Origin of the sequence: Bartonella sp. AC10YNML, assembly GCF_042196825.1 — a bacterium.
GTDB lineage: Bacteria > Pseudomonadota > Alphaproteobacteria > Rhizobiales > Rhizobiaceae > Bartonella.
Map to the genome: position 1 here is coordinate 57,672 of NZ_JBHIRA010000004.1, position 83,665 is coordinate 141,336.

The 83,665-nt window shown below is 37.8% G+C and carries 65 protein-coding genes, 3 tRNA genes, 1 other RNA gene and 7 pseudogenes (1 of these 76 running past the window's edge); 42 read left to right on the plus strand and 34 right to left on the minus strand.

Translation table 11 applies throughout. The annotated features are described in order from the left end of the window. The 12 genes from ACFINA_RS03470 to ligA form a co-directional block, all read left to right on the plus strand. Window positions 1-657, plus strand: the 3' portion of a protein-coding gene (locus tag ACFINA_RS03470) for an FtsW/RodA/SpoVE family cell cycle protein (RefSeq protein ID WP_375606967.1). It extends 498 nt beyond the left edge of the window; the window shows 657 of its 1,155 coding nt (coding positions 499-1,155); the start codon falls outside the window, past its left edge; the stop codon is at window positions 655-657. Further along, a complete protein-coding gene (locus ACFINA_RS03475; protein ID WP_375608233.1) occupies window positions 650-1,786 on the plus strand; it encodes a UDP-N-acetylglucosamine--N-acetylmuramyl-(pentapeptide) pyrophosphoryl-undecaprenol N-acetylglucosamine transferase in 1,137 nt (378 codons plus the stop codon). Before ACFINA_RS03470 ends, ACFINA_RS03475 begins: the two co-directional genes overlap by 8 nt. Beyond that, window positions 1,770-3,197, plus strand: coding sequence for a UDP-N-acetylmuramate--L-alanine ligase (gene murC, locus ACFINA_RS03480; RefSeq protein WP_375615073.1), 1,428 nt, complete (start codon window positions 1,770-1,772; stop codon window positions 3,195-3,197). Before ACFINA_RS03475 ends, murC begins: the two co-directional genes overlap by 17 nt. Continuing rightward, on the plus strand, window positions 3,175-4,152 hold the full coding sequence (gene murB / locus ACFINA_RS03485; protein WP_375606970.1) for a UDP-N-acetylmuramate dehydrogenase: 978 nt from the start codon (window positions 3,175-3,177) through the stop codon (window positions 4,150-4,152). The genes murC and murB overlap by 23 nt, the downstream gene beginning before the upstream one ends. Window positions 4,153-4,391: 239 nt before the next feature. Next, complete coding sequence (locus ACFINA_RS03490) at window positions 4,392-5,312, plus strand: D-alanine--D-alanine ligase (protein ID WP_375608234.1); 921 nt, start codon at window positions 4,392-4,394, stop codon at window positions 5,310-5,312. Continuing rightward, window positions 5,300-6,211 (plus strand): cell division protein FtsQ/DivIB, encoded by a 912-nt coding sequence (locus tag ACFINA_RS03495; RefSeq protein ID WP_375615074.1) that lies wholly within the window; start codon window positions 5,300-5,302, stop codon window positions 6,209-6,211. The genes ACFINA_RS03490 and ACFINA_RS03495 overlap by 13 nt, the downstream gene beginning before the upstream one ends. Beyond that, window positions 6,208-7,509, plus strand: a complete 1,302-nt coding sequence (ftsA, locus tag ACFINA_RS03500) for a cell division protein FtsA (RefSeq protein WP_375615075.1) — start codon at window positions 6,208-6,210, stop codon at window positions 7,507-7,509. The genes ACFINA_RS03495 and ftsA overlap by 4 nt, the downstream gene beginning before the upstream one ends. Before the next feature lie 63 nt (window positions 7,510-7,572). Next, complete coding sequence (gene ftsZ / locus ACFINA_RS03505) at window positions 7,573-9,336, plus strand: cell division protein FtsZ (RefSeq protein ID WP_375606973.1); 1,764 nt, start codon at window positions 7,573-7,575, stop codon at window positions 9,334-9,336. Window positions 9,337-9,549: 213 nt separating this feature from the next. Further along, a complete protein-coding gene (lpxC, locus tag ACFINA_RS03510; RefSeq protein WP_375615076.1) occupies window positions 9,550-10,434 on the plus strand; it encodes a UDP-3-O-acyl-N-acetylglucosamine deacetylase in 885 nt (294 codons plus the stop codon). A gap of 157 nt (window positions 10,435-10,591) precedes the next feature. Then, on the plus strand, window positions 10,592-11,485 hold the full coding sequence (locus tag ACFINA_RS03515; protein ID WP_273790773.1) for an outer membrane protein assembly factor BamD: 894 nt from the start codon (window positions 10,592-10,594) through the stop codon (window positions 11,483-11,485). A 6-nt stretch (window positions 11,486-11,491) separates the two neighbouring features. Then, window positions 11,492-13,153 (plus strand): DNA repair protein RecN, encoded by a 1,662-nt coding sequence (recN, locus tag ACFINA_RS03520; protein ID WP_375609269.1) that lies wholly within the window; start codon window positions 11,492-11,494, stop codon window positions 13,151-13,153. Between the two features lie 112 nt (window positions 13,154-13,265). Further along, on the plus strand, window positions 13,266-15,425 hold the full coding sequence (ligA, locus tag ACFINA_RS03525; RefSeq protein WP_375615077.1) for an NAD-dependent DNA ligase LigA: 2,160 nt from the start codon (window positions 13,266-13,268) through the stop codon (window positions 15,423-15,425). A 607-nt stretch (window positions 15,426-16,032) separates the two neighbouring features. On the opposite strand, the gene ACFINA_RS03530 is transcribed toward ligA, so the two are convergent. Genes ACFINA_RS03530 through ACFINA_RS03540 form a run of 3 tightly spaced genes read right to left on the minus strand, consistent with a single transcriptional unit; the run spans window position 16,033 to window position 19,354 of the window. Then, complete coding sequence (locus ACFINA_RS03530; RefSeq protein ID WP_375615078.1) at window positions 16,033-17,859, minus strand: aminopeptidase P family protein; 1,827 nt, start codon at window positions 17,857-17,859, stop codon at window positions 16,033-16,035. Between the two features lie 17 nt (window positions 17,860-17,876). After that, window positions 17,877-18,746, minus strand: coding sequence for a 50S ribosomal protein L11 methyltransferase (locus ACFINA_RS03535; protein ID WP_375606978.1), 870 nt, complete (start codon window positions 18,744-18,746; stop codon window positions 17,877-17,879). 26 nt (window positions 18,747-18,772) lie between these two features. After that, window positions 18,773-19,354, minus strand: coding sequence for an SCO family protein (locus ACFINA_RS03540; RefSeq protein WP_375615079.1), 582 nt, complete (start codon window positions 19,352-19,354; stop codon window positions 18,773-18,775). Between the two features lie 139 nt (window positions 19,355-19,493). Between ACFINA_RS03540 and ACFINA_RS03545 the strand changes: the two genes are divergently transcribed. Then, window positions 19,494-20,123, plus strand: coding sequence for a DapH/DapD/GlmU-related protein (locus tag ACFINA_RS03545; protein WP_375615080.1), 630 nt, complete (start codon window positions 19,494-19,496; stop codon window positions 20,121-20,123). Between the two features lie 56 nt (window positions 20,124-20,179). Here the strand turns inward: ACFINA_RS03545 and ACFINA_RS03550 are convergent, their stop codons facing one another. From ACFINA_RS03550 to ssrA, 5 genes are all read right to left on the minus strand, one after another. Beyond that, complete coding sequence (locus tag ACFINA_RS03550) at window positions 20,180-22,519, minus strand: ATP-dependent helicase (RefSeq protein ID WP_375615082.1); 2,340 nt, start codon at window positions 22,517-22,519, stop codon at window positions 20,180-20,182. Window positions 22,520-22,639: 120 nt separating this feature from the next. Further along, a complete protein-coding gene (locus tag ACFINA_RS03555; RefSeq protein WP_375615083.1) occupies window positions 22,640-22,891 on the minus strand; it encodes a ribbon-helix-helix domain-containing protein in 252 nt (83 codons plus the stop codon). A 10-nt stretch (window positions 22,892-22,901) separates the two neighbouring features. Further along, the gene (locus tag ACFINA_RS03560; protein ID WP_375606982.1) at window positions 22,902-23,084 is read right to left on the minus strand and encodes a DUF4169 family protein; all 183 of its coding nucleotides are present in this window, start codon (window positions 23,082-23,084) and stop codon (window positions 22,902-22,904) included. A gap of 8 nt (window positions 23,085-23,092) precedes the next feature. Next, on the minus strand, window positions 23,093-23,644 hold the full coding sequence (locus ACFINA_RS03565; protein WP_375606983.1) for an SspB family protein: 552 nt from the start codon (window positions 23,642-23,644) through the stop codon (window positions 23,093-23,095). A gap of 178 nt (window positions 23,645-23,822) precedes the next feature. Next, window positions 23,823-24,179: a transfer-messenger RNA gene (gene ssrA / locus ACFINA_RS03570) on the minus strand. Window positions 24,180-24,275: 96 nt separating this feature from the next. Here ssrA and ACFINA_RS03575 point away from each other — a divergent pair. Next, window positions 24,276-24,581 (plus strand): DUF2853 family protein, encoded by a 306-nt coding sequence (locus tag ACFINA_RS03575; RefSeq protein ID WP_375606984.1) that lies wholly within the window; start codon window positions 24,276-24,278, stop codon window positions 24,579-24,581. A gap of 68 nt (window positions 24,582-24,649) precedes the next feature. On the opposite strand, the gene ACFINA_RS03580 is transcribed toward ACFINA_RS03575, so the two are convergent. From ACFINA_RS03580 to ACFINA_RS03590, 3 genes are all read right to left on the minus strand, one after another. Next, window positions 24,650-25,957, minus strand: a complete 1,308-nt coding sequence (locus ACFINA_RS03580) for an MFS transporter (RefSeq protein ID WP_375606985.1) — start codon at window positions 25,955-25,957, stop codon at window positions 24,650-24,652. 683 nt (window positions 25,958-26,640) lie between these two features. Next, on the minus strand, window positions 26,641-27,951 hold the full coding sequence (locus ACFINA_RS03585; RefSeq protein ID WP_375606986.1) for an MFS family transporter: 1,311 nt from the start codon (window positions 27,949-27,951) through the stop codon (window positions 26,641-26,643). Window positions 27,952-28,859: 908 nt separating this feature from the next. After that, window positions 28,860-30,167, minus strand: coding sequence for an MFS family transporter (locus tag ACFINA_RS03590; protein WP_375607008.1), 1,308 nt, complete (start codon window positions 30,165-30,167; stop codon window positions 28,860-28,862). A gap of 221 nt (window positions 30,168-30,388) precedes the next feature. On the opposite strand from ACFINA_RS03590, the gene ACFINA_RS03595 reads away from it, so the two are divergent. The 7 genes from ACFINA_RS03595 to ACFINA_RS03625 all read left to right on the plus strand — a co-directional run bounded on the left by ACFINA_RS03595 (window position 30,389) and on the right by ACFINA_RS03625 (window position 39,210). Further along, window positions 30,389-31,183 (plus strand): thymidylate synthase, encoded by a 795-nt coding sequence (locus ACFINA_RS03595; protein ID WP_375606987.1) that lies wholly within the window; start codon window positions 30,389-30,391, stop codon window positions 31,181-31,183. Continuing rightward, complete coding sequence (locus tag ACFINA_RS03600) at window positions 31,180-31,689, plus strand: dihydrofolate reductase (protein WP_375606988.1); 510 nt, start codon at window positions 31,180-31,182, stop codon at window positions 31,687-31,689. Before ACFINA_RS03595 ends, ACFINA_RS03600 begins: the two co-directional genes overlap by 4 nt. Window positions 31,690-31,807: 118 nt before the next feature. After that, a complete protein-coding gene (hflK, locus tag ACFINA_RS03605; protein ID WP_375606989.1) occupies window positions 31,808-32,947 on the plus strand; it encodes an FtsH protease activity modulator HflK in 1,140 nt (379 codons plus the stop codon). Window positions 32,948-32,949: 2 nt separating this feature from the next. Continuing rightward, window positions 32,950-33,888: a protease modulator HflC gene (gene hflC / locus ACFINA_RS03610; protein WP_375615084.1), complete on the plus strand. Its 939-nt coding sequence runs from the start codon at window positions 32,950-32,952 to the stop codon at window positions 33,886-33,888. Between the two features lie 151 nt (window positions 33,889-34,039). Beyond that, the gene (locus ACFINA_RS03615) at window positions 34,040-35,563 is read left to right on the plus strand and encodes a Do family serine endopeptidase (protein ID WP_375615085.1); all 1,524 of its coding nucleotides are present in this window, start codon (window positions 34,040-34,042) and stop codon (window positions 35,561-35,563) included. A gap of 704 nt (window positions 35,564-36,267) precedes the next feature. Beyond that, on the plus strand, window positions 36,268-37,140 hold the full coding sequence (miaA, locus tag ACFINA_RS03620; protein WP_375608254.1) for a tRNA (adenosine(37)-N6)-dimethylallyltransferase MiaA: 873 nt from the start codon (window positions 36,268-36,270) through the stop codon (window positions 37,138-37,140). 270 nt (window positions 37,141-37,410) lie between these two features. Next, on the plus strand, window positions 37,411-39,210 hold the full coding sequence (locus ACFINA_RS03625) for an acetolactate synthase 3 large subunit (protein WP_375608255.1): 1,800 nt from the start codon (window positions 37,411-37,413) through the stop codon (window positions 39,208-39,210). A gap of 760 nt (window positions 39,211-39,970) precedes the next feature. On the opposite strand, the gene ACFINA_RS03630 is transcribed toward ACFINA_RS03625, so the two are convergent. From ACFINA_RS03630 to ACFINA_RS03645, 4 genes and pseudogenes are all read right to left on the minus strand, one after another. Next, complete coding sequence (locus ACFINA_RS03630) at window positions 39,971-40,711, minus strand: TauD/TfdA family dioxygenase (protein WP_375615086.1); 741 nt, start codon at window positions 40,709-40,711, stop codon at window positions 39,971-39,973. Window positions 40,712-41,377: 666 nt separating this feature from the next. Continuing rightward, window positions 41,378-41,794: pseudogene (locus tag ACFINA_RS03635) on the minus strand (MFS transporter); the annotation flags it as partial. Window positions 41,795-41,806: 12 nt separating this feature from the next. After that, the gene (locus tag ACFINA_RS03640) at window positions 41,807-42,019 is read right to left on the minus strand and encodes a hypothetical protein (RefSeq protein ID WP_375615087.1); all 213 of its coding nucleotides are present in this window, start codon (window positions 42,017-42,019) and stop codon (window positions 41,807-41,809) included. Between the two features lie 231 nt (window positions 42,020-42,250). Continuing rightward, complete coding sequence (locus tag ACFINA_RS03645) at window positions 42,251-43,177, minus strand: D-2-hydroxyacid dehydrogenase family protein (protein ID WP_375615088.1); 927 nt, start codon at window positions 43,175-43,177, stop codon at window positions 42,251-42,253. A gap of 1,036 nt (window positions 43,178-44,213) precedes the next feature. On the opposite strand from ACFINA_RS03645, the gene ACFINA_RS03650 reads away from it, so the two are divergent. The 3 genes from ACFINA_RS03650 to ilvC all read left to right on the plus strand — a co-directional run bounded on the left by ACFINA_RS03650 (window position 44,214) and on the right by ilvC (window position 48,462). Further along, the gene (locus ACFINA_RS03650; protein ID WP_375615089.1) at window positions 44,214-45,335 is read left to right on the plus strand and encodes an ATP-dependent RecD-like DNA helicase; all 1,122 of its coding nucleotides are present in this window, start codon (window positions 44,214-44,216) and stop codon (window positions 45,333-45,335) included. 84 nt (window positions 45,336-45,419) lie between these two features. Next, on the plus strand, window positions 45,420-46,154 hold the full coding sequence (locus tag ACFINA_RS03655; protein ID WP_375606997.1) for a pyridoxine 5'-phosphate synthase: 735 nt from the start codon (window positions 45,420-45,422) through the stop codon (window positions 46,152-46,154). A gap of 1,288 nt (window positions 46,155-47,442) precedes the next feature. Next, entirely contained in the window at window positions 47,443-48,462 is a 1,020-nt protein-coding gene (ilvC, locus tag ACFINA_RS03660) for a ketol-acid reductoisomerase (protein ID WP_375610513.1), read from the plus strand. 116 nt (window positions 48,463-48,578) lie between these two features. Here ilvC and ACFINA_RS03665 read toward each other — a convergent pair whose 3' ends face one another. From ACFINA_RS03665 to ACFINA_RS03680, 4 genes are all read right to left on the minus strand, one after another. Continuing rightward, window positions 48,579-49,970, minus strand: a complete 1,392-nt coding sequence (locus ACFINA_RS03665) for an amino acid permease (RefSeq protein WP_375606999.1) — start codon at window positions 49,968-49,970, stop codon at window positions 48,579-48,581. 1,015 nt (window positions 49,971-50,985) lie between these two features. Continuing rightward, window positions 50,986-52,386 carry an amino acid permease gene (locus ACFINA_RS03670; protein ID WP_375607000.1) on the minus strand — a complete coding sequence of 467 codons (1,401 nt, stop codon included), beginning with the start codon at window positions 52,384-52,386 and terminating at the stop codon, window positions 50,986-50,988. Window positions 52,387-53,169: 783 nt separating this feature from the next. Next, a complete protein-coding gene (locus ACFINA_RS03675) occupies window positions 53,170-53,802 on the minus strand; it encodes a LysE family translocator (RefSeq protein WP_375615090.1) in 633 nt (210 codons plus the stop codon). Then, on the minus strand, window positions 53,799-54,407 hold the full coding sequence (locus ACFINA_RS03680) for a fumarylacetoacetate hydrolase family protein (protein WP_375615091.1): 609 nt from the start codon (window positions 54,405-54,407) through the stop codon (window positions 53,799-53,801). The genes ACFINA_RS03675 and ACFINA_RS03680 overlap by 4 nt, the downstream gene beginning before the upstream one ends. A gap of 574 nt (window positions 54,408-54,981) precedes the next feature. On the opposite strand from ACFINA_RS03680, the pseudogene ACFINA_RS03685 reads away from it, so the two are divergent. From ACFINA_RS03685 to ACFINA_RS03700, 4 genes and pseudogenes are all read left to right on the plus strand, one after another. Beyond that, window positions 54,982-55,397 (plus strand): annotated as a pseudogene (locus ACFINA_RS03685) (DEAD/DEAH box helicase family protein); the annotation flags it as partial. Between the two features lie 78 nt (window positions 55,398-55,475). After that, a complete protein-coding gene (locus ACFINA_RS03690) occupies window positions 55,476-55,940 on the plus strand; it encodes a hypothetical protein (RefSeq protein ID WP_375610516.1) in 465 nt (154 codons plus the stop codon). Between the two features lie 94 nt (window positions 55,941-56,034). After that, window positions 56,035-56,148, plus strand: a pseudogene (locus ACFINA_RS03695) (hypothetical protein); the annotation flags it as partial. 12 nt (window positions 56,149-56,160) lie between these two features. After that, complete coding sequence (locus tag ACFINA_RS03700) at window positions 56,161-56,736, plus strand: hypothetical protein (protein WP_375615092.1); 576 nt, start codon at window positions 56,161-56,163, stop codon at window positions 56,734-56,736. Window positions 56,737-56,980: 244 nt separating this feature from the next. On the opposite strand, the pseudogene ACFINA_RS03705 reads toward ACFINA_RS03700, so the two are convergent. The 4 genes and pseudogenes from ACFINA_RS03705 to ACFINA_RS03720 form a co-directional block, all read right to left on the minus strand. Continuing rightward, window positions 56,981-57,413, minus strand: a pseudogene (locus tag ACFINA_RS03705) (phage antirepressor KilAC domain-containing protein); the annotation flags it as partial. Then, a complete protein-coding gene (locus ACFINA_RS03710) occupies window positions 57,398-57,649 on the minus strand; it encodes a Rha family transcriptional regulator (protein WP_375615093.1) in 252 nt (83 codons plus the stop codon). The pseudogene ACFINA_RS03705 and the gene ACFINA_RS03710, both read right to left, overlap by 16 nt. A 579-nt stretch (window positions 57,650-58,228) precedes the next feature. Then, window positions 58,229-58,720: a hypothetical protein gene (locus tag ACFINA_RS03715; protein WP_375615104.1), complete on the minus strand. Its 492-nt coding sequence runs from the start codon at window positions 58,718-58,720 to the stop codon at window positions 58,229-58,231. 90 nt (window positions 58,721-58,810) lie between these two features. Next, on the minus strand, window positions 58,811-59,131 hold the full coding sequence (locus ACFINA_RS03720; protein ID WP_375615094.1) for a hypothetical protein: 321 nt from the start codon (window positions 59,129-59,131) through the stop codon (window positions 58,811-58,813). A 177-nt stretch (window positions 59,132-59,308) separates the two neighbouring features. Here ACFINA_RS03720 and ACFINA_RS03725 point away from each other — a divergent pair, with 177 nt between their 5' ends. Beyond that, complete coding sequence (locus tag ACFINA_RS03725; protein WP_375615095.1) at window positions 59,309-59,617, plus strand: hypothetical protein; 309 nt, start codon at window positions 59,309-59,311, stop codon at window positions 59,615-59,617. Window positions 59,618-59,858: 241 nt separating this feature from the next. Here the strand turns inward: ACFINA_RS03725 and ACFINA_RS03730 are convergent. The 5 genes and pseudogenes from ACFINA_RS03730 to ACFINA_RS03750 form a co-directional block, all read right to left on the minus strand. Beyond that, window positions 59,859-60,111 (minus strand): annotated as a pseudogene (locus ACFINA_RS03730) (hypothetical protein); the annotation flags it as partial. 200 nt (window positions 60,112-60,311) lie between these two features. Continuing rightward, window positions 60,312-60,518, minus strand: a complete 207-nt coding sequence (locus tag ACFINA_RS03735) for a hypothetical protein (RefSeq protein WP_375615096.1) — start codon at window positions 60,516-60,518, stop codon at window positions 60,312-60,314. An 813-nt stretch (window positions 60,519-61,331) separates the two neighbouring features. Continuing rightward, a complete protein-coding gene (locus ACFINA_RS03740; RefSeq protein WP_375615097.1) occupies window positions 61,332-61,505 on the minus strand; it encodes a hypothetical protein in 174 nt (57 codons plus the stop codon). A 550-nt stretch (window positions 61,506-62,055) separates the two neighbouring features. Continuing rightward, window positions 62,056-62,262 carry a hypothetical protein gene (locus tag ACFINA_RS03745; protein WP_375615098.1) on the minus strand — a complete coding sequence of 69 codons (207 nt, stop codon included), beginning with the start codon at window positions 62,260-62,262 and terminating at the stop codon, window positions 62,056-62,058. 222 nt (window positions 62,263-62,484) lie between these two features. Next, window positions 62,485-62,570, minus strand: a tRNA-Leu gene (locus ACFINA_RS03750). A gap of 146 nt (window positions 62,571-62,716) precedes the next feature. Between ACFINA_RS03750 and ilvA the strand changes: the two genes are divergently transcribed. The 3 genes from ilvA to ACFINA_RS03765 all read left to right on the plus strand — a co-directional run bounded on the left by ilvA (window position 62,717) and on the right by ACFINA_RS03765 (window position 66,228). Beyond that, window positions 62,717-63,994 carry a threonine ammonia-lyase IlvA gene (ilvA, locus tag ACFINA_RS03755; RefSeq protein WP_375608747.1) on the plus strand — a complete coding sequence of 426 codons (1,278 nt, stop codon included), beginning with the start codon at window positions 62,717-62,719 and terminating at the stop codon, window positions 63,992-63,994. A 35-nt stretch (window positions 63,995-64,029) separates the two neighbouring features. After that, a complete protein-coding gene (locus ACFINA_RS03760) occupies window positions 64,030-64,560 on the plus strand; it encodes a hypothetical protein (RefSeq protein ID WP_375607472.1) in 531 nt (176 codons plus the stop codon). A gap of 291 nt (window positions 64,561-64,851) precedes the next feature. Beyond that, entirely contained in the window at window positions 64,852-66,228 is a 1,377-nt protein-coding gene (locus ACFINA_RS03765) for a DEAD/DEAH box helicase (RefSeq protein WP_375615099.1), read from the plus strand. 1,379 nt (window positions 66,229-67,607) lie between these two features. On the opposite strand, the gene ACFINA_RS03770 is transcribed toward ACFINA_RS03765, so the two are convergent. After that, window positions 67,608-67,682: transfer RNA gene (locus tag ACFINA_RS03770), tRNA-Asn, on the minus strand. A 184-nt stretch (window positions 67,683-67,866) separates the two neighbouring features. On the opposite strand from ACFINA_RS03770, the gene ACFINA_RS03775 reads away from it, so the two are divergent. From ACFINA_RS03775 to ACFINA_RS03800, 6 genes and pseudogenes are all read left to right on the plus strand, one after another. Beyond that, window positions 67,867-67,940: transfer RNA gene (locus ACFINA_RS03775), tRNA-Cys, on the plus strand. Between the two features lie 220 nt (window positions 67,941-68,160). Continuing rightward, on the plus strand, window positions 68,161-68,835 hold the full coding sequence (locus ACFINA_RS03780; RefSeq protein ID WP_375609293.1) for a protein-L-isoaspartate O-methyltransferase: 675 nt from the start codon (window positions 68,161-68,163) through the stop codon (window positions 68,833-68,835). Window positions 68,836-68,943: 108 nt separating this feature from the next. After that, window positions 68,944-70,194, plus strand: coding sequence for a TolC family outer membrane protein (locus ACFINA_RS03785; RefSeq protein WP_375607443.1), 1,251 nt, complete (start codon window positions 68,944-68,946; stop codon window positions 70,192-70,194). A 252-nt stretch (window positions 70,195-70,446) separates the two neighbouring features. Continuing rightward, window positions 70,447-71,001: a DUF2497 domain-containing protein gene (locus ACFINA_RS03790; protein WP_375607442.1), complete on the plus strand. Its 555-nt coding sequence runs from the start codon at window positions 70,447-70,449 to the stop codon at window positions 70,999-71,001. Window positions 71,002-71,149: 148 nt separating this feature from the next. After that, window positions 71,150-73,873, plus strand: a complete 2,724-nt coding sequence (locus tag ACFINA_RS03795; protein ID WP_375615100.1) for a valine--tRNA ligase — start codon at window positions 71,150-71,152, stop codon at window positions 73,871-73,873. Between the two features lie 1,135 nt (window positions 73,874-75,008). Continuing rightward, window positions 75,009-75,748 (plus strand): annotated as a pseudogene (locus ACFINA_RS03800) (tetratricopeptide repeat protein). A 138-nt stretch (window positions 75,749-75,886) separates the two neighbouring features. Here the strand turns inward: ACFINA_RS03800 and ACFINA_RS03805 are convergent. From ACFINA_RS03805 to xth, 5 genes are all read right to left on the minus strand, one after another. Next, window positions 75,887-76,633, minus strand: coding sequence for an amino acid ABC transporter ATP-binding protein (locus ACFINA_RS03805; RefSeq protein WP_375608743.1), 747 nt, complete (start codon window positions 76,631-76,633; stop codon window positions 75,887-75,889). 10 nt (window positions 76,634-76,643) lie between these two features. After that, window positions 76,644-77,360 carry an amino acid ABC transporter permease gene (locus tag ACFINA_RS03810; protein ID WP_375615101.1) on the minus strand — a complete coding sequence of 239 codons (717 nt, stop codon included), beginning with the start codon at window positions 77,358-77,360 and terminating at the stop codon, window positions 76,644-76,646. A gap of 2 nt (window positions 77,361-77,362) precedes the next feature. After that, a complete protein-coding gene (locus ACFINA_RS03815) occupies window positions 77,363-78,115 on the minus strand; it encodes an amino acid ABC transporter permease (RefSeq protein ID WP_375615102.1) in 753 nt (250 codons plus the stop codon). Window positions 78,116-78,256: 141 nt separating this feature from the next. After that, window positions 78,257-79,162 (minus strand): transporter substrate-binding domain-containing protein, encoded by a 906-nt coding sequence (locus ACFINA_RS03820; RefSeq protein ID WP_375607438.1) that lies wholly within the window; start codon window positions 79,160-79,162, stop codon window positions 78,257-78,259. A gap of 125 nt (window positions 79,163-79,287) precedes the next feature. Beyond that, the gene (gene xth, locus ACFINA_RS03825) at window positions 79,288-80,070 is read right to left on the minus strand and encodes an exodeoxyribonuclease III (protein WP_375615103.1); all 783 of its coding nucleotides are present in this window, start codon (window positions 80,068-80,070) and stop codon (window positions 79,288-79,290) included. A 487-nt stretch (window positions 80,071-80,557) separates the two neighbouring features. On the opposite strand from xth, the gene rpsL reads away from it, so the two are divergent. The 4 genes and pseudogenes from rpsL to ACFINA_RS03845 all read left to right on the plus strand — a co-directional run. After that, entirely contained in the window at window positions 80,558-80,929 is a 372-nt protein-coding gene (rpsL, locus tag ACFINA_RS03830; protein WP_005773262.1) for a 30S ribosomal protein S12, read from the plus strand. Window positions 80,930-80,947: 18 nt separating this feature from the next. Next, window positions 80,948-81,418 carry a 30S ribosomal protein S7 gene (gene rpsG / locus ACFINA_RS03835; RefSeq protein ID WP_273791452.1) on the plus strand — a complete coding sequence of 157 codons (471 nt, stop codon included), beginning with the start codon at window positions 80,948-80,950 and terminating at the stop codon, window positions 81,416-81,418. Between the two features lie 24 nt (window positions 81,419-81,442). Continuing rightward, on the plus strand, window positions 81,443-83,527 hold the full coding sequence (fusA, locus tag ACFINA_RS03840; RefSeq protein ID WP_375607436.1) for an elongation factor G: 2,085 nt from the start codon (window positions 81,443-81,445) through the stop codon (window positions 83,525-83,527). A gap of 62 nt (window positions 83,528-83,589) precedes the next feature. Continuing rightward, a pseudogene (locus ACFINA_RS03845) lies at window positions 83,590-83,665 on the plus strand (elongation factor Tu); the annotation flags it as partial.

Consider the following 83,665-nt stretch of genomic DNA (forward strand, 5'->3'; position numbering starts at 1 on the left):
CAGCCTGATATTGGACAAACACTTTTAATAAGTGCAACATGGGGTGGTTTGTTTTTTATTGCTGGTGTGCCTCTAGCCGTTATTTTTCTCTTTCTCATTTTAGGTGCTGGAGGAATTGTTTTAGCTTATCTTTTTCTGTATCATGTGCGTGAGCGTATCAATGGTTTTTTGACAGGTGAAGGAGATACCTTTCAAGTAGATGTTGGACGTGAGGCTATTTTGAATGGTGGTTGGTTTGGGCAAGGTCCTGGGGAGGGAACAGTAAAACGTATTATTCCTGATAGCCATACAGATTTTGTATTTTCCGTTGCTGCTGAAGAATATGGTATTATTCTTTGTTTATTAATTATGATGCTTTTTGGTTTTATCGTTATGCGTTCATTGTATATAGCAATGAATACACGTGATTGCTTTATACGTCTTGGTATTACTGGCATAGCAATGATGATTGGCTTTCAATCAGCTATTAATATGGCCGTTAATCTTCACTTAATTCCTCCAAAAGGCATGACATTGCCTTTTATTTCTTATGGTGGTTCTTCGATGGTGGCGATTGCGTTTTCAATGGGCATTTTGCTCAGTTTAACACGTCGTTGGCCAGAAGCACGCCTTTCAGCTTTTTCTTCCTCTTCTGTCTTGGATACGCCTTATGAATGATAAAAAAGTTATTGTTTTGGTGGCTGGTGGTACAGGTGGACATCTTTTTCCTGCTGAGTCCCTTGGTGTTGAATTAAGGGAGCGTGGATATGATGTTCATTTAATAACAGATGAAAGAGCACGCCCTTTTGTTCGGTGCTTTGATGAAGAGCATACACATATCGTTTCATCGGCAACATTTATACGCCGCCATCCTTTTGCTCTGATAAAGACGTTTTGGTCTTTACTAAGGGGAATGGGGCAATCGTTGGCGTTGTTTTATAAATTACGTCCTGTTCTTGTTGGAGGATTTGGGGGATATCCGAGCTTTCCTCCTCTTTTTATTGCGGCTTTAACAAAGCGTGTGACATTTATTCATGAACAAAATGCTGTTATGGGGCGTGCCAATCGGATGTTGGCAATTTTTGTGCGTGCAATCGCTGGTGGTTTGTTGTCGCCAAATGGCGCTTATGCCCATAAAATGCTTTTAACGGGGAATCCTGTCCGTGAGGCTGTGCTGAAGGCGGCCGAAATTCCTTATCATTCTTCAGAGGGGGAAACGCCATTTAATTTTTTGATTTTTGGTGGTAGCCAAGGGGCTTCTGCTTTTTCACATATTGTTCCAGAAGCCATTGCGTTACTCGATGATAAGAACCGTAAACGCTTGCGAATTGTACAGCAAGTTCGCGGTGAAGCAGGAGGGTTGATCAAAATCTATCGTGATATGGGCGTACAAGCAGAGGTTGCTCCTTTCTTTGATGATATGGCTGAACGTATGGCACATGCTCATTTTATTTTGTCGCGCGCTGGGGCTTCATCCGTTTGTGAGATAGCGGTGATTGGTAGACCTGCTTTGCTTGTTCCCTATCCCCATGCTTTAGATCATGATCAGGCTGCCAATGCAGCTCTGCTTGCTCGTGTAGGTGGTGCGCAAATTGTATCAGAAAAAGATTTAAATGCACAAAAGCTTTCTTCTCTTTTAATGCACGCTTGTTGTGCGCCCCATTTATTAGAAAAACAAGCGCTTGCTGCAAAAAAAGTTGGGCAACCTCATGCAACCCGTTGCCTTGCTGATATGGCTGAATCCTTAATTGCAGGGCGATTGTTGTCAGATATAAAAGAGGAGCTTTTTAATGAAAATGCCACTTGATATAGGCGTTATCCATTTTATCGGAATCGGGGGGATCGGTATGAGTGGAATTGCGGAGGTTTTTTATAATCTTGGCTATAAAGTTCAAGGGTCAGATCAAGTTGAAAGTGCAAATGTTGAACGTTTACGGAAAAAAGGAATTAACGTTCATATAGGTCATTGTGCTGAAAACTTAGGGAATGCAGAGGTTGTTGTTTTTTCTACTGCCGTTAAAAAAACAAATCCTGAGTATATTGCTGCAAAGGAAAGACATTTGCCGCTTGTCAGACGTGCAGAAATGCTGGCGGAGCTGATGCGGTTTCGGCGTGCAATTGCAGTGGGTGGTACACATGGTAAAACAACAACCACATCAATGGTCGCAGCCCTTCTTGATGCTGGTCATTTTGATCCAGTGGTGATTAATGGCGGTATTATTAATGCTTATGGTACGAATTCTCGTACAGGAGATGGCGATTGGATGATTGTTGAAGCTGATGAAAGTGATGGTACATTTTTAAAGCTGCCTGCTGATATTGCTGTTATTACTAATATTGACGCTGAGCATTTGGATCATTATGGAAGTTTTGATGCTGTGCGTGAGGCTTTTCGGCAATTCGTAGAAAATGTTCCTTTTTATGGTTTTGCTGTTTTGTGTCTTGATCATCCAGAGGTTCAGTCATTGGCGGGCCGTATTGATGATCGTTGGGTGATCACTTATGGTAAAAATCCACAAGCGGATGTTCGTTTTCTTAATCTTTCGATGGATGGTCAAAAAACGCATTTTGATGTTCTTGTTCGCTCACGCAAAACAGGAAGAAAGATTGAGTTAAAAAATTTGCTTTTGCCCATGGCAGGGCAGCATAATGTTGCCAATGCAACGGCGGCGATTGCTATTGCGCATGAACTTGGCATTTCAAATGAAGCTATAAAAAGGGGCTTAGCAGAATTTGGCGGAGTAAAACGGCGTTTTACGCGAATAGGAAGTTGGCGTGGCATTGAAATATTTGATGATTATGGACATCATCCTGTTGAAATAAAGGCAGTTTTGCGTGCTGCACGTGAGAGTGCAAAAGGGCGTGTTATTGCGATTGCACAACCCCATCGGTATTCGCGTTTGTATCATTTATTTGATGATTTTGCTGCTTGTTTTAATGATGCAGATACAGTGTTGATTACGCCCGTTTATGCGGCTGGTGAAGAACCTATTGTAGGATTTGGTTCTCAAGAATTGGTAGAGCATATTAAAATGGCTGGTCATCGTGATGTGCGCTTAATACATGGTCTGGAAGATGTTGTGTCTCTTGTCTCAACATTTGCTCAGGCAGAGGATTATGTGGTTTTTCTTGGTGCTGGCAATATCACACAATGGGCGTGTGCATTGCCTCATCAGTTGTTGGTATTTGATGGTCATGATAAATTTTCAGCACATTGATGGTGAGGCGTTATTGGCGCAATTGCAACCACTGTTGGGGGGTATAAGAGGCAAGCTTACACCTAACGTTGAGATGCGTAAGGTGACGTGGTTTCGCACTGGTGGGTTAGCAGAACTTTTTTATCAGCCTGTTGATGAGGAAGATTTAGCTCTTTTCCTTCAAAATTTGCCTGAATTTATTCCTGTAACAATTGTAGGAATAGGTTCTAATCTGCTGGTGCGTGATGGGGGTGTTCCTGGTGTTGTGATTCGTCTTTCGCCAAAAGGTTTTGGGCAAGTGCAACAAGTTTCTCCAAAACGTTTTTTAGTTGGTGCAGGTACGGCCGATAAACATTTAGCTACCGCTGCTTTAAAGGCAGAAATCGCGGGTTTTCATTTTTATCACGGTATTCCTGGTGGTCTTGGAGGGGCACTCAAAATGAATGCGGGTGCAAATGGTGTTGAAACCGCAGCACGTGTTGTTGAGGTTTATGCGCTGGATCGTAAAGGAAAACGTCATATTTTGAGTTTGAAAGATATGCATTATTCCTATCGCCATTGTGATATTCCTGAAGGGTTTATTTTTACTGCTGCTTTATTAGAAGGACAAACCGGTAATAAAGATGATATTCGTGCTGCTATGGATGAAGTTGCCCTCCATAGGGAAACAGTGCAACCTATTCGTGAAAAGACCGGTGGATCAACTTTTAGAAATCCTGAGAATATATCTGCGTGGCGCGTGATTGATGAGGCAGGGTGTCGTGGTTTACGGATTGGTGGTGCTCAGATGAGCGAAATGCACTGTAATTTTATGATCAATACAGGGCAAGCAACAGGATATGATCTTGAAGCATTGGGAGAAACAGTGCGTGCACGTGTTTTTGCACATTCAGCCCACCTTTTACAATGGGAAATAGAGCGTATTGGTCAATTTGAGCGTGGTCGAAGTGTTCCTCCTTTTGATCCATTTCATTGATTTATTGTTCACTAAAAAAGTGAAAATAAAAAATTGAGTCATTTCAAAGAGATAATAAAAAATTTCTATTAAGAATCAATAAATTAACAAAGAATCTCTTGCATCAAGCTTTTGAGTCTGATTCATTATGCAAAATGCTAGGTTATTGATTCGCAAGGATAAACTTTGTTTTTTCCTGTATGTGGTGCTGATGTATTCTATATAGACTACATATAGTATGCGAAAGAGGGTGATTTATTATGAAAGATAAACATATAGCTGTATTAATGGGAGGTTTTTCTTCTGAACGGTCTGTAAGTTTATCTTCAGGGGCGGCTTGTGCTGATGTTCTTGAAATGCAGGGGTATCGCGTGAGCCGCGTGGATGTTGACGCTCATATTGCTTCTGTTCTTGAACAGTTGCAGCCTGATATTGCCTTCAATGCATTGCATGGTCCATTTGGTGAAGATGGCCGGATTCAAGGGATTCTTGAATATTTAAAAATTCCTTATACTCATTCTGGCGTGATGGCATCTGCTTTGGCAATGGATAAGGGACGTGCAAAAATTATCGTTGCAAATGTTGGGGTTTGTGTTGCTCCTTCTCGTATCATGAGCCGCTTTGCTTTGGGTCGAACACATCCCATGGAGCCTCCTTATGTAATTAAACCTGTGTGTGAAGGATCAAGTTTTGGTGTTGTCATTGTTCAAGGAAATGAAGCTGCACCGCCGCATAATATTGGGGGAGCTGAGTGGGGATATGCGGATGAGGTAATGATTGAAAAATATATTCCTGGTCGTGAATTGACTTGTGCTGTTTTGGGGAACGAAGTGCTGGATGTGTGTGAAATTCTTCCCGATAAACACTTTCCATTCTACGATTATGACTCAAAATATAAAACGGGTGGTTCTCTTCACATTTGTCCTGCACAACTTTCACTAAATATTTACCAAAGTGTGCAAAGAATGTCTTTAGCAGCCCATCAGGCGATAGGGTGTCGAGGTGTTAGCCGTTCTGATTTTCGTTTTGATGAGAAAACAGGAGAATTGGTTTGGCTTGAAATTAATACGCAACCCGGTATGACCTCGACGTCTCTTCTTCCTGATATTGCAAAAGCGAGCGGTCGTACTTATGGCGATATTGTTCAATGGATAGTGGAGGACGCATCATGCATGCGTTGAGTATTAATAAAACGAATATTCCGATGGAGGTGCTTTCAGTGCCGGCTTTGCCACGTCTTTATCGTCGTTTTCTTCGGTTTATGTTTGAGTTTGTTTTTGTCAATATTCATATTCCACGCCATTTTGGCTCTTTTGCTGTTGTATGGTTTTTCTTGGTGACGGCCTTTTATGGATTGTCATCCAGTGGTCAGATGGGTGTGATCGTAAAAACGATAATATCAGATATTGGTTTTGTGGTTGTAGATGTCGATATAAGAGGGAATAACCGCTTAGCAAAGCAGGATATTTTGAAAATTTTAAAACTTGATGTTGCATCCTCTATATTCACTTTTGATGTTGAAAGAGCGCGTTCTCTGTTGGAAAAGCAGCCTTGGGTGCAATCGGCTAATGTTCAGAAAATTTATCCCAATAGAATGCGGATTTCCATCGTGGAGCGTGAACCTTATGCCATTTGGCAACACGATGGCTTGGTCGATATCGTTGATTATACAGGTCGTGTCATTGTGCCCTTTAAAGGGAAAAATGTTTGGAATTTGCCGCTTGTGGTTGGGCAGGGGGCGCAAAATGCTGCTAAAGTGTTTATTCAAGCGCTGTTAGTTTATCCGGAAATATATAATCGTGTTCGTGCTTTCGTGCGGGTAGGGGATCGGCGTTGGGATCTTGTTTTGGATAACGGAATGCGCGTTATGTTGCCTGAAAGTGGTGCGCTTGAAAGGCTTTCTTCTCTTGTTTCGTCCGGTACAATGCAAGATCTTTTATCTCGCGATATTCTCAGTGTTGATTTACGCCTTGCTGATCGGATTACTGTTTCTTTATCAGATGAAACGTTGGAGCGTTATAATGCTACTGTAGTAGAAGAAGAACGTATTTTAAAAGCGCGAAAGGCAGGAAGCCTATGACATTGCTCAGATCACATCATCTGGGGGGACGTAAAACACGTTATTTAACGGTTCTTGATATCGGTTCAAGTAAGATTGTTTGTCTTATTGCTTGTTTGCGTCCTTTGAAGCATGCGCACTATTTACATGGTCGTACACATTCTACGGAAATTCTGGGCTTTGGAGTGCAGCGTTCACGCGGTATTAAATCTGGTGTTGTGATGGATATGTTTGCAGCAGAGCAATCAATACGCTTGGCTGTTGATGCGGCAGAAAAAATGGCTGGTTTGGTGGTGGATTCAGTGATTGTGAATTTTTCCTCAAGTCGGTTACAAAGCGCTTTGATTAATGGAATGGTCCATTTGAATGGTCGTGAAGTCACCAAGCGTGATATGCGTATGGCCTTTTCAGATGTTTCGCGCAAAGCCTTTGATGCTGAACGTCATGTTATGCATTCGGTTCCAGTTTCTTATGTATTGGATGGGGAAAAAGGAATTTCTGATCCTATTGGCATGGCAGGGGAAACATTTGGTGTCGATGTGCATGTGGTAACAGCGGAAACAGCATCTTTGCGTAATTTAGAAACTTGTATTAATCGTGCACATTTGAGTGTTGAAGCAATGGTTGCCACTCCCTTTGCAAGTGGTCTTGCTGTTTTGATGAATGATGAGGCGCGTTTAGGGGCTGCATGTATTGATTTTGGTGGTGGAACAACAACATTTTCAGTGTTTTTTGAGGGGAAATTTATTCATGCAGATGCTCTTGCTGTTGGGGGGCATCATGTCACTCTTGATGTTGCGCGCGGATTTTCTATGTCTTTAACAGAGGCGGAACGTTTAAAAGTTGTTTATGGTTCAGCATTTTTAACAAGTGCTGATGAGCGGCAAATGATTAATGTAGCAGAAATTGGGAGTGAACAGCGTGAAACTCAATATCCTCGCGCAGTTCTTGGGCGTATCATTCGTGCGCGTGTTGAAGAAATTTTAGAAATGGTCCGTGATTGTTTAAATCGTTCTGGTTTTGGTCACATCATTGGTAAACGTGTTATTTTGACTGGGGGAGCAAGCCAGTTAACAGGATTGCCAGAAATGGCACGTACTATATTAGGAAGAAATGTTCGTATCGGGCGGCCTTTAGGTATTTCGAGGCTTCCTTCTCTTGCAAAAGGGGCGGCGTTTACATCTGCTGTTGGGTTGTTAATTTATCCGCAATTGGTGGGTTTTGAAGAAAAAACAATGCAGGCGGCAGGAAATCATTTATCGATGGGCACGCGTGGGTATTTTCAGCGTGTTGGTCAGTGGTTGCGTGAGAGTTTTTAGTTAAGTCTAGTTGGATAAATTTCATCGCTTTGGCTTGCGGTGTCTTATGAGAAGGAAAAGAAAATGACGATTAATCTGCATCGGCCAGATATCGCGGAATTGAAGCCACGCATTACCGTTTTTGGTGTTGGAGGTGGTGGCGGGAATGCCGTGAATAATATGATAAATGCTGGTCTTCAGGGAGTTGACTTTGTTGTTGCAAATACGGATGCACAGGCTTTGGCTATGTCAAAGGCTGAACGTGTTATCCAACTTGGGGCAGCTGTGACAGAAGGTTTGGGTGCTGGTGCTTTACCGGAAGTTGGGCAAGCGGCGGCGGAGGAATGTATTGATGAAATTATTGATCATCTTGCAGACTCTCATATGGTTTTCATTACTGCTGGTATGGGGGGAGGAACTGGAACAGGAGCTGCTCCCGTTGTTGCTCGCGCAGCGCGTGAAAAAGGTATTTTGACTGTTGGTGTTGTGACAAAGCCTTTTCAGTTTGAAGGGGCACGTCGTATGAAAACGGCAGAGGCTGGTATTGAAGAATTACAAAAGTCTGTCGATACATTGATTGTTATTCCCAATCAAAATCTTTTCCGTATTGCAAATGATAAGACAACATTTGCTGATGCTTTTGCTATGGCTGACCAAGTGCTTTATTCTGGTGTTGCTTCCATTACGGATTTGATGATTAAAGAGGGTTTGATTAACCTTGATTTTGCTGATGTTCGTTCTGTTATGCACGAAATGGGTCGAGCCATGATGGGAACCGGTGAGGCATCTGGTGATGGGCGTGCTTTGGCTGCTGCTGAAGCTGCTATTGCGAACCCATTGTTGGATGATACTTCTATGCGTGGGGCGCGTGGTTTACTGATTTCTATTACGGGTGGTCGTGATATGACTCTCTTTGAGGTTGATGAAGCTGCTAATCGTATTCGTGAAGAAGTGGACGCTGATGCGAATGTGATTTTTGGCGCTATTGATGATGAGTCATTGGAAGGTGTTATTCGTGTTTCTGTGGTTGCGACCGGTATCGATCGTGAAGTTAGTGATGTGGTTCAGTCCTCTCATCCTCAGATTCAAAGGCCTGCTTCTTCAATACGCAAGAGCGATCCTGGAACGTCACACAGTTCTTTTCATGTTCAATCATCGCCTCTGCGTTCTGAGTCAATGGTAGAAGTGATCGAATCACTTGAAATAGAGAAGGGTAAATCAACCGGAGAACAGTTCCGTCCCAAAAGTCAAATTTTTGCACATCCTGTAGAAGCAATGACGACACGAAGTGCGACGAGTGCTGTTGCGTATGGCTCAAATGCTGTTCAGGAACAGAAATTAAATGTGCCTCGTATGCAAGTAAGCCGCGGTTCTCAACAGGCGATGGCGGCTCCCGTGAGTATGGAGGCAACAGCGCATGTTCTTGATGAGATGACAGGGGTTGTGAAGCAAACAGAAAAGCCAGTGCAACCAAAACAAATGCAAGCGCGCGCTCCAATGCGTATGCCTGAGTTAAAGGATTTTCCTCCTGTTGCTCATGGACAAAGCCAAAGAACATTTGTGACTGATCAAGGTCCTCGTAATCTTTGGCAGCGTTTGAAACAGAGCTTGACACATCGTGAAGAAGCTGAGCCAGAAGCGAGGTTGGAGCCTGCTGTTAGATCGTCTCAGCAGAAAGAGTCTCATGTTTACAATAAAAACTCTCAGGCGCTTTCTCAAGATGCTTCTGTTTATGTTCCACGTCGTTCTGGTGAGCTGCATCCTCAGGTACCACAAGATCAGCGTACTTTTATAAGTGAAGAAGATCAGTTGGAAATACCAGCATTTTTACGTCGTCAGGCAAATTAATTGATGAAAAATGAGGTAAAGTAAGAGATTTTATTATTTCTTTAATGCTCAGTCAAAAATTATATAGTAAAATATATTACTGTTTTTTGAATAAAATACTTTGTTTAAAAAAAACCGCTTACAATAAGCGGTTTTTTTTATTATTTACTATGAATATTTTTTATAGTTTTATAAATTTTGTTAAAAGATGTACAAGCAATTTAATAAAATGATATGATGAGTTTAGTACCAAAATATCAGTCTACTCTTAAAAAAGCAGTAACATTTAAGGGGATTGGCGTTCATAGTGGCTGTTTGTCAGTGGTAAATGTTTGTCCAGCGGATGTTGGGTGCGGTATTGTTTTTAAGCGTTGTGGATTAGACGGAACAGAGAAAATATTTCAAGCCCATGCATCGCAAACAGGAAAAACTGAATTATCAACAGTACTTGGAGATGGAGATGTAAGGGTTGAAACAATTGAACATTTGATGGCAGCAATTGCTGCTTATAATTTGGATAATCTTATTATTGAAGTGTCACATAATGAGATTCCTATTTTGGATGGTTCAGCGCGGCTATATTGCCAAGCTTTTGAAGATGTTGGTATTGTACAGCAAAATGCCTTGCGTTCTTATTTCATTATAAAAAAGCCGTTGCGGGTTGAAGGAGCTCATGGTGTTGCAGAGCTTTTGCCATTTAATGGACGTCGTTTTGATATAACGATCTCTTTTCCTTCTTCTGCTATTGGTAAGCAACATTTCAGTTTTGATCTTACCACACGAGGGTTTAGGGATGATTTGTCACGTGCGCGCACTTTTGGTTTTATCAAAGACGTGGAAGAATTAAGGCTTTCTGGAAAGGCGAGAGGTGCTTCTTTGGAAAATTCTCTTGTTATCGACCTTAATGATAAAATTTTAAATCCCGATGGTCCTTATTGGGAGAATGAATGTGTTCGGCACAAGATGCTTGATGCGATTGGTGATACTGCTTTGCTTGGTGCACCTTTTATTGGATTATTTCGTTCTTATTGTAGTGGGCATAGAATTAATGCGCAATTGGTGAAGGCTGTTTTGGCAGACGAATCATATTATGAAAAAAGCTTTTTAGAGAAAGAGTAAAAAAATTGACAAGATTTTTTATTATTTATTTGATTTTTAAGGGGATGATTGACCTGAACTGCTAAATTGGTTATGTGGATTTTATAGTGATATGGTATAAAACCTTTGATAAATTGTTTTTGCTACAAGGTGATATTCTGTGGAGGCCGGAAAAAATATGAAAAAATCTCATGTGTGCATTGGAAATATGACATATAGAAAATCTAACATTGTACGCAAGATATTGGGGGTGGTGCTTTTGGGAAGCACTTGTATGTTAGCGGGATGCCTCTTTAAAGAGAAAAAGACCCTTGATCCATCTGCTTATGTTTTGAAAATAGAGCCACCAGATGTTCTCTATAATCAAGCGCTTGCTAGCCTTGAAAGTGGGCGGCTTGGGGACGCATCGAAAAAGTTTTTGAAGATTGAAAAACAGTACGCTTATACAGATTGGGGGCGCAAATCTCTTGTGATGGGTGCTTTTACTAATTATCGACTCGGAAAGTATGATGATTCAATTAGTATGGCTCAACGCTATATTACGCTTTATCCAGGGTCGACTGACTCGGCTTATGCGTACTATATTATTGGTCTTTCTTCTTTCCGTCGGATTCCTGATGTTACGCGTGATCAACGTGACACGAAACGTGCTATTGCTGCTATGCAGCTTCTTATAGAGCGTTATCCTAATTCTGAGTATGTCAAGGATGCTAAGGATAAAATCCGTTTTGGTCGCGAACAGCTAGCTGGTAAAGAAATGCAGATTGGCCGCTATTATGAAGAGGGGCGGCGCTATCTTGCGGCAAGTAGACGGTTTCGTACTGTGGTTGAAGAGTATTCTGATACAAATCAAATTGAAGAAGCACTTTTCCGCTTAACGGAAGTTAACTTAGCTCTCGGCTTAACGGCAGAAGCACAGACGGCAGCAGCTATTTTAGGACGTAATTATCCCAAAAGTGAGTGGTATAAATTTTCTTATAATCTCTTGCAGAAGAATAAAATATCGCCACGTGAGCATAAATCTTCTTGGATCTCAAATGCTTTAGGTGGTGATAAGAAGAGGGTACGTTGATTCTCTATGTTGGTACAGCTTTCGATTCATAATATTGTTTTGATCGAAACGCTCGATATTCATTTTACAGCGGGGTTGACGGTTTTAACTGGAGAAACGGGTGCGGGGAAGTCTATTCTCCTTGATGCTTTATCACTTGCTCTAGGGGGGCGGGGTGATGCTTCGCTTGTGCGTCATGGGGTTGACCGCGGGCAGGTTACAGCTGTTTTTGATGTGTCTGTTTCACATCCTGCACGTCAACTTATTCGTGAGAATGGTCTTGATGATGAGGGTGATATTATTTTACGACGTGTGCAATCAAGTGATGGACGTAGCCGTGTTTTTATCAATGATCAGGTGTCTAGTGTTGCATTGATGCGGAGTGTTGGCCGTTTGTTGGTTGAAATCCATGGACAACATGATGATCGTGCGCTTGTTGATGTTGCTACACATCGCCAATTATTAGATGCCTTTGGTGGTCTTGAAGATGAAGTGGAAAATTTGCGTCAGTGTTATCACACATGGCGTGAATTTGAGGAGCGTTTGCAACGGCAGCGTCTTAAAGTAGAGAGTGCTGTACGGGAGGTTGATTATCTTCGTGCGTGTGTAGAAGAGCTTGAAAAGCTTGATTTTAAAGTTGGTGAAGAGGAAGCTCTTTCTCTTCGTCGTGCTGATATGCTTAAATTAGAAAAAATAGCAACAGATATTAAAGAAGCGGATGATCTTTTAACGGGTCAAAAATCACCAATCCCAGTGCTTTCTAATTTGGTGAGGCGTTTGGAGCGGAAAATTCCTGAGGCGCAAGAACTTATTGCACCAGTGGTGAAATCTATTGATGAGGCATTGCATGCACTTGCAACAGCACAAGAAGGTATTGAGACGGCAATACGAGCATTAGATTTTGAACCTGATGAATTGGAACGGATAGAAGAGCGTCTTTTTTCTCTTCGGGGTTTTGCTCGTAAATATCAAGTTTCTGCGGATGAATTGATTCAGTTACGCGATAAAATGGACGCAGAACTCGCTGATTTTGAAGAGGCTCAGACTATATTGACACGTTTTGAAGATGAGGCAAAGCAGGCAAAGAAAAATTATGATACATTGGCGCAAGCCTTAACAATAAAGCGTCGGGAGACAGCAAAGCATTTATCTGAAAGTGTTATGGCTGAGTTGCCGGCATTGAAGTTAGAGAGGGCCGAGTTTATTGTTGAAATGCAAAGTGATGTGGAAAAGCGGAGTGCTGAGGGATGTGATCGTATTGAATATTGGGTGCGAACAAATCCTGGAACACGAGCTGGACCGATGCTTAGTGTGGCTTCTGGCGGTGAATTGTCTCGTTTTTTGTTGGCATTAAAAGTTGTTTTGTCTGATCGAGGATCAGCACCGACGCTGATCTTTGATGAAATTGATACAGGTGTTGGGGGGGCTGTTGCAGCGGCTATTGGACAACGGTTGCAACGCTTATCAGAACGTGTTCAGGTTTTTGCTATTACGCATGCACCACAGGTTGCATCGAAAGCGCATGGTCATTTTCTTATTTCGAAAATTGAGAGTCATGATAAAGGACGCTTTGTTACTGCTATTCATAAAATGGAAGAGCATGAACGTGCAGAAGAAATTGCTCGTATGTTGGCAGGAGAACAGATTACTGAAGAAGCGCGTGCAGCGGCTCAAAAGCTTCTCGCATAAAGGTAATTAGCCAGTGATAAAAATACTGGAAAGCTTATTTTTATTTGCGATTCACTTTATGAGGAAGCGTGGAAGTCCTTATGGCAGTAACTCGTAATTTGGAATAGATTTTATGAACAAAGATGCAGTTAAAAATCTCTCAGCTGTTGAAGCAGAAAGTGAATTAGAGTGGTTGGCAAAAGAAATTGCGCGTCATGATGTGCTTTATAATCGTGATGATCAGCCTGAAATTTCTGATGCAGAATACGATGCATTGCGCCGCCGTAATGCAGAAATTGAAGCTCTTTTTCCAGAGCTTATTCGTGTTGATTCTCCTTCACATAAAATTGGGGCACCAATTTCTGAAAAGTTTGAAAAGTCTGTTCATGCACAGCCTATGCTTTCACTTGATAATGCGTTTAGCTCTGAAGATGTTACTGAATTTATTGAGCGTATTCGTCGTTTTTTACGTCTTCCAGAAACACAAGTGTTGGAAATAACAGCGGAGCCAAAAATTGATGGTTTATCTTTGTCTTTGCGCTACGAAAAGGGGCGGCTTGTGCGTGCGGCAACGCGTGGGGATGGAACTGTCGGTGAAAATGTGACGGCAAATGCTCGAACAATTGCTGATATTCCACAAGTTTTGCAAGGTGATTTTCCTGAGGTAATCGAGGTTCGCGGCGAAGTTTATATGGGACGGGAAGATTTCCAAGCTCTTAATATAAGCCAACAAGAGAAGGGAAAGTTAACCTTCGCCAATCCTCGAAATGCAGCGGCTGGTTCGCTCCGTCAGCTTGATTCACGGATAACCGCCAGCAGAAAGCTTCAATTTTTTGCTTATGCTTGTGGTGAAGTGAGTGAAGTATTTGCAGAAAGTCAAATAGAGATGATGAAAAAGCTAAAAGAATATGGCTTTGTTATCAATCCATTAATAAAAGTCTTTAAGAGAGTAGAAGAAATTATTTTCTATTATCGTGATATAGAAGAACGCCGTCATTCTTTAAGCTATGACATTGATGGCATTGTTTATAAGGTTAATGATTTGATGCTCCAAAAGCGTTTGGGATTTGTTTCTCGTTCGCCGCGTTGGGCAATAGCCCATAAATTTCCAGCAGAAAAAGCAATGGCGCTTTTGGAAGATATTGATATTCAGGTCGGTCGTACGGGAGCTTTGACGCCTGTTGCACGCCTTACACCTATTACTGTTGGTGGGGTGGTGGTGACCAATGCCAGTTTGCATAATGAGGATTATATTAAGGGAATTGGCCATAAAGGAGAGCCCATTCGTGAAGGCCGTGATATCCGTGTAGGCGATACCGTGATTGTACAACGCGCTGGTGATGTAATCCCTCAAATTGTTGATGTTGTTGCTGCAAAACGTCCAAAAGATGCTTCTGCTTTTGTTTTTCCTCATCTGTGTCCCGCTTGTGGGAGTCATGCTGTTCGCGAAGAAGGAGAAGCGGTGCGTCGGTGCACCGGTGGGCTTATTTGTCCTGCACAAGCGATTGAACGTATTCGTCATTTTGTTTCACGCAATGCGTTTGATATTGAAGGCTTGGGTAAAAAGCAGGTAGAATTTTTTTTCCATGCTCAAGATGAGGCGCTTTGTATTCATACACCAGTTGATATCTTTACTTTAGAACGGCGCCAAGAAAAGTCTTTGATCCGTTTAGAAAATATGGAAGGTTTTGGTACTGTTTCAGTGCGGAAACTGTATGATGCCATTAATGCACGCCGCGAAATTCCTTTAAGCCGTTTTTTGTTTGCATTGGGGATTCGTCATGTTGGAGAGGTGAATGCACGCCGCCTTGCACGAGCATATCAAAATTATACAGCTTTTGAAACGGCGGCTATGGAAGCATTTATGCCATGTGAGCAGGAAAACAAAGAAGGCAATGAAGCTTGGATGGAACTTACCAATATTGAAGGAATTGGACCACAGGTAGGGGGCGCAATTGTTGATTTTTATAGAGAAGCGCATAACCGTGAAGTTTTGTCTGTTTTGCTTGAAGAAGTAACACCTCTTGATGAGGCACCTATCATGATAGCTTCTTCACCAATAGCGGAGAAGATCATTGTTTTTACGGGAACTTTAGCACATATGTCACGTGATGAAGCAAAAGCATTGGCAGAGCGATTAGGGGCCAAAACATCTGGTTCACTTTCTAAAAAAACAGATCTTCTTGTTGCAGGACCTGGAGCGGGCTCCAAATTGGCTAAAGCTGAAGAATTAGGTGTTGAGGTTATCGATGAAGAGGCTTGGCTACAGTTGATTGAGAAATATAATGTTTAGAGGATGTTTTCTAGAAGATCGTATGCTATTTGTATGATTATCGCTCTTACATTTTTTGGGGGGATGAAATCAAAAAGGGGGATAATAGGGGCTGTTTATTTTGCAAAAACAGAGCGCCATATATTTTGATATTTATTACGTTATTTAAAATAATTAACATTGAACTTAAATATTAAACTTAAACTATTATGATGAAGAATATGCAAGGTTATTATTAGTAAAAGATATAAATTATTACTGTGAAGCAAGGTAAAAATTGTAAATAAATATGCAGAATTTTTGAATCTAAACGGCGTAATAAGTTGGTTATAATGGGCGTTTTAGAAATGTAACGCGGAAGATTACAAAATATAATGAAAATTTCTATATAGCAGAATAAGGCTATAACTCATGTGGAGATGGTGGAGGATAATTGATAAGCATTATCTTTTGCGAGTGTATCCCGTTCTGTTTCAATTTTGGAAGGCTTTTGTCGTATCTGCAAAAAAACTTGAAGTATTTCATAGAAGCATTTTTTGTGTTTGCTGATGGTAAATTCGCACTTCTCTCTTTAAAAGAGAAGGGTGTAATGTTTTGTAGAAAGAGTAAAAGTTATACGTTGCTTCATTTAAAGGGGCATTGTTGCTTCTTTTGCCCATTTTTTATCTTCTTCATTTAAGTAAGGCGCATTCATCTGATAAACCCGCGCATGGTAATCATTGAGCCATTGTCGTTCTTCTTGTGTCAAAAGCTCTGGAAGGATTAACCGTCGATCGATGGGGCAATGTGTGAGTGTTTCGAACGAGAGCATTTCTATATCTCCACCATCAATTTTTTGTGCTGGCTTCACAATCATCAAATTTTCAAGACGGATACCAAAAGCGCCTTCGCGGTAATAGCCTGGCTCGTTTGAAAGAATCATACCGGAGATGAGTTCTTGGCACCCTTTGCGAGAAATATTTTGCGGTCCTTCATGGACAGAAAGATAAGATCCAACACCATGACCGGTGCCATGGGCATAATCAAAACCAGCTTTCCACAATGCAATGCGTGCAAGAGCATCAATGTCTTGTCCGCGTGTGCTTTTTGGAAATCTTGCAGTTGAAAGAGCAATCATGCCTTTGAGGACAAGCGTAAAACAGCGTTTTTCTTCTTCTCCAATATTCCCAATTGCTACTGTGCGTGTGACATCAGTCGTGCCATCACGATATTGTCCACCTGAATCAACGAGGTAAAGTTCACCAGCATTGAGTGGTTTATTTGTTTGCGTTGTTACACGATAATGAATAATGGCACCATTTGCCCCTGCGGCTGAGATTGTATCAAAAGAAAGATCTTTAAGTTTTTCTCCCATTTCGTTTGCTGTATTTATGCGAAATTCTTCTAATTTTTGAGCAGCAGAAATTTCACTTATTGACCCTGGTATTTGTTTATCTAACCAAGAAAAAAAACGGGTTAGGGCAACACCATCGCGTAGGTGTGCTTTGCGTGTGCCATTGAGTTCTGTGTCATTTTTAATGGCACGTGGTAGAGCCGCAGGATCGGTAAGTGTGATAAAAGAGCTATTTTTTTCTTCAATAACAGTTCGTAATTTTTCGCATGTTAGCTGTGGATCTAAGGCAAACACTGTCCCTTTTTGAATATACTCTTTGATCTTGGGAATAAGCTGTTCTGGTTCATATAATTTTGCATAACGTTCTAGATATTGTTTCTGTTCTCCACCAAGTTTTTTGCGGTCAATGAATAAAGCTGGTGTTTCGTTAAGTGGAATGAGAGCAAAACAAAGGGAAAAAGGCGTGTTGGAAACATCATTGCCCCGTATATTGAATGTCCATGCAATGGAAGAGGGGTCTGTAAAAATAAAGGCATCTGCATTTGCTTTTTGTATATATCTGCAAATCAATGCCAACTTTTCATCTGTATTGCACCCAGCATATTTGAGAGGATGAATTGATAAGGCAGATTGTGGTAATTTTGGTTGATTATGCCAGAGCAGATCAATGGGATTATGTTGAACTTCTACAAGTTTTCCACCTGCTTTCATTTCTAATGCGTTTCTCAATGCATCGGTGGCAGCAATCGTGTGGAGCCATGGATCAAAGCCAATAGAAAGTTTTTGACCATTTTTTTCAAGCCATTGTGAGGGAGGACAAGTTATGAGATCTTCATAATTAAAAATATCAGGATCAGTTTGTTGGCGAACTTGGAGCTTATATCGCCCATCTGTAAATATGATGGCTTTGTTTTTTAAAATCAGTGCAATCCCAGCTGATCCAGTAAAGCCGGTTAACCAGCTAAGGCGTTGAGCATGAGGAGGGACGTACTCTCCTTGATGTTCATCGCACCGTGGAACAAGAAAACCATCGAGCCCAAGGCGATCAAGTTCTTTACGAAGGGAGGCAATGCGTTTTGCAGCATGCGTGGGATTTGTTGTTGCCTCAAAAGATTGATACATAACAACGTCCTTTTATTTTATTTCAGATGTATCGTTACCCATCCTTGACGGTGGTATGTTTCGATATGCTTGAGTCCTTGTTTTATATAAGTATCTAAAACGTAGGCGTGTTGCTCTTCAAGAATTCCAGAGAGTATAAGTGATCCCCCTTTTTTAAGGGCTTTTACCATTTCTTGCGCAAGTTCAATGAGAGGATTGGCAAGAATATTGGCAACAATGAGATCAAAAGGCGCACGTGTTGTAATGTGTTCATGGGTAAAACTTGTTGCTGTAACAGCTGTAATATACTCTTTTACGCCATTAAGCTCGATATTATGTTGTGCAACTTGAATAGCAATAGGATCAATATCGGAGGCGAGAATACTAATGGGCTTGAGCATTGCTATGCCAATGGCTAAGACTCCACTACCAGTTCCAAGATCAAGGGCATTTTGTGGATTTTCGTGTTTCATTACTTTGGCAATCATTTCCAAACAACCAGCTGTTGTCCCATGATGTCCTGTTCCAAAGGCTTGATTTGCTTCAATTTCAATAGGGAGAACATTAGCTGGAATGGCGTTTCTGTTGTGACTTCCATGAAGGAAAAAAGGACCAGCATGTACAGGTTTTAGTCCTTCTAGACTTTTTTGTACCCAATCAATATTGGGTAAAACTTCCATATTAATTTTATCAGAATCTATAGAAAGAACGCTTGCAAAACGTTTCAATGCGTCTTCTTGATTGTCTTGATCAACATATAGAGAAAGCTCATATATAGCATTTTGTTCATCTATCTCTATAAGAGCAAGAGGATATCCTTCTTCATCAAAAGCTCTTTCTATAAGGGTATAAAATTGCTCTGCTTCACTTTTAAAAGCAGTATAATAGAAGCGAATTTGTTGCGACATGCTGTTCTTTCTTTTGATTGGCTTTTTTAGTTTGATATGAGTTTTTTTAGCCGTTCAATGGCGATTTCATCTTTTAATTCGCTATCGCTTTCTTTCGTGTCATAACGGATAACGCCAGCTAATTTTCCACCTTTTTTGAGTAAAAAAATTGCTGCCGTATGGTTATAAGTATAGCTTTCATCTGTTTCAGTGACTTTTTCAGCAACGATGTTGAAAGAATTGACCATTTTATGAACTTTATCAGGATCTCCACTGATACCAACGATTTTATTGTTAAAATTGCTGAGATAATTATGGAGTACTTCTGGTGTATCACGTTCGGGGTCAACAGTCACAAACCATACTCCTAACTTATCAGCTTCAGGTCCAAGTGCTGTAAGCCATCGATCAAGATTCATCAGTGTGGTAGGGCAGATTTCAGGACACATAGTGAAGCCGAAAAAAATTATTGAAGGCTGGCTTCGAATATCCGCTTCGGTAATCGTTTTTCCATTTGAATCAGTGAGCGTAAAGTTATCACCTAAAGGCTTATTTATAAATGCATCATAAATAAAAATCCCCGTAAGAAATATAACTGTTAGCCCTAAAATGCGGAGTACATTTTTCATAGTTTGACTCTCTTAGATAGATCAAGAAATTGTAACATCGGCAGGTTTGTTTTGCAATGTTTGTTTCATGGTTGATTTTATTGGTTTGGTTGGTATGTCTTTCCATATTTATTGATGAAGCAATTGATGGAAGGTAAGAATGAATATTGAAAACGATCTTCGATTTCATGAAAGTAAACCTCGTATCCATACGACAGCACAGCTGCATGGTTGTAAATTAGGGCGCTATGTGGAAATTAATGAGCGGGTAGTTTTGCGTGATGTAACCATTGGAGATTTTTCTTATTTAGAACGTAACAGTGAGGCTATTTATAGCGATATTGGGCGTTTTTGTTCTATTGCATCTCATGTACGAATGAATGCGTTGGAGCATCCTATGGAGCGCGTTTCAACGCATAAAATAACCTATCGTCCAAACGAATATTTTCGTTATATGGCATTAGATAGTGGTTTTCGTGAAAGGCGTTATGCAAAACGTGTTATTATTGGGCATGATGTGTGGATTGGACATGGTGCGGTTATTATGCCTGGGGTGACAATTGGTCATGGCGCTATCATTGGCGCGAACGCTGTTATAACGAAAGATGTTTTGCCTTATACGATTGTCGTTGGGGTGCCTGCTAAACGGTTGCGAATGCGTTTTCCCAATCATGTGATAGAATGCCTTTTAGATATGGCTTGGTGGGATTGGCCGCTTGATAAAATTCACAACGCATTGCCTGATATGCAAAATTTGCCCATTGAAGCCTTTGTTCGCAAATGGAAATGACATTCAGAATAAAATAAAGTGGTTTCTTGAAAAAACTGATCGTGGTTTGCTTGTAATTAAGCTTTGTTTACAAAATTATCTAGTACACGCTTTTCTCCGGCTTTTTCGAACATTATTGTCAATTTATGATCGTCTATTGCTGTAATATGACCATAACCAAATTTTATGTGAAAAATCCGATCATTGACAGAAAAATCTGATGGTGCATGAGAGAGTGATTGAGAGATAACTTTCCCTTCAATATTTTTGTTTTTTTGTGCACGCTTTTGTCTTGGTGTTGCATAGTCATTATAAAAGGAATCGTGATGTTGAAAGGAAGATTTTCCATAACCACCATAGGATGTTTCCATTTCTACAACTTCTATATGTTCTGCTGGTAATTCATCTAAAAAACGGGAGGGGAGAGCAGGTTGCCAAAGTCCATGAATTCTTCGATTCGATACAAACCATATATGCAAATGTTTTTTTGCTCTTGTTAGACCTACGTAAGCAAGACGCCGTTCTTCTTCTAATCCTGAACGTCCACCTTCATCTAATGAGCGCTGGTGGGGAAAGAGTCCTTCTTCCCAACCTGGAAGAAAAACTGTTTCAAATTCAAGTCCTTTGGCTGAATGAAGGGTCATGATGTTGACTGCATCCATATTTTCATTATTTTCCGTTTCCATAACGAGTGCAACATGTTCCAAAAAACTTTGAAGATTTTCAAATTGTTCCATGGAACGAATCATTTCTTTAAGATTTTCTAGTCTTGTAGGAGCCTCTGGTGAGCGATCTTCTAACCACATGTTTGTATAACCAGAATCATCAAGGATGATCTCGGCAAGTTCTCTATGAGGAGTGTCTTGAAGCATATTTTGCCAGCGGCGGAAGTTTTCAATAAGGATTCGTAACGCACTGCGTGCCTTAGGCTTTAATTCATCTGTTTCAATGATGTCTGCGGCAGCAGAAAAGAGAGGAACAGCACGTGCACGTGCACTCTCATAAAGAATGCGCAGGGTTGCATCTCCTATGCCGCGTTTTGGTGTATTAATAACACGCTCAAAAGCTAAATCATCAGTAGGTTGGACAACAACGCGTAAATAAGCCATGGCATCACGTATTTCCATTCGCTCATAAAAACGAGGACCACCAATGACGCGATAATTAAGGCCAAGTGTTACAAAGCGATCTTCAAATTCACGCATTTGAAATGATGCGCGTACCAATATAGCCATATGATTTAATGCATGACCGGTTTGTTGTGCGCGTTCGATCTCTTCTCCGATTGCTCGTGCTTCTTCTGCCGAATCCCATGCTGAATGAATTTTTACCTTTTCTTCCTCACTCTTTATTTGAGCAGAAAAAAGGACTTTTCCCAGTCTTTCTTCGTTATGAGCAATGAGATGGGAGGCGGTTTTAAGAATATGGGATGTTGAGCGATAATTGCGTTCTAGACGAATAATTTTAGCAGAAGGAAAATCTTTTTCAAAACGTAATATGTTTTCGACTTTTGCACCACGCCATCCATAAATGGATTGATCATCATCGCCAACACAACAAAGATTAACATGTTGACCTTGAGGATGTTGGGCCAAAAGGCGAAGCCAAAGATATTGTGCTGTATTTGTATCCTGATATTCATCGACAAGAATATAACGAAATTGAGAATGATATTCGCGAAGAATATCTGGATTATGTTGGAAGATAGAGATAGAATGAAGTAGAAGGTCACCAAAATCACAAGCATTAAGATCTTTTAATCGATTTTGATAACTGTGATAAAGTTCACGTCCCATGCCGTTACCAAAGGAATGAGCATCACTTTTTGAGATATGTGTTGGTGAAAGTCCTTGATTTTTCCAAGAATCAATTATCATGGCAAGGTTTCGTGCGGGCCAACGCTTATCGTCTAATCCTTCAGCTTGAATAAGTTGTTTTAAAAGTCGAAGAACATCATCGCTATCGAGAATTGTAAAGTTTCTTTTTAAATCAACAAGCTCTGCGTGACGGCGTAAAATTTTAGCTCCAGTGGAATGAAAGGTTCCAAGCCAAGGCATACCTTCAACAACTTCTCCAATAAGTTCACCAATACGTGTTTTCATTTCACGGGCTGCTTTGTTGGTGAAAGTGACAGCAAGTATTTGTTGAGGTGAGGCGAGTCCAGAGCGCAGAATGTGAGAAATACGGGTTGTTAAAACGCGTGTTTTTCCAGTACCAGCACCTGCAAGAACTAAAAGAGGCCCCTCAGTATTCATAACAGCTTGTTGCTGTTCTGGATTGAGCTGTTCTAAATAGTTTGTATTATATGATTTTTTTTCTTTTAGGACAGGGGAAGAAAACCCAGAATTTTCCTTATCATGGTCTGGAGGGGAATCTTCTTCAAAGAAAGGTATGGTGTGATCAGAAAAATTACTCATTGTATCTCTTTTGTAGTCTTTTTTTCATTGAAGTTCTAGATTAAAAAAACTTCTCTTAAAAAGTCACAACAGTTTCAGTTGAACAGACAGAAAGAGAACGTAAAAAAATAAGCACAAACATTAAAGGCGTTGGGTGAGAACGCTTTGAAGGACATAAACGCGTAACGAGGCCGAAAGATTTACTTGTTGTGGTCTTTTGCTATCAATATCGGTAATAATAAAGGCTAAAGATTGTCCTTTTTTGCGGGCTATATCTTTTAGAATATCTAAAAATGGTGGTTCTAAAGAAACGCTTGTTGCGTGTCCATCAACGCGAACAGATATCTTTCGTGGAATGACTTTTGACCAATCGATAGAATTATTTTCGTGCATTTTTCCACCTTTATTCGTCGTTTCGTAAACGATTTTGATCAAGAAATTTTTGCGTTTTTAAAGATTTTTGTTGCTCAAAAAGTTTTTCAGTTTTTGTTCGTCCAAAACGATAACGATTTTGCTCAGCACAAAGAGATTTTTCTGTACGTTTTTTTTGTTTTCGAAATTGGCGAAGATTAATCAATTCAGTCATGAGAAAAATTATTTTTTCCGAAAGGAATCTAAAGAGACAACATCAGCACTTTGATTTTGTTTTGCATCGTTATTTGAAGGTTCTATATTTGTACTGAGATTTTGTTCTTTTGTAAGCGTATTTTCTTTTTTTTGTTTGTTTGATAAGGTAATGGGCGTAGTTGAGGTATTTTCTGAATGTTCACTTTCTCCAGAGGTCAGATTTGAGGGCAGATCAAATGCTGCTTCAAATGCTGCTACAGGATCATAAAAGACTTGAATGGAAGTAAAAGGAATCACGAGCTTTTCGGTTATTTCCCTGAAAGAGAGGGTTACTTCGAAAGCTGTTTCTGAAACACTGAGATCTCTAAATTGATGTTGTAAGACGATTGTCATTTGCTCGGGATAGCGATTTTTTAGCCGAGGAGAAATTTTAACGCCTGGGGCATTTGTCAAAAAAGTTATAAAAAAATGATGATTTCCCGGAAGACCTGCTTTGGCAACTTCCGATAAAACTTTACGGATAACTCCACGAAGTGCATCCTGAACGAGAATATCGTAACGGATTTGATCTTTAACCATCGAAGTTTATTCCTTTTATTTCACGTAGCAGAATGGGGCGTATTGATATTGTGTGATAGAATATATTTTAAATTAGCAGATTTTTTCTACGATGCACCTCAATAAATCGAATAAATACGAAACTCTATGGTAAATAATGTCTGATAATGTCTGAAAGATCAATCAACAACATTTAAAAAGTGAAGGCTTCTGTTGCCAGGTGCCTCCGAACCCCGCTTAAACCTGCGACGGTTTAAGACTCAATTTGAAACATTCACACCACCTTAAGCGGCGAGACGTGCTTCCGCATAGTTGTCATTTGCAACTACTCATTTAGCCCGATAACGGTGGTACAATGCCGAGTAAAAGAGCGATCTTTACACCCTTGTCGATCCTATTTCGCCCCCACCAAAATATAACTTTGCTTTCTTATATTTTGGTGGAGGCGCCGGGTACCGCCCCCGGGTCCAATAGGTTTATTTCACCGTCCATTTATTACCATAGCTGGTAAACCAGCCTTTTAAATATAGATGAAGAACAGTCTTAGGAAAAGGGGGGTTGTTAATATTTTTAATCCTCTAATTATTTATAGAGCTATATGATGCGGCTGTAAATTATAGTCCGCTCATTTTTGGAGAGGAGATGATGCAAAATGACAAATAATTTAGCAGATATTAAACTATATGATTCAAATCCCGATGAAGCAGCAGTAGAACGACTTAGCCGTCGTTTAGCTTTAGTGATGAAAAAGCAGGATGCAGCGCTTGTTGCTACATCGGATCCAAAAGAGTTAGAACGTGTTGAAAAATGGGTTCAAGATGTTTTAGAAGCTGATGAACAGAGTGCTAAAATGGCCGTTTCAAAAGTGGCTGAGATGATGTCTGGAGAGCGTAGAAAAAGTCGACTGACTTTTTATTATCTAGTTGCTAAGCACCTTAATGCACTTCATAAAATTTAAACAATATTAAATTTGCGATAATGATAAAAAAGCCCAATCTCTTGGGCTTTTTTCGTTTATAAAAAGGGTTAATGTTTTTCATCTTCTTGGAGGTATCCCCCTTTACGCATACTCGGGACAAAGAGAAGAGCAATGAATGCCATGATCATCACGACGGTTATATAAAAATAAAAGAGTGATTCATGACCGTACTTTTTTAATCCAAGCGCAACGTATTCAGCAGAACCACCAAATAAAGCGTTACCAATGGCATGAGAGATACTAACGCCTAATCCACGTATTGAAGAGGGAAACATTGCTGATTTTACGACACCAGAGATGGATGTATACATGCTCATAATGAAGAGCAAGCCAATAATGACCGATAAGGCAACCCATAGACTATGCGTATTACCGATTATCCAGAGTCCAGGAAATGTAAAGATGACAGAGAGTATACTCCAAATGATAAGTAAAGTTTTTGTTCCAATTTTATCGGCTATGATACCAGCTATGGGTTGGAATAGGATGAAAATAAATAGTACAGCTGTCATAATCGTTGTTGCGGTATGTTTATCAAAGCCGGTGGTTGTGATCAGATATTTTTGCATATAAGTCGTAAAGGTGTAAAATGTGAGTGATCCTCCTGATGCAAAGCATGCAATTACGACAACGGCTTTTGTATGCTTGGTGAGAAGTTCCTTAAGACTGCCAGAGTGTTTGTGAGAGCGGCTTTCTTTCGTGGTTGTTTCGTGGAGAGAACGACGCAGATAAATCGCAATCACTGCCCCGAAACCACCAATCACAAAAGGAATGCGCCATCCCCATGCTTTTAACTGATCTTCAGAGAGATAAGATGCTAGAATAAATATAATGAAGCTGGCAAGAAGTTGACCTGTAATAAGGGTGGCTGATTGGAAAGAAGCAAAAAGCCCTCGATGTTTTTTGAGAGCAACTTCGCTCATATAAGTGGCTGCTGTACCATATTCACCACCCGCTGAAAGTCCTTGCATCATCCGAGCTAAAAGTAAAAGGATTGCTGATGTTATTCCTAAGGTTTCATAGGTGGGAAGTATGGCGATGAAAAAAGAGCCACCACACATCATAAAAATGGATATAAGCATCGAGCGTTTACGTCCATAACGATCGGCGATAAATCCTAAAAACCAAGCTCCAATAGGGCGCATAAGAAAGCCAATAAAAAACACACCCGCGGTTTTTAACAGTGGCGTAATCGTATCACCATCGGAGGGAAAGAATTGTGATGCAAAATAAATTGATGCAAATGAGTAAACGTAAAAATCATACCACTCTACGAGATTTCCTGATGCGCTTGCTATAATAGCAAAAACACGTTTTCTTGCATCCTGTGATGCTGAAATTGTTTCATTTTCCATGAATTGTTCCCCTTTTGGATTTATAGTCCATATATTTATTTCTAAATATAATTTCTAAACATAATTTTTTATGATTTCCAGAAAAATCCAATTGTATCATGATAATTTCTTAGAGAAATTCTTTAAGATGATTTATTGGAGTTATATTGTTATTATTTTTAAGAGTTTTACTTTTTTATTAGAAAAAATTATCATATTAATTTTAATTGTGTTTATATGACAAATATACATTGAAAATGTATATAAGTATATCTTCAAATTTTATTATAATAATACTATATTAATTACTTTAATGATAATTTGATGTTATAAAATATATGGATTTTACAAGAAGTAATAGAAAAAATTAAGTTATTTCATAAGGGTTAAATAGTATAAAATGGGACTTTTAAGTCCTTACTTATCGTTTTGCGCCATAATACATTATTTTTTAGGGGGGAGGATTCAGATAAGGTTTTCCGTATGAGGTGTTTTTCAGATATCATGATAAGTATTTAGGGGAGGGCTTGCCCATAGAATCTTATCAAGTAAATTACATAAAGAGGGTAGTAACTATAGATAATTTAAGAGAAACTGAGTTGTTTGTAAGACGAATGCGGGGCGGGTTTTCGTTCTTTACTAGGGTGGAGAGGAGATCAAAAAAAAGCCCAATTTCTTGGGCTTTTTTTATCCAGAAAATAAGTTTAATGAAGTCTATCGTCTTTATCGAGATATCCTCCTTTATCTATATCAGGCATAAGAAGAATAGAGATGAGTGCAATGACCATCATACCAACGATGTAAAAAAAGAAAACAGATTCGTATCCCATATTTTTTAATCCAAGCGCTACATATTCAGCAGAACCGCCAAACAGTGCGTTGCCAATGGCAAAAGCAAAGCCAACACCAATTGCTCGGATTGAAGCAGGGAACAATTCTGCTTTTATGATACCAGCAATGGACGTATAAAAACTCATAACACAGAGTATTCCAATAATGATTAAGAGTGCTGTCCATGGATTATGGGCATTCCCGATCATTTTAAGTACAGGAATGGTGCAGATAATGGATAATACACCCCAACTGATGAGTGAAGCTCTTGCTCCAATTTTATCGGCTAGCGAACCAAAAAGCGGTTGGAGTAACACAAAAACAAAGAGGGCGGCAGTCATTATTGTTGTTGCGGTTTGTTTATCAAAGCCAGTGGTTGTGATCAGATATTTTTGCATATAAGTGGTGTATGTATAAAATGTGAGTGATCCGCCAGCTGTAAAGCCAACAACCAAAAAGAACGCTTTTTTATGATTACGAAAAAGTTCTTTAAGACTACCAGCGTGTTGTTCAGAGCGGCTTTTGAGGGTTGTTGTTTCATGAAGCAAGCTACGCAGATAAATTGCAACGATTGCTCCAAAGCCACCAATGACAAAGGGAATACGCCATCCCCATGCTTTTAACTGATCCTCGTTAAGGTAAATGGCTAAAATAAATATTATAAAACTTGCCAGAAGTTGACCTGAGATCGTTGTTGCATATTGAAAAGAAGCAAAGAGACCACGACGATTTTTGGGCGCAACTTCACTCATATACGTTGCGGCTGTACCATATTCACCGCCAACGGAAAGCCCTTGAAACATACGGACAAAAAGGAGAAGGAATGCTGCTGTTATTCCCAAAGTTTTGTAAGTGGGAAGTATGGCAATGAGAAAAGAGCCCCCACACATCATAAAAACAGAAATAAGCATTGAGCGTTTACGTCCATAACGATCAGCAATAAACCCAAAGAGCCATGCTCCAATTGGACGCATAAGAAAGCCAATAAAAAAGATTCCTGCCGTTTTTAACAATTGTGTAACGATATCTTCATCTTCAGGAAAGAATTGCGAAGCGAAATAAACCGATGCAAAGGAGTAAGCGTAAAAGTCGTACCATTCTACCAGATTACCGGATGCACTGGATATAATAGCAAAAATACGTTTCCTTGTATCATGTGGATCTAAAGTTGTTTGATTATTCATGAAGTATTCCCCTTTTAGATTTATAACTTTTCTTCTTTTTAAAGCTATTTACGATGTGCATTATAAAAACGCCATTGTATCATGATAAATTTTTAGGGAAACATAAAGATTTTTTCTAGATCTATCAGTGCTGTTTTGGGCTCATGGTGTTGTTATATTGCGTAAATCTATCCTTAAGGAAATATTGTTTTTTGTTTGATTGTGAATTATTTGCATATGCAGAGTATTTATGAAGATATGATACTCTTTAGTTTATATGCTTGATGTTGTTTCGTAAAATGATGTTATTGACTATTGCATGCGAGGTTGGTGTATCAGTTAAAATACTTTTTAGAAATGATCTTAAGTGTTAAGGGGGAGTACAATATTAAGAGTTCGTCAATAGTATAATAATAGCGGCTTGCACTTTTATTAAGTGTAAAGAGAGTGATGACCATGTTTATATTTTACGGGGCTTTTACGTTATGTCATTCACGGGTGCCGTTGTGAAATGGAGTTGGGTATATTGAGAAATGTTTCTCAAAAAAGTGTGCGAATTCATAATATAATTGTATTTTCTACTTTTCATGAAAGGATTTGTGTTTCATGAGGGGTACCATTAAGAACGTATTAAACAAAATCATGAGTGGAATCTTTATTATTGATAAAATTTCTTGAAAGATAATCACTTTTCTTCGATTTTGAGTGGGAATGGGGGGTATTAAAATAAATCAAAAATTTTTTATCTTCAGCAAAAGAAGCATTTATTCATAATAATATGCAGCTGTTTATTTTTATAAGCAGTATATGCAGGAGAGAAAATTTCTTCTTTAGGTGTTTGAAGAGATAAAAAATCGTGCGCTTTAAGCTTCTATGGGAAAGAATTACAAAAAGCCCAGAATACTGGGCTTTTTTGTTAACATCAAAAGTTAATGAATATCGTCTCCTTGTAAATATCCTTTTTTGCGCGCATCGGGCATCAAGAGAACCGCAATGAATGCAATAATCATCATGCCGGTTATATAAAAATAGAAGACAGATTCGTATCCAAGGTCTTTTAATTCAAGCGCTACGTATTCAGCAGAGCCGCCAAACACTGCATTGGCAATAGCATAAGAGAATCCAACACCTGTTGCTCGCACTGAAGCGGGAAACATTTCTGACTTTACAATACCAGAGATGGATGTATAAAAGCTCATAATGCATAGCATTCCAATAATGACTGATAGAGCAATCCATGTTTCATTAGTGTTACCAATTACATGAAGTCCAGGAATCGTAAAGATAATAGATAAAACACTCCAAATAAGCAGTGAAGTTCTTGTTCCAATTTTATCAGCCATAAAACCAAATGCAGGTTGAAGTAACATGAAAACAAAGAGCGCAGCAGTCATGATTGTTGTTGCAGTATGTTTATCAAAGCCGGTGGTTGTGATCAGATATTTTTGCATATAAGTTGTATAGGTATAAAATGTGAGCGATCCCCCAGCTGTAAAGCCAACAACTAGAAAAAAAGCTTTCCTGTGATTGCGTAGAAGCTCTAAAAGACTACCAGCTTGCTTTTTAGAACGATTTTCTTCTGTGGTTGTTTCATGAAGTGTACGACGGAGGTAAATTGCAACAACTGCTCCTAGGCCCCCAATGGCAAATGGAATACGCCATCCCCATGCTTTTAGTTGATCCTCTGTGAGATAAAGTGCTAGAATGAATATAACCAGGCTGGCTAGAAGTTGTCCACCAATCAGTGTGGTATATTGAAAAGAGCTAAAAAATCCACGGCGGTTTTTGAGTGCCACTTCACTCATATAAGTGGCTGTCGTACCATATTCACCCCCGACAGAAAGTCCTTGAAGCATTCGGAGTAAAAGTAAAAGAATTGCTGCTGCCATTCCAATAGTTTCATAAGTAGGAAGTATGGCGATTAAGAAAGAACCACCACACATCATACCAACAGAAATAAGCATTGAGCGTTTACGTCCATAGCGGTCAGCAATGAAGCCAAAGAGCCATCCGCCGATTGGGCGCATAAGAAAACCAATAGCAAAGACACCAGCGGCCTTTAAAAGTTGTGCAACGACATCGCCATCTGAGGGAAAAAATTGTGATGCAAAGTAAATGGATGTAAAAGAATAAACATAAAAATCATACCATTCTACTAGATTACCTGATGCACTGGATACAATAGCCCAGATACGTTTTTGCGTATCATGTGATGCTAAAGATTCTTGTTTTTCCATAGTCAATCCCTTCATTTCACGTTCACCATTTTTGTTCATTATCACTCTATGTTCTTTTCTTCAGAAGCTGTCTATAGTATTTTATCTTTTGCATAAAAATTTTAGTCAGATCACGATAATTTCTTGTGTAAGATGTTTTCGGATAAAGATTTGAATTATGTTTGTACGAATTTTACAGTTTTTATTTTCTATAATGAGGAGAATCGGACATAATAACCCTCATGAAATTATATCTGGCTCTTTTATCCCACGTTTTAAATCAGGGTATTGATCGTACAGATCGGACGGGCGTTGGAACGCGATCTATCTTTGGGTATCAGATGCGCTTTGATTTACAAGCAGGATTTCCATTGTTGACAACAAAAAAACTACATTTACGTTCAATTATTTACGAGCTTTTGTGGTTTCTTAAAGGTGATACAAATATTGCATGGTTGAAAGAGCATGGTGTATCAATTTGGGACGAGTGGGCTGATGAAAAAGGAGATCTTGGTCCTGTTTATGGTTATCAGTGGCGTTCTTGGCCTGCTCCTGATGGGCGCCATATTGATCAAATTAGTAATCTTTTAACAATGATTAAGGAAATGCCAGATTCTCGTCGCTTGATTGTATCAGCTTGGAATCCTGCATTAATAGAAGAAATGGCTTTACCTCCGTGCCATTGTCTTTTTCAATTTTACATTGCGGAGGGAAAATTGTCCTGTCAGCTTTATCAGCGTTCGGCGGATATTTTCTTAGGTGTTCCATTTAATATTGCATCCTACGCACTGTTAACGATGATGATTGCGCAAGTAAGCGGTCTTAAAGTAGGCGACTTTATTCATACTCTGGGGGATGCTCATCTTTATTCTAATCATTTTGAACAGGCAAAATATCAATTGTCTCGTAGACCAAATGCTTTGCCATGTATGCGCATAAATCCAGCGGTAACAGATCTTTTTTCTTTTCAATTTGAGGATTTTGAATTGCTTAATTATGAAGCACAATCCCATATTAAGGCGCCGGTAGCAATATGATGATTTCCATTTGTTTCATTGCTGCGGTTGCAGAAAATGGTGTTATCGGTCGTGAAGGTGCCATGCCTTGGCATTTATCAACGGATTTGCAACGCTTTAAAGCTTTGACATTGGGTAAGCCCATTATTATGGGAAGAAAAACTTGGGATTCTCTTGGGCGCCCTTTACCAGGGCGTACAAATATCGTCATTACGCGTGATTGTACCTTCAACGCTGAAGGGGCTGTTGTTGCTCACTCTTTATCGCAAGCTTGCTCTCTTGCAACAAGCGTTGCTTCTCAAAATAATGTAAAGGAAATTTTTATTATTGGGGGAGGGGAAATTTTTCAACAAGGATTGCCTATGGCTGATAAAATATTCCTTACAGAAGTTTTAGCCTCTATAGAAGGTGATAGTTTTTTTCCTGTTTTTGATAAAGAAAAGTGGACTATTGTGCAAACACAAGATATTCCAAAAGGGGATAAAGATAGTCATCCGACACGTTTTGTTGTTTATGAGCGGAAATAATTTTTGTAATATGAAGTGGAAGGGGTTATCAGTTGTATTATAATGAGGTAATAGGCACCCTATAAGATCAAGCAAATGGTTGGTGTTCGAGTAGTGGTAATCAGTTAAAGAGGTGATAATGCCCTGGACAAATCAAAATGGTGGTGGCCCGTGGAGTGGCGATAAAAACAGTGGTGAAAAAAAAACACCAGCTAAGAATATCTTTGGTTCTGGTGGCAATCATGGTAGCGAAAATGGTCCTAATCTTAATGATATTTTGCGCAAAGGGCAGGATCAGTTTAAACAATTTGGGAGAAGTAGTCTTTCTGTTTTGTTCCTTCTGCTTATTGCGTTTTTTTGGTTATACCAGTCAATTTATATTGTTCAGCAAAATGAACAAGCGGTAGAGCTGCGCTTTGGCATCCCTAAAGAAGGCATTATTGGTGATGGCTTGCATTTTCATTTTTGGCCAATTGAGACCTATATGAAAGTACCTTTAACGGAAAAAACAATCGCGATTGGTGGAAAGCCTGGTCAAGCGCAACAAAGTGATGGTTTAATGCTTTCGAGTGATCAGAATATCGTTAATGTTAATTTTTCTGTTTACTATCGGATTTCATATCCTAGTCAGTTTTTATTCAATGTGAATGATCAAGAGGGAACTGTCCGCCAAGTTGCTGAGAGTGCAATGCGTGAGGTCATTGGTTCGCGGCCGGTTGATGATGTTTTACGTGACAAGAAAGAAGAAGTTGCTAATGACGTTAGAAAGATTATCCAGTTGACTGTCGATAAATATCAACTTGGTGTCGAAATAAGCCGTGTGTCTATCAGTGAAGCTGCTCCTCCAACAAAGGTTGCTGCTGCGTTTAATTCTGTTCAGCAGGCGGAGCAGGAACGTGGAAGAATGATTGAAGAGGGGAATCGTGTGCGTTTTACGAAAATTGGTTTGGCAAATGGTGAAGCTTCACGCACACGGGAAATCGCAAAAGGTGAAAAGGCACAAATGGTTGAAGAGGCAACAGGGCGTGCTGAACGTTTTCAGGCAATAGCTCGAGAGGCTGCGATTTCACCAGAAGCTGCGCGCTACCGTCTCTATATGGAGACGATGGGGCGGATTCTTTCTTCACCAAATAAGCTGGTTCTTGATCAGGCAAATTCTCCAGCGGTGCCTTATTTACCTTTGAATGAATTGTTGCGTAGCAAGTCATCAGAAAAAGTAAAGGCAACATCAGCGCGTCCTGCGTTACTCTTAGATTCTCGTATTGCTGGAGGAGATTAATTATGCAGCAATCTCGCTTTTTGTTTGTTTTTAGTGCTATAGTGTTTGTTTTGATGATTTTGTGGATGTCCGTTTTTATCGTCTATCCTCGTCAACAAGTAGCAATTAAGCGTTTTGGACAAATTGTTCAGGTAGAATCTAATCCTGGAATCTATTTCAAGGCGCCCTTTATCGATAAGATGATCATTGTTGATAATCGGTTATTGCGTTACGATGTTCCTACACAATCTGTACAGGTTCGTGGTGGTGCGTATTATGAGGTGGATGCGTTCTTTATTTACCGTATTACAGATCCTAAGTTGTTTTTACAGCGCATTGCTTCTGGGCGTCCACAAATTGCGGCACGTGAAAACCTTGCACCACGGTTTATTGACGCTTTGCGTGCTGTTTATGGTAAGCGAGAATTTAAAGCAGCTTTATCGGATGAACGAGGAGCGATGATGGCTGAGGTACAGAAGCAGTTTTCTGTAGATGCAGGCTCGTTGGGTATTACCATTGTTGATGTGCGTATTCGTAAAACCGATTTGACCGATGCTGTTTCAGAAGATGTCTATCGGCAAATGGCAGCTGAACGTGAAGCTGCTGCGGAAAATATTCGAGCTCGTGGTCAGCAGGAACGAGATCGTATTGTGGCAGAAGCTAATCGTGAATATGAAGAAATCGTAGCAGCTGCAAAACGTGATGCTGAAATTACCCGTGGTGAAGGTCAAGCTGAAAGTATTCGTCTTTTATTGAATGCGCGGGAGGCTAATCCGTCTTTTTACGATTTTTGGTTGGCGATGGAACAATACAAGAATTTAGAGAAAACACCGATGGTGATTTCTCCAAATGAGGATTTCTTTTTCTATTTTCGTAATCCACCGCAGGCAAATAAAGCATTCTTACCGACAATGAATACTGGACTTAGTAAAACTGATTCAAAATCAGGAGAGAATAGATAAAATAACGGATTGCAGATCCGAGATTTTGCATGAAAAGAATAATCTGTGAGCATTTTCTTTTATGATAAAAGTGGTAGAGAGTATCGAGCCGTGCGGGTTTTACATAGATAAATTTAGTAGGGCTCTTTACGGCTTTGGTTAAAGGCATATCATGGATAGAAGTGTCGTGAGTAAAAGTACGTTTTTGAAGTTTTTTATCACAAGAGTTGTTTTTTGTGTGACTTTGTTCCTATCAGGATCAATGAGTTTGTCTTGGGGAGCCGAGACAAGCAAGGCATTGCTTTCTATTCCTGATTTAGCTTCTGAGCTTTTGGAAACAGTTGTGAATATTTCCACAGCACAGACTGTTGAAGGAACAGAACAGGATGAAAATACTGCGGTACCCATTATCCCAAAAGATTCATTGTTGGAGGAATATTTTAGTGATTTCTTTACACCTAAAGATGGTCAAAAAGATAGTCAATTTCAAAAGGTGCGTTCTTTAGGGTCTGGTTTTGTGATTGATGCGCAAAAAGGGATTATTGTTACAAATTATCATGTTATCGTTGATGCTGATGATATTGAAGTTAATTTTACGGATGGAACAAAATTAAAGGCAAAGCTTCTTGGAAAGGATAGCAAAACTGATTTGGCTTTGCTTCAAGTCGATGCAGGAAGTAAAAAATTAAAGGCTGTGCGTTTTGGTGATTCAGAAAAGGCACGTATTGGTGATTGGGTTATGGCTATTGGAAATCCTTATGGTTTTGGTGGAAGTGTAACAGTTGGCATTATTTCTGCACGTAACCGTGACCTTAATGCTGGTCCCTATGATAATTTTATTCAAACAGATGCAGCGATTAATCGAGGCAACTCTGGTGGTCCGTTATTTGATAGAAATGGTGAAGTTATTGGCATTAATACAGCAATTGTTTCACCTTCTGGAGGATCTATCGGTATTGGATTTGCTATTCCATCGGATATGGCTCTTTCTGTTATTAATCAATTGCGTGATTTTGGAGAAATAAGGCGTGGTTGGTTGGCTATTCGTATTCAGCCGGTAACAGAGGATATTGCAAAAAGTTTAAAATTGGACAATGCTGTGGGAGCATTGGTGGCTGGTAAAATAGAACAGACGAAAGAAAATAATGTAGATAATAGCCAGTTACAAACTGGAGATATTATTCTTTCCTTTGGTAATTCCAAAATTAAGCATGCACGTGATTTGCCGCGTTTAGTTGCAGAAAGTTCAGAAGGAAAAGTGGTGGACGTTACTGTTTTACGCAATGGGCAAGAAGAAACAGTAAAAGTTAAGCTTGGACGTTTGATTGAAACAGATCCAAATGAAGATACAGAAGAAGTTGATGATAAAAAAAATCAAGATCTGTCGAAAAACGTGACAATGCAATTTATGGGCATGACGTTATCTGAACTGACAGAGGATTTGCGTCATCGTTATTCAATTTCAGATAAACTTCGAGGACTAGTGGTGACAGCTGTTGCACAAAATAGTGCAGCGGATAAAAAGCGTATTCGCGTTGGTGAAGTGATAGTTGATATCAATCAGAGTTCTATCACAACAATTGATGAGGCTAAGAGACGTATTCATAAATTACGTGAAGCTGGACGAAAAAATGCTCTCTTTATTGTTGCGCGTCCAGATGGAGAGTTACGGTTCGTAACGATTTTAATGGATTGATGTTTGAAAAATTATTTTTTGTTTTTTAGCAGCTTTAGTATATGGGGTCTTTTGCAAGTCAGGCATGTGATGTTCAATGTTTCTCAAGCTCATTTCACGATAGAGAGCATGGGGTGTGCAATATAAAATCTATAGGAAATCATTATATCTTTATGCTGGATATAAAGTATAAATTGGTGCCATCATAGTATTTTTCAGTTATCAATATTGTAACAGCCTAGACTTTGAAATGCTGCATAAGAGATATTGGTACACCTTTCTTAAGTCCATTTTTATCTCTGCTTGTGATGCGCAAGTAAATGGTATTGATATGATGCTTTATAAGGCTCTGATTATAAACCGGCGTAGCATGCTATTTTTATAGGAAAAAATAAAGCTATTTGATTGTATAGATTAAACTCAGTATTATTTTCATAAATGATGACAAAGAGTATGTTTTTAATGGCATTAACGGACAGAATTATTATAGCTGTGGTTTGTTATTGAATTATGATAGCAAAAAATGCTTGGAAATTCCTTTGGTGTTGTTATTAAGTCCATTTTTTCTTTTTTATAAGTTTCATAGGATTTTCTTTGTATTAAAGAGAATTTGTGTTCGTATTTTTGTTTGAAGTATTTACTCTATGATCATGGAGAGAAAATACAGTGGCTTTGGGGGTGTCTGCATGTTGCAATAAGTTATTGATTGGGAGAAATTGCTATTCATGACACAGAGAACAGTTACATTAATAGCGGGGCCAACGGCAAGTGGGAAGTCAGAACTTGCCTTGCAAATGGCTAAAGAAAAAAATGCTCTCATTATTAATACTGATTCAATGCAGGTTTATGATGTTTTAAATATTTTAACAGCACGGCCGAGAGAGGCTGATACTGCGATTGTTCCCCATTATCTTTATGGTCATGTGAGTCCTACGTTGAATTACTCAGTAGGGCAATGGTTGTGTGATGTTGAGAAGCTATTGGCTACTTTTTCTTTGAGATCAGTTATTTTTGTTGGCGGAACAGGACTTTATTTTCGTGCTCTTTTGGAAGGGATTGCGGAAATTCCTCATGTTCCAGATGTTGTGCGGCAGAAATGGCGTCTGCTGCTTGATCAAGAAGGACCTGAAAGTCTTTATGGCCAGTTGTTACAGATTGATGCTGATGTTGCTGAAAAAATTTCTTCGCACGATAGACAGCGTATTGTCCGTGCTTTGGAAGTTTATGATGCAACCGGTAAGACGCTCAGTTGGTGGCAGAAACAAAAAACAACACCTATCATTGCGCCGAATTTGACCGAAAAAATTCTTCTCATGCCACCACGTCCTCTGCTTTATGAACGTATTCATAAACGCTTGGATTCTATGATTGAAAGAGGAGCTTTAGAAGAAGTGGTGGCTATGAAAAAACTTAAACTTTCCCCTTCATTACCAGCAATGAAGGCTATTGGTGTACCTGAATTTATGGCTTATTTGGATGGATATAGAAGCTTTGAGAATGCTCTTGAAGCGGTAAAAATACAAACGAGGAGATATGCAAAAAGACAAATGACATGGTTTCGTAATCAATTTGATGAAGAATGGATGCTTACTTTTTGATAAAAGAGTTATAGCTTTGCAAAAAAACTTATCGAAAGATAAAAGATAATTCGTGAAAAAGAAATTTTTTAGAAAATATAATTTTTTATTGACGAATGGTATCAATGGAATTAAAAATCTTTCTACAAGGAATTTTTTATATATTTTATACGTTGGAATAATGGGGGTAATCATACAGTATGTGTTGTGTAATAGGCTCCTTTGGGGGCTTTTTTTATGGGCTCCGTTAGGGGCTTTTTTATTGTCCTATAAAGTAGGTGAGTGGGAAAAATGAGAAATGATCCAAGAAAGCAAGAGAGTGCAGATGGAAAAATAATGTCGGGCGCTGAAATAGTGGTTCAAGCTCTTATAGATCAAGGCGTTGAACATATTTTTGGTTATCCTGGTGGGGCTGTTTTGCCTATTTTTGATGTTCTTTATCACCAAGATACACTCCAGCATATTTTGGTGCGTCATGAACAAGCTGCAGGGCATGCGGCTGAAGGCTATGCACGTAGCACAGGGAAGGTAGGGGTTATGCTTGTGACTTCTGGTCCAGGGGCAACGAATGCTGTTACACCTTTGCAAGATGCTCTTATGGATTCGATACCTCTTATTTGTTTTTCTGGGCAGGTGTCAACAACGGTGATTGGAACAAATGCTTTTCAAGAGGCAGATACAGTTGGAATTACAAAGCCTTGTACGAAGCATAATTGGCTGGTTAAAAATGTCAATGATCTTGCAGCTATTATTCATGAAGCTTTTTCTCTTGCTCAATCAGGTCGTCCTGGGCCGGTTTTGATTGATATTCCTAAGGATGTTCAATTTGCTTCAGGATTTTATAGAGCACCTCAAGTTCAGGAGTCTTTACATTCTTTTCCATCGTTGAAAGGGAATACTAAGGCTATTGAATCTGCCGTTTCTCTTTTAGTTGAGGCAAAACGCCCTATTATTTATTCTGGTGGTGGTGTTATTTCATCAGGGATGAAAGCTATACAGCTTTTACGTAATTTGGTTCAATTGGGGGATTTTCCGATTACTTCAACATTAATGGGACTTGGTGCTTATCCTGCTTCCGGTAAAAATTGGCTTGGAATGCTTGGAATGCATGGAACCTATGAGGCTAATATGGCCATGCATGATTGTGATGTTATGTTAGCTGTTGGAGCACGATTTGATGATCGTATCACAGGGCGCCTTGATGCATTTGCACCTCATGCGCGTATTATTCATATTGATATTGACCCTTCTTCTATCAATAAAATTGTAAAAGCAGAAGTTCCAATTATTGGTGATGTGGCTTGTGTTTTAGGAGATATGACGCAACTCTTAAAGATACAACAACCAGCGTTTAACAGTGAAGTCCGTGAGGCGTGGTGGACGCAAATTAACCGTTGGAAAGCTCGTAATTCATTGGCATATGCGGAGAAAAAAGATGTCATTATGCCGCAATATGCTCTTGAACGACTTTATGCTCTTACCAAAGATGCGAATGCTTATATTACAACGGATGTCGGGCAGCATCAGATGTGGGCAGCGCAGTATTATCATTTTGATGAACCAAAACACTGGATGACTTCTGGTGGTCTTGGAACGATGGGGTATGGTTTACCTGCTGCTATAGGTGTTCAAATAGCGCATCCTAATGCGCTTGTTGTATGTATTTCTGGTGATGCCTCCATTCAGATGAATATTCAAGAGCTTGCAACAGCTATTCAGCATGACACACCGGTGAAAATTTTCATTTTAAATAATCAGTATATGGGAATGGTCCGCCAGTGGCAGCAATTGCTGCATGGTAATCGTCTTTCTCATTCTTATACGGAATCTATGCCTGACTTTGTGAAATTGGCACAAGCTTATGGAGCGGTAGGGATTCATTGTTCAAAACCCGATGAACTTGATGATAAAATTCAGCAGATGATTGATTGTGATAAGCCTGTTCTTTTTGATTGTCGTGTTTATCATTTAGAAAACTGTTTTCCTATGATCCCATCGGGATGTGCCCATAATGAGATGTTATTACCCGATGAAGCAAGCGAAGAAGCTATTGCAAATGCTATTTCTTCCGAGGGAAAGATTCTTGTATAAAATGAATATGTTAACAAAATGGTGAAGGATGGTGATGATGAAGTCTTTGGAGGCTTCATCTCTGTCTCTTCTTTGTGGAGAGTTTCTATTATTCTTAGAACTCATTTTATTATTTTCATTCTGTGTTTAAAGACATAGGGTGTATTATTATTTGTTTATCTAAAAAATGTTATAAGTCGTGTGCCAAATTATGTTTGAATTTATTTGTACGCGATGTTTGTTTTTTTTAAATTCATATGTTCACATTAATAGCTATATCGTTGCATTTTTTAGATAATACATTGAATTATCTGTTATAAATTAATTATGTTGTCTCATATATGAAAGATTTCATCGTGCAAGAAAAAAAGCCACCATGCTTGAAGGGTGCAACCATGCAAACCGTCATACTTGTGAAAACAATAGAAAAGTTTGTCACTATGTTTTGGTTTTGCATTATGAAACTACTCCAAATAGCTCTTTCAAGGGCTTGATAGGAAAATCCCCCTAGAGGCTTGAAAGGAATGGCGAAAATAACAAAAAGCGAATGCAGCCATAGAAAATCAATTGGCCACCATAGCTTATAATTAGCTAGTAACCTCACCTGATTATGCGGGAAAAATCTATACATATGAGATGTATCGTCAATATATATAAACCAGAATAATACTCACCATTATATCATTATCAGGACATTAACATTGAAAATTAAATACTCTTTCTTTTATTTGTTCTACATATCTATGATTCCATAAATCTGCAGACCAAACACTCTTTGAATCTATCGCATTGGATTTTCATAACTATCAAATGATCCAAAAAATTTATCTCTAGAGTGTAGAGCCATTCTATTATCAATGTATAATAATCTTCCCTGTTGTACATCAATTCCAAAAGATACAGCCTTAAAATGATCTGAAGCTTCCTTGGCTTTTTTTGACTGTGGCTCTAACATGCCCGGATAAAAAACAGCGCTGATATCTGGGAATTCACCGTCCCCTTGAACGAGGGGCACTTTACTTGTAGAGGTTACTCCATTTCTTCTCCATCTATAGGGAACATTAATTATATATAAATTATCCCTTAAGTTCCTCAAATCCTCCTCACTTAAAAGTTTTAGAGCGAGACGTGCATCAGATATTCTAGTCAATGTGCCATTAACATCATTGCGAACACCAGATAAAAGTATCCCTTTAGGAGATAAATTTAAACCTGTTATAAATTTTAGCGCAGCATTTTCTATATGAAAATCTAACTCAACTTCAGATCCTAATCCTGTATAATCTTTTTTATTATCTTCTAAAGGAACTAGGTTATTTACTATATGTTCGCCTTCAAACTTAATTGCATAAGGCTCTCCAATCAATAAAGAAAACATCATAATTAAATTTTCGCTAATATAGCCACTTTTACAAGACGCATCTAAATTATAAGGATTAGGTGACGTATTAATTTGTCTATCAATTGGAAGATTTTCAAAGATTAAATATGGTTTAGGGGTAATAGATACCTTTTGATTCATCAGAATTGCCAATATTCTATGGGGTAACAGCGAAAATGCTATTTTTTAGCTCAACTCAAAAGTATTTTCATTGATCATTATAATTTCCTCCCCAATTATCTTTCCCTACTTTCTTATTAAGAAAAGTGAAAAAACAATAATTAAAATCAGCCATGTTAGTAAATAAGTGTCTGTAAAATCTTGGATTAATTCAAATAATGGTGGAGCAGTAATAATTGCGATTTGATTTACAGACATTGCTAAACCCAGAGAAAAGCCAACGCTTTCTTTCGGTGAAGAGTCTACAATATAGGCGACCCAAGGGCCATACCATCCCATTCCAAAAAACTAACCAAGCAGATAAAATAGTTAAATAAATTATCGATCCACTTATGCCCAAAATTAATATTAAAAATCCAAAAACGACTGCAATCATGCAAAACAAGACAGGAAAAAATCGTCCTTTTCTACAATGATCACTCCACGCTGCTAAAATAATTCTTCTTAAGGCACCAGAAGCCTGTGAAACAAAAAACAAATAAGCGCTTTTAGCTAAAGACAGGTGATAGATTCTATAAAAATAAATCGTTATAAAAATGGTTAAAACATATGGAACGATCACAAGTGAAACGCCTGAAAAAATAATATTCTTCATATGCGGTGCCGTTAACATCGCAAGACGAGACTTTACATTTGCATAGAACGAAACTTTTGCTTTGCTTTCTGAAACGATAGCGACAATTTTTTCTGGTGAGTGATAAAAAATAATAAATATACATCCCCCCTAAAAAAGAAACGATGGCACCGACCAAAAACGCACCTTGTATGCCATAGATAAGCGCACTCGCAGGAAGAACTATCCCAGCTAATACCCCCCACACTTAATGGTAGCTTCGCCTGCTTTATTCTCATTGCAAATCCGCGCTGCGATTGTGGAAACCATGACGAAACGGATTTAGCGCCACCAGGTTGAGCAGAACTATAAAATCCCCCTACAATTAGCAAACAAACCAAAAGGGAAATAGAGTTATCTGCGATTGCTCCCAATAAAAGAGCGATAGAAACGCCGACCGCGCCAACTCCAACAATATAGCGCTTGTTAAACTTGTCTAGTAATTAGCTTGCTACAAGTAACCCAATAGGTAGGAACTGCGCTGATGAAGACAGTAAACCTATCTGAGAGTCGCTAAGCGAGAAATCCTTTTTAAAAAATTCAGCTAAAGGATCAATCCCTTGAACAAAGAAGCAGGCTGATGCTTGAGCGATCGTGGCAACAAGCAATACAATCCATCTATAATAATTTTTTTCTATAAATTTATTATTGCTCACTCAGCCCCCCTCCAATTAAATTGTATTCCAATAAAGTAGCCTTTTTAATAATGCTTGCAACAATAAATTAGGTATTTTATGTTGATTACATAAAAATCTGTCAATATGATTGGCATTAATATGAAAGCTAAGGAATATGCTTAATTTAAGGAAATAAGCTATTATATGTCGTGCAAATTTGATACGCTAGCGATACTAAGATAAATTTTACAAACATTGGCTCAGCCGGCATTAAGTGCTCTTTATAAAAGAAGCTATATTTTGGCAAGCTTTTTCAAAATAATTCTCAAAGCTTTCTTCAGTCACATAGCCTAGATGCGGTGTGCAAAGAACTCTATCTGATTGCAATAATTTGCTCTCATATACTGGTTCGCTGTCATAAACATCCAGTGCAAAGTAAGTTGAATTTTCCAAACTTAGTATTTTTTCTATCGCCCCTTTTTCAACCAAAGCTGAACGCGCTGTGTTGACAAAAATAGCATGAGTTTTCATGCTCAATAGATCATCTAATTTTATGATTTCTCTGGTTTTATCGCTTAAACGTAAATGGACGGATATAACGTCAGGACGTGTAAAAAATTCATCTTTTGAATGCGTAAAATGATAACCTAAATTTTTTGCTTCTTGCGTTGAACGCTCACTCCCATAAACCAAAATGGACATGCCAAAAGCTTGAGCATATTGAGCAACCATTTTACCAATACGCCCAAATCCGAATATTCCAAGAGTAGCCCCTTTCATTTGGTTGCCAAATGTTGTTTGCCATCGTCCTTTTTTCATATCAGATACAGATTTATAGAGTTTCCTACGCGCAGACATAATTAAGAGCCATGCAAATTCAGCAGCAGAAGTTGGGTCTCCACCACCGTCTAATATTTTAATTCCTAAATCTCTACAAGCTTCTATATCAATATGTGAACCTATAGGGCCTGTTTGGCAGATCAATTTTAAATTTGGCAGTTTCAGGAGAAGATCTCTATCAACTGTAGTTCGCTCTCTGATTAAGATCAGAATATCTATCTCTTTGAGCTTATCTTCTAAATCACATTCTTTAGCTAAATTATTTATAACCAGCACTTCATGTGATTTCATTAATTTTGTAATAGACTGTAATGTTAGGGTGGCTTTTTGATAGTCGTCTGGAATTAATATTTTCAATTTAAACCTCCTGTTTCATTCATCAATATTTGAGTTCATTATTTCATTTCTAAAACAAACAAAAAGCAATATTACCGCTGATATCTTGGCATAACGCCAAGCCTATTAACAAATTATCCCCCTTGATTTCATTGTTATTTCTAGCAATAAGAATAGCATTAATCAGTTAGTTTTTATAAACTTTAAAACATTGCGACAAAAAAGTTTGACTCAATAGATGAAGAATTGCGCTTTTCTCATATTCTAGAGGACGAACCTGAAGTGCTACGTTGGACTGAAACCATGTCCCAGTTTTCTATAATAGACTACCAAGAAGGCCATACTTACGAACCATGTTTTATTGTTGAAACAGAAAAAGCTCCATATTTGTGCGAGATAAAGCGTGCTTCATATAAGCGTGATGTCTCTCTTTATTCGTTGAGATATAATTTATTTGTAGCATGAAGAGTAAATTTATTAAAATCATGATAAGAGGGAGATAGGAACTTTAGAGGTGTATCATCATAGGATTAAGTAGTTTTGTTGAGAGCTATTTTTATTTCTGCCAAAATGTTTTTAATATATTTAATTATTATTTCAGAATAGTAGATATACTTTATTTTTATGTGCAAGAAAGCTGATTTTTTGTGTAAAATAGTATTCATAAAATTACATTATTTTTATCCTGTTAAGGACATTTTTCTAGCTAGGGTTTTGCAAAGGCAATACTCTTTTTCTCATTCTAAATTTTGGTTATAAAAAGCGTATACTAGGTGTTATTTTAACTTTAAGATATGCATATTCCATTGTTGGTGTTACTGTTGTAAAAAATGATATTTTATTCGATAAGTATAAGGTATTACCAAGAAGATCGATGTATAGATAAAATTTAGATTGTTACACTATCTTGAAAAAGTAATGGGTAAATAATTGATAATTGTGCTACGAAAGTTGTTAGATGGGCGTGTATCAGCAATTCTTAATAAAAAAGTTTTTTTTGATAGTCGGTTTTTTTCAAAATACTGCTTTTTTTATGCAAATCTTATGTTGGTAAGCTATGCAGTTTTCACGGGAACAGGATAATGCATTGAAGGCTGTTGCCGCGTGGTTGAAGGAAGGGCGTTCTCCTCTTTTTCGCCTTTTTGGCTATGCGGGAACGGGTAAGACGACGCTTGCGCGCTATTTTGCAGAAACAGTTGATGGTTCTGTTCAGTTTGCTGCTTTTACAGGGAAGGCGGCGCAGGTTTTACGTTCTAAAGGTGCAAGCAATGCTTGTACGATTCATTCATTGATTTATTGTCCGCGTGGAGAAGAGGAAGTTTCCGATGAAATTACGGGAAAAAAGTCTATTGCTCCAACATTTACATTAAATCGAAGAAGTGCTGCTGCACAAGCTAAACTCATTATCGTTGATGAATGCTCGATGGTCGATGAACAATTGGCACGTGATTTAATGAGCTTTCGGACGCCAATTCTTGTTCTTGGTGATCCAGGTCAATTGCCTCCTATATCTGGTGGAGGCTTTTTTTCTAATGGAGAACCAGATTTTCTTCTTTCAGAAATTCATCGGCAAGCGCGAGATAATCCGATTATACGTCTTGCTATGGACGTGCGCGAAGGACGCGATATTGCTTATGGTGACTATGGAGAAGCGCGCGTTGTTACACGTAAAGAGGTCAATCAACAATTGGTTTTGGATGCTGATCAGGTCTTGGTAGGGGTTAATCGTACACGCCACCTTTATAATCAGCGTTTGCGTGTGTTAAAGGGATTTACAGCAGATTATCCGCAAGCGGGAGATAAGCTGGTGTGTTTGCGAAATGATCCCATTAAAGGTTTGTTGAATGGCTCTTTATGGAAGGTGATGACTTCACAGAAGGAGACCGTTAAACCAAGTATTAATCTTCTTGTGAAACCAGAAGAAAGTGAGCGTGGGGTAGCAAAGATTAAACTTTTAAAAGCAGCGTTTGAAAACCCTGATCAAGAAATTTCATGGCAATTAAAAAAGCGATATGATGATTTTGATTATGGGTATGCATTAACGGTTCATAAGGCGCAAGGTTCTCAATGGAATAACGTCGTTTTGTTTGATGAAAGTTTTGCATTTCGTGATATGTATGCACGCTGGCTTTATACGGGAATTACCCGCGCAGCAGAGCATTTAACGATTGTTCGATAGAGAAAATGTGTGTATCATCCCAGTTTCAGATAGAAAATGCCTTTTTTCTATCTTGTTACACACTATAAAAAAATGGAAATGGGCATGGCGGTAAAACTTTCGGTTAATCTTAATGCTGTTGCTGTTTTGCGTAATCGACGTAATCTTCCGTGGCCAAGTATAACAAATATTGGGCATATAGCGCTTGCTGCTGGAGCAGCAGGTTTGACGGTTCATCCACGCCCTGATGAAAGGCATATTCGTTTTGCGGATTTGTCAGATATATACTGTTTAATAAAGAACAATTTTCCTACGGCTGAGTTTAATATTGAAGGTTATCCAAGTGATCAATTTTTGGATATCGCTGAAAACTATGCGGACCAGATTACCCTTGTTCCTGATGATCCAGATCAGTCAACGTCTGATCATGGGTGGAATTTTGCTCATGATGCAGAATTTTTAGCACCTATTATTCAGAATTTAAAAAAAAGAAAGATTCGTGTATCCCTTTTTGCTAATCCTGCTGTCGATGGTCTTGATATTGCTAAAGCAATGGGTGCTGATCGTGTGGAATTTTACACGGGACCTTATGGTGGTGAATTTCAGGATAAAACAAAACAAGATCAAGAGCTCAATAAACTTGTTTTAGCAGCAAGAAGAGCTAAAGAGTTGCAGTTAGGTATGAATGCTGGGCATGATCTGACACTTATGAACCTTCCTGCTCTGGTCAAAAGTATTCCTTGGCTTGATGAGGTTTCTATTGGCCATGGGCTTATTGCTGATGCATTAGAGTATGGAATGCATGATACTGTTCAGCGTTTTATCCGGTTATTATCGTAATCTTTGTTTCTCTATAAAATTGGGAAAAAATTTTTATAAAGCTTTATCAATTTATCTAAAAAAACAATTTTATATATGTTGAGATAAATAGCACTATTAGCGTACATTATAAAATATTCTATTTTCCTCTGTTTATTAGTAGCTTTCTATTTTTTGTGTTTTTTAGGGTATGAAATGCTTTTTTATATACCATCCATTATGAGGAAATTTTACCAAATCTACTTACTATAATTTTTTCGAAGGAATATAGTTTTTTAGAGTATTTTTCTTATAAGGGATTGGCGAAGAAATTTAAATGGATCAGTGCACAAAATTTATTGAGCGTCATAAGGTGTTTGAGAGATATCTTTTAATATGTTTGAGCTTATTTCACAGTGTTACTTGTGAAAAGTGTAACGTAAAACCTCTTATGCATCACCATTTTACGTCATAAAGATATAAGTTATCGTCTTCATTTTTGGGCTCGTTTAATGTTGCGGCAGCTTTTGCCATGCGATGGTTCATAAGACATATTCACATGCAATTCTGCTTGTGACGCGCAAGGGGGATGATTTCATCGAACAGATTTAAAGTCACAAAATGCTTTTTATGAATAGGCTCAATGTAATATGAGCTATTGCAATATTGGGAGCGAGAAAATAGAATGATGATATCAACTTGTAACTTTATAAAGTAAAGGGGGGCGTGTACGATAAATCTTAGATTATTATAGAGGACTATTGAAAAGAGTTCGAGCGCATTAAGAATTTTTTAATAAGCGCATGAATGAATAACACAATGGCATTCTGTTTTGCGTGAGAGGCGTGGTTATTAAAGAATGTAACAAGTAAAAGCGTCTTCTCTATTATTCTAAAGATATTGCTGTGTATGCTTTTGAAGGTTGTACTAAAACAATACTTGTTATTTTGTAATTTTTCTTGCTATCTATATTGATTTGGTTCATGTTAAAAATTGTGTGTTGTATCTTAATTTTTAGAATATAGCGTTTTGTTGCACGATAAAAGAGTAGAATATTAGCTAAATTTTCTTTAGAAATCTTATTTTGTGTAATTATTGTTTTTGTAGAATAGCAGTTGAAGTTTATTTGGGGATCCGTATATGTTTTAGGAATGTTTGGGGACTACAGTTTTTTCTATGCAATATGTAAACTTTAAAATTATTCAATTGTTGTGTTCTTATAAGCGGTGTTTTTTGTCTTTATAAGTGTGTGATGCACTGTAGATAATGTTTCTTATTGAATAAAAGTAATCTGAAATCCAGTTTAAATAGAGAAAGAAGGAATTTTTTTATGCGTGTTTATTATGATCGTGATGCGGATGTTAATCTCATTAAAGGGAAAAAAGTAGCCATTGTTGGTTATGGTTCTCAAGGGCGTGCGCATGCTTTAAATTTGAAAGATTCCGGTGTCCAAAATGTGCAAATAGCTTTGCGTCCAGGGTCGGAAACAGTTAAAAAAGCCATGGCTGATGGTTTTAAAGTGGTGAGTGTTGCTGAAGCAGCAAAATGGGCAGATCTCATCATGATGGCAACGCCAGATGAATTGCAAGCTGATATTTATAAGGAACATATTCATGATCATTTACACGATGGGGCAGCGATTGCTTTTGCGCATGGTTTGAGCATTCATTTTGGCTTGATTGAACCTAAAAAAAACGTTGATATTGTGATGATTGCTCCTAAAGGTCCAGGGCATACAGTTCGTCATGAATACCAACGGGGTTGTGGTGTTCCTTGCTTAATAGCGGTGGCGCAAGATGCTTCAGGGCATGCTCATAATTTAGCATTATCTTATGCATGTGGTCTTGGTGGTGGACGTGCTGGGGTGATTGAAACAACTTTTAAAGAAGAGTGCGAAACTGATCTTTTTGGTGAACAAGCGGTTCTCTGTGGAGGTCTTGTTGAATTGATTCGAGCTGGTTATGAAACATTAACGGAAGCAGGTTATGCACCAGAAATGGCTTATTTTGAGTGTTTACATGAAGTGAAACTGATTGTTGATCTCATGTATGAAGGGGGCATTGCAAATATGAATTATTCGATCTCTAATACAGCTGAATGGGGTGAATATATCTCTGGTCCACGTGTAATTACGGATAAAACCAGAGCAGAAATGAAACGTATATTGAAAGATATTCAAACGGGTAAATTTACATCGAATTGGATTCAAGAATATAAGGCTGGTGCTGCTCATTTTAAAAGTATGCGGCGTTTAAATGATAATCATCCTATTGAAGAAGTTGGTAAAAAACTTCGTTCTATGATGCCTTGGATAAAATCTAACGCTTTGGTTGATAAAGAGCGTAATTGAAGCTTCTACAGAGATATTTGATCAATAGCTTTTATAATTTTATAGATAAATATCAAAAAAAAGGGTAACTTTAGTTACCCTTTTTTATATGTTTTTGGCAACATAAGCTTTATTTTTTAATTTTTTGCATAATTCTTTCTTCCAAAAAGAAAGTATACAATCCCTAAAAATATAAACCACGCTGGAGTATATTTTAAAGCTATGGCAGTGTCAGCTTCTAATGACAATAAATAAATAATGAATGCAAAGAAAATAAGAAGCGCCCAACACATAACAACACCTCCTGGCATTTTATAAGGAGAAACAGTATGTTGGAGAGGACGATTGCGACGGTAGACGATATAGCTGATCAAAATGATAGACCATACAAATATAAACAAAGTTGCGGCAATTGTCGTAACAATTGTAAAAGCAGCTATGAGTGTTTGAGATAACGATACAACGGCATAACCAAATAAGATGCATAAACATGAAAAGAATAATGCATTGGCTGGAACGTGGTTACGAGAAAGTTTTCCTAAAAACTTAGGAGCACCTTTTTGTGTTGCTAGCCCATATATCATACGGCTGGTAGAAAAAATTCCACTATTTGCTGAAGATGCGGCAGCTGTGAGGACAACAAAGTTCATCAAACCTGCAGCAGTTGGAATACCAATAAGTGCATACATTGTTACAAATGGGCTTTTTTCTGGACTGATTTGATCCCACGGCGTCACAGACATAATCACAAGAAGAGAGAATATATAAAAGAATACAATGCGGATTGGTATTGAATTAACAGCCTGTGGTAAAGCTTTTTGAGGCTCTTTTACTTCAGCAGCAGCTGTTCCAGCGAGTTCAATGCCAACAAAAGCAAAAATAACAATTTGAAATCCAGCAAAAAAGCCTGTAATTCCTCGCGGAAAAATATTCCCACCGTTCCATATATGGCTAAGAGAAGCAACCGTACCGTTTGGAGAGACAAAACCGGTAAAGATCATATAAAATCCTACAACGATTAGGACTAGAATTGCTACGATTTTGATAAAACCAAACCAAAACTCAAGTTCGCCAAATAGTTTTACTGCGACGAGGTTAAGAATTAAAAAGGACATAAGACCAATTATAACAGGAATCCACGGATTGAGTTCAGGCCACCAAAAGTGTGTATAAGTGACAATAGCAATAATTTCAGCAGTTCCAGTGACAATCCAACACAACCAATATGTCCAGCCGATAAAGAATCCGGCACATGGCCCTAGAAGATCGGTTGAGAAATCAATAAAAGATCGGTATTGTGTATTAGAAAGCAATAACTCTCCCATAGCACGCATGACAAAGTATAGAGCACAACCAATAATTGCATAAACGAGTAGAATCGAAGGCCCTGCTACACTGATTGTTTTTCCTGATCCCATGAAGAGACCTGTTCCAATCGCTCCACCAAGGGCTATAAGTTGTATGTGTCGGTTATGTAGTCCACGTTGCAATTTCTTCTTAGGTTTTTTTTCTAAATTTTGTTTATTCATTTTTGGGAGGTTCCCTTTAGTTATTTTAAGATAAAATTACCCTAAAAAAGGTAATCCCTTCTATCGAAACATGATATAGCTAGGGAGTAAAGGAATTTTTTTCTATGACTATATGAGAATAAAGCAAAAACATTATTAATTAATGGAATAATTATTTTATATATAAGAAACAAAAGATAAATTTTATTACATTTTTTTGATTTTTTATATTTTATACATATGTAATATAATTTATATATAATATAAATTATATTACATATAATTATTATTTATATTTATATAAATATTTATATTTAATATATTTATTTATAGTAAATTATTGTATAAATAACTTTTATATTTAAAATTTATTTATTAATTTAGATTTCTAAATATATTAAATATAAATAAAATTGCAAATTTATTAAATATAAAACTTTATATATAAATAAAATAAGTTTAAATAGTTAGACTATTATGTAAAATATTAAAAAATATATTTAAAAATTTACCTTTAATTATTTATATTTAAAATTTATTACAAATAGAAAAATATTTTCATAGAATCTTTTTTTATTGCAGATAGCTATTAAGATATATTCTGTTTAAAGCTATATTTTTAATTTTGATAAAAAATTGAATATAAACTTTTGGAGGGGAAAAAGTTTTAGATAAATCTCATGTTTTATTAGTAAACAATGTCAGTGAAGTTTATAGAGAATTTTTTACAGAATAGCTCGTTTCTTATCTTATTGTGCAGTAAAATACTGTTGTGTAGAGTAGTGATATAAAGCATATAACATTTTTACGCATTAAGTATTTTTATAATGTGTGGTGAGTATTCAGGGCAGGGCTAGCCCATAGAGCCTTATGTAGGTGAACCATATAAATGATCAGCAGCATTCCCTCTTAATAAGCTGGATTGTTCACAAACCGGCGCTGGTAGGAATCGTCGTTTTTTGATGTTTGGGGAGGAGGTTAAGTAGAAAAAGGGTAACTAAAATTACCCTTTTTTGAGATGTTTTATGTATAGACTTTATTTGTTACCTTGAGTTATTTTTTTCTTTACAAATGTAAAATAGGTTATGCCTAAGCAAATAAACCAGAATATACCGTATTTTAAAGCTGTTAGGGTGTCTTCTTCTAACGTTAACAAATAGAGCATGAAAGCAAAGAAAACTAAAATTATCCCGCACACGATAATTCCTCCTGGCATTTTGTAGACGGATTCAGCATGCAAATGAGGGTGATTGCGACGATATACAATATAGCTAACCAAAATTACAGACCATACGAATAAAAATGCAATAGCTGAGATGCTCGTCACAATTGTGAAAGCACTTATGAGGCTTGGAGAGAGTGAGGCAATTGTATACCCTATTAAAATACATAAGCAGGAAAAGAATAGAGCATTGGCTGGAACATGATATTTGGAAAGCTTACCTAAAATTGGAGGAGCACCTTTTTGTGTTGCAAGTCCATATATCATACGGCTAGTAGAAAAAATACCACTATTTGCCGAAGAAGCAGCCGAGGTGAGAACGACAAAGTTTACCAAACCAGCAGCTATCGGAATACCAGCAAGCCAAAACATCGAAACAAAGGGGCTTTTATCTGGAACAATTTGATCCCAAGGTGTGACTGACATAATCACGATGAGAGAGAAGATGTAAAAGAGTACAATACGTACTGGTATTGCATTAATTGCTTTTGGTAGAACTTTTTTAGGATTTTTGACTTCAGCTGCAGTTGTTCCTGCAATTTCTATACCAACAAAAGAAAAAATGGCAATTTGAAATCCAGCAAAAAAACCTGTCATTCCTCGCGGAAAGATATTTCCATCGTTCCATACGTGATTGAGAGAAGCAACAGTACCATTGGGAGAAGTAAAGCTCGTAGCGATCATATAAAAACCAACAACAATTAATGCTAAAATTGCTACGACTTTGATAAGACCAAACCAAAATTCAAGTTCACCGAATAGTTTTACGGCAAAGAGATTAAAAATTAAAAAGAAACCAATGCAAGAAAAAACGGCAATCCATGGATTAAGCGTTGGCCACCAAAAGTGCATATAAGTGATGATGGCAATAATATCTGCAGCTCCAGTTACAACCCAGCTCAACCAATAGCTCCAGCCTACAAAGAAAGCGATTCCCGGTCCTAGCATATCGGTTGAAAAATCAATAAGGGACCGGTACTGTGAATTAGAAAGCAATAATTCTCCCATAGCACGCATGACAAAGTATAGGGCACATCCAATAATAGCATAAACGAGTACGATGGAAGGGCCTGCTACACTAATTGTTTTTCCTGATCCCATGAAGAGTCCTGTTCCAATAGCTCCACCGAGGGCTATAAGTTGTACGTGACGGTTATCTAGGCCACGTTGTAGTTTCATCTGAGGACCATCTTTTAAATTTTGTTTATAGCTCATTTTTTGGGGGTTCCCTTTAATTATTTTGAGATTAAATTACACTAAAAATGCATTATTCTGTATCGAAGCATGATATAAATGAGGTGTAAAGGAAAAAAACGTTTTTTATGATTTTGTGTGGATAAAGACAAGAATATGTTTTAGGAATATGGTTTTGAAAAAAGAGAATGTTTTCCTCTTAAATAACGTAACGGATATCTGAATAGGGAACTTTTTATTGTTATTAATAACAAATAAATTGTTCATTAAAAGACGTGGAGCTTTTAAAATTATTTCAGAAAGTTGTCAGGATTTTTTATAATTTTTTGAAACTTATTATTTGTAATCAGTGCATTATTTATTATTATTCATAATGGTGAGAGTTTTAATTTTTACTCAAATAGCACTCGAGAGTTCTCATCTTAATTTAAGAACAATTTTTAATGGAAAATTTAAATGATTTCTAAAATCATTTTTTTATTTTTATGATGCTATCATAAGTGAGAAGGAATTACTTTTGTTTCACAAAGGAAAAGAACAATATCATAGTTCTTTCTTTTAAAGTGATGAATAAGGATTTTGTTTAGACATTGGTAACATTTTATAAAATGTTACGAGAGACTCACATTGTTTACACAAGCGTCCTTGAGAGTATGATAAAGAAATGCAACGTAATTCAGTTATACAAAGAAAAAAAGAACTGGGGATTGTATAAGCTCTGTTAGAGATTTAGCTATTCATAGTGAGAGACAGAATCAGGAAAAGATTGCTCTATTAACTTTACAATTTGTTATCGAAATAACATTATCCAAAGAAAATGAAAAAAGAAAATAGAGATAAAACTGTTCCTGTCGCAATATTAATGTATCCTTTTATTTTTTTCTTTTTTAAAGTGGCGCTTGCGAATGATATAAAAATGGTCATTAAAGTAAACCATGTAAAGATGTTGAAGGAATGTATCGTTACAAGTTCAAAGCCTTTTTTAATGCTACTGCCAGAAGCTAAGAATTTTGGAAAGGCTGCTATGTAAAATATTGATACTTTGGGATTTAGTATTTGTGTCAAAAAACCATCCATATAGCTGGTAAAAAGCTTTGTTGTACCGACAATGCTTTTTTCATTCGTTGATATTTTTTCTTTTGAATTTAAGCTGTGTATTCCAGATTTAATCGATTTAAAGCCCATATATAATAAATAGCAGCTTCCCATGAGTTTTACTAAAAGAAAGAGCGTTTTGTTGTTGAGAATGAGTGCTGATACCCCTAATATGGAAAATGCTCCATGCGCATATGTTGCTGTACATAACCCTAAAACGTTCATAAATGCGTTCTTTTTCCCCAATCTCGTTGCATTATCGATGATAAGGGCCATGTTTGGTCCCGGTGAGATGACTAAAAAAAATGAAACAATGAAAAAGGTTAGTATTTGATGACTCATTCTACTTTTAGCTCTGAGATTAATTGAGCTTCAAGATATAATTCTATTCTGTCAAATTTAGAGAGTTTTCCTACGCCCTGTGGAGTGCCTGTGTATATGATATCACCACGCCTTAGCTGAATGTAGTGACTTAAAAATGATATTATTTTCTCAAAGCTAAAGATCATATTTTTCGTATTGCCAACTTGCCTCGTTTCGCCATTTAACTTCATTGTAAAGGTTATTGGGTTGTTTATTTTTTCTTTGTTTATGAAGTCAGAGACGTATGCCGCTCCTTTAAATCCTTTAGATAAAAGCCAAGGAAGCTTTTTTTCTTTCAGTTTTGTTTGCAAGTCTCTTGCGGTAATATCAAGACCTATTGCTACGGCATCATAGCATTCTTCTGCTTCTTTCTCTGTGACCATGAAAGTGTCCTTTGAGATTCTGAGCACAATTTCAGTTTCAAAATGGATTTCTTTAGAAAAGTTAGGAAGATAAATTTCATTGCCTAAAACGAGTGAACTTTTTGGCTTGCTAAAGATAACGGGTTCATCTTCAACAATATTGCCTAGTTCATGAACATGTTCAACATAATTGTATCCAACACAGTAGATGTCATTTATCATGGGAGCCCTCCAAATTTTTTATTTTCTCTTTGTATAGGCAAGAGAAAATTTTGCAAACAACATTTTTTCTTATATCGCGTTTTGCGTTTTCTGGAAAAGAAGCATTGTGTGGGGTGATGACTAACTACGATGACAGCCCTTCGCATTATCCTCTTTTGAAGAGTGCCCAATCTTATAGTCTTTGAGATTACTTTAATTTTGATTGCCAATTTCCTGAAATTACTTTATTACTTAAAGAGTGATTTTACTCATCTACGCAGCGATCAGTAGAGTCTGAAAGCCCTAAAGTTTGATCATAAAAATGGCCTACTCTGTTGGTGTCTCGGAATTATGGGATATTTTTCTATATCTAGGTGCTATGAGCACTAAAAGAAAAGATCTGTTTCGTGTTCAATACTTTCAGGCTCTCGGAATACTAATGCGAGGGTGCTCGCACCCAGCGGGGGGAGCTTAAGAGTGAAAAGAAAAAGCTACATTTTAACGGCATTTCTATAGGCAAAAAATTCGCTTTTAAAGAAAAATGCTGGGAATGTCGTAAAAGCAATTAGGGCACCAATTAGGGATAACTTTTCAACAAATCCAAAAGTATGAGAAAGTCTATGAGGGTTTAAAAGAAGCAGACCGTGGCAAACTTATTATGGTATGTGGAACGGAGAAGATTTTTACCAGCTTTAAGATAGCACAACAAATAGCCGAAACTGGAGAGCGTGTTTTGTTTTTCGTGCCTTTTCTGGCTTTGATGTCACAAACAATAAGAGAATGGACACGCTATACAGAAGTACCGTTTCATTCCTTTGTGGTGTATTCTGATACATAAGTTGGCAAGTGTCGTAAAACAAAGATGCTGCTGCCGAACTCGATGTCTCAGATCTCGCTCTATCAGCTACCAACTGATGCTTAAAAGCTTTGAAAAAAGAAAATAAAGTATTAGTAAATGCAATGACTGTGGTGTTTGCTACTTACCAATCAATCCAAGTGATTTCGGATGCTTAAAAGAAATACGGTTTATCAGAATTTGATCTGATCATTTGTGAAGTAGCGCAGGTTAAGGCGGATAAGGTAGAACCTTTGGTTGTAGAAGCCAAGGAAGTAGCTGAGACTGCGAAGACAACAGCGGAAGAAGCGAAGAGTGTTGCGGAGCAAGCAAAAGAAAAAGCTGATACGACGAAGCAAGGGCTTGGAGAGGTCAGGAGTTCATTAGACACGGTGACAGCAACGACAAATTCTGCGAATACAGCCGCCTCTGAGGCAAAAGTGTTAGCGGAAGAAGCGAAGAGTGCATTGACAGAAGTTCAAGAGAAGGCTCAGAGGAACAGTGACAGTCTTTCTGAACTTCAAGGTAATGTAGGTTCTCTTTCCACTAATTTTTTAGAGGATGTGCGTTTTCATCAACCTGACAGAATTCTGGAAGCCGATCCGAAAAATAGAAAAGGTCTTGTGATCAATGAAGGGGCATGTTTTCGCTTTTATCATGGTGGTGAGAATGTGGGGGTAGGTACCTCTTTTACCGCATTCCAGGGCATGGAAGGATGACTTTTGACGAAGATCTTGAAGCAGGAAAGGATTTTATTATACATATCTCTTCCTAAAAGATCAGACGAATGAGCTATCCTTTGACCTTTCGCAAAATCTGACGGCTCCTGATGGCTATACAGAGGATAATTCTAAAAAGATTAGTGGATTTCATACGCTATGTGCGAATGTTGGTGAGATCGAAGGTCATCTCTTATCGGGTTATTAAGCAGGGGATATTTTGCCCAATTCTGTTTGGTGTTTAAATCACCGCCCGCATAGTGACCCAGAGGGAATAGTTTACAATCCGTGGCATAATATTTGGGTTGATATTTATCTTCAATCAGGGACAGGTGTAAATGCAAAGTCGGCATATGGTGTTCCGATTACGACCAATCGTAGCTATGCGAATCATGCCTCTGATTTTTGGTCTGTTAATTTGACAAGTGATGAGTTTTCGCCATGCATGTATGGAAGTAATCAAGCAACCAGTATTGTCGGCAATCAAACGCCTTCTCCTAAGACGTCTGGAGGACACGTTGATACAAACAATAGACGGATGATTTCGCATATCGGTTGTGAGGATGGTTGCGGTTATGTTTGGCAATATTTGTCTGGTTGTTATCCAGTGACTAAATGGCATACAGGGGAGCAAGGAAGCAGTTTACGTGTAGACATAAATGTTATGTTGGGAGGAGGCGATTTGACTGGTGGCTCTAACAATGATCATCTTGTACGGAATTTTGCGCATTCTCGTTATGTAGAAGATGAAAAAATAGGCGCCCGTGGATGTAGCGATCCATTTTATTATAATTAGTGCGAGATTGATTAGAACATCATTTTATCCAGCCCCACTTTTGTGGGGCTTTTTTTATGGAGCGTCAGATGAGAAAGATATCGAAAGAAGGATTGGCACTTCATCTTGAAGTTTTAAAATCAAAGCTTTTTCTACTAAACTCATGATGTCAACCAGAGCTGTACAATCTTATCATTCATATTTTCATGTCTAGAAAATTGAGATAAAGCCATCCATAAACCGCATAAGAAGTTAGAATCTACCTTCATTGCACACCTCCGTGGACTTGTTCTCTCAAACATGCCGCCAATCCTTTAGGTGTGATTTTTGTTGAAGGCAGCACCTTTTCTGTTCCATCCGGTTTTTGAATGGTGATGGCAGAACACTCCATGAATCCTTTTTTGATTTTATCCTGATTAAAGATAACAATGGACCACTTGGAGCACGTCGATACACCCAATCATTTTTACGCAAGTAATCTGTTAAATCCTTTGGTCTTATCTCCAACATCTTCGCGGCTTCAATCAAATCAAACAAATCATCAGAGCGTTTTAAGCCTTCTAAAGCTTTTGCTTTTGGTGCTAATTCTGAAATAACATAGTTTTTCTGCTTAATTTGATTTTGTAGATGATTTAAGGCGCCAAGTAATATTCGGGTTTGGAGTAATCAATTTGTGGAATAGCTACTTGTCTTTCCAACGGTCAATTATCTTTGCTCGTAAGGCAGTGCTGTAACTAGAAACAAGAATTAAGCATTCACGCATTGGCAGGTTATAACAAGGGCGGCTTTCACCTTTGTTATCAAGGTAGTGCCCACAAAAATCAACCTCCTCAAATTTGAGGGCGTTAAGTTCTTCAAGCGTTTTCTTGGTGTCACGCATAATATTGTCATGCCTTTTGCCACATAATTCAGTAATTTTAATAATGGTATTCATAAAGAATTCTTAGATGTTAGACGTTCCTTAATGACATTCTAAAAGAGTGCTGGGCATTAAGAAACACGGCAATCTAGTCTGTCGTTACGCCTTTCCCCGAAGGGTGTTATATGGTATAACAACACCTGAAAAAGCTATTATATGCATGTAGCATACAATGAGTTAAAGCTTTTAAATTGCGGAAGATTAGTTATTTCGGCAACTAATCCGCTAGTTGTTTTGAGGTGTTTTTGAGGCACCTGATTCGAAAATACCTATTACTATAGAATTGTCCAGCAACAAAAATTACTTCTTGCTAAGAAAACGTTTCACATACTGTACAGTGTACATAATAAAAATTGTTATTTATCAATAAGTTAAGTGTACAACGTACAGTAAAATTGAAAATTCTGTCGCTAGCGATAATTCGCACTAGTCTGCCCTGCAACGAAGCCAACCCGCTGGGAAGTACCTTTTGCATTGATTTTTTATGGAAGAACAAAGCATAAGTGATAATCTGTTTTTAAAATTGTAATCAAAGTGTGTAATGCATAAACTCATAAGGATATGGAATATATAGATAAAGTTTAAGAACATAATCTAGCTTTTCTTGTTGGCAGCGTATTCATGATGAGCAAGTTTGTTCTGTATATTGGCAATTAATCTCTCATTGGCTTTTTTTACAATAGCACTTGCAATCTCTGGCTTTGACATGACCTCAGAAGTTGAGGGGCCCTCTTGTTTTGCAATAGGGAATTGATCTCCGTCATCTCTTTGAAACACATTCCCTCCCATTTTCAAATCAACACGCTTTGGAAAACTGCCTCCCTTGATAAAACCATGGGGTAAGATTTCTTTCTTTCCAAACAGTGTGTAAATTACGCCGCGTTTTGTTTCTTTTGCTTTAAAAAATTTAAGAGGTATTGGTGTTCCAGAACCAATGATACCTGTCTCAAGAAACCTTGCTGTCACTTTTTCTTTAATATAAACACCTTTTCTGATACGCTTTGTTTGAGCTGATGAGATGTCGGTAACTTGCTTTTCAGTAAAGCGTTCAACTTGTTTTGCTGAGGTGTTTAGAGCATTACGCAGAGCCCAATTAAGGCGTGGTGCTTGAAGGCTTGTGAAGGTATCTTTTGCCTGTTGAAGATACTATTTTTGGTAGATGATTAACTTCAACGTCTAAGCCTTTTTAAGAGTAGGTGTTGATGATTGAGAGACCTTAGATGCTTTTGGTTTTTCGAGAGAGGTTTTTTTAGTCACTGATTTCGTTGATGTTTGTACGGCTTCTTGTTCTATTTGCTTAATTTGTTCAACTCCCTTGTCGGGCTTTATTTTTGTTTTAACATCAACAAAGGGTTTAGCAGCATTTGCACGCTTGAGACGAGCATAGACTTGATTAGAAAGCTCAACAAATGGATTATTGGGAGTTGAAACTTCAAAACGAACAGTGCTTTTATTGTTGCCAACAACACACATTGGCTTAGTGATGACAGCTTTCATTATGGCTCCTTTTGAGTCATAATTAATGACATCATTAGTCAAATATTGATTTTTATTCTGTGAAAAATTGATTAGCTGATTGTCAACAGAAAAAATCATGATCTTATGCTTTTTTACTTTTTACCTAAAGTTGGTGTTTTTAAACATTAAAAGTTGTAGAAAAAATTCAAGTAAGAAATGTTGATAACTTTGCTAAGACTTCGCCCATTACGCGTTACTATATCTAAAGCACGCGGCTGGTCGCAGCGTATCACACCTGTTGTATGCAGCCCTGTTCCCACCAATGAAACAGCAAAGCCTGCTGTTCTAGCAAATGACATAATCAGTACAGGACGCGTTCCTTTTTCTCATAGACAGAGGTTGGGTCAAGCGATACAAACCAAATTTCACCCCGCTTCATTACAAGAGCTCTCTGTCAACAGGCTTTGCATCAAACCACTCTACATCTTTATCCGCAAAATCGTCCGAAGGATTACATTGGGCTAACAATTCTTCAAGAGTGTAATTTTGCGATTTGTCCATTATCAATAGCCAAACCCACTTGCATATTTTCAGTAAGATGAAGAACATCAAACAATGCAGGAGGTATAGAGAGCATAACGGATCCTCCAACTTTACGTAATTTTGTTGTGCATAAAACGCCCTCTCTAATATTATATAAAAATATAACATAAAGCTCATGATTCAATAGCTTCTTATGCTTTTGTGTAAATGTTTAAGAAGTGCATTTCGGAATATCACCACCGTAAACCATGCTTTTACTTGCGCTTTGGTACTAAAATCCGCATTCTTAGGTGTTTTGTAATACTGACCACCATCAAACTTTTCACATCCTCTTGTGCCGTCTCCATATTCGTAGAGGTTGTAAAAATACTCCTCTGTCCAATCCCCCATGGGGCATACCCACTGCCGTTGCAACAAACCTCTTTCGCATGGGCTTGTTTACGGTTTTTTAAGAGTAGATGTTTTAAAATGAACATGCTTTAATCCTAATTTTACAAATTTGTCTATTTGCCTCAAATTTGACCGTACAGAGCGTTTTATATGATAGGTTTTTTTATCATAAAATCTTTAAATCACTCTGTACGGTGCCATTTTGTCGATTTAAATGCACATCCAATCACAAAACGATCAGCAATTTTCTCTAGTTTGCTAACCTGAAATGTTTTTCACTTGCTTTTCAACCAACGTGAGTGGTCTTGAATTCTCTCTCATTGCCTTTTTTCAGCTTTTTTTCATGGGTGTTCAAAACAGCCTTGTGTACAAGATTGGCTTTTGCCAAAAGACTATTTTCCAAATCACGGCATAATCTTACTAACTCACGAGTGCTTGGAAAAAACGTATCTGATAAATCTTCTACCTCATCGCATAAAATCCGTTTAACCATTTTTATCAGTGACTACGTAGAAACACTTTCCAAAATCATTCTCCATAGGTAAGCGCTATACCTTCATGATCGGCCTGTTGCGAAATTTTAAACCACACGAAAGCATCCGAATTTCCTTGGCTATGTCCTCTTTGTTCGCTTTTATTTAAAACAATTCGTGAAATTGATCACATGCTTCTAAGGCAATTGCTTCCTTCTGTTGTGTCAATGCTTGCCATTTTTCAAAACTAAAGGAAACTGCGGAGCTATCATCTCGTGAATGTGTTTCAAAGTGACCTCGAGGCCTGATATCAAGGATGCTGTCTGAGATGCGTTCATCTACACTTTTTTGCCTTTGAGAGTGATTTCCATAGTTTTTTCCGTTCTCTAAATCCTTGATAGCTTTTCACACCCAATTGCGTCATGTTGCTTTCCAATAATCTCGAAATTTTGTCATTTCGACTTTGACACGCTCTGGAGGCAATTCCTCATCGATTGCAAAATTATCAGGGATACGACAGTCACTGTCATTTCTAACCCGTTTAGCTTTTTTCGGAATGTTTTTTTGCTCGTGAATGGAAGGTTGGTTTTCTATACCCGTTTCGATTTGCTCTGATGTGGTCTCAACAGCAGCAACCTTTGTTGGTTCGTCAACTTGTTCGTTTGTTTCTAAATTTTCAGAACCAGTTTTTTTACTAAAATGATGGTTTTAGTATATTATATATATATTCTTATTCTGGTTCTTTATAGCTTGATTTTGCTTAGCGTTTGCTTCAGCAAGATCATTACAATGTTTTTTATAGCGTTTTTTATTGTGCACTTTTTCCAGCCTCACTATGAATTTGCGATATGTGCACTTTTTTTATCAGTAAAATCTTTTAGCTCTTCTTCAACGCGCGTATTCGACAAACCATTATCTTTCTCAATAAGTTTATCATTTCTTATTAAGTGTTCGACAAGAGTTGCAAACTTTTTTGCGAGCAATTGCAGTGCGTACAAGCGTTTCAAAGTCTTCTTTAATTGGTGCTTTTTGTCATACATGCGAATGAAAAGCGTTATATAAACTCACCTTTGCTCCAACGTCATTCCATCTATCTCATTGATCCAGTCATTCAAATGGAATCTTATCCATGGCATTGCATTAGACATGCGCATTCCCTTCTTTAACTAAATATAAAATTGCTAAAGCATTTGCTTCGGTGTCATCTTTTGGGTTTTACCCTTTTGCACAACACCGTTTTAATCATCTTTTCTTGTGAAGAGTTGCCTTTATCTGTTGTTATCTTCATTTTTGTAAGTCATTGCTGAAAACGCAAATAGCGCATACCATCGCCTTTAAAACGACAAGATTCAAAATTGACAAGTGCCACTTGTTATACTGCTGTCTACACGAGAAATCGCTCAGCCTGTCTTGGTACCTAGATCAAGGTAGAGAATGATTTGTGTATTTGATGATCATCTTCCCCCATTAAGGCTGTTGTGTATTTATATGTGCGCTATGATAGAGCGTGTTGTGATTGCCTGTCTTGAAAAAATGTTTGTGAGAAAGTACTTGAAACTACTTTTGGGCTAAATTTTTAATTGCCATTCGAGGAAAAATAATTTTAGAAGCAGTTGATTTTCGAATTAACTCTTCTTGTTTTTGAATCACATCTTTTTGTGCACGTATTATTTTAGCTTCTTTATCTATTATTTTGTCTTTTGCATCTATCTCTTTTCTGAGCTTTTGCGTCGTTTTACAAGAGTCATGAAGAGTATAAGCCAATCCCAAATTAGCAATACTAATTGCCTCTCCATCCTATAAAGATGAGGAGGAGGTCAAAGTGCTAAAAAGGTACCTCAAAAAGCAGCAATGATTCGTATTTTAGCATCATCGCGGTGCTGTCTAATAGCGTTATAATAAAGTTACGAAAGGTGGTGTAGAAGGTGCTTTAATTTTTTTTGATTTTTAATAACTCATTGGAAAATAAGAGAGATTAAGATAATTTGGTGCGGACGGCGGGACTTGAACCCGCAAGGTCTTCGACCGGCAGATTTTAAGTCTGCTATGTTTACCGTTTTCATCACGTCCGCGATGTGAGTTCTCTCATAAGCTATATCTTTTATTGAATCAAGAATTAATGACAAAAGAAACATTTTTCATTTTTTAGTGAAATTTTGACTGACAATAGTTTCCTTTATCGATAGAAAAAGCTTTTATAATGTAAATAAAGTATGAAATGATTAGTGTTATGAGTCAATTTATTCAAGACGTCACAAAAGCTATGGTGGGATTGCATCACGTGTTTGCTGAAACACCACTTCAAAGAAATGATTTTCTTAGCCAAAAGTATGATGCAGAAATTTATTTAAAGCGTGAAGATTTAACACCGGTGCGGTCTTATAAGATTCGTGGTGCTTTCAATTTTGTTTCAGAAATGCTTAGCTGTATATCACCAGATTCTGCATTTGTTTGTGCTTCAGCGGGGAATCACGCGCAAGGCGTTTCTTTTGTTTGTCGTTATTTTAAACGTAAAGGCGTGATTTTCATGCCTATGACAACGCCACAACAAAAAATTGAAAAAACACGTATTTTTGGTAAAGAATTCATTGATATTCGTTTGGTTGGAGAAACATTTGATCAATGTTATGAAGCTGCACAATCCTTTGTCGTAGAGAGCGGTGGTGTAATGGCTCCACCTTTCGATGATATTCGCATTATTACGGGGCAGGCAACAGTGCTTTGTGAGGCTGCTTTACAATGGAAAAAACTCAATGGAGAAAGTGAGCCAGATTTGATGATTGTGCCGGTAGGTGGGGGTGGTTTGGCAAGTGGAGTGAGCAAGTTTCTACATGAATATGGTTGGAAAACAAAGCTTCGTTTTGTTGAGCCGCAAAGAGCAGCAAGTTTACTTGCTTGTTTGGAGAGTGGAAAACGCGTCAAGCTTGAAAGCATTGATACTTTTGTAGATGGTGCTGCTGTGGCTGAAATTGGTGCACTAAACTATACAATTCTAAAGCAATTTCCCCCTGATTCTGTCATTACGGTTCCTGAAAATCGCGTTTGTTCTACGATGGTTGAAATGCTTAATGTTGAAGGTGTGGTTCTTGAACCGGCTGGTGCTTTATCGATTGATGCGCTTAACAGTATTCCTCCTCAAGAGTTAAAGGGGAAAAAAATTCTTCTTGTTATTTCAGGAGGTAATTTTGATTTTGAGCGTTTGCCAGAAATTAAAGAGCGTTCTTTACGTTTCCAAGGGTTGAGAAAATATTTTATTTTTAGTTTTCCGCAACATCCTGGTGCATTGCGTCATTTTCTTTCCACATTATCGCCAGATGATGATATCGTACGTTTTGAATATCTTAAAAAATCAGCGAGAAACTTTGGTTCTGTATTGGTTGCGATTGAAACAAAAAAATACGGTAATTTTTGTCTTTTAGAGGAAAAATTTCAAACGTTAGGTTGGCGTTACCGTGATATTACTGATGATCAAACTTTATTTGATTTTGTTATTTGAAAAACTGAAATTTTACTAAAACAAGAAGTATAACGATGAAACCTATTTTTTATTCGGTGCTGAGTCTATTTTTCTTTTTGATTGTTAATCAACAGAGTTTAGCATCTCAGCCAACAATAGTACAAAAAGATGAACTTTCAAGAGTCGTTGTTGATGTCAATAATGCTATAAAAAATGGGGATTTTATGCCTATTTCTCGTTATATGCCTGAGCGGCTTTATAAAGAGATGGCACATCGATTGAATACAACAGAGAGTGCTTTACGTAGTGATTTTCTTCAACAGTTGCATAAGAAGTTTGAGGGGTTGCCTTCTGGTGCTTATTATTTAGATAAAGAAAATATAGAGTATTTACAAACTGATAACGGTACTTTGTATGCTTTAATTCCAACAGTTCTTGAGATGAAAGATCGCATCATTCAATATAAAACTTTGGCGATTTTTGATAAAAACCAATGGTATTTAATTTATGGCGGTCAAAAAACTTTACAAAATCCAGTTTTTCTCGAGATTTATCCTGATTTTATCAAGGTACATTTACCGATGGACACAATCATCAAAAAGTAAACGATCTAAATATTGTTTTTATTCATGATAAATGTATTTCGTAAAGTTCTTGCTTTTTTATCATAATCCAAAGATAATAGAGGTGAAGGCATTTAGGCTGGTTTGTTGGCTTTTTGTAAAGTGAAGTTTATACGCCTTTATCTTGATTTCAAGGTGTTCATGAGTTGCGCAAGCCGCTTTTTAGGCGTTGCTTCATTTAAAATGTCAGGGATTTCTCTTGCGCGGATTCTTGAGTGGAGAGTTCAGATGGTTACTTCATTTTGAGTTCTTCAGCTAAGGAAAGATTTTATTTTGCCTATAAAAGAAGAAAATGTTTTTACAAAGTTAGGTTTGCCTACTCTTTTGATTAAAAATTTACTCATTGCTGGGATGAGTAAACCTAAACCTATACAAGAACAAGCTATTCCAGTGATGTTGAAAGGACACGATATTTTAGGTGTTGCTCAGACAGGTTCTGGAAAAACCTTGGCATTTAGTTTGCCTATTTTAAGTCAGATTTTGGCTTTAGGTGATAAACGATGCCCTAAAACTGCACGCGCTTTGATTTTAGCTCCAACGCGTGAACTTGCTGTTCAGATTGATGAAACGATTCGCACTGCGGCGAAAGGAGCACATCTTTCAACATGTCTTATTTTTGGGGGCGTATCACGTTTAAAACAAATTAAACGTATGGAAGCAGGTGTGGATGTTTTGATAGCGACTCCAGGGCGTTTGAGAGATCTTGTTCGTGAAAAGTGTGTTGATCTTTCCCAATCTCGTTTTTTGATTTTGGATGAAGCAGATCGTATGTTGGATATGGGGTTTATTCATGATGTTAAGCAAATTGCAAAGCTTTTGCATCAAGAGCGTCAGACAGCACTCTTTTCTGCAACAATGCCGAGGGAAATTGCTGTGCTTGCAAAATGTTTACTCAATGATCCGGTTAAAATTGAAGTTGTTCCTCAAGGTACTACGGCTGTAGAGATTTGCCAAAAATTATATTGTGTTCCTACGAATGAAAAAAAGAATGTTTTAAGTAAACTTTTGACAAATCCAGCTTTTGATTCGGTTATTGTTTTTACTCGAACGAAACATGGGGCAGATGCTGTCACGCGTAGTTTAGAAAAGGTAGGATATTTAGTCGCAACAATTCATGGAAATAAATCACAAGGTGCTCGCCAGTCTGCTTTAAAAGCTTTTCGTGAAAGATCTGTGCAGATCCTAGTGGCAACAGATATTGCTGCACGCGGTATTGATATACCAGGGATAAGTCACGTTATTAATTACGACTTACCAGATGAAGCTGAAAGTTATGTACATCGTATTGGTCGTACAGGACGTAATGGTGCATCTGGTGTAGCACTTACGCTTTTTGATGAGAAGATAGAAAGGTCCCGCTTGCGTGCTATAGAGCGCTTGATTCGTATGAAATTGGTGGCTGAGGCTGTTCCAGAACAATTTGCAGCGTTTCCAGAAAAGCCAATTGTACGAGAAAGTAAAGAAAACGATAAGGAACGCCGTTTTAAAAAATCTAAACGTCAAAAACAGTTTTTAGGTCGAAAAGATGATGCTGCACAGTTGCAGCGGAAGAATTCTTCACCTCAAAATGAGAGGCAGCAAAAAGCAAAACCGATAGTAAAGCGTGCAAAGACTTTTCGTTTTCGGAAATCAGTTAAGAAGGCTGCTTAGATAAAGTCTTGAAAAAAGATCATGTATAGGAGATTTTTTACTTTTGTTGATTTATTCTCAATTGAAAAGAGTTAAAAGTAAGAAGATTCTTCAGAGCTTTTCATTTTTTAGAAATGAAAACTTCTAACCGTTTGGATTTATTTAAAAATCATTATTGTAGAGGCAATTATTTATTTGCTTTATTCCCATTTTTAAAAATGGGAATAAAAGTAGATTTTATTTATATAAAAATTATTTTTATAAAGGATGTGTTTTATCTTTAATGATAACTTTTAATTTTAAAAATTGATGTCTAATAATAACTCATTGTTTTATATATTTAATAACTCATTATATCGTATTTTTTTCATTTTTAAGTTATTTATGCGGATCAATCAAAAGTATTCGCTTGCACGTTATGTGTGAAGTTGTCATATAAATAAACATTTGAAAAATAAATAAAATAATTTTTATAAACTCTTTCAAAGGCAATGGGGGATTGCTGAGATTGAGAGTTGAAAAATAGTACGATGGTATGACTTTTATTATAAATAAAGATGGGGCTGATCAATCGATTTCATTTTATACCATTTACGGGGGTGTCATTGTGAAAGAGTCTTGGGGAATTTAAGAGATATCTCTTTAAAAAAGCATGTGACTGCATAATACAATAGCGAGAATGTCATGATTTCTGAAGGCTTTCTCAGGATTCTTAACAATTTAGCTTGTTATCTTGGTTTTTACTGTAAAACACTATTATTTGGGGGGGGATATAAAGTATTTGGGAGATATAAAGCCTATAAGACTTTATGTATTAAATGTTTTATGACAGTGTGGTGAACAAGGCAAGGTTGTTTGTAAAGCGTTGAAGTGGTTAGCAGGAGGAATAACCTGTTAGATAAGACGTCGGAGTGTTTACAGATTTGTTTTATATTTTTTGCTTTTAGGATGGGGAGGAGATTATGTGGGGTGTATGGAGATAATATATGACCTTGATTATTGATTCTTCCATTTTTCAAAATGGTTGCTTCATGAGCAGGTTTTTAAGTTTAATTTCTTTATTGAGTATAAATCATTCTTTCTTTGGAAAAAAATATGATACAGTTTCATTGCTGATGGAGCTTAATAATTCATCTTTGATGAAAGAAATCGTAATTTATAATATGCAAATAATTGCAGTGCCCTCTTATAGAAGCGCGGTGGTTTGAAAAAAGTAATCTTATTTGTGCTATTCTAAAATGAATCAATTGCTTTTTGCGTTCATTGCAAAAAAACACATCCCGTATGATATTGCGTTTCTATATTTATTGCAAAAATCCTATTCCCTCACTTTTATTAACGAATCCCTCATGTCTAAAAGCTTGAGAAAAAACAATAAACTACGTGGAATAAAAGAAAAGTGGCTCCCCGGGCCGGATTCGAACCAGCGACCAACCGGTTAACAGCCGGTTGCTCTACCGCTGAGCTACCGGGGAACGGTGCCCAATTATTTAATTGAAAAGGCTATAGCAAAGCAATACTGATTTGCAAAGGATAAAATTACTTTTTTTAAAAAAATATGATAAATTGTGTAATAAGAGGAAAAAAGGTGTGAGAAGATTTCTACACCTTGACGGATGCGTTGCCTTCCCTTATGGAAACCTTTATGTTTGTTGATGAGGCCTCGTGGCGGAATGGTTACGCAGAGGACTGCAAATCCTTGTATCCCGGTTCGATTCCGGGCGAGGCCTCCAGCCGATTTTAAACGAAACGGCTTTTAGGGGAGATGAGGTATAGGAAAATAGATTATTTCCCTCTATTCTTGTGAAGACACTTTTATGTGAGAGATTATATAGTTAAAATCTAATTGTTGACTGTGGCGTCCTTTTTTGTAACACCTATAGTTTAAGAGATCTTCATCCCTTATTGTCGCTGTTTTGTTTGTTTTTTGTAGGTTAGGAGAAAATATTCGTTATGGTTGCAGATTTTGCTGAGCTTCGTCGCAAAATGGTTGACAATCAAATTCGTACAGTCGATGTAACGGATTTATCAGTTCTTGAAGCCTTTTTAACGGTATTTCGTGAAGATTTTGTATCGGAAGATATGAAAATGTTAAGTTATCTTGATACCGATATTGTTCTATGTCCAGTGCAAGATGGGGTTCCTGCACGCTATTTGATGAAACCTGCGTCTCTAGCAAAATTACTACAGCTTGCCGCTGTAAAATCATCAGATGTTGTTTTAGATATTGGTGCAAATAGTGGTTATTGTGCAGCGTTGCTTGCAAAACTTGCAGGATCTGTGATTGCGCTGGAAAGTGATCAATCTCTCTTTGAACGTGCTCTTGACGCTTTAGAACGTAATCAATGTGATAATGTGGTTGTCGTTCATGGTCCTTTAGAGCAAGGATATGCCGTTGAGGGACCTTATGATGTGATTTTCATTGAGGGATCTGTTGATTTTATTCCTCAAGGTATCTTTGATCAAATGAAAGACTGTGGACGTCTTGTTGTGGTTGAAGGGCATGGAAATGCTGCTGTTGCACAAATCTATATAAAAGAAGATGGGATCATCTCGGCTCGTCGTGCTTTTAATCTTGCTGTAAAGCCTCTTCCTTGTTTTTTAAAAACACCTGGTTTTGTATTTTAGAGCTTGTTTGTTCGGTGAATAAAAGATAATTTCGTAATTTATTTGGGGTATGTTGTTGTGTGTATTGTGTTAAAAATAAACAAGAAGTTTCAGGCATGTTTGTTGTTGGTGTTGAGTATTTTTTTATCAGAGACTGTTTGTGCTGAAACATTGATGGATGCCTTTTCTAAGGCTTATAAACACAATGCTAAGTTGAATAGTGAACGTGCAGCTGTGCGTATATCCAGAGAGGATGTTGTTATTGCGCGATCGGGGTTGTTGCCACAAGTTGAGGGGGTTGGGAACTATGGGCGCAATAAGTCTTTTACAGGTCCTTATGTGACTTCTGGATCTATAGGCGTGAGATTAAATCAAAGATTATTTGACGGGTTTATCACGCAAAATATCTTTTCTTCAGCGCAAGTTAAGTTGCAGGCTCAACGTGAGTATCTTCGTAATGCTGAACAAAATACTTTTCTGGAAACTGTAACGGCTTATGCTAATGTCTATCAGGCACGTCGTATTGCCGATCTTCGGAGAGAAAATTTGGCAGCTCTTGAAGAGCAAGTTCGTTCCGATAAAGCAAAATTTGATGTGGGTGAGGGAGGGCGTGTTGATCTTGCTCAAGCTCAAGCAGCACGTTCCGTGGCAGTTTCAGAGCTGAGTCTTGCTCGTGCTGATGTAAAAGCAGCCGAGGCAGTGTATCGACAAGTTATTGGTTCTGATCCTGAAAAGTTAAAAAGCCCTCCCGTAGCCAGAGATTTTCCTGCCAACCTTGATATGGCTTACCAGATGAGCGTTTCTATGCATCCAGCAATCCTTTATGCTAAATATTTAGTCGATGCGAGTGTTTACAATGTAAAGGCAAAAGAAGGTGCATTGCTCCCTAAGGTCGATTTTTCTGCGACAGCGTCTTATAATCGAATTTATAGTGGTCCTGGAGAGGATGGCGTTTCTAAATCAATAGGGTTGTCAGTGAGTGTCCCAATTTTTGAAGGAGGGCGTACGTCTGCGCAAATTCGCCAATCAAGGGAACAGCTTGGACAGGCGCAGCTTCAACTCGATTTGGCGCATAGCAATACGCGACAAGCACTTACTTCTGCTTGGTTTCAGTTGGAGGGCGCACGCTCATCTGTTGTTGCTTATCGTGAAAGTGTTCGTGCTGCTGAAATTGCTCTGAAAGGTCGTGTTCAAGAAAATCGCGTAGGGCAAGCAACGACATTGGATGTTTTAAATTCTCGTACTCAATTGATTAATGCTCAAATTGCGCTTGCAATGGCAGAGCGTAATGCTGTTGTGGCGAGCTATAGTGTTCAATCTTCTATTGGTAAGTTGACTGCAAGTTATTTAGGTTTAAAAACAATTCAATATATCCGATAATACATAAAAGTATCTCTTTGAATCTTATTAAATTATTTTAGTTTTTAAAAGATTAGTAAGTCAACAGTTGAATATGTTGAAAGATATTGCGGCGAGATATTATTTTTATAAGTGTAGAAAACTGTGTGTAGCGCCCTCTTTATGACAAGCATATTTGAAAATATCATAGGAGGCATGTTGATCTTATAATTCTTTTGCATACACTGAAAATATGATTCTATTTGTTGTTGCGTCTTTGAGAGGTTGTAAAGTATGGTACAGAGTTCAAGCGTGTTACGTGAGCCAAGTATGGATGAAATTTTAACATCTATTCGTGAAATAATCGAAGAAAATGCGGTTCAATCTGATCACTTTTTAAATGAAGATGTTGCACTGAATGCTTCAGAAGTGGCATCCGAGGGTATTTATGATACAACCTTATCGGTTGATGATGCTATGAAGGCTTTAGCTGATCGTATTGGTCTTTCTTCTGAAAATCAAGGAGGGAAGATAACGCAAGAGAAAGAGGATATAGAGGCAGAAAATAATACAGTTGGTATGGATATGCAAAAGATGAAGCTTTCTTCTGAAGAACGGAATTCTGTTTATAAAGCAAAAGAATATGAAGATGAGATAAGAAAATCACAGTCAGACGCTGGAAGGGATGGTCATGTGGAATTGTCTGCATATTGTATTTCTTCTGCAGAAAAGATTGCAAAGGATGTATTGCGTCCGGCTATAGCTGAATGGTTACAGTCTAAATTGCCTGTTTTGCTGGAAGATATTTTGCGTGAAGAGATTGTGAAGGCGATTAAGAAATCGTCTTAATTATTTTTACATTATTTTTATGTTTTTCATTTTATGGGGATTTTGTTTGCGATTGTGCGAGCTCTCTAGTGAATGGCTGAGATTCACGAAATTTTGATCAGGTTTTGATCATATATTGTGTTGTTCAGCGGCGTTATGGATGGATAGAATGTTAGAAAAAAACTATGATGCTGCCTCTATAGAGCAACGGGTTGCAAAGAGATGGGAGACTCGTGGGGCTTTTAAAGCAGGAGTGGGTTCTAAAAGTGGTGCAGAAACTTTTTGCGTTATGCTTCCACCCCCGAATGTTACCGGCTCACTTCATATGGGGCACGCACTCAATACGACAATTCAAGATATAATGGTTAGATTTCAGCGGATGCGTGGCAGGAATGTGTTGTGGCAGCCTGGTATGGATCATGCTGGGATTGCTACACAAATGGTTGTAGAGCGCCAACTTGCAGAACGCCAAGAACCAACGCGTCAAGAAATGGGAAGAGAAAAGTTTATTGAGCGTATTTGGAAATGGCGTTATGAAACTGGAGGCATTATTGCAAACCAGTTGCGCCGTCTTGGGATTTCATGTGATTGGTCGCGTGAGCGGTTTACAATGGATGAGGGGTTGTCGCAGGCGGTTCGTGAAGTTTTTGTCACGCTTTATAAGCAAGGGTTGATATATAGGGATAAGCGCCTCGTCAATTGGGATCCTAAATTGTTGACAGCTATTTCAGATCTTGAAGTTGAGCAAAAAGAAGTTCAAGGACATTTGTGGCACTTTAGATATCCACTTGAAGGTAAAGTTTTTGATCCAAATGATGCGACAACTTTTATAACAGTGGCGACAACACGACCAGAAACAATGCTTGGTGATACAGGAATTGCTGTTAATCCTGAAGATGAGCGTTATAAAAATCTTATCGGTAAAAATGCTCTTTTGCCGCTTGTTGGTCGTCGGTTATTAATTGTTGGTGATATGCATGCTGATCCTGAGGCTGGAAGTGGTGCTGTAAAAATCACGCCAGCCCATGACTTTAATGACTTTGAAGTGGGGCTGCGTAATCATTTACGCTTGATCAATATTTTTACCCCAAAAGCTGAGATTTTTCTCCGTGAGAATGAAGCATTTTTTGATGGTTTGATATTATCAGATGAATTAGAAATGTTAGTAGAAAGTCTCGATAAATCTGATCGTTTTGTTGCGCGCCAGAAGATTGTTGCTTTGATGAAAGAACAGGGATATTTGGCTTCTGTTGATGATCATCCCCATATGGTTCCTCATGGAGATCGCAGTGGTGTTCCTATTGAGCCTTTTTTGACAGATCAATGGTATGTTCATGCTGCTGAATTAGCAAAGCCAGCGATAGAGGCTGTTCAACAAGGAAAAACGCAGTTCGTTCCCGATAACTGGAAAAAGACCTACTTCAATTGGATGCAGAATATTCAACCTTGGTGCATTTCTCGCCAATTATGGTGGGGACATCAGATTCCTGCTTGGTATGGACCTGATGGAACAGTTTTTGTTGAAAAAAGTGAAGAAGAGGCTTTAGATTCAGCTGTTGCTCATTATGGTGAGGTGGTTGAATTAATCCGTGATCCGGATGTTTTAGATACTTGGTTTTCATCAGCTCTTTGGCCTTTTTCAACATTAGGATGGCCCAATAAAACGACTGAGTTGTCTACTTTTTATCCAACATCTTTATGCGTGACAGGGTTTGATATTATTTTTTTCTGGGTTGCTCGTATGATGATGATGGGACTTCACTTTATGGGTGATGTTCCTTTCCCAACGGTTTATGTGCATGCTCTGGTACGGGATCAAAAGGGTGCAAAGATGTCAAAATCTAAGGGAAATATTATCGATCCCTTAGAGCTTGTTGATCAGTATAGCGCTGATGCACTTCGTTTTACTTTGGCTATTATGGCAGCACAAGGTCGTGATGTAAAACTTGATGTTTCCCGTATTGCTGGTTATCGTAATTTTGCTACGAAATTGTGGAATGCTACCCGATTTGCACAGATGAATGGTGTGAAGCATGATCCAGCTTTTAAACCAGAACAAGCAAAACTGGCGCTTAATCGTTGGATTTTAACGGAACTCTCTAAAACGATTTCAGCAGTGACAATTGGTATTGAACACTATAAATTTAATGAGTCTGCCGCTACACTTTATCGTTTCATTTGGAATACACTCTGTGATTGGTATTTGGAACTTCTCAAACCTATTTTTCAGGGGGAAAATGAAGATGCTAAAAATGAGGCTCAAGCTTGTACTGCTTGGGTTTTAGATGAAGTTTATAAACTTCTTCATCCTTTTATGCCATATATGACGGAAGAGTTGTGGTCTCTTACAGAAACACAAGCCATCAAGCGTGAGGATATGCTCGCATTGACAAAATGGCCAGAGGAAACATTGATAGATGAAGAAGCTGCTGATGATATTAATTGGCTTATTGATGTCATCACGGGGATTCGGGCTGTACGTTTTGAAATGAATATTCCAGTGGCTACGCAAGCACCTCTTGTTGTTGTTGAAGGAGGGGAAGTAACGCGAGAGCGTGTGAAGCGTTATGATGCACTTCTTAAAAAATTAGCGCGTATTGAAGTTATTGATTTCTCTGATAAAGTTCCGGAAGTATCAGCACAAATGATTTTGGGAGAGGCTGTTTTTTGTTTGCCCTTAGGACAGTTGATTGATTTGGAAGCTGAACGTGTTCGTTTGAGGAAGGATGTTAGTAAAATTGAAAAAGATATTGAAAAAATATCGCTTAAGTTAAACAACCCCCAATTTATAGCAAATGCAAAAGCAGAAATTGTTGAGCGTGAGCGGAACAGGGTTTTAGAACTGCGTGCAGCGCAGAAAAAAATATTTGTTGCTTTAGAGCGGTTAGATTGATTTCAGCTTTTTATTTTTTTGATAGATAATTTCATACCAGTAGGGCTGGTATAGATCTTCTTTAAAGGAAACTTTTCTTTTGTTAGTTTTTCATGAACGATCATAAAATCTCTACTGAAATCCATAGTTTTATGTTTATCATTAAAGAGATATCTTTTAAGGCATCTAAGCCTATTCCATGACGTAGATCATGAATGCTATAACAGTAAATCCATAGAGCTTCCCTTCTTTATGCTTGTGAAGTAGCAAGCGCCGGTATCATTCTGTCCAATCAGGACAGCTCTTGGCTCAGACCGTTCGTAAGAGGCATTTTTAGTTCTTTCTTACACAGAGTTTTTATCCACATAGCTCTCTCTACTTGTAATGTGCAAGCGGATGGTTTTGAGTGATTTAACATGGAACAGGTTTGGAATGAGAGAATCTTACGATATTTGAGGGACTCATTCAAAGTGCAAAAAGGTAAATTATCATTATAAATCAATTTCTTGCTTTATTATTATAAAATATCATCATTTAGAGTAGCAATATAAGGTATGTAAAATTACACATGTGGTATTTTTTTGTATGTAGTGGTGAGTATTCTAAGGTAGAACTTGTGTGTAAAGTATGAACTAACCCCATGTGAAATGATGTCAGGTGCAATCTGTTAAACAAAAAGCTGTATTGTTTATAGATTGGCAGAGACAAAAAACTTCATCTTTAAGGTGGTAAGGCAGTTGTAAAGTTATAAGTTAACTATCATCATTATATTTATCCATCTTTCGTATTGTTTTTTATACTTAAACGCTTGCCATTCATCATGTATTCTCTTCGTTCTCAAGTTGCGGTTTAATGCACGTTATTCTATTGAACGATTTTTGCTCATACGTATAAAATTTTAAGGTCAATAAATCCTAGAATGTTAAAGGGTGTGTTACAAAATATAGAATGATGATTTATATTTAAAAATCAATTTGTTATATATAAAAATTGATACTTAATTTTATCGAACATTTTGGATGGTTTTTATCTATTTGTTTTTTCTTTTAAAATTTTTACTTTAAAATTGCGTAGGCTTCTTACTAAGAAAAAGAGTTTAAATATCTACAAAGAAATTTGTAACAGATATAATCATTAAAATTGAGGTAGGGGGGGAATGGTTAATAGGTTTCAGATATGGAAAAAAGTCACGATTGTTGTGATTTTAGGGGGATTCTTTTCGACTGTTTGTGTAATAGATGTCAATAGCTTGCAAGAAGCGAATGATGGTTCGTTTTATTTTTTTAACGTATAGAAATGGGCATATAAATCAGGCTATTCCAGCACTCCGTTGTGCTGCTAAGAGGGGCCATATCGGTGCGAATTGGAAACTTGGCTACATCTATGCAAAGGGTGATGGTGTTCCTAAAGATGATTACAAGACATATCATTTTTTTGCATATATCTTTGAAAAAGGTACAGATCTTGGTTCAGAAGATGAAAGTTATGTTTCTGATGCATTGGTTAAACTTGCAGGATATATAAAAAAGGTATTCCTCAATCACCTATGAAACCTGATCCTTCTTATACTGTTTGTCTTTATATGCAGTCTGCGGTAAACTATGGAAATCCTAAAGCTCAGTATCATTTAGGAAAAATATTTTTAAAGGGAGAGGGAAGGGAGAAAAATCCTTTACAAGCCACGATGGTTTAAACTCTCAGCAAAAAAAAGGAAATCCTTCTGTTCAAACAATGCTTGGAAATATACTGCTTAAAGAAGGAAAAATTGTCCGTGGGGCAGCAATTTTAACTGCTGCCTATAAAAAAGCTAATGTAAAAGACAAAAATTTGATTCACCCTTTGCAAGAAGAGGCTTTTGCTCTTTGTAATGAATCTGAGAGACGTACAGCAATTTGACTGGTTGCTGAGATTTTAAAGAATAACAGTTTTTAAACATCTTATTGTAATATTTTTACACTCTCTCATATTATATTAAACTCTATTTTCTTGTATACAAGTTCATAATAAAGATAGCTTTTTGTTATAATATAATGGTTAATGACTTAGGATCTTAGACAAAAATTCTTGCGTTCTCGGTTTTCTTGCTTGCGGATCAGAAAAGAACTCTTTAGATGAACAGTCTTCAAGAATTGTTCCTTGATCTATGAAAATAACACGCTCCGAGACTTTTTGTGCAAATCCCATTTCATGGGTTACACAAATCATCGTCATACCTTCTTCTGCTAAGCTAATCATGACATCGAGTACTTCACCTACCATTTCAGGATCTAGAGCAGATGTTGGTTCATCAAAAAGCATGACAAGTGGATCCATAGTTAAGGCACGTGCAATAGCAACCCGTTGTTGTTGCCCTCCAGAAAGTTGACCAGGATATTTATCTTTGTGTTCAATGAGTCCAACGCGTTCAAGATATAACAATCCACGTTCAAGTGCTTCTTTTTTGCTTCGTTTTAGGACTTTGATTTGTGCAATTGTCAAATTTTCTGTGACAGATAAATGGGGGAAAAGCTCGAAGTGTTGAAATACCATTCCTACCTGACTTCGCAATTTAGGCAGATTCGTTTGTTTTGAATGAACTGGTATTCCATTAATCCAAATTTCACCTTTTTGAAAAGGGACTAAAGCATTAATGGTTTTAATGAGTGTTGATTTTCCTGATCCTGATGGCCCACAAACGACAACAACTTCTCCTTTATTAATGTTGGTTGTACAGTTTTTAAGAACTTGAACTTCGCCATACCAGTTAGAAACATTTTTTATTTCGATCATATGAGTAGACATTTTTTCCCCGTTAGCGGATAATGGACACTTTTTTTTGTAAATACAAAACGATTTGTGACAGCGTAAAACAGATAACAAAATAGAAAATAGCTGCTAAGATATAAGCTTCTTGCTTTACACCAAAATTATTAGCAGCAATATCAAAGCCATTCAAAAGGCTATGACCACTGATGGCATAAACAAGGGTTGTATCCTGAAAAAGAATAATGACTTGTGTTAAAAAGACTGGAAGCATATCTCTAAAAGCTTGAGGAAGAATGACAATGTACATACTTTGCCAATATGTCATTCCAAGAGCTTTCCCCGCATATTTTTGTCCTTGCGAAACTGAATTTATGCCAGCACGCATAATCTCAGCAAAATAAGCCGTTTCAAATGCGGTAAAGGTAATGAGTGCTGATTTATTTGCACCGATGGATATACCGGTTAAAAAAGGCAGAAGCACGAAAAACCATAAGATAACCATCACAAGGGGTATTGAACGCATAGCTGTTATGTAACTGATTGCAAACCAAGAAAGAAGTTTTATGGAAGAAAGGCGCATCATTGCTAAAAGCGTACCGAAAACAAATCCCAACACCGTTGCAAAAAGAGTTAGAAAAACGCTAAAGAGTAAACCTGATAAAATGTAAGAACGAAATACATCAAAGGTAAAAAAGGAAAAATCAAAGTCGGAAAAATTGAAAGGAGAATAAAATCCAAACTGAGAGCTTATGAAATTCATCATATTCAATTTCCCTTTGTTTGAAAATTAGGAATTTTGAGTATTTGTTCAATGACTGTCATCACAATGAATACAAATAAGGCTATTAGAATATAAAGAGCCGTAACAAGTAAATAATTTTCGTAAACATGGCTTACCTCTTCAATTGCTTGGTATTGAAATTGCATGAGCTCATTTATTGAAACGGCGAATGCTATAGACGAATTTTTCACAATCCCCATTGCTTCTGAAGTAAGAGGTGGCATAATTGCACGTATAGCACGTGGTAGAATAATATAGCGATAACTTTGATAAGTTGTAAACCCCATTGCCATAGCAGCATAGCGTTGTCCAGAAGGAATCGCTTCAATGCCTGAACGAATCTGTTCAGCAATGCGTGCAGATGTAAAGAATCCCAATGCGCATGTTATTAAGAGAATGGGGGAAAATTTCATCGCTGGTGGATAAATCTTCGGAACAACAAAATACCACAAAAACACTTGTACAAGGAGGGGAATATTACGCATAATCTCTACCCAAATAGTACCGATAGTGCGAAATATATAATTGATTATGGATGTTTTGGGTAAAGTGCGCATTGTTCCTATAATAACACCACACAATACAGCTAATATAAGTGAAGTGATAGACAATATAACCGTATTTTTAAAGCCATCGAGAAGTGTATCTAAATAGGTATGGCTCACGCCGGGAGTCCCCAAGCATCCTGTTACCAATGTTTGAGTAAGGTCATCTCTACAAAGGAAAGAAAAGTCCATTAATTGATATTCCCTCAAATTAGTCATTCACAAATAGGGCAATAAACCAAGCATATCTACATAGGCCAAATTTATTAAAAAGTGAATTAAAATATAAACCACACTCAATTTCAAAAGAGTGTGGTTCTTCTTTATTAGATTCTATAAATCTTTTTCTGCGTAGCTTTCTCGAGGCTTATTATTTGGGTGATCCCAAGCATATCTTGTTTGTTTTGATAAGGGAAGGTTCATAACAGTGTTAGCAGGTGGGATCGGTTTCATAAACCACTTATTATAAAGCTTTTCCAGTGATTCATCTTTAATCTGACGTACGATACTATCGTTGATTGTTTGTTCAAATTTTTTGTCATGTAATCTGAGCATACAGGCAATAGGTTCGACTGAAAGTACAGTATCAAGAATGACATAATCAGATGGATTCTTTGATTTAGCAATATGTCCAGCAAGAATTGAAGCGTCCATGACAAAAGCATCTGCCTTACCAGATTCTAATAATAAAAAACTATCTCCGTGATCTTTCCCCTTTAAAACCTTAAACTGAATGTTTTTTGCACGTTTATTTTTACGAATAAGTTGAACAGATGTTGTACCGGTGGTCGTTGCAACTGTTTTTCCCTTTAAATCCTCAAGAGATTTAATGTTAGAGTTTTTCTTTACAGCAATCCGAACCTCTTCAATGTATGTCGTATAAGCAAATGCTGCTTCTTTACTGCGAGCAATATCATTTGTTGTTGAGCCGCACTCAAAATCATAGGTTTTATTTTTTAAGAGAGGAATTCTATTTTGAGAAGTGATGGGAAGATAATGAATTTTAATTGGTTTACCAATTTTTTTTGAGATATCATCAATGATCCGTTCTGCCATTTCTGTATGAAAACCTACATATTTATTATTACCAAGGGCGTAGGCTAAACCAGACGATTCACGGACACCTAAAGTAATTTCCCCTGTTCGTTTTATTTTTTCAAGAGTATCATGTTCAGCATGTGCGACACTTGTAAATCCAATGGCCGTTGCTGCAATAAGCATTAACAATGATTTCTTCATTTATGTCCTCCATTCATTTATTTTTTATTTTAGGTACTTAAAATATACTGTTTATATGCTGTAGCATAGTTATTATTTTTGAGTGGAATTTTTTTGTTGTCTCATGAAATGAGGATTGTACTTTCTTAATTGATATTAAGGTGAATCCAAACAGGAACGTGGTCGGATGGTTTTTGATATCCCCTTACTTCTGTTTGACTATGAGCGCAAATTAATTGATCAACAGCTTCTGGTGATAATAATAAATGATCAATGCGAATCCCATTATTTTTAGGCCAAGCACCCGCCTGAAAATCCCAAAAACTGAAGGAGGGAGTATCGGTGACATTCCGGATAGCATCATAAAAACCTAAATGAAGAATACATTGGAATGCTTTTCTTGTTTCTCGAAGAAATAAGGCATCTTGATACCATTCTTGAGGTTTTTTTGCATCTAATGGAGTGGGGATGACATTATAATCACCTGCTAGAATAAGAGGTTCTTCATATACAAGTAATGATTTTGCATGTGTATATAATCTTTCCATCCATTCTATCTTATAGGAATATTTTTCACTCTCAATAGGATTCCCATTTGGCAAATAGAGAGATGCAACACGAACAACACCTTTGTTTGTTGAATAAACAGCTTCAATGTAACGTGTTTGTTTATCATTATCATTGCCTGGTAATCGACGGATCACTTCATCTGGTGTTTTTTTAGAGAGAATCGCAACGCCATTAAAACTTTTTTGTCCGTGTGTTTCTATATGGTAACCTAAATTTTCAATTGTATCGCGTGGAAAATTTTCATCAATACTTTTAATTTCCTGTAAGCAGACTATGTCCGGTTGGCTTTGCTGCAGCCATTGACATAATGTTTCATGTCGCGCTTTTATTCCAGCAATATTCCACGTTGCTATTTTCATGGTGCTCATCATTAGATATCAAATATGCAATTCAATTTACTGCATTTATGTTTTACTACAGTCACATCTTTTTTGTTTATAGGGGATATTACTATGGTAAATTAATTTATCAAGAGTAGCGGTAAAAGCAAATTTAAAGCTTTAAAATTTAATTTATTTTCATTTTTAAAAAACTTTCTGCTGTTTAGTTCTTGACGAATGTACGTGTTCTCGCTATTAGGAATGAACATAACCGATGTGGATGTAATCAGGTGTTTTGGATATGAGCCGGAAAATTATTCACAGGTGTTAAGAAGATTAAAAGCAAATGCTAGTGCAAAAGGCTATTGCCTTCTCTGCTTATGGTCGGGTGAACTGTTTTGTGCAGGTGTGCCCGATTTTGTGTGTAGACTTAGATATCTGTTCCGATTTTGTTGGGGTGGATGGAAATTAAGATAGAAAAGCCCGATTGGGTAAGACGAATGTAGATCGAAAAGAGGAAGGTTGCATGCCTACCGTAAACCAGTTGATTCGAAAGCCGCGTGTGGCGCCAGTTAAACGTAATAAGGTTCCTGCTCTGCAGTCGAATCCGCAGAAGCGTGGTGTTTGTACGCGTGTTTATACAACAACACCGAAGAAGCCTAATTCTGCTCTTCGTAAGGTTGCTAAAATTCGCTTGACGAATGGATTTGAGGTGATTGGTTATATTCCTGGAGAGGGACATAATCTTCAAGAGCACTCTGTTGTAATGATTCGTGGTGGTCGTGTGAAAGATTTGCCAGGAGTTCGTTATCACATTATTCGTGGTTTGCTTGATACACAGGGTGTCAAGAATCGTAAACAGCGTCGTTCGAAGTATGGCGCAAAGCGTCCAAAATAATATTGAGAGACAAAGCCAATGTCCCGTCGTCATAGAGCAGAAAAGCGTGAGATTAATCCAGATCCAAAATTTGGTGATTTGGTTATTATGAAATTTATGAATGCCATTATGTTTGATGGTAAAAAATCAGTTGCAGAGCGTATTGTTTATGGTGCGCTTGATTCTGTAGAAAAAAGAGTAAAAACAGATCCTGTGGCTCTATTTCATCGAGCTTTAGAGAATGTTGCTCCTCATATTGAGGTTCGTTCACGCCGTGTTGGTGGTGCTACTTATCAAGTTCCGATTGATGTTCGTCCTGATCGTCGTCAGGCTCTTGCTATTCGTTGGTTGATAGCGGCGGCACGTGGTCGAAATGAAACGACGATGGTTGAGCGTTTATCTGGTGAATTGATGGATGCGGCTAATAATCGTGGTTCTGCCGTGAAAAAGCGTGAAGATGTTCATCGTATGGCTGAAGCTAATCGTGCTTTTTCTCACTATCGCTGGTAGAAGTTTTAAACTAAGGCAAATATAATGGCTCGCGAATATAAAATTGAAGATTATCGTAATTTTGGTATTATGGCGCATATTGATGCTGGTAAGACTACGATGACTGAACGTATTCTGTTCTATACCGGTAAGAATCATAAAATTGGCGAGACCCATGATGGTGCTTCTACAATGGATTGGATGGAGCAGGAGCAGGAGCGTGGTATTACGATTACGTCTGCTGCGACAACGACATTTTGGGAAGGGCAGGACGGTCGGAAGCGTCGCTTTAATATTATTGATACGCCAGGGCACGTTGATTTTACGATTGAAGTTGAGCGCTCTTTGCGTGTTCTTGATGGTGCAATAGCCTTGTTGGATGCAAATGCTGGTGTGGAGCCTCAGACGGAAACTGTTTGGCGGCAAGCTGAAAAATATCGTGTGCCTCGTATGGTTTTTGTTAATAAAATGGACAAAATAGGAGCTGATTTCTATCGTAGTGTGGAGATGGTTGGCTCTCGGTTGGGTGCTAAAGCGCTTGTTTTGCAGTTGCCGATTGGTGCTGAAAATGACTTTGAAGGTGTTGTTGATCTTGTAGAAATGAAGGCTTTAAAGTGGGATGGTTCTATTGGTGCCTCGGCGGTAATAAGTGAAATTCCCTCTGATTTAAAGGAGAAAGCTGAAGAATATCGCGAGAAATTGATTGAGATGGCCGTGGAGGTTGATGAAGCTGCGACAGAGGCTTATTTGGAAGGTGTTATGCCAACCAATGAGCAACTTGTTTCTCTCATTCGTCGGGGGACAGTAGAAGTTCAATTTCATCCGGTTCTTTGTGGTACGGCTTTTAAAAACAAGGGGGTGCAGCCACTTTTGGATGCTGTTGTTTCCTATCTTCCTTCTCCAATTGATATCCCGGCGATTAAGGGTATTGATGTAAAGACTGAGGCTGAGACGACACGCGAATCTTCTGATGATGCTCCGCTATCTATGCTTGCTTTTAAAATTATGAATGATCCTTTTGTTGGTTCGTTGACGTTCTGTCGTATTTATTCTGGTAAAGTTCAGAAGGGTATTTCTCTTGAGAATACTGTGAAGAAGAAGAAGGAACGTTTGGGGCGTATGCTTCAAATGCATTCAAATTCTCGTGAGGATATTGAAGAGGCATTTGCTGGTGATATTGTTGCTCTTGCAGGGCTTAAGGAGACGACAACGGGTGATACTCTTTGCGATCCTTTGAAGCCTGTTATTTTGGAGCGGATGGAATTTCCTGAACCCGTTATTGAGATTGCAATTGAACCGAAAACAAAAGCAGATCAAGAAAAAATGGGGATTGCTCTTAATCGTTTAGCGGCGGAAGATCCCTCGTTTCGTGTTAAATCGGATGAAGAATCAGGTCAAACTATTATAGCTGGAATGGGTGAACTTCATCTTGATATTATTGTCGACCGTATGCGGCGCGAGTTTAAAGTTGAAGCAAATGTTGGGCAGCCTCAAGTTGCTTATCGTGAGTCAATTACTAAAATGGCGGAAATTGATTATACGCATAAGAAACAATCGGGTGGTGCCGGTCAATTTGCTCGTGTGAAAATTGTTTTTGAGCCTCATGATGGTGATGATTTTATTTTTGAGTCAAAGATTGTTGGTGGTGCTGTTCCTAAAGAATATATTCCTGGTGTCCAAAAAGGGATTGAGAGTGTTATGGGGTCAGGTCCTCTTGCGGGCTTTCCTATGCTTGGTGTAAAAGCGACTCTCATTGATGGTGGCTATCACGATGTTGATTCTTCGGTTTTGGCTTTTGAGATTGCTGCTCGTGCGGCTTTTCGTGATGGGGCAAAGAAGGCTGGTGCACAGCTTCTTGAACCGATCATGAAGGTGGAAGTTGTTACACCAGATGATTATGTTGGTGATGTTATTGGTGATCTCAATTCTCGTCGGGGACAGATTTCAGGAACTGAAGCACGCGGCATTGCAACGGTTGTGAATGCAATGGTTCCTTTAGCAAATATGTTTGGTTATGTGAATACTCTTCGCTCTATGAGTCAGGGGCGTGCGCAGTATACAATGCAGTTTGATCATTACGAGCCTGTACCTTCGGCTGTTGCTTTGGAGATTCAAAAGAAATACGCGTAATTTCAGGTTGGTAATTAATTTTTAACTTAGTCCTTGGTTTGGACGGAAAATGGAGAGCTCAAATGGCGAAGAGCAAGTTTGAACGAACAAAACCGCATGTTAATATTGGTACGATTGGTCACGTTGATCATGGGAAGA

Bases quoted from the DNA above. Each gene is read 5' to 3' on its own strand.
- ACFINA_RS03810 (WP_375615101.1), bottom strand. From the start codon at position 77,360: ATGATGAATTTCATAAGCTCTCAGTTTGGATTTTATTCTCCTTTCAAT.
- ACFINA_RS03585 (WP_375606986.1), bottom strand. From the start codon at position 27,951: ATGAATAATCAAACAACTTTAGATCCACATGATACAAGGAAACGTATT.
- ACFINA_RS03625 (WP_375608255.1), top strand. From the start codon at position 37,411: ATGAGAAATGATCCAAGAAAGCAAGAGAGTGCAGATGGAAAAATAATG.
- ACFINA_RS03590 (WP_375607008.1), bottom strand. From the start codon at position 30,167: ATGGAAAAACAAGAATCTTTAGCATCACATGATACGCAAAAACGTATC.
- miaA (WP_375608254.1), top strand. From the start codon at position 36,268: ATGACACAGAGAACAGTTACATTAATAGCGGGGCCAACGGCAAGTGGG.
- ACFINA_RS03475 (WP_375608233.1), top strand. From the start codon at position 650: ATGAATGATAAAAAAGTTATTGTTTTGGTGGCTGGTGGTACAGGTGGA.
- ACFINA_RS03760 (WP_375607472.1), top strand. From the start codon at position 64,030: ATGAAACCTATTTTTTATTCGGTGCTGAGTCTATTTTTCTTTTTGATT.
- ACFINA_RS03820 (WP_375607438.1), bottom strand. From the start codon at position 79,162: ATGAAGAAATCATTGTTAATGCTTATTGCAGCAACGGCCATTGGATTT.
- ACFINA_RS03650 (WP_375615089.1), top strand. From the start codon at position 44,214: ATGCAGTTTTCACGGGAACAGGATAATGCATTGAAGGCTGTTGCCGCG.
- ilvC (WP_375610513.1), top strand. From the start codon at position 47,443: ATGCGTGTTTATTATGATCGTGATGCGGATGTTAATCTCATTAAAGGG.
- ACFINA_RS03575 (WP_375606984.1), top strand. From the start codon at position 24,276: ATGACAAATAATTTAGCAGATATTAAACTATATGATTCAAATCCCGAT.
- ACFINA_RS03515 (WP_273790773.1), top strand. From the start codon at position 10,592: ATGAAAAAATCTCATGTGTGCATTGGAAATATGACATATAGAAAATCT.
- ACFINA_RS03530 (WP_375615078.1), bottom strand. From the start codon at position 17,859: ATGTATCAATCTTTTGAGGCAACAACAAATCCCACGCATGCTGCAAAA.
- ACFINA_RS03815 (WP_375615102.1), bottom strand. From the start codon at position 78,115: ATGGACTTTTCTTTCCTTTGTAGAGATGACCTTACTCAAACATTGGTA.
- ACFINA_RS03795 (WP_375615100.1), top strand. From the start codon at position 71,150: ATGTTAGAAAAAAACTATGATGCTGCCTCTATAGAGCAACGGGTTGCA.
- ACFINA_RS03535 (WP_375606978.1), bottom strand. From the start codon at position 18,746: ATGTCGCAACAAATTCGCTTCTATTATACTGCTTTTAAAAGTGAAGCA.
- ACFINA_RS03670 (WP_375607000.1), bottom strand. From the start codon at position 52,386: ATGAGCTATAAACAAAATTTAAAAGATGGTCCTCAGATGAAACTACAA.
- ftsZ (WP_375606973.1), top strand. From the start codon at position 7,573: ATGACGATTAATCTGCATCGGCCAGATATCGCGGAATTGAAGCCACGC.
- ACFINA_RS03615 (WP_375615085.1), top strand. From the start codon at position 34,040: ATGGATAGAAGTGTCGTGAGTAAAAGTACGTTTTTGAAGTTTTTTATC.
- ACFINA_RS03580 (WP_375606985.1), bottom strand. From the start codon at position 25,957: ATGGAAAATGAAACAATTTCAGCATCACAGGATGCAAGAAAACGTGTT.
- hflK (WP_375606989.1), top strand. From the start codon at position 31,808: ATGCCCTGGACAAATCAAAATGGTGGTGGCCCGTGGAGTGGCGATAAA.
- ACFINA_RS03665 (WP_375606999.1), bottom strand. From the start codon at position 49,970: ATGAATAAACAAAATTTAGAAAAAAAACCTAAGAAGAAATTGCAACGT.
- ACFINA_RS03675 (WP_375615090.1), bottom strand. From the start codon at position 53,802: ATGAGTCATCAAATACTAACCTTTTTCATTGTTTCATTTTTTTTAGTC.
- recN (WP_375609269.1), top strand. From the start codon at position 11,492: ATGTTGGTACAGCTTTCGATTCATAATATTGTTTTGATCGAAACGCTC.
- rpsG (WP_273791452.1), top strand. From the start codon at position 80,948: ATGTCCCGTCGTCATAGAGCAGAAAAGCGTGAGATTAATCCAGATCCA.
- rpsL (WP_005773262.1), top strand. From the start codon at position 80,558: ATGCCTACCGTAAACCAGTTGATTCGAAAGCCGCGTGTGGCGCCAGTT.
- xth (WP_375615103.1), bottom strand. From the start codon at position 80,070: ATGAAAATAGCAACGTGGAATATTGCTGGAATAAAAGCGCGACATGAA.
- ACFINA_RS03490 (WP_375608234.1), top strand. From the start codon at position 4,392: ATGAAAGATAAACATATAGCTGTATTAATGGGAGGTTTTTCTTCTGAA.
- ACFINA_RS03725 (WP_375615095.1), top strand. From the start codon at position 59,309: ATGTTGATAACTTTGCTAAGACTTCGCCCATTACGCGTTACTATATCT.
- murC (WP_375615073.1), top strand. From the start codon at position 1,770: ATGAAAATGCCACTTGATATAGGCGTTATCCATTTTATCGGAATCGGG.
- murB (WP_375606970.1), top strand. From the start codon at position 3,175: ATGATAAATTTTCAGCACATTGATGGTGAGGCGTTATTGGCGCAATTG.
- ACFINA_RS03630 (WP_375615086.1), bottom strand. From the start codon at position 40,711: ATGAATCAAAAGGTATCTATTACCCCTAAACCATATTTAATCTTTGAA.
- fusA (WP_375607436.1), top strand. From the start codon at position 81,443: ATGGCTCGCGAATATAAAATTGAAGATTATCGTAATTTTGGTATTATG.
- ACFINA_RS03555 (WP_375615083.1), bottom strand. From the start codon at position 22,891: ATGCACGAAAATAATTCTATCGATTGGTCAAAAGTCATTCCACGAAAG.
- hflC (WP_375615084.1), top strand. From the start codon at position 32,950: ATGCAGCAATCTCGCTTTTTGTTTGTTTTTAGTGCTATAGTGTTTGTT.
- ACFINA_RS03680 (WP_375615091.1), bottom strand. From the start codon at position 54,407: ATGATAAATGACATCTACTGTGTTGGATACAATTATGTTGAACATGTT.
- ACFINA_RS03710 (WP_375615093.1), bottom strand. From the start codon at position 57,649: ATGAATACCATTATTAAAATTACTGAATTATGTGGCAAAAGGCATGAC.
- ACFINA_RS03790 (WP_375607442.1), top strand. From the start codon at position 70,447: ATGGTACAGAGTTCAAGCGTGTTACGTGAGCCAAGTATGGATGAAATT.
- ACFINA_RS03560 (WP_375606982.1), bottom strand. From the start codon at position 23,084: ATGACTGAATTGATTAATCTTCGCCAATTTCGAAAACAAAAAAAACGT.
- ACFINA_RS03805 (WP_375608743.1), bottom strand. From the start codon at position 76,633: ATGTCTACTCATATGATCGAAATAAAAAATGTTTCTAACTGGTATGGC.
- ACFINA_RS03545 (WP_375615080.1), top strand. From the start codon at position 19,494: ATGAATATTGAAAACGATCTTCGATTTCATGAAAGTAAACCTCGTATC.
- ACFINA_RS03495 (WP_375615074.1), top strand. From the start codon at position 5,300: ATGCATGCGTTGAGTATTAATAAAACGAATATTCCGATGGAGGTGCTT.
- ACFINA_RS03735 (WP_375615096.1), bottom strand. From the start codon at position 60,518: ATGGTTAAACGGATTTTATGCGATGAGGTAGAAGATTTATCAGATACG.
- ACFINA_RS03780 (WP_375609293.1), top strand. From the start codon at position 68,161: ATGGTTGCAGATTTTGCTGAGCTTCGTCGCAAAATGGTTGACAATCAA.
- ACFINA_RS03565 (WP_375606983.1), bottom strand. From the start codon at position 23,644: ATGGTTAAAGATCAAATCCGTTACGATATTCTCGTTCAGGATGCACTT.
- ACFINA_RS03550 (WP_375615082.1), bottom strand. From the start codon at position 22,519: ATGAGTAATTTTTCTGATCACACCATACCTTTCTTTGAAGAAGATTCC.
- ACFINA_RS03595 (WP_375606987.1), top strand. From the start codon at position 30,389: ATGAAATTATATCTGGCTCTTTTATCCCACGTTTTAAATCAGGGTATT.
- ACFINA_RS03655 (WP_375606997.1), top strand. From the start codon at position 45,420: ATGGCGGTAAAACTTTCGGTTAATCTTAATGCTGTTGCTGTTTTGCGT.
- lpxC (WP_375615076.1), top strand. From the start codon at position 9,550: ATGATGAGTTTAGTACCAAAATATCAGTCTACTCTTAAAAAAGCAGTA.
- ACFINA_RS03540 (WP_375615079.1), bottom strand. From the start codon at position 19,354: ATGAAAAATGTACTCCGCATTTTAGGGCTAACAGTTATATTTCTTACG.
- ligA (WP_375615077.1), top strand. From the start codon at position 13,266: ATGAACAAAGATGCAGTTAAAAATCTCTCAGCTGTTGAAGCAGAAAGT.
- ACFINA_RS03720 (WP_375615094.1), bottom strand. From the start codon at position 59,131: ATGAAAGCTGTCATCACTAAGCCAATGTGTGTTGTTGGCAACAATAAA.
- ACFINA_RS03600 (WP_375606988.1), top strand. From the start codon at position 31,180: ATGATGATTTCCATTTGTTTCATTGCTGCGGTTGCAGAAAATGGTGTT.
- ilvA (WP_375608747.1), top strand. From the start codon at position 62,717: ATGATTAGTGTTATGAGTCAATTTATTCAAGACGTCACAAAAGCTATG.
- ftsA (WP_375615075.1), top strand. From the start codon at position 6,208: ATGACATTGCTCAGATCACATCATCTGGGGGGACGTAAAACACGTTAT.